Genomic DNA, 111,220 nt, shown 5'->3' with positions numbered 1-111,220 from the left:
ACTTCAAACCCGGTTGGGTGCCCTTCGCCCCCGGCCCCGATGACCTGACCTTCCCCCGCTATCCCGAGGCCTCGATCGCGGAGTGGCACCAAGCCCGCGGCCTCTGGGACGCCTGAAAGGAACCGCCATGCCCTATGCCATCCCCCGCGCCCAATACGCCGACATGTTCGGGCCGACCACCGGCGACCGCCTGCGCCTGGGCGATACCGAGATCATCATCGAGGTGGAGAAAGACCTCACGATCTATGGCGACGAGGTGAAATTCGGCGGCGGCAAGGTGATCCGCGACGGCATGGGCCAGAGCCAGATCACCCGGGCGGGCGGCGCCATGGACACGGTAATTACCAATGCGCTGATCCTCGATTACACCGGCATCTACAAGGCCGACGTGGGGCTCAGGGACGGACGGATCGCCAAGATCGGCAAGGCGGGCAACCCCGACACCCAGCCCGGCGTCACCGTCATCATCGGCCCGGGGACCGAGATCATCGCTGGCGAGGGCAAGATCCTGACCGCGGGGGGCATGGACGCGCATATCCATTTCATCGCGCCCCAGCAGGTCGAGGATGCGCTGCATTCGGGCGTGACCTGCATGCTGGGTGGCGGCACCGGCCCCGCCCACGGCACGCTCGCCACCACCTGCACCCCCGGCCCCTGGCACATCGGGCGGATGCTGCAGGCCATCGACGGGCTGCCGATGAACATCGGGCTGGCGGGCAAGGGCAACGCCTCGCAACCCGAGGCGCTGGTCGAGATGATTGAGGCCGGCGCCTGCGCGATGAAGCTGCACGAGGATTGGGGCACGACGCCCGCCGCCATCGACTGCTGCCTGACGGTCGCCGACCAGATGGATGTGCAGGTGATGATCCACACCGACACGCTGAACGAATCGGGCTTCGTCGAGAACACGCTCGACGCCATCAAGGGCCGCACCATCCACGCCTTCCATACCGAGGGCGCGGGCGGCGGCCACGCCCCCGACATCATCAAGGTCGTCGGCTCGCAGAACGTGATCCCGTCGTCCACGAACCCGACGATGCCCTATACCGTCAACACGATCGAGGAACACCTCGACATGCTGATGGTCTGCCACCACCTCTCGCGCAAGGTGCCCGAGGACGTGGCCTTCGCCGAATCCCGCATCCGCCGCGAAACCATCGCCGCCGAGGATATCCTGCACGACATGGGCGCCTTCTCGATCATTTCGAGCGATTCCCAGGCCATGGGCCGGGTCGGCGAGGTCATCACCCGCACCTGGCAGACGGCGTCGAAAATGAAATCGCAACGCGGCCGGCTGGAGGGCGAGACGGGCGAGAACGACAATTTCCGCGCCCGCCGCTATGTAGCGAAATACACCATCAACCCGGCCATCGTGCACGGCATGGCCGAGGAAATCGGCTCCATCGAGGAAGGCAAGCGGGCGGATCTGGTGCTCTGGTCCCCCGCCTTCTTCGGCGCCAAGCCCGAGATGGTGCTGATCGGCGGCTCCATCGCGGTGGCGCAGATGGGCGACCCCAATGCCTCGATCCCGACGCCGCAGCCGGTCTACACAAGGCCGATGTTCGGCGCGCTGGGGCGGGCGGTGGAACGCTCGGCCGTGACCTTCGTCAGCCAGGCCGCGCTTGACGCAGGCGTCGGCGCCGCCCTCGGCCTCGCCAAATCGCTGGTGGCGGTGAGAAACTGCCGCGGCATCGGCAAGGCCGACATGAAGCTGAACGACGCCACCCCCCGCATCGAGGTCGATCCCGAAACCTACGAGGTGAAGGCCGACGGCGTGCTTCTCACCTGCGAACCGGCGCAGGAACTGCCACTGGGGCAACGCTATTTCCTGTTCTGACCCCGGACATCGCGAGCGCAGCCCCGGACGAGACGCAGGAAGGGGGGCCTTCTGCCCCCCTCTTGGCCCAAGGGCCAATTCACCCCCCGAGGATATTTGCAGAACAAAGATGATGGTTAACGAATCCCTAAGCCGCCTCTTCGTTCGGCAAATATCCTCGGGGGTGAATGCCCGAAGGGCAGAGGGGGCAGAAGGCCCCCTGACCCGGCCCCGGCCCGCGCCGCGCTCGGGGACAGGCGCGCCCCCAGCCATGCCGTCGCTGCAATGCAGCATTGCCGAGTTGGATCTGGTTCCGCCGCCTGGCATGACCTACTTTGGGCGCAGGGGGGAAACACTCATTCTTCGAGGTTTCCGACAATGGCCTTCATCACCACCACCGACTTCTCGCCGCGGATGCGCGCGCAGATCGACCGTTTCTTCGCCTCGCTCGGCCAGGGCTTCAACGCCTATCTCGAGGCCCGCACCCGGCGCGACCAGATCGAGCGGCTGCAGATGCTCACCGATGCGCAGCTGGCCGAGATGGGCATCAGCCGCGACCGCATCGTGCATCACGTCTTCCGCGACCGTCTGGCGCTCTGAGCCCCGGCCCGCGCGGCCCGGCTCAGAACCAGGCGGCGCCGCCGATCAGATTGGCATCCGCCGTCCCCATCAGCGGGGCGGCGATCTCGGCCCGGCGCATGGCGATCGGGACCCGCGCGCCGTCCCGCAACCGGCAGCGCACCTCGAGCCGCAGCCGCTCGACCCAGAAGACCGGATCTTGCTGCACCGCTTCGGGCAGGAGCCGGTGATCGAAGACCCGGATCCGCCGCTCGACCAGTTCGGCCTGGGTCCATTTGCCGGTGCGCCCCAGCAGATCCGCCTGTTCCAGTTCCGCGCAAAGCACCGCCTCGCGCGTTCTCAACGCCGTGATACGCGACCGAACCATGGCCAACTCGTCCGACAAACCAACCACTTGCATGCGTCCCTCCGTTGCTTGCGCCTGCCATGCTGCCCTGTGAGGGTAAAGACCGCGTTTACGAGGATTCCGCGATGAATGACCTGCCCCCCGCATCCCGCCTGCTGACCAATGCGCCCGCGTCGAGCCATGGCAGCGTCACCCTCGATTACGACGCGCGCCTCATGCGCCGCAAACGGCTGGTCACCGCGGCGGGCGAGGGTTTTCTGGTCGATCTGCCTGCGGTCACCAACCTCGACAGCTATTGGGGCTTCGAACTGGAGGACGGGCGCGCCATCCGCATCGTCCCGGCCGTGGAAAACGTGCTGCTGATTACCGGCGATCTGGCCCGGCTCGCCTGGCATATCGGCAACCGCCACACCCCCTGCGAGATGCACGAGACCTATCTCCTGATCCGGGAGGATCACGTGCTGGAGGGCATGCTCAGGGGCCTCGGCGCCCGGATCACCCGCGTCTCGCGCCCTTTCGCGCCGGAATCGGGCGCCTATGGCACCGGGCGGACCATGGGCCATGACCACGGTCACTCCCACAGCCATGCGCCCGGCACGCCCTTCCACAGCCACGACCATCACAGCCACGACGGTCATATCCACCACCACGGCGCCCATTTCCACGGCGGCGACGAGGCGGAGTAGCCCCCGGATGGCAGATCCCGCTGCGCTTCTGACGCTCACGCAATGGCTGTCCCCGGCCTTTCCGACCGGGGCCTTCGCCTATTCGCATGGGCTGGAGCGGGTGGTGGCCGAGGGCAAGATCACCGATGCCGCGACGCTGCAGACCTGGCTTGAGGGCATCCTCAGCCACGGCGCGGGCTGGCAGGATGCGGTGCTGCTGGCCGTCGGGCTGCGCGACGGCGCGGATCTGGCGGCGCTCGACGCGCTCGCCCGGGCGCTGGCCCCCTCGGCCGAGCGGCTGCGCGAGACTTTGGACCAGGGCCAGGCCTTTGCCCGCACCGTCGGCGCCTTGACCGGGCAGACACTCGCCCCGCGGCCCCTGCCCGTGGCGCTGGCCGAGGCGCTGGGCAACACCGCCCTCGCCCTGCCCCCCGCCCTGGTGATCGCGCTTTATCTTCAGGCCTTTACCGGCAACCTGACCACCATCGCCGTGCGCCATGTGCCGCTGGGCCAGACCGAGGGGCAGCGCGTCCTCGCCCGCCTCGCGCCCCTGCTGACGGCGCTGGCCGCGCGCGCCGCCGGTGCCACGCTTGACGATCTCGGCGGGGCGGCGCTGGCCGCGGAACTCGCCGCTTTCGAACACGAAACCCAGGATATCAGGATTTTCAGGACATGAGCGCGAACGGCCCCCTCAGGGTGGGAATCGGCGGCCCCGTCGGCTGCGGCAAGACCTCGCTGACCGAGCAACTGGCCCGGGCACTGGCCGGGCGCTGCTCGATGGCGGTAATCACCAACGACATCTACACGCGCGAGGATGCCGATTATCTGGTCCGCGCCCAGGTCCTGCCCGAGGCGCGGATCAAGGGGGTCGAGACCGGCGGCTGCCCGCATACCGCGATCCGTGAGGATGCCTCGATCAACCTCGCGGCCATCGACCAGCTGAACACCGAGATCCCCGGGCTGGACCTGATCCTGATCGAATCGGGCGGCGACAATCTGGCGGCGACCTTCTCGCCGGAACTGGCGGATCTGACGATCTATGTCATCGACACCGCCGCCGGGCAGGACATCCCGAGGAAGCGCGGGCCGGGGGTCACGAAATCCGACCTGCTGGTGGTCAACAAGACCGATCTCGCGCCCTATGTCGGCGTCGATGTGGCGTTGCTGGAGGCCGATACGCAGCGCGCCCGGGGCGCCCGGCCCTATGTGCTGGCGCAGGTCCGCAATGGGGTGGGCATCGCCGAGGTGGTGTCGTTCTTGCAGCGCGAGGGCGGGCTGGTGCTGGCCCCGCCGCCGATGGTCTGAGCGGCGCGAGGCACCCTGTCCACCGGGGCCGGGCGCCGGGAAACGGGCGCCTAGCGCGCGGGTGACAGACCACCGGTCGGTGCGTCGTCCTTCGCGGCGGGGGCCTCGGGGGTTGCGGACTCGGCCCTGGTTCCGTCAGGCGCCGGACCTCCGGGCGTCGGCGGCGCGACAACGGCGCGGCTCTGCGCCTCGGACCGTTGTGGATCGGGGCGGGGCGCGGCGGTGATCGGGATCTCGGCCCCGTCAGACGCTGGGGCCTCGGACTTCGGAGCCTTGGCAACGGCACCGCTTTGCGCCCCCGGCCCGGAGGGTCCGGGCATCGCGGGCCCGGCTTCCGGCACGTCGGAGCCGGGCGAGAGGTGCTGATCGCCCGCCGGGCGCGGCGCCTTGACGCGACGGCCCTTCTTGCCGCCGCGCCCCTGACGCGCCGCGGCCTCGGCATTGCGCAGGGCGGCGGCGTGGACCGCCTCACGGCGGGCGCGGCGCTCGGCCGGGGTCAGCGCTTTCGGCCCGCGCGGCGCGGGCGCAGGCTCGGCCGGGGACTCTGGGATCGCGCCCGGCGCGGTCGCGCCCGGCTGCAAACCCGGCTGGCGGCGGCTCACGAAGGTCCCGGCCGGGGCCGCCCGCGCCACCGGCACCCGCTTGCCGCGGCGGCGGAAGCCCCTGCCCCCGCGCCGCAACAGCCCCGGCACCCGCGCGGTCGAGGCCAGGATCACCAGCGCAAGGCCGACGAAGGCCAGCATCGGCAGCCGCTCGCCCCGGAACACCATGCCGAAAAGCACGCTGAATGCGGGCATCAGGAACATGGCCAGCGCCGCCTTGTTGGCCCCGGCCCGCTGCACCAGCGCGTAGTTCAGCAGGTTCGGGGCGATGGTCGCCAGCACCACCAGCGCCGCCAGCGTGCCGATCACCAAGAGCGACGGCTCGACCGTGACCCGCCCGTCGATCAAGAGAGCCATCGGCCAGACGGTCAGCGCCCCCACCGCGAACATGCCCGCCGACAGGACCAGCGGTGCCATCTTGCGGCGGCGGCGGAACCAGACATTGCCGGCGGCATAGCTCAGGGGCGAAATCAGCACCATCAGCGTGCCGAACCCCGCCTGCGCGAAGCCTCCCGCCTGGATGGCCGGGACCGAGATCATCGCCACACCGATCAGCCCGGTGCCGATGCGCAGGGCCTGCTCGGCGCTCGCCGGCTCATCGGCCAGAAACAGCGCCGCCAGCGCCAGGGTGAAGAGCGGCATGGTTGCGTAGAGCATGCCCCCCATCCCCGAGGGGATGTATTGCATCCCCGCCGCCATGCTGACGAAGGGGATCGTCACCACCAGCGTGCCACCGACCAGCGCGGTCAGCAGGTCATGGCGGCTGGGCCGGCGCTGCGGCCCCAGCGCCCCCGCCGCCAGCAACAGCAGCGGCAGTCCCAGCGCGGCCCGCAAAGCGGCCAGGGTCCAGGGCGGAAAATGGGCCACGGCCTCGGCGATCAGGAGCGGCGAGGCGCCAAATCCGGCGGCGGTGAGGATCAGCAGCAAGGATGTCGGCATCGGTTCCGGCGTCGGCCATGGGGGCACGGCCCATTCCCGTACCGCCCCCGCGCGAGCGCGTCAACCGCCGCCCCCCGTGCCCGGCAGGGTCGGGCGGCTTCTGGCCAAATCCCCATCCCGTCACGAAAATTTCGCTTTCTTACCGGGCAGGCCCGGCTCAGCGTGCCTTTTGCAGATGCACGTAGGTCTCGTCAAAGCGCCGCTGCAGGTGCTCAACCGCAAGGATTGTCCGGCCAGAGCCCAAAGGCGCGACATTTGTCCCCGGATCGGGGTTGAAAAACAGCGGCACCGAGATCCGCGCCTCGCCCGTCCCGACCACCCGATGCGGCGTGGCGCGAACCCGCCCGTTGGTCCAGATCTCGAGCATTTCACCAAAATTGATGACAAAAGATCCCGGCGGCGCCAGCACCGGCAGCCAGTCGCCGGCCCGGGTCAGCACCTCGAGCCCCGGCACGCCGTCGCTGGCCAGCAGGGTCAGGCAGCCGTAATCGGTATGCGCGGCGATGCCGAAATCCCTTTCCCCCGCCCAATCGGGCCGCGGCGGGTAGAAGTTTCCCCGCAAGAGCGCCATCGGCTGGGTGAACTTGTCGAGGAAGAAGCCCGGATCCTCGCCGATCGCCGCGGCCACGGCGCCCAGAAGCCGCAGGGCCAGCGCCCGCGCCTCGGCATAATAGCCCTCTAGCTCGGCCCGGAAACCCGCGGGTCGCGCGGGCCAGAGGTTCGGCGCATGCACCGGCAGGGTGGAGCCCGGCACCTCGAACCCGATGTCGAAGACCTCCTTGTAATCGGGGTTCGCCGCCGGATCGACCTGTTCGGACCGCGGCCCGCCCCAGCCCCGGTTCGACCCGGTGGCCGCCATGTCGACCGCGCGCTTCTCGGCCTCGGGCAGCGCGAAGAAGGCGCGATAGGCGGCGATGACCGACGCGACCCGATCCGGCGGGATCGGCCCGCCGCTCACCACCAGAAACCCCACCTCGCAAGCGCCGCGCCGCACTTCGGCCGCCTGCGCGGGATCGCCCGCGAACAGCGCGTCCAGATCGATGCGCGGAATGACCGGCTCATTCATTGGCGAAGGCCTCCCAAAGGGTGCGGTCCAGAGTGCTCAGCTGATCGTAGTCCGGGCAGCCATCCATCGCCACCGCCACCGTCCAGCCGTCCAGCATGACCAGTGAATAGGCGGTGGCCTCCAGCCGCCCCGGCATGCAGATAGCCCCGAGGTGCCACCAGATCCAGGCGTCGCCGCGCGGCCGCCCGTACATGCCCAGCCCATAGACCACATCGCCGCCCAGGTCGGCGACCGGCCCCTCGGGCGGGCGGTTGCCCCAGAGCAGCGACTGGAAGACCGCATAATCGCCGAGGCTCGCCTGCCAGCCGCCCATCGGAGCGAACGGCTCGACAGGGGGCGCCAGACGAGCCTGCGGCAGCACCCCGTCGCAAGCCACGGCATAGGTCTGCCCGGTCACCGCCTCGATGACACTGCCCAGAATCGCGTAATTCTCGTTGTTGTACCGAAAGCCCGGTTCGCCGGGAACGACACCCCAGCGCGCGACGGCGTGCCAGTTGCCCTGACCGTCGAACCACAGGGGCATCGCCTGCTGCGTGCGGTCGTCGCGCAGCCCCGCAGACTGGGTGATGAGCCCGGCCACGGTGATCTCGGCCCCCGGCCCGGTCCAGCCCAGCACCTGGCCCAGCGTTGTGTCCCAACGCAGGCGCCGGGCTTCGACCAGCCCCGCCACGCATTGCGCGGTCACCGATTTCCCCAGCGATCCCAGGACGCGCGGAGCCCCCGGCACGCCCTCGGCCGCGCGCGACAAAACCCGGTCGCCGTTGCGCGCCACGGCGATCTCGGCCCCCTCCACGCCCGCCGCCTCGGCCCAGGCAAGGAAGGCCGTGGCCATCCTCTCGGCGCGTTCCTGCGGGGTCTGGGCCTGCGGGGTCTGGGCCTGCGGGGACGCCGTCTGCTGGACCGCCGCCTGCTGGGCGCCGGTCTGCTGCGCAACAGTCTGCTGCGCGGCGATCAACAGGGGCGCGGCAAGGGTCAGGGCGGCGACAAGGGCGATGGTCCGGGCAGACATGCGGGGCGCTCACGGCAGGGGTTTCGCCCGATCTATAGCCGCCGCCCGTCAGCCTGTCACCGCGACGAGGCGGCGCAAACCACGCTCGGGGCCGTTCCTCGCGCATTCGTGCGCCGCCGTGAAGGGGTTCGGGGCCCTGCGTCAGGCGATGACCACCACGCCGAAAAGCAGGAGCAGGAACATGAGCAGCGCCACCACGATCAGGACCTTGGCCCCGGTCAGCGCCACGCCCGAGATCCGGCCGAAGCCCAGAAGACCGGCGATGGCGGCAACGGCGAGAAGGATGAGAATCCACTTCAGCATCGGAGTGACCTTTCGTTCCGGCAGACGCCTCCCGCCTGCTCCCGTGAAGCCCAACGCCTGCCGGGCGCTTCCGGTTCCGCCCTGCCCTGATGTCTGCGCCCGTGGCCACCCCGGGGGCCGTCTGCCCCCGGACCCCCGAGGATATTTGCAGAACAAAGATGGCGGGTTAACGAGAGCTTAACCCAAGAACATTGCGTTCAAGGGCATTGCGTTCAGGGGCATTGCGTTCGGGGGCATTGCGTTCGGGGGCGGGAGCGGTGCGGCGAGAGGCGGGACCGTGGCGAGGCCTCGGCAAGGGGCGAGGCTGGCCCACTGGCAGCGGCGCGCTGGGTTGGGGTGAGCTGCCTGCGGCGCGCCGGGGACTTTGCGGACGATGGTATCATGGTGCGATCCGCCGGCACCCGAGGTCCTCGAAGACGGCGCCCGGCACCGCCAAACCGCATGAACCGAGGCGATCCGACGGCGCCTTCCGGCAAGCCCCACCTCAAGAACGGCGCGCGCGCGCATCCCAAGCGCCCTGCCCTTCGGATCTGCCCGCGGCGGCCTCCCCGCCCCCCTCTGATCGCCGGGGCACTTCCTGCGCCTGACGCCCCCTCCCGGAATCCCGGTCCTTCGCATTAACCTTAATGCGCCCTTCCCCAACGCCCGCCATCGCAACCAGAACCCAAGGAAAAAGGGCGGGAATACCCGCCCATCTTTGTTCTGCAAATATCCTCCGGGGGTCCGGGGGAGGAAAACCCCCGGGGCTCGCCCGAAGCGCCTGCCTCAGCGATGGGCCGCGTAGATCTCCACCAGCCGCGCCACCGCCGCCTCGGGCGCCAGCTCCTCGCTCTCGCCGGTCCGGCGCGAGGTCAGCTCGACCACGCCCTTCTCCAGCCCGCGCGGCCCGACGGTGATCCGCCACGGCAACCCGATCAGGTCCATCGTCGCGAACTTGGCCCCGGCCCGCTCGTTGCGGTCGTCGTAGAGCGCCTCCAGCCCCGCTGCCGCCAGCGCCTTGTAGAGCGCCTCGCAGGCCGCATCCGCCGCGCCGTCGCCCTGTTTGAGATTGACGATCCCCGCGTGGAACGGCGTCACCCCCTCGGGCCAGATGATCCCCTTCTCGTCATGCGAGGCCTCGATGATCGCCCCCAGCAGACGCGACACGCCGATCCCGTGCGAGCCCATCTGCACCGGCACCCGCTCGCCCTTGTCGTTGACCACTACCGCGCCCATCGGCTCGGAATATTTGGTCCCGAAGAAGAAGATCTGCCCGACCTCGATGCCGCGGCCGACCTTGCGGTGTTCCTCGGGGATCTCGGCGAATTTCGCCGCGTCATGGGTCTCGTCGGTGCGGGCATAGAGCGTGGTGAATTCCTTGCAGACGCCCGCGACCTCATCCCAATTGTCGTAATCGACCTCGCGGTCGCCGAGCTTCAGCTGGGTCACGCGGTCGTCGTAGAACACTTCGGATTCGCCGGTCTGCGCCAGCACCAGGAATTCATGGGTGTCGTCGCCGCCAATGGGCCCGCTGTCGGCGCGCATCGGGATCGCCGTCAGACCCATCCGCTCGTAGGTGCGCAGGTAGCTCACCATATGCCGGTTATAGGCATGAAGCGCCGAGGGCTTGTCGATATCGAAGTTATAGCCGTCCTTCATCAGGAACTCGCGCCCGCGCATCACGCCGAAGCGCGGCCGGACCTCATCCCGGAACTTCCACTGGATGTGATAGAGGGTCAGCGGCAGGTCCTTGTAGCTGCCGACATGGCTGCGGAAGATGTCGGTGATCATCTCCTCGTTCGTCGGCCCATAGAGCATGTCGCGCTCGTGCCGGTCCTTGATGCGCAGCATCTCGGCGCCATAGGCATCATAGCGGCCGGATTCGCGCCACAGGTCCGCGGGCTGCAGGGTCGGCATCAGCAGCGGGATGTGGCCGGCGCGGATCTGCTCCTCGTGGACGATCTGTTCGATGCGTTTGAGCACCTTGTAGCCCAGCGGCAGCCAGGAATAGATCCCCGCCGCCTGCTGGCGGATCATCCCCGCGCGCAGCATCAGCCGGTGGCTGACGATCTGCGCCTCCGAGGGGTTTTCCTTGAGGACGGGCAGGAAATAGCGGCTGAGGCGCATGGCTCACCTTTGCGAGAAAACGTCGCGATGTGTCTAGGCCAATCCCGGCAGACGAGCAAGCCGCGCCCGCACCCGCCGGGAAGGCTGCCTGCGCGCCCGCACCATCCCCGTTTCCCGCCGCCCCGCCCGTCGTAGGGTGCGTGCTCGCACGCACCAAGCCCCTAACACCGCCCCGCCCCCGTAGGCTGGGTTTCCAACCCACCACGCCCCCGCCGCCCCCGGTAGGGTGCGTGCTCGCACGCACCGCTCCCCCTTCCCAACCGCCCCCCGAACCGCCATCCTGCCCCCGTCCCTTGCGCGTGAAAGATCCGATGTCCGACCAGCCCGAGAAGATCCCGCCGCAAGACCTGCTCGACTGGCTGGGCCTGAACGGCGCCCCGAACTGGGCGCTGGCGCGTCCCCTCGGCAAGCTCTTCGGCGCGCTCCTCGTCCTGATCTTCTTCGCCGCGGTCGCGGCCGCGGTGAGCGTCCTTTTCGGCACGATCCGCGATGTGTTCTGGAGCGACGACGGCGCCGGTCCCAATCTCGGCGCCGGAGCGCTGGTCACGGCGATCCTCGGCGCCCCCTTTCTGATCTGGGGCACCATCATCCGCCACCAGAGCCTGCGCTACCAGAAAGAGGGCCATATGACCGACCGGATCGCCAAAGCGGTCGAGCAACTGGGGGCGGAGAAAAAGGTGGACCGGATCGGGCGTCCGGTTGAATTGCATCGTGGCCACCCTGACCAGCTCAGCGCGGGGGAGCAGCTTGAAACCAGAACGGCCATTGAATGGCGCGACGTTGGGCTCGAAAAACAGGAGAACGAATGGGTCGGAGCGTCCGGGGAGTGGCAAGTCTTCTCCGAAACCGTCCCCAACCTCGAAGTCCGCATCGGCGCCATCCTCTCGCTGGAACGCATCGCGCAGGACAGCACCACCCACGACAAGGGCCGGGACCATGTCCGTGTCATGGAAATCCTCTGCGCGTATATCCGGAACAACGCCCCTGCTTCAGATCTAACGCCACGCACGCCCCCCTTTGACATCAAGTGGTCAAGAATTGACATTCAAACCGTTATAGATGTGCTGCGGCGCAGATCGCCCGCTCAGACCAAACTCGAGGAAATAGAGCGTTTCCGACTTAATCTTAGAGGCGCCGACCTGAGCGGCATTGATTTTTCTAAGGGTATATTTTCTGATGCTGATATGTCGCTGTGTCGAATCGAAGGCTCAGACTTCAGCGATTGCGACCTACGTGGCGCAAAGATGATTCACAGCATGTTGCACAGGCCGATCTTCTTCCGTACAGATCTGGCAGGTCTGCACTTGAACTATGCGAATGTTTCAGAGCTGGGACCTGTTGGATTTCTCGTATCCAAGAGATTTTTCGTATTTATTGCAGGCGCCAGAGTACAATCAATGATCTTCACATCAAAATTCTCAGAATGCTATTTTGGATCTAGCGATACCATCGTTGGTTCCTCTTATGCACGGAGCGCTCGATTGGGACCAGCGATTTCCCGAGCCAGAATAGAGTATGAAGGGCAGAACGATAAACTCGAAGGATGCATTCTCGCCCTCTGTAGAGGGCACAGTGCAGCAGAAGTGGAGGGCGCCAAGATGTTTGAACACTGGTTGCCCCACCATTCGAAGGATCTGATATCAAGTCCTTTCAGAAGCGACTTTCTTGAAAAACACGGCCTGAGAGGCTGGCCCTACGATGACAGCTGACCGACCCATACGCCTGAGCCACTCCTACCAAACCCTCAACGCCCCAGCATAACCCCCCGTGATCCCACACCCCCAGCAATGCCCCACACAGGGCCCCCCCCCGGCGCCGCCCCGGAAACCCGAGGTTCCCCCCGCCGCCGTTCCGCGCTATAGAGCCGCGAGCCCTTGCAAGACCGGCGCGCCATGTCCTCCTCCCCCGATCCGATCCCGCCCACGCCGCAGCGCAGCCGCGCGCATGACCGTGCCCTTGCCCGCTGGTTCTGGGCCAACCATGCCCGACGCTGGATGCCGCTCATGTCGGTCGCCATCGTCTGCATGACCATCGACGGCGCCATGGCGGGGGCGCTTTCGGCGCTTCTCAAGCCGATGTTCGACCAGGTGCTGGTCGCGGGCCGGGGCGATCTGGTGAAATGGGTGGCGCTCGGGTTCGGGGCCACCTTCATCCTCAGGGCCACCACCTCGCTCGTCTACCGAACGATCATGGCGCAGGTGGCCGAGAAGGTCGGCGCGGGGCTGCAGCGTCAGCTGACCCTGCATCTGATGGGCCTCGACCAATCCTTCCACCACACGCACCCGCCGGGCCATCTGATCGACCGGGTCAGGGGCGACACCGTGGAACTGAACGCGGTCTTCGAGCGCATCCTGCCCGGCGTCGCCCGTGATGCCGTGTCGATCGTGGCGCTCCTTGGCGTCGCGCTCTGGACCGACTGGGTCTGGACGCTGGTGGCGCTGGTCGGCGTGCCGCTTCTGGTGCTGCCCGCGGGCTTCCTGCAACGGGTGGTGCGCGACATGGGGGTCCGGGCGCGCGACGCCTCGGCCGCGGCCTCGACACGGCTGGACGAGATCTTCCACGGCGTGCAGACCATCCAGCGCACCGGCATCGAGACCAGCGAGGGCGACCGCCTGTCGCGCGTGCTCTCGCGCTTCGTCAAGGCCCGGGTGCGGGTGGCGGCGGGTCAGGCGGCGATGGGGTCGATGTCGGATCTGGTGGCGGCGCTGGGCTTCACGCTGGTGCTGACCTTCGCCGGGGCGCAGATCGTCGCCGGTGACCGCACGGTCGGCGAGTTCATGACCTTCGTCGCCGCCATCGCCCTTCTGTTCGAACCGCTGCGCCGCCTCGGCACGATGTCGGGCGCCTGGCAGAACGTGCTGGCCTCGCTGGAGCGGATCCACCGGCTGCTGGACGAAAAGCCCCGCATCTCGCAGCCCGAGGGCCCGCTCGCCCCCCTGCCCGCCAAGGGGGCCGAGACGATCCGTTTCGAGGGCGTGACCTTCGCTTATGACAGCGAGCCGGTGCTGCGCGCGCTCTCCTTCACCGCCGAGGCGGGCAAGACCACGGCGCTGGTCGGCCCCTCGGGCGCGGGGAAATCGACGGTCTTCACGCTGCTCACGCGCCTTGCCGATCCGCAATCGGGCCGGGTGACGATCGGCGGCGAGGATGTCTCGCGCATGGACCTGCGGGGGCTGCGGGACCTGTTCAGCGTGGTTGCGCAGGACAGCGCGCTCTTTGACGAGACGCTGCGCGACAACGTGCTGATGGGCGCGCCGGCGGGGGCCGAGGCCCGGCTGCCGCAGGCCATCGCCGCGGCGCATGTCGATGAATTCCTGCCCTCGCTGACCGAGGGGCTCGACACCCGGGTCGGCCCGCGCGGCTCGGCGCTGTCGGGCGGGCAGCGGCAGCGGGTGGCGATCGCCCGGGCGCTGCTGCGCGAGTCGCCGATCCTCTTGCTGGACGAAGCGACCTCGGCGCTGGACGCGCGCTCCGAGGCACTGGTGCAGGAGGCGCTGGACAAGCTCAGCGCCGGGCGCACCACGCTGGTCATCGCGCACCGGCTTTCCACCATCCGCCATGCCGACAAGATCGTGGTGATGGAGGCGGGCAAGGTCGTCGAGGAAGGCGATCACGAGACGCTGCTGGCCCGGGACGGCGCCTATGCGCGCCTGCATGCGCTGCAGTTCAGGGATTAAGGCTGTGGCCCTGCGGGGCCGCCCCTCTGTCTTTCATGATTATCCCCGGGGGCTCGGCCTCTCTGAAAGCGACCCCGGGGGCGCGACTATGGAGAAAGGCCCGCGCCACGCACCCGGAAAGCATCGCCCGCAGGATCAGCCGATCCGACCCAGCGCCGGGAAGACCTCGAGCAGCCAGAACGAGAAATCGGCCATCCAGCCGGTAATCAGCGCCACGCCGACCACCACCAGCAGCACGCCCATTGCCTTCTCGATCCAGCCCATCCAGGGTTTCAGCCGGTTCATCAACCGCATGGAGCGGGTGATGAAGATCGCCGCCAGCAGGAAGGGCAGGCCCAGGCCCACGGCATAGGCCGCCAGCAGCGCCGTGCCTTGCGCCACCGAATCCTCGGCCGCGGCGAGAGTGATGATCGTGCCGAGGATCGGGCCGATGCAGGGCGTCCAGCCGAAGGCGAAGGCCAGCCCCAGCACATAGGCGCCGAAAGCCGAGCCGCCCTTGCCGCCCTCGAACCGGGCCTCGCGCATCAGGAAACCCAGCCGGAAGAGGCCGAGGAAATGCAGGCCCATGACGATGACCACCACGCCCGCCGCCATGGCGAATTCCTGTCGGTAGGCCAGGAACAGCCGCCCAAGCGACGAGGCGGTGAAGCCCAGGAACAGGAAGACCGTGCTCAGCCCCATGACGAAGAACAGCGCCGGCACCGTGGCAGGGCTGAGGCCCCGGCTCTCGGTCAGTTCGCGCATCGAGATGCCGGACATATAGGCCAGATAGGGCGGCACGATGGGCAGCACGCAGGGGCTGAGGAACGACAACAGCCCCGCCAGCAGCGCCACGAACAGGGACGGCATCAGGGCAGCGTCGAAAAGGTCGATCCCGAACATCGGCAGGCTCCTTTGGTCGGTCCCTGATAGCGACGCGCCCCCCGTTCGTCACGGGGGGCGCGGCTCACGTTTCCATCACTGCGACACCGGGGCGCAGGGCCCCGGCATCCCGGGATCAGCTCTTGCGCGACCACCAGCCCGCGCGGCGCGGCCGCGAGGGATCGGTAGTGGTCTCGGCCGCCGGAGCGGGCGCCTCGGGTGCCGCGGCGGTCTGTTCGGCCGGAACCTCGACCGGGGTCTCGACCGGAGCCTCGGCGGGCGTCTCGACCGGGGCTTCCACCGGGGCCTCGACGGGCGCTTCGTCGGGGGTCTGCTGCGGCGCCTCGACGGGCGTTTCAACAGGCGTCTCGACAGGCGTTTCGACGGGCGCCTCGGCCGGAACCGCGGGCGCGGCGGCGGCTTCCGCCTCGGCGGCCAGCTCGGCCTTGGTCTTGCGGCGGGCGCGGGTCCGCTTGGGCTTGGCGGGCGCTTCCTCGGCCGGAGCCTCGGCAGCAGGCGCTTCGGCCGCGGGGGCTTCGGCCGGGGCCTCGGCGGGCGCTTCCGCACCTTCCTCACCGGCCTTCGGCTTGCGGCTGCGGCGCTTGCGGGCGGGCTTTTCCTCGGCGGCGGGCTCGGCCGCCTCCTCGGTCACCACCTCGGCCGCGGCTTCCGCTGGCGCCTCGGCCGGGGCCTCGACGGCCTCCGCCTCGGTCTCGGCCGCATCGGCCTCGCCTTCGTCACCCTCGTCACCCTCGGCATCCGAAGCATCGCCCCGGGCTTCGCCATCCTTGCCGCCCCGACGACGCCGACGCCGACGGCGCTTGCGCTTGCCGCCCTCGCCGTTTTCGCCGTTCTCGCCCTTGGGCTCGGCCGCCGCTTCGGGCGCCTCGGCCTCGGCTTCGGCCTCGACCTCGGTCTCGTCCTCGAACTCGTCGGCCAGATCGTCGTCCACGTCATGCATGGTCTGCGCGTCGAGCGAGATCACCGGCGTCGCCGGGATCTGCACGATCCGGGTCGCGGTCTTGAACTTCTCGATCACGTAATCGGGCGAGATCAGCGAGGGATCGGCTTCCAGCCGGATCGCCATGCCATAGCGCTGCTCGATCTGCGCCAGATGCTCGCGCTTCGAGTTGAAGAGGTAGTTGACGATCCCGATCGGCGCCTTGACCAGCACCTCTTTCGAGCGGTTGCGCGTGCCCTCTTCTTCCAGCGCCCGCAGGATCTGCAGGGCCAGCGAATTGTCGGACCGGATCAGACCCGTGCCGTGGCAATGCGGGCAGGGTTGCGTCGTCGCCTCGATCATGCCGGGGCGCAGGCGCTGGCGCGACATCTCCATCAGGCCGAAGCCCGAGATGCGGCCGACCTGGATCCGCGCGCGGTCGTTGCGCAGGGCCTCTTTCAGGCGCTTCTCGACCGAGGCGTTGTTCTTGCGCTCTTCCATGTCGATGAAGTCGATGACGATCAGACCGGCCAGGTCGCGCAGGCGCAGCTGGCGGGCGATCTCGTCGGCGGCTTCGAGGTTGGTCTTCAGCGCCGTGTCCTCGATGGAGCCTTCACGCGTCGACTTGCCCGAGTTCACGTCAATGGCAACCAGCGCCTCGGTCACGCCGATGACGATATAGCCGCCCGACTTCAGCTGCACGGTCGGGTTGAACATCGACCCCAGATAGCTTTCCACCTGGAAGCGCGCGAAGAGCGGCATCTGCTCGGTGTAGAGCTGCACATTCTTGGCGTGGGACGGCATGATCATCTTCATGAAGTCCTTGGCGGTGCGGTAACCGCCCTCGCCCTCGACCAGAACCTCGTCGATGTCCTTGTTGTAGAGATCGCGGATCGAGCGCTTGATGAGGTTGCCCTCTTCATAGATCGGCGCGGGTGCGATGCTCTTCAGCGTCAGGTCGCGGATCTGCTCCCACAGGCGGAACAGGTATTCATAATCGCGCTTGATCTCGGGCTTGGTGCGGTTGGCACCGGCCGTGCGGATGATGAGGCCCGCGCCATCGGGCACGTCGAATTCGGACGCGATGTCCTTGAGCTTCTTGCGGTCGGCGGCGTTGGTGATCTTGCGGCTGATGCCACCACCCCGCGCCGTGTTCGGCATCAGCACGCAATAGCGGCCGGCGAGCGACAGATAGGTGGTCAGCGCGGCGCCCTTGTTGCCACGCTCTTCCTTCACGACCTGGACCAGCATGATCTGCCGGACCTTGATGACTTCCTGGATCTTGTAGCGGCGGCCGCGGGTCCGGCGCGGCGGGCGCACCTCGTCCGAGACATCCTCGTCGGCGACCGATTCGATCTCGCTGTCGATGTCGGAGGCATGGTCGCGGGCGCTGTAGGGCTCTTCCTCGTCATCCGAGCGCGAAGTGGCGACTTCGGGACCGTCGGCGGTCTCGTCCTCGCCCAGCTCGACGATATCCATCGCGCCATAGGTGCGATGCTCCATCCCTTCAGCCTGGGCGGCCTGGGGCGCGGGCGCGTCAGTCGCGGTGGTTTCCGCGGCGCTGTCGTCCTCGGCAGCCTGGGCACGCTTGCGACGGCCGCGCGGTGCGTCCTCCGCCACGGCGGGCGCTTCGGCGGCGGGCGCTTCGGCAACGCCCTCGGCATCCATGCCGTTGACCGGCTCGATGCTGGCGGTGTCGGCGGCCTCGACCGCGGCACTGGCCTCGTCGGCGCCCTGCTCCTCGGTCGCCTGTTCCTCGGCGGCGGGGGCATGGTCACGGCGCTTGCGGGCGCGGCGGTTGCCTTCCTCTTCCTGATCGCGGGCCAGAGCGCGCTCTTCCTCGATCAGGGCGCGGCGGTCGGCGACGGGGATCTGGTAGTAATCGGGGTGGATCTCGGCGAAGGCGAGGAAACCGTGGCGGTTGCCGCCGTAATCGACGAAGGCCGCCTGCAGCGAGGGTTCGACGCGGGTTACCTTGGCGAGGTAGATGTTGCCGGCAAGCTGGCGCTTGTGGATGGTCTCGAAATCGAATTCCTCGACCTTGTTGCCGTCCAGGACCACGACGCGGGTTTCCTCCGCATGCGTGGCATCAATGAGTAGTTTCTTTCCCATGGTATCTTTCTCGCCCCCAGAGGCGGTGCGCCCGGTCCCGAAGGGCCGCGCGGCACGGAAGCTGGGGGGAATGTGTGGGCGAGCCCGGGCGCAGGCGGACGGCGGGAGACGCCTTCGCGCGTCCCGGTCTCGATCCTAACTGATGCGCCCCATGGCATCGCGGTTACAGGCTCCGACGCGCGCGCCGGAGCGCCGCGTCCATGACAGACCCGATCGGCTTGAACCAGACCAGGCGTTCCTACGGCTTTGAGGGCCGATCCCGCCCGCTTCTCACCGAACAGGGAGACCCGGGCCGTGAATGTCGTGCAACGGTACGCAAACACCGTGCCCGGTAAACATAGGGGCTGAGACCCCTCCTGTTCAATGGGAAAATGCGCGGGTGAAGCAATGGGGACGAAAGGAAAGCCCTGCGCCCTGCCCCTTCACCGCAAGAAATCCACGCTGCGGGCCGGCGGGCGACCTTCGGCGGGCAAAAGAAAACGGGGGGCGCCTGGCCCCCCGTTCCCTGTCTCTCAGTGCCGGTCAATCACTCGATCATCGGCAGAAGCTGGTCGATCGACTTCTTGGCGTCGCCGTAGAACATCCGCGTATTCTCTTTGTAGAACAGCGGGTTCTCGATCCCGGAATAGCCGGTGCCCTGGCCACGCTTCGACACGAAGACCTGTTTCGCCTTCCAGACCTCCAGCACCGGCATCCCGGCGATGGGCGAGTTCGGATCTTCCTGCGCCGCGGGGTTCACGATGTCATTGGAGCCGATGACGATGACCACATCCGTTTCCGGGAAGTCGTCGTTGATCTCGTCCATTTCCAGCACGATGTCATAGGGCACCTTGGCCTCGGCCAGCAGCACGTTCATGTGCCCCGGCAGACGGCCCGCCACCGGGTGGATGGCGAAGCGGACGTTCTTGCCCTTGGCGCGCAGCTTGCGGGTCAACTCGCTGACCGATTGCTGGGCCTGCGCCACCGCCATGCCGTAGCCCGGGACGATTACCACCGAGTCGGCCTCGTTCAGCGCCGCCGCCACGCCGTCGGCGTCGATGGCGATCTGCTCGCCGGTGATCTCCATCGCCGGGCCCGTGGTGCCGCCGAAGCCGCCCAGGATGACCGAGATGAAGCTGCGGTTCATGGCCTTGCACATGATGTAGGACAGGATCGCCCCGGACGAGCCGACCAGCGCCCCTACCACGATCAGCAGATCGTTCGACAGAGAGAAGCCGATCGCCGCCGCCGCCCAGCCGGAATAGCTGTTCAGCATCGACACCACGACCGGCATGTCGGCGCCGCCGATGCCCATGATGAGGTGATAGCCGATGAAGAAGGCGGCCAGCGTCATCAGAAGCAGCGCCCAGGTGCCCGCGCCCTGGAAATAGAGCACCAGCAGGATCAGCGAGATCAGCGCCGCGCCCGCGTTCAGCATGTGTCCGCCGGGCAGCTTGTTGGCCTTGCCGTCGACCTTGCCCGCCAGTTTGCCATAGGCGATGACCGAGCCGGTGAAGGTCACCGCCCCGATGAAGACGCCGAGGAAGACCTCGATCTTCAGGACCGCAATCTCGGCCGCGGTCTTGTGGGCCACCGTCGCGGCAAAGCCGGACAGCGCGGCCAGCGCGGCGGGATCGTCGTGCAGACCGGCCACGCGGACCATCTCGATATGGCCGTTGTAACCGATGAAGACGGCCGCGAGGCCGACCAGCGAGTGCATCGCCGCGACCAGCTGCGGCATCTCGGTCATCTGCACGCGCTGGGCGACGACCCAGCCACCGGCGCCGCCGATGGCGATCATGACCAGCGAGACCGCCCAGTTACCGGCGCCCGGCCCCATGAGAGTGGCGACGACGGCCAGGGCCATGCCGACAATGCCGTACCAGACGGCGCGCTTGGCGCTTTCCTGGCCCGAGAGCCCGCCCAGCGACTGGATGAAGAGAACGGCCGCGACGACGTAAGCGGCGGTCGTGAAACCATAAGCCATTGTGAACCGCTCCTTACGACTTCTGGAACATGGCGAGCATGCGCCGCGTGACCATGAAGCCACCGAAAATGTTGACGCCGGCCATCAGGACCGAAAGCGCCGCGAGGATCATCACCAGCCAGCTGCCCGAGCCGATCTGCATCAGCGCGCCGAGGATGATGATCGAGGAGATCGCGTTGGTGATCGCCATGAGCGGGGTGTGCAGCGAATGACTGACATTCCAGATGACCTGGAAGCCGACGTAAACCGCCAGCACGAAGACGATGAAATGCGCCATGAAGCTGGCGGGCGCAAAGGCCCCGGCCAGCAGCAAAAGCCCCCCGCCCACCGCCAGCAGCGTGACCTGCTGCTTGGTCTGCGCCTTGAAAGCGGCGACTTCCTGGGCGCGTTTCTCTTCCGGCGTCAGCTCCTTCGGCTTCTCGCGCTTGACGGCGGCGATGGCCTGGATCTTGGGCGGCGGCGGCGGGAAGGTGATGGCGCCGTCCTTGGCGACCGTCGCGCCGCGGATCACGTCATCCTCCATGTTGTGGTTGATGACGCCATCCTTGCCCGGCGTCAGATCGAAGATCATGTGCCGGATATTGTTGGCATAAAGCGTCGAGGCCTGGGTGCCCATCCGGCTGGGGAAGTCGGTGTAGCCGACGATGGTCACGCCGTTCGGCGTCACGATCTTCTGGTCCTTGACCGTCAGGTCGCAATTGCCGCCGCGCTCGGCCGCAAGGTCGACGATGACCGAGCCGCGCTTCATCATCGCCACCATGTCCTCGGTCCAGAGCTTGGGCGCCGGACGGCCGGGGATCAGGGCGGTGGTGATGACGATATCGACCTCGGGCGCCAGTTCGCGGAATTTCTTCAGCTGGGCCTCGCGGAATTCCGGGCTCGAGGGCGCGGCATAGCCGCCGGTGGCGGCGCCGTCCTGCTGGGCCTCGGCGAAATCGAGATAGACGAATTCGGCGCCCATCGATTCGATCTGCTCGGCCACTTCCGGCCGCACGTCGAACGCGAGCGTGATGGCACCGAGCGAGGTCGAGGTGCCGATGGCCGCCAGACCCGCGACACCGGCGCCGACCACCAGCACCTTGGCCGGCGGCACCTTGCCCGCGGCCGTCACCTGCCCGGTGAAGAAGCGGCCGAAGTTGTTGCCGGCCTCGATCACCGCGCGGTAGCCGGCGATGTTGGCCATCGACGACAGCGCGTCCATCTTCTGCGCACGGCTGATGCGCGGCACCATGTCCATGGCGACGACGGTGGCGCCCTTTTCCTTGGCCAGTTCCAGCATTTCCGCGTTCTGCGCGGGCCAGAAGAAGGCGATCAGCGTCTGGTCGGGGCGCAGACGGCCCATTTCCTCGGCCGTGGCCTCGCGCACTTTCACCACCACATCGGCAGCGGCGAAGAGGGCGTCGGCCGAGGGGACGATTTCCACGCCCGCGGCGGCATAGGCGGCATCCTCGAAGCCCGAGGCGGCACCCGCCCCGGTCTCGATCACGCAGCTATGGCCAAGCTTTTGCAGTTGCAGCGCCGAGTCCGGCGTCATGGCGACCCGGTTTTCACCCGGGAATATCTCTTTCGGTGCCCCGATCTTCACGTTGGTCCTCCGTTGCAAGGGCCGGGCGAGGCGCCGCCCGTCTGGTCGTCGGGCGCTGAATAACCCGCGCAAGATTATTTCACAAGAACGTGCGCGCGCTAACACCTTCGGCATGCGTGATGCCGGCAACGGTGGCAATCGTTCGGGCGCCTCGCCTGCCCGCCCGTCAGCGCACCAGCCAGGGGTTCGGCGAGGGGCAGGACAGGTCGAGGAGTTCCAGCTCGGCCCGCGCCAGATCGAGGCCCAGCAGGTCCAGCAGCACCTCTTCCCCCGCCTCCAGGAGCGAGGTCTGCTGACCCAGCAGCGAGCCCCCCAGCGGCAGACGCGGCAGATTGTGGCCATAGACCCCCAGCGTCAGGCTGTTCAGCACCGACAACAGGTTGGCAACCACGCCCTCGGAGGGCGAGAAGGTGACCCGCGGCTCGGTTTCATAGCGCGCGCGGGTGAAGCCAAAGCCGGTGCGCGTGACGTCGCGCATCCCGTCGGTGCTCAGTTCCAGCGGCACCAGCGCGCCCACAAGCCCCGTCAGCCGCATCGACAGGTCGATATCGACCAGCCGCGCGTCGATCGGCTGGAAATCGGCGACCACCGCCAGAGGATCAGTGGCGCAGGCGTCGCCCTGGTCGGTCAGCACCGCCTCGGCGCTGGCCACGCGCAGGCTGATATTGAGGTCAAGCAGGCCCAGCAGGCGGATCGTGTTCAGATCGACCCGGATCTGCGCCGTGCTGGCCCGGGCCTCGGGGCTGCCGGGGATCACGTTGATCACCATCTGGCGCGAATCGCCGACCCGCACCACGGCGCCGACCTGCTGCTCGCCCAGGTGCAGGCCCACATCGACCGAGGCCACGCGCTCGGCCATCAGTTCGGCGATGGCGAAGACCAGATCGGCCTGCTGGATCGAGGCCGCCCCGATCGGCGCGCCGACATGCAGCCGTCGCACCGAGTCGGGCAGCTGCAGCGCCTGCCCCAGCTGCACGCTGGGGCCAAGGCCCAGTTGCTGCGGGAGCCCGGTGATCGTGGACAGCAGCGCGCCCGCCGACAGGTCGGCATCCAGCACATCGCCATAGGTGAAGGGCTCGCCCGAGGGGGTGAGCAGCGCCGCACTGGCCTCCAGCACACCCGGCAGCGAAACCTGCGTATCGACCCCGCGCCCGCTGCACAGCACATCGGTCTGCACCCCGAGATAGGGCCGCAGCAGGGTTCCCAGAAGCGAGAGTTCGGCCAGGCAATTGCCCAGCGAGAAGCTGACGCGCGGCCGCTCGATCGCCGCGACGGCCTCGCGCCGGACGACCCTGTCCTCGAGCGGGAAGAACAGATCGAGCAGGTACATCTGCGCCGGGGCTTCGACCACGACGCGGACGGCATCGGCGCCCTGCGTGCTGGACTGATCGGCGGTCGGGATGAAATCGGCGCCGCTCAGCACGCCGAAGACGATATCGGAATCGGCAAGCGGCGAGGCCACGAACACCCGGTTGCCGGCCACCGTCTGCCGCGCGGCCTGGCGGGATTCAGCCGCGCCCGTCAGATGCCGGGCCGCCGCCAGCGCCGCCAGATCGGCCTGCGCCTGCACATAGCGGCGTTCGGCATTCAGGGCGGTGACGTCGATGGCCAGCCCCCCTGCCAGCAACAGCACCGGCAGCAGGATCATGAACAAGACGGACACCGCCCCCTTTTCCGAACGGGCGGCCGGGCTATCAGGCATTCCTTACCACCTGATGAAGGAACTGCGCCGGAACGAGTGGAACTCCATCCCGATCAGCCCTCCGAGGATCGCCGCCAGCGTGCCGCGTGTGTCGTAATTGACGGTCACCTGGAGGAGGTCGTTGGCGGGGTCCTGCTGGCAGGTCACGTCCAGCACCCGGTCGGCATCGAGCATCGGCAGGTTGGCGGCCAGCGTCGGCACCCATCGGGCGCCGAGGTCATCGCATTCCGCCTCGGTTTCGGTCGCCTGCGCCTCAGGGAGCGAGGCGCGGGCCAGTTCGTAGGAAAGTTGCTGCACATCGCTCGCAAGCGCCAGGTACAGGCTGGCCGCGGCGATCAGGCCCAGAAGGCCGATCATGAACGGCAAAAGGATCACGAATTCAACGGTGACCGCGCCGCTTTCTTCACGTCTCCAGGCGCGGAGCACCGGTTCGAGAGAGAGTGGATAACGCATGATCTTCACCATTTTGACTGTCACATGACACAAGGCTGCGCCCCGATCGCTCAACTGGCAAGAGAACTCTCGCCGCCAGGGTCGCCGCACAGGAGGCCGGACTTCTCTATGTCGCAGTTTAAATCAGAAAGTCTGAGCCGGTTTTTAGCGCAATGTCATGAATTTCAAATTTATCTTTGATTAACCGTCTCTTGGTGCCATTTTTTCGCCTTTTTCCAGCCAGGAATCTGCCACGGATCACATTTTCGTGAACACTCATCAAACGTCAGATCACCGCGCCTCTCTGACCGTGCATCCCGCCGAATCACCCCAGTGTGGGGGGTGCACAAGATCAAGGCGCCGGAAACCCGGGGATGGTATGATCCTCCCGAACCGCCTCACTCGGAGCCTCGCATGGACGATCAAGCCGCCCCGCCGCCCCTTCCCGTGACCCCGCAACCGGCACCCGCTGCCGCCCCGGCGTCCGCACCCCGGCCCGCGCCGCCGCTCACCGGCGCCGCGCTGCAGGCCGCGTTCGAGAGCACGCATTACCCCTATCCCCACCGTCTGGCCCGCCGCCCCTACGAGGTGGAGAAGGCCAGGCTTCAGGCGGAACTGCTGAAGGTCCAGCTCTGGGCGCAGGAGACCGGGCAGAAATTCGTCATCCTCTTCGAGGGGCGCGATGCCGCGGGCAAGGGCGGTACGATCAAGCGCTTCACCGAACATCTGAACCCGCGCTTCGCCCGGGTCGTGGCGCTGAACAAACCCTCCGAGGCCGAGCGCGGGCAATGGTATTTCCAGCGCTACATCGCCCATCTGCCGACCGCGGGCGAAATGGTCTTCTATGACCGGTCCTGGTACAATCGCGCCGGGGTCGAGCGGGTCATGGGCTTCTGCACGCCCGAGGAATACCTCGAATTCATGCGCCAGGCGCCGGATCTGGAACGGATGCTGGTCCGCTCGGGGATCCGGCTGTACAAATACTGGTTCTCGGTCACGCCCGACGAACAGCGCCGCCGGTTCCTGGAACGCGAGACCGATCCGCTGAAACGCTGGAAACTCTCGCCCATCGACAAGGCCTCGCTGGATCTGTGGGACGAATACACCGCCGCCAAGGAGGCGATGTTCTTCTACACCGACACCGCCGATGCGCCCTGGACCATTGTCAAATCCAAGGACAAGAAACGCGCGCGGCTCAATTGCATGAAGCATTTCCTGGCCTCGCTGGACTATCCCGGCAAGGATCCCGAGATCGTCGGCCAGCCCGATCCGCTGATCGTCGGCCACGCCCGGCATGTGATGAAACACACTGATCTCTAGGGCGACGGCGGGCGGCCCTCAGGCCGCCAGCTGGTCCCAGACCGCCAGCGCGCGGCCCGCGTTCATCACCACCGGGCCGCCGCCCATCTGCAGGCACATGCCCAGCACCTCGGCGAATTCCTCGCGGTTGGCGCCGAGTTTCTGCAACACCTCGATGTGGAAGGCCACGCAATCGTCGCAGCCCTGCACCACGGCGATGCCGATGGCCACGAACTCCTTTTCCTTGGTCGTCAGCGCGCCCGGCTCCTTCACCGCGGCGCTGAGCTGGCCAAAGCCCTTCATCGGCGCGTTGACCGCCTGGATCAGCGCCCGCGAGCGGTGCTTGATGGCGGCGAGATCGGCTTTGGAGTCCATGACATTCCCTTTCGTGCATGCGTCAGCACGGGATGCCATGTCCCGAAGCCCCCCTCCTTGATTCAGGTCAATCGGGCGGCCTAGGCCGCGACCGGCTCGGCCATCGCGTCGAGCACGTCCTGCACCCGGCCGGGCGGCGTCACCGCCAGGTCGAGCCGCGCCAGCGCCGCGATGCGCTGCGCCAGATCACCGTGCAGCGCCTCGAGGCTCTGCCCGGGGGCGAGCCGCCAGGCGGCCCGATGCGGTGCGCCGCTCCAGTCCGGGGCGCGCGAGGCGGCACGGTCGCCCAGCGTCACGACGATATCGAAGGGTGGCGCCCCCTCACCCAGCCAGGTGCCCAGCGGCTTGGCCCAGAGGGGACCGGTGTCATGCCCGCGCTCGGCCAGAAAGGCGATCAGCGCCGCGTCGACCTCGGCCGCGGGGCTCAGCCCGGCGGAAAACGCCTCGATCGCCTCGCCCGCCGCGGCGCGCAACAGGGCCTCGGCCATCAGCGAGGGTCCGGCATTGCCCTGCCCCAGGAACAGCACGTTGCGCACCCGCTTGCCCGGCGCCCCGGCGCCCGGCCAGCCGCGCCCGCCGCAAAGCGCGCCGATCCAGCCCTCGTTCAGCGCCGTCGCCCCCTCGACCGAGGCGGCATAGAGGAGCGAGGTCGCCCGACGCTCCTGCGTGATGAGCCCCGCCTCCTGCAACTGCGCCAGATAGCCCGAAAGGGTCGAGGGTTTCAGCCCCAGCACCGCCCCGATCTCTCCCGCCGCCACCCGGCGCGGGTAATGCCGCATCAAGAGCCGCACCACGGCCAGCCGCTGCGGATGCGCAAGCGCGGCGAAGGCGGCGACGAGATCGGGGTCATGTTCCATGATCTCCGAATTACTGCACCGCAGCATTTGCCACAAGCGGCGCCTGCGACGCCCGCCGAAACGGCCACGCGGCGGTTGCCCGTTTGCCACGCCATGCTAGCTTGGCCCCGAACAGAGGAGGACCCCATGAGCCGTATCGCAACCCGCACCATCGGCGAGGCCGACGTCACCATCCTGACCGATGGCAGCACCGATTTCGGCGCAGCCTTGTTCCCCGCCACCCGGCCCGAGCATATCACCGCGCTGCTGGAGCGGCAGGGCATCGACAAGATCGCCACCAATTTCAACGCGGTGCTGATCCGCAATGGCGGTCGGACGGTGCTGTGCGACGCGGGGCCGCGGAACCTGTTCGGGCCGACCTGCGGCTTCCTGCCCGAGGCGATGGCCGAGGCGGGTGTCGCGCCCGAGGATGTCGATGTGCTCTTCGCCACCCATCTGCACCCTGACCATATCGCCGGCATGATCTCGGCCGAAGGCGCGGCGGTCTTCCCCCGCGCCGAGCTGGTGGTGCGCCGCGATGAACATGGGTTCTGGTCGGACGAGAGCCAGACCGCCCCCCTGCCCGATCCGATCCCGGGCTGGGCGCAGCTGGCCCGGGCGGTGCTGGCGGCCTATGGCGACCGGCTGCGGCTGATCGGGCCCGAGGACGCGATCGCGCCCGGCCTGACCGCCCTGCCGCTGGACGGCCACACCCCGGGGCACGGCGGCTGGCGGCTGTCGAGCGGGCGGGCCCAGCTGATCCATGGCGGCGACATCATCCACGCGCCCGCGCTGCAGGCCATCGACCCCGAGATCGGCATCGCCTTCGACATGGACATGGACCGCGCCCGGGTGACCCGCAAGCGGCTGCTGGACGAGCTGGCCACCGATGGCGCGCTGTTCACCGGCGGGCATTATCTGCGCCCGGCCTTCCATGTCGCGGTGCGGGATGGCAGCGGTTATCGGCTGGAGCGGCCGTGAAGGAGGAAGCGGGGGGCCGGCCCCCCGCACCCCCCGCTCAGGGGGAGCAGGCTCCCCCTGAGAACCCCCCTGCGTATTTGCCGCAGAATGAAATCAGCCGCGGATCGCGTCGATCATCCGCTGCACGTTGTCGGGGTTGGCGTCGGGCGTGATGCCGTGGCCGAGGTTGAAGATATGCGGACCCTGCGAGAAGGTCTGGACGATGCGCTTCGTCTCGGCGGTCAGGGCCGGGCCGCCCTCGACCATGTGATGCGGCGCGAGGTTGCCCTGCACGCAGCCGTCCTTCTGCACATGCGCGGCCGCCCAATCGGCGCTGACCGAATTGTCGAGCGCCACGCAATCGGCCCCCGTCGCCCGGGCGAAGCCGATGTAGCGCTCGCCCGCCTCGCGCGGGAAGGCGATGACCGGCAGGCCGGGGTGGCGGGCCTTCAAGGCGGCAATGATGCGCCTGGTGGGCGCCAGGGCGAAATCGTCGAAATCCTGTCCCCTGAGGCTGCCGGCCCAGCTGTCGAAGAGCTTGACCACCTCGGCCCCGGCTTCGACCTGGGCCGAGAGATATTCGACCGTCGCCGCCTCGAGCACCGAGATAAGCGCCGCAAATCCGTCGCGGTCGCGGGCGATGAAGTCATGCGCCGGGCCCTGATCCTTGGTGCCGCGACCGGCCACCAGATAGGTGGCAACGGTCCAGGGGGCGCCAGCGAAGCCGATCAGCGTCGTCTCGCGCGGCAATGCGCCGGTCAGGATCTTCAGCGTCTCGTAGATCGGGGCCAGCGTCTCGTGCACTTCGGCCGCCGGGCGCAGGGCGGCGACGCCCGCGGCATCGGTCACCGTCTCCATCCGCGGGCCCTCGCCCTCGGCGAACCAGAGCTTCACCCCCAGCGCCTGGCCGATCAGCAGGATATCGGCAAAGAGGATCGCCGCATCGAACCCATAGCGGCGGATCGGCTGCAGGGTGACTTCGGCCGCAAGCTCGGGATTGTAGCACAAGGACAGGAAATCCCCCGCCTGCGCCCGGGTCGCGCGGTATTCCGGCAGATAGCGCCCGGCCTGGCGCATCATCCAGACGGGCGGGACGGCCTGGGTCTCGCCCTTCAGCGCGCGCAGGATCGTCTTGGTCGGGGCGGATGCGTCGGTCACGGGCGTTCCTCCTGAGTTTCGGCCGGGATGGGGCGCGGGCGGCGCGATGTCAAGGAGCGCGACGGTCGCAGCCGGGCCGCGCAAAGATCCGCGAGGCGGCGCGACGGGCGCCCGGGCTTTGTGGACCTCGCCGCCGGGCTCGGCTATGCTTCCCGGCACATCAAGACCGGTGATTGAGTGACGACTCCCCCCGCCTGGCGCCTTTCCGTCGCGCCCATGCTCGACTGGACCGATTCCGCCTGCCGCCAGTTCCACCGGCGGCTGTCGCGGCATGCCCTGCTTTACACGGAAATGGTGACCTCGGCGGCGCTGGTCCGGGGGGGCGCGCTGCACCTGCTGCGATTCGACCCCGCCGAGCAGCCGGTGGCGCTGCAACTGGGCGGCTCGGACCCCGCGGAACTGGCCGAGGCCACACGGCTAGGGGCAGACGCTGGTTACAGCGAGATCAACCTTAATGTCGGCTGCCCCTCGGACCGGGTGCAATCGGGCTGTTTCGGCGCCGTGCTGATGAATACGCCCGGGCTGGTCGGCGAGTGTCTGGCGGCGATGCGCGCGGCGAGCGCGGTCGAGGTCACCGTCAAATGCCGCATCGGCGTCGATGACCAGAACCCGGAAGAGGCGCTGCCCGCCCTCCTGCAGGCGGCGCGGGAGGCGGGCATCCGCCGCGTCACCGTGCATGCGCGGAAGGCCTGGCTGCAGGGCCTCTCGCCCAAGGAAAACCGCGAGGTGCCGCCGCTCGACTACGATCTGGTGGCGCGGATGATCCCGGAATTCCCCGACCTCACGATCTGCGTCAACGGCGGGATCGGCACGCTGGACGAGGCCCGGGCGCTGCTGGCGCGGGGCTTTGCCGGGGTGATGATCGGGCGCGCCGCCTATCACCGCCCGGCCGAGATCCTGGGCCCGGCGGATCGCCTGATCTACGGCGACACCGCGCCCGAGGCTGATCCGCTGGAGGTCGCGGCCGGGATGGAGGACGTGATCGCCGCCCATCTGCAACGCGGCGGGCGGCTGATCGGCGTGACGCGGCACCTGCTGGGGCTTTTCGCCGGGCAACCCGGCGCGCGGCACTGGCGGCGGGCGCTGAGCGAGATGCCGAACGGAACCCTCAGCGATTACCGGGCGTTGGTCGCCGGACTCATGGAAAGGCAAGCGGCATGAAGGCCCCGCTCATCGCCCTGGCAGGGATCGCCCTGACCGCTTGCGTGCCGACGACCGAAGTGGCGCGGCTGCAATCCAACGTCGGCGCCGCGCAGCCCATGGCGATCTATCGGCCGGGCGCGGTCGATCCGCTGGCGCCCGGCCGCTCGAACCAGGAGATGGTCGCCGATTTCCTCGAACTCGGTTTCGCCATGGAGAGCGGGCGGGCGATCCCGGCCTTTTCGCGCTTTGACGGGCCGGTCACCGTGGTCACCCGCGGCGCCCTGCCCGCGACGGCGGTGGCCGACCTCGACCGGCTGATCGGGCGCCTGAACGCCGAGGCCGCGATCGACATCGCCCGCGCGCCGACCGCGCCCGAAGGCGCGAACACCATCACCGTGGAATTCCTGCCGCGGCGGCAGATGCAGGCCGTGGTCCCGGCGGCCGCCTGTTTCGTGGTGCCCAACGTCACCACCTGGCAGGACTTCGTGGCCAACCGCCGCAGCCTGTCGATCGACTGGACCCACGTGGTGCAGCGCACCAGTGCCGCGGTCTTCATCCCCGACGACACCACCCCGCAAGAGATCCGCGACTGCCTGCACGAGGAGATCGGCCAGGCGCTGGGCCCGCTCAACGACCTGTTCCGGCTGGCGGATTCGATCTTCAACGACGACAATTTCCAGACCACGCTGACCGGCTTCGACATGCTGATCCTGCGGGTCTGGAACGCGCCCGAACTGACCCCCGGCATGACGCGCGAGCAGGTGGCGGCGCGGCTGCCCACGCTCTTCAACCGGCTGAACCCGGGCGGGCGCGGCCGGGGCGGCACGCCCGCGGGCGAGACGCCGCGCGCCTGGCAGCTGGCGATCGAACAGGCGCTGTCCTCGGACGGCGGGCTGATGCAGCGCCGCGAGGGGGCCGAGCAGGCGCTGGCCATGGCCCGGGCGCAGGGCTGGACCGACACGCGGCTGGCGCTGAGCCTGATGCTGAACGCCCGCCTCGCGCCGCGCGACCGGGGGGAATCGGCGCTGGACCAGCTGCTGACCGCGGCCGAGATCTATCGTCGCACCCCGGGCGGCGAGGTTCATGCCGCGCATATCGACATGCATCTGGCGGTGCAGGCGCTGGCCACCGGCCAGACGCAGATGGCGCTGGATCTGACCGAACAGGCCCGCCCCTATGCCGAGCGGACCGAGAACGCGGCCTTCCTCGCCTCGCTGGGTTTCATCCGCTCGGAGGCCGAGACGCAGCTGGGCAACACGGCCGAAGGCGACCGGCTGAGGCTCGACTCGATGCCCGCCGCGCGTTATGGCTTCGGTTCCGAGGCTGCAGCGCAGGCCCGATATGAAGAAATCGCCCGGATCGGCAATGCGGCCCAGCGTCTGGCCCGCTTGTAAGGGCGCCGGAACAGAGGCAATCATGGTCATTATCGCGGGTATCGTCATCGGCGCGCTCTGGGGCGGGCTCTCGGCCCGCCGTCACGGCGGCTCGGGCTTCGACATCGCGCAATACGCGGCGGTCTGGGGCATCATCGGCGCGCTGGTCGCCACCGCGCTTGCCGTGGGGATCGACTGGATCGCCTGATGTTTCGCCCCTTCCTCGATCAGCTCCGCCAGCATGCCGTCCCCGTCACCTTGCGGGAATATCTGGGCTTTCTGGAAGCGCTGAAGGCGGGGTTGGCGCAATTCGACCCTGAGGGGTTCTATTACCTCGCCCGCACCACGATGGTGAAGGACGAGAAGCACATCGACCGGTTCGACCGCGCCTTCGCCGCCGCCTTCAAGGGGCTGGAGGCGCTGACACCCGAGGCGGTGCTGGATGCCATCGACCTGCCCGACGACTGGCTGACCAAGATGGCCGAAAAGCACCTCACCGAGGAAGAGCGCGCGCAGATCGAGGCCTTGGGCGGTTTCGACAAGCTGATGGAGACGCTGCGCCAGCGGCTTGAGGAACAAAAGGGCCGCCATCAGGGTGGCAACAAGTGGATCGGCACCGCCGGAACCTCGCCCTTCGGCGCCTATGGCTACAACCCCGAGGGGGTGCGCGTGGGCCAGAAAGAGGGCCGCAACGGCCGCGCGGTCAAGGTCTGGGACAAGCGCGAGTTCCGCAACCTCGACGATTCCGTCGAACTCGGCACCCGCAACATCAAGGTGGCGCTGAAGCGGCTGCGCAACTGGGCGCGCGACGGCGCCGATCAGGAGCTGGATCTGGACGGCACGATCCGCGCCACGGCCGAACAGGGCTGGCTGGACGTGAAGACCCGGCCCGAACGCCGCAACGCGGTGAAAGTGCTGCTGTTTCTGGACGTGGGCGGCTCGATGGATCCCTATGTCAAGGTGGTCGAGGAACTGTTCAGCGCCGCCCGGGCCGAGTTCAAGCACCTCGAACATTTCTACTTCCACAATTGCCTTTACGAATTCGTCTGGAAGGACAACCACCGCCGCTGGGACGCCCGCACCCCGACCTGGGAGGTTCTGCGCACCTATGGCCCTGATTACAAATGCATCTTCGTCGGCGACGCCAATATGTCGCCCTATGAGGTGATGCACGCGGGTGGCGCCAACGAGCATTGGAACGACGAATCCGGCGCCGCCTGGCTGGCCCGGGCGCGCGAGCATTGGGCGCATCACCTCTGGATCAACCCGACGCCCCGGCAATACTGGACCCATTCGCATTCCATCCGCCTCATCAACGAGATCTTCGAAGAGCAGATGGTGCCGATGACGCTGGAAGGCCTGACCGAGGGCATGCGGATGCTGGGCCGCTAGGCAGGCCCGCCGCTTTTCCCGTCATCCCCGCCGAGGCCCGCGCCGCAACGCGGCATGCGACGATTTTGCGGTTGCACAATCGCGATGATTTGGCGAGACGGGGCACAAGGGCCATTGCGGTCCGATTCCCGTGAACCCTCAAGGAAAACAACATCATGAAAACCGGATACCGGCTTCCCGAGGTGACCTTCCACACCCGCGTCCGCGATGACAGCATCGGCGGCCCGAACCCGTTCCGCTGGCAGGACGTGACCACGGCGGATTACTTCGCCGGCAAGCGCGTCGTGCTGTTCTCGCTGCCCGGCGCCTTCACGCCGACCTGCTCGACCTACCAGCTGCCCGGCTTCGAGAACGGCTTCGCCGATTTCGCCGCGCAGGGGATCGACGCGATCTATTGCATGTCGGTTAACGACAGCTTCGTCATGAACCAATGGGCCAAGGCCCAGGGCCTGACGAATGTGCAGGTCATCCCCGATGGCTCGGGCGAATTCACCCGCCGCATGGGCATGCTGGTGCGCAAGGACAACCTGGGCTTCGGCCTGCGGTCCTGGCGCTATGCCGCCGTGGTCAATGACGGCGTGGTCGAGGCCTGGTTCGAAGAGCCGGGGCTCTGCGACAACCACGGCGAAGACCCTTACGGTGTCTCCTCGCCCGAGACCGTGCTGAACTGGCTGGTCGACGCCAACAAGGAACAGGCGGCCTGACCCTGACTGCATCTGCTGAAAGGGCCGGTCCGCGCGACCGGCCCTTTTGCGTTGCGCCATGCATCCCGCGCATGGCGCCACGGCAGCGGCTTGGTTGCTTTCCGGCGGGAATTTGCCTAGATATTCCCCAGCCATCCGCCAGGGGAGGACCCGATGCGCGACCTCAAGCTGCCCGACCAGCGTCACCCCGAAAAGGCGCATCGCCCGGACAACGCGCAGCCGAAGAAACCCGCCTGGATCCGCGTCAAGGCCCCGGGCGGCACGGGCTACAACAAGACGCGCGAGATCATCCGCGAAAACCGCCTCTCGACCGTCTGCGAAGAGGCCGGCTGCCCCAATGTCGGCGAATGCTGGTCGCAGGGCCACGCCACGATGATGATCATGGGCGAGATCTGCACCCGCGGCTGCACCTTCTGCAACGTGGCGACCGGCAAGCCGCAGGCGCTCGATGCCTTCGAGCCCGGGCGCGTGGCCCATGCCGTGGCGACGCTGGGGCTGAAGCATGTGGTCATCACTTCGGTCGACCGCGATGACGTGGCCGATGGCGGGGCCGAGCATTTCGCCCAGACCATCCGCGCCGTGCGCCACCGCGCGCCCGAGACGACGATCGAGATCCTGACCCCCGATTTCCTGCGCTGCGACGCTTCCGCGCTGGAAGTGGTGGTCGCCGCGCGCCCCGATGTCTTCAACCACAACCTCGAAACCGTGCCCGGCCTCTACCCCACCGTCCGCCCCGGCGCGCGCTATTTCCACTCGCTGCGCCTCTTGCAGCGGGTGAAGGAGCTGGACCCGTCGATCTTCACCAAGTCGGGGATCATGGTGGGTCTGGGCGAGGATCGTCAGGGCGTCTTGCAGGTCATGGATGACATGCGCTCGGCCGATGTCGACTTCCTGACCATCGGCCAATATCTGCAACCGACGCCCAAGCACCATTCGGTCGAGCGCTTCGTCACCCCCGAGGAATTCGCCAGCTACGAGAAATCGGCCTATGGCAAGGGGTTCCTGATGGTCTCGGCCACGCCCCTGACCCGCTCCAGCTACCACGCCGGCGACGATTTCGCCCGCCTGCGGGACGCGCGGATGGCGAAACTGGGGTGAGCCTCTGGCCCGCGACGCTGGCCGAATGGGAGGCCTGGCCCGAGGCGACCGAGGCCGAGCGGACGCTGATCGAGGCGGCGCGGGCCGATCAGCCGTGTTGCCTTGGGGACGGTAGCCGACCCGAGGCCTTTGCTCCCGACCGCCACATCCGCGCGCCCCTGATCCGCCTGATCGCCACCGGCGGAACGCCCGAGTGCGGTCTGCCGGGGACTGGGGTTTGGCTACGAGGAGCCTGGATCTCAGTAACTTTGGACCTGCGTCATGCCACAAGCCAAGGTGACTTGGTGTTGGACTTCTGCACGCTCGTCGAGGTACCGCGACTCGTGTATGCCCGGCTGACGCTGCTAAGACTCGACGACAGCGCGCTGCCCGGCCTCTTTGGACAAGGCGCAGAATGGCGCGGATCATTGTATCTGCGCCGCGCTGTGATCTCAGGCACTGTTGACCTCGACGGCGCGACGGTCCACGGGCAGCTATCCTTCGCTGACGCAACCTTAGACGGCAAGGGCGGGAAGGCACTAAACGCTCAAGGAGCAAGGCTGGGAAACTCGCTGTTCCTCGGCGCCGCAACGGTCAAGGGCACTGTCTGTGTCAATGGTGCGCATATCGTTGGACAGATGCACTGCAGTGGTTCGCAACTGTTTGGCAACGGGGACAAAGCGCTAAGCGCGCAAGGTCTATCGCTGACAGACTCCCTCTTCCTCAATGACGCCGTAGTCATGGGAAATGTCTATGTTACCCGCGCAATCATCAGTGGTAATCTCGTCTGCGAGAATGCCATTCTCAACGGCCTCGGCGGTGAGGCGCTGAGTGCACACGGGACGAACCTCTCGGCGTCCCTGTCCTTTAAGGACGCGACGGTCACGGGCAGCATTAACCTCAACGGCGCGACCATCGGCGGGCAGTTTATCTGTGACAATGCGGCCCTGCTTTGCAACGGACCGTTAGCGCTGAGCGCGGAGGGACTCCGGGTTGATCAAAGCTTCTTTTTTCGTCGGCTTCGCGCGGTCACTGGTGGTGTCTTGCTGGGTGCAGCACATGTCGGCAACCTAGTGGACGATCCCGCATCGTGGGCGGTGATCGCCGGCGAGGTCGATTTAGACGGCTTCACCTATGACCGAATTCACAGTGCCACCGACGCCCCGACCCGCCTAGCTTGGCTCGAAAAATGCGCGCAATGGCGCGGCGAGGTCTTTCCCCAGCCCTATACCCAACTCGCCAAGGTATTGGCTGGGACGGGCCATTCCCGATCAGCCCGGCAGGTCCTGCATCGGCGCGAGCAGCGCCTGTCGGAACACCGGCACAAGCTCGACCGCATGCGCCTCGGCCAGCTGGACCTCGAAGGCAAACAGAGCGACCCATTCGCCGCGCAACGGGCTCGTGCCGAAGCCGGACGCTTGCGCATCAGAATGACCGCCACCCGCCTCTGGGCCCTGTTCCTCGACCGGCTCATCGGCTTCGGCTTCCGCCCCGAATTCGCCCTTGCCTGGGCGGCGGGGACCTTTCTTCTGGCAACGCTGGTCTATTGGGTGGCCTACACGACCGGCGGCATGGTGCCGAATTCTGCCGTCGTCATGATCTCGGCGTCCTGGGCCGAGGCGATGGCGCAGGCCCCCGCGGCCCCGGCGCTGGTCTGGACCTCGATGGCCGAGGGCCGGCATTACGAGAGCTTCGCCGCCCTGCCCTATGCACTCGACGTCATCCTGCCGATCGTCGATCTCGGCCAGCAATCCGCCTGGGCGCCGACCACGCAGACCATCCCCGGCACCATCGCCTGGGTCGCGACCTGGATTTTCACCCTCTTCGGCTGGATGCTCTCGGCCCTGCTGGTCGCGGCGCTGACCGGGCTGATCCAGAAGAACCAGCCCGGCACCGATCAATAGATATAGCGGATCTGGTCGGTCCAGTACCGCTCCATCCGTTTGAGCGAATTGTTGATCCGGTCCAGTTCTTCCAGACCGACGATGCCCTTGCCCTCCATCCCTTCGGCATGGCGGGCGAAGAGATCGGCCACGACATCGCGCACCTCCTGCCCTTTCGGGGTCAGGCGAACCCGGACCGAGCGGCGGTCGATCTCGCACCGGGCGTGGTGCATGTAGCCGTTCTCGACCAGTTTCTTCAGGTTGTACGAGACATTCGAGCCCTGGTAATAGCCCCGCGATTTCAGCTCGCCCGCCGTCACCTCGTTGTCGCCCACGTTGAAGAGGAGCAGCGCCTGCACGGCGTTGATGTCGAGGATGCCCAGCCGCTCGAATTCATCCTTGATGACATCGAGCAGCAGCCGGTGGAGCCTTTCCACCAGCGACAGCGAATCGAGATAGCGCGGCAGCAGCTCGGCACTGCCCTCGGCACCGTCCTCGGACGGTCCCTTGACCTGGCGGTGAAAACTCATGCGCGTCTCCGGCCTTTTGACGTTCGTTCGGTTCGATTGACAGAGAATGCACCGCAAATTGCAAACAAGGTGTTAAGCCCGCGCATTTTTCTGACTCATGGCGCGACCGGCAGCGATTGACCCGTCCCGACCCCCATGATCTTGTGCCCGCAACCCAGTCAGGAGCCCTGCATGTCCTTCCCCCTCCGCCCCCTCGCCGTTGCGTTCTGCACCCTCGCCTTCCCGGCCGCGGCCCTTGCCTGCCCCAGCTACGAGACGCCCGGCGCGGCGCTCAGCTTCACGGCCGAGTCGGCCTATGTCCCGCAGGCGATCCCGGTCATCGCCGGGGGCACCATCGACCTTGCCACCTGCCCCGAGACGCAGGGCGTGGGCTATGTCATCGAACAGCCGGATTTCACCATGGCTTATGACGCGCTGAACCTCGGCCGGGCGCTGGAGATCCGGGTGCGGGCCGGCTGCGACGCAGTGCTGCTGGTCAACGCCAGCAACGGCCAATGGCTGTTCAACGACGATGCCGATGCCGCCGATCCCGCCCTCAGGATCGAAAGCGCGCCGAGCGGCCGCTACGACATCTGGGTCGGCACCTATGGCATGGAAAACTGCGAGGCCGAGCTGCAGATCGAGACCTTCTGACCGGCCCGGGGCCCCGTCCCGAGCGACGGGCCCTGCGGCGGGGCCAAGCCGCGGATTTCCTTTGAACCCGGCCGCCCCGCCGCCCGACTTACCCCCGAACTGCCGCGAATTGTTGCAGGATTCTCACCAAGTGCTGAAACCCGAGAGATCGGGATGTGCCTTGACTGAGTCCGAAATCGGTTCCACGCTTCGCCCCGCAACGCCTACTTTTTCAGGAGCAACCATGTCGATTTACACGCGTTTCAAACAAGGATTTCTGATCGCCGCTGCAGGCGGCGCGGCCAGCGTGATGCTGGCCGGTGCCGCGGCAGCGCAGCAATGCCCGGATTGGCAACTCGGCGGGATCCAGATCACCACCGACGCCGATACCGCCTGGACGCCCCAGCAATACCCGCTCTTCGCCGGCGGCGGTCTGAACCTGTCGAACTGCAACAGCGTGCAGGGCGTGGGCTATGTCACCCCGGCCCCGAACTTCACCGTCCAGTACGACGCCCGCAACATGGGCCGCGACCTGGAATTCCGCGTGCAGACCGATTGCGACACCACGCTGCTGGTCAACGATTTCTCGGGCCAGTGGCATTTCTCGGATGACGAGGACGGCACGCTGCAGCCGCGCCTGCGGCTGGCCAATGCCGCCTCGGGGCAATACGACATCTGGGTCGGCAGCTACGGCCCGCAGGCCTGCCAGGCGACGCTGATCGCCGAAACCTTCCCGCCGGGGGGCTCGACCGGCACCACCACCCCGCCCCAGCAGCCCGCGCAACCGACCTGCCCCGACTGGTCGCTGGGCGGCGCCGAAGTGCGCCTGACCACCGGCGCGGGCGGCGACAGCCGTCAGGTCGTGGCCGGCGGCGGTGTCGACCTCTTCGACAACCAATGCGGCATTCAGGCGCATGGCTATGTGGCCCAGGCGCCCGACTTCTCGCTCTACCTCGACACCCAGGGCCAGGTGACCACGCTCGACATCGCCGTGCAGGGCAGCTGCGACACGACGCTGCTGGTCAATGACCCGAACACCTCGTGGGTCTTCAACGACGATGCAACCGACCTGCAGCCGGCCATCCAGATCGGCGACGCGGTCGAGGGCCGCTACGACATCTGGGTCGGCACCTTCGGCCAGGCGACCTGCGATGCCTCGATCACCTTCTCGGCCAGCGGCCCCGCCGTGCAGCAGCCGCAGGCGCCCGCGGGCAAGTGATCGCCCCCTGACTGACGAAAAGGCCGGGTCGCAAGACCCGGCCTTTTTCATGCCCCGCGCGGCCTTCGCCCGGACCGCGCGCTACGCCTTCAGACGCCCGGCGGCATGCGAGGCGATCGCCCCCAGCAGCCCGTCATAGCCCTGCGGTCCCATCGGCTGCGCCCCGGGCTGGCCGATCCGCGCCGTCACCCATTGGTAAAGGTCGTGGTCGTTCTCGCCCAGCAACGCCTCGTAGGTATCGAGGGCGCCTGCGTCCAGGGTCGCGACCTGCTCATCCGCCCAGGGGCCGAGGATCAGGTCCATCTCCTTGATCCCGCGCCGCCAGGACCGCATCCTGAGCCGCTTCAGCCGGTTCTCGACGTCCGTTTCGCTCACCTGTTTTCCCCGTTGCCCGCCGCCTGCAAGCGCAGCGTCTTTTCCAGCCGTCCCATCCGCTCGCCCATGGCCAGAAGCTCGGCCCTGAGGCTGCGCAACTCGCCCAGCGCCACCTTCAGCGCCGGATCGGCCACGCGCGGCTCTTCCTCGGGCGGCGTGACATCGCCGCCCTCGCCCGTCAAGAGCCAGCGCAGCGAGACGCCGAGCAGCGCGGCCAGCATCTGCAGGCGGTTCGCCCGTGGTTCGGATACGTCGTTCTCCCAATCGCGCAGGGTCTTGGCCCTGACGCCCAGCCTCTGGGCCAGCTGCGCCTGGGTCATCTCGGCCGCCTCGCGCCCGGCCGCCAGCCGGTCGCCCAGCGTGGCCCGATCGTCGGTGTACCAGCTTTCCATTCATGTCTCCTCGGTTGCGGGCGCTGCGGCGCGGCATCGCCCCACCTTGGCCCTTGAACGGGATCGGTCCGCACCATAGAAGATGGCTCCGGAAAACACAAACCGGAGGCCCCGATGCCGTTCCTTTCCGACACCATCGCCCGGGTGAAACCCTCGCCCACCATCGCCGTGACGGTGATGGCGGCCGAGCTGAAAGCCGCCGGAAAGGACGTGATCGGCCTCGGTGCCGGCGAGCCCGATTTCGACACGCCGCAGCACATCAAGGACGCCGCCAAGGCGGCGATCGACGCGGGCAAGACGAAATACACCGCCGTCGACGGTATCCCCGAGCTGAAAAAGGCGATCTGCGCCAAGTTCGCGCGCGAGAACGGCCTGACCTACCAGCCGAACCAGGTGACGGTCGGCACCGGCGGCAAGCAGATCCTCTACAACGCCCTGATGGTCACGCTGAACCCGGGCGACGAGGTCATCATCCCCGCGCCCTATTGGGTCAGCTACCCCGACATGGTGCTGCTGGCGGGCGGCACGCCCGTCACCGTCGCCGCCGGGATCGAGACCAGTTTCAAGCTGACGCCCGAGGCGCTGGAAGCGGCGATCACGCCGAAAACCAAGTGGTTCATCTTCAACTCGCCCTCGAACCCGACCGGCGCGGGCTATACCCGCGACGAGCTGAAGGGCCTGACCGATGTGCTGATGCGCCATCCGCATGTCTGGGTGATGTCGGACGACATGTACGAACACCTCGTGTTCGACGATTTCGAGTTCACCAGCCCGGCGCAGATCGAACCCGGCCTCTACGACCGCACGCTGACCTGCAACGGCGTGTCCAAGGCCTATGCCATGACCGGCTGGCGCATCGGCTATGCCGCGGGCCCGGTGGCGCTGATCAAGGCGATGGCGACGATCCAGTCGCAATCGACCTCGAACCCCTGCTCGGTCTCGCAATACGCCGCCCTCGAGGCGCTGACCGGCCCGCAGGATTTCCTCGTCCCGTTCCTCGAGGCCTTCCAGCGCCGCCGCAACCTCGTGGTCGACGGGCTGAACGCCGCGCCCGGCATCACCTGCCCGAAACCCGAGGGCGCCTTCTACGTCTATCCCGACATCTCGGGCTGCATCGGCAAGACCTCGGCCGGCGGCACGCTGATCGAGAATGACGAGATCTTCGCCAAGGCGCTCCTGCAGGAAACCGGCGTCGCCGTGGTCTTCGGCGCGGCCTTCGGCCTCAGCCCCAACTTCCGCGTCAGCTACGCCACCTCGGATTCGGTGCTGGAAGAAGCCTGCACCCGCATCCAGCGCTTCTGCAACGGCCTGACGTAACGGCCTGACGCCAAGGGGGGCGCCCGCCGCCCCCTATCTCTTTGTTCCTCAAATATCCTCAGGGGGGTCCGGGGGGCAGAATGCCCCCCGGCTCGTCGCCCGAGAGCTCGGCGCCGGAGGCGTCGCGGTCGAGGGCGAAACCGCTCCCTTCCAGCCCCAGATAGCCCCGGACGAGCCGCATCGCGCGCCGGAAGAGCGCCTCGCGGTCCGTCTCGCCCGCCAGCCCGGCGGCGTCGATCATGCCCCTCAGCGCCGCCACCAGATCGCGGGCGCTCTCTTCGGGCCGCGCGATGCCGCCCCGTGCCAGAAACCCCGACACCCGCTCCAGGATCGCCGCCTTCAGGGCCTGGGTCTCGGCTTCCAGCGGCAACAGGCTGTCCAGATACTCGAGCGATCGCGCCAGCGTCGGTTGCCCGAGCTGATGGACAATCGCCGCCTCGATCAAACCCGAGAGCCGCGCCTCGAAACCCTGTCCCGTCCCCTCGGCGGTCGCGGCCCGGATATCCTCCAGAAGCTGCTGCCGCTTGGCCCGCAGGATCTCGGCCAGGATCGCCTCCTTGGACGGGAAGTATTGATAGAGCGTGCCGATGCTGATCCCCGCCACCTCAGCCACGCGGTTGGTGGTCAGCCGCTCCAGCCCTTCGGCCACCAGAATGCGAGCCGCCGCTTCCAGAATCGCCTCGACGGTGGCCCGCGCCCGGGCCTGCCGGGGCGTTTTTCTTGGCACAATCGGACCCGACATCGGCGCCTCCGGATGCGAGTTGAGAAACCTGAGCGATTGCTCATTCTTTGCCCATCGCACCCGCCAAGGCAACCCGAGGACACAAGACATGACCTGGACCATTTTCGTGCATCTGCGCGCCACCCCCGCCTGGCTAAGCCTGCCGCCCGCCCAGCGCGACACGATCGCCGCCGAGTGCCTGGCCCTGGCGCTGGTCGATGACCGCGTGACGATGCGTTTCTACGACGCCGAGGCCTTCAGCGGCGCGGCCTCGGATATCGCGGTGTTCGAAACCTCGGACATGCTGGCGTACTATTTCACCATGGAGCGGCTGCGGAACACGCCGCTGATCTCGGCCCCCTATTTCGAGGTGGTGTCGATCACGCCCGCGCTGGAAAACGGCTTTCGCCTGTTCCAGCAGGAGGAGGCGGCGGCATGAGCCCGGCGCTTCACGGCCGAACCGCGCTGGTCACCGGCGGCGCGCGCGGCATCGGGCTTGAGCTGACCCGTCAGCTTGTGGCGCGCGGTTGCCGGGTCATCGCCGTCGGGCAGAGCCAGAGCCATCTTGCAGCGCTGGAACAGGCCTTTCCCGGTGCGGTCGTCACCCGGCGCGCGGATCTGTCCTCGCGGGCCGAGGTCGATACCCTCGTCGCCGATCTGACCCGCGAGCATCCCGACATCGACCTGCTGATCAACAATGCCGGGGTGCAGGTGGAGATGGACCTCTTCGCCCTGCCCCCGGCGCAGGCCACCGAATTCGCCCGGCAGGAGATCGCCACCAACCTCGACGCGGTCGTCGCCCTGACGCTGGGCCTGCTGCCGGTCCTCGCCCGGCAGGAACGGGCGGCGATCGTCACCGTCACCTCGGGCCTCGCCATAGCGCCCAAGGCTGCCTCGCCGGTCTATGGCGCGACCAAGGCGGCGGCGCGCTCGTTCACCCGGGCGCTGCGCTATCAATGCCAGCGCGCCGCGCCGCATCTCCAGATCAGCGAGGCAATCATGTCGCTGGTCGCCACCGACATGACCGAGGGGCGCGGATCGGGCAAGATCACCCCGGCGCAGGCGGCCGCCGCGGTGCTGGCGGGGCTGGAGCGGGGACAGGCCGAGATCTGGGTCGGCAAGGCCAGGCTGCTGCGCCTCGTCAACCGCCTGTCCCCGGGGCTGGCCGCGCGGCTGCTGCGATAGTCCCGGCCGCCGAGCCATACTGGACAAGCGCCGGACCGCATCCTAGCCTCGGCCCGGCAACGGAGGATGCGATGGCCCCTGAGGTGATGCGCGTGGCCGAGACCCCGGCCGACGACCCGCAGGCGGCGGCGACGCTGGCGCGGTCGCTGGGTCCGGGCCCCTTCGCGCTGGTGGTGGTCTTCGTCTCGCCGCGCGCCCCGGAACGCGAGCGTCTGGTGCGCGCCCTTTCGCGCGACCTGGCCCCGGCGCCGGTGATCGGCTGCACCACCGCGGGCGAGATCGCGGCGCAGGGTTACGCCGAGGGGATGATCGTGGCCGCCGCCTTCCCCGCCGCCCATTTCGCCGCCGAACCGCTGCTGATCCCGGACCTGTCGTCGCTCGACGCGCAGGCGGTGATCGGCGACCTGATCCGGGCCCGCGGCGCGCTGGCCCGCAGCCACCCCGATTGGGAGCATGAATTCGTCTACCTGCTGGTCGACGGCCTCTCGGCCAAGGAGGACGAGCTGGCCTCGCTCCTCTCCCCCGGCCTCGGCGCCACGCCGCTGTTCGGCGGCTCGGCGGCGGACGGGACGCGGTTTCTGGAGACCTTCGTCTTCCATGGCGGCAAGGCCTTGCGCAACGCGGCCGTGGTGACGATCCTGCGCACCGCTTGTCCGGTCAAGGTCTTCAAATTCGACCATTTCCGCCCGACCGATACCCGCATGGTGGTGACCCGCGCCGATCCCGCCCGCCGCACGGTGCAGGCGATCAACGCCGAACCCGCCGCCCGCGAATATGCCCGGCTGCTGGGCAAGGACCCGGGCCAGCTGACCCCCTTCACCTTCGCCGCCCATCCGGTCGTGGTGCGCGTCGGCGGGCGCCACCATGTCCGCTCGATCCGGCAGGTGGACGAGAATGGCGATCTGATCTTCTATTCCGCCATTGACGAGGGGCTGGTGCTGACGCTGGCCGAACCCCTCGACATGGCCGATCATCTGGCGGGGGCGCTGGCCGGGCTGACCGGCGCCCAGCGCCCCGCGGCGATCCTGGCCTGCGATTGCGTGCTGCGCCGGATGGAGGCGCAGGAAAAGCAGCTGACCGGCCGCATCTCGACCCTCTTGCGTGACCATGGCGTGACCGGCTTTTCCACCTATGGCGAACAGCTGAACGCCATGCATGTGAACCAGACCCTGACCGGCGTCGCCCTCTATCCGCCCGGAGCGGCCCCGTGAGCCCGCGCAGCCTTCTGAACCCCGAGGACAGCCCGGCCCGGCAGACCGACAAGCTCCTGCAGATCGTCGAGGTGCTGATGCGCCGGGTCGAGCAGGGCACGGACCTGTCGGGTGCCGCCTATGCCCAGTTCGAGCGCGCGGCGATGCTGGAGGAACAGGTCCGCGCCCGCACCCGCGAGCTGGAGGCGGCGCTGGACCTTCTGAACCAGTCGAACGCCCGCCTCGCCGCCGCCAACCGCGAGACCGAGGCCGCGCGCCGCAACCTCGCCGATGCCATCGAGACGGTGCAGGAGGGCTTCGGCCTTTTTGGGCCCGACGACGTGCTGGTCATGTGCAATTCGCGCTTCGGCCTGCAGCTGAGCGACATCCAGCCGGCGCTGGTCCCGGGCCTCAGCTTCGCCCGCTATGTCGAGCTGGTCAGCGGCTCGGGCCAGCTGTCCCTGCCCGAGGGGGTCAGCGCCCAGGATTGGGCCGTGCTGCGCCTCAGGCGCCACCGCGACCGCTCGACCAACTTCACCGTGGCGCTGAGGGGCGACCGCTGGCTGCAGGTCAGCGAGCATCGCACCGGCGATGGCGGCACGGTGATCCTGCAGACCGATGTCACCGACATCATCCGCGCCGAACGCGAGGCCCGCGGGCGACTTCTGGACGATCAGGCGCGGATCGTGCGGGCGACGCTTGACCATATCAGCCAGGGCGTCTGCATCTTCGATGCCGAGGCGCGGATGATCGGCTGGAACGAACGCGCCGCCGAATTGCTGGCCGTGAACCGCACCCGTTTCCGCCCCGGCCTTGCCTTCGACGATCTGGCCGGGCGCCTCTCGCCCGGCTCGCTGCGCTTCGAGGGGTTGCGCGCCTGGGTCGCGGGGCCGACACCGCGCCAGCCGCTGCGCTTCGAGGTGACGCGCGAAGGGGGCGTGGTGCTCGATGCCTTCGCGCAGGAGATGCCGGACGGCGGTTTCGTCATCTCCTTCACCGATGTCACCGCCGAACGCCGGGCCATCGCCGGGCTGTCGCGCGCCAACGAGACGCTGGAAGCCCGCGTCGCCGCCCGCACGCTGGAACTGGGCGAGGCGCTGGCCCATGCCGAGCGCGCCAATGCCACCCGCTCGCGCTTCGTCGCCGCCGCCAGCCACGACCTGCTGCAACCGCTCTCGGCCGCCAAGCTGTTCCTCGCCTCGATGGAGGACGAGGATCTGAACCCCCGCGCGCTGGACGCGCTGGGCAAGACCCGCTCGGCCCTGCAATCGGTCGAGACGATCCTCGACGCGCTGCTCGACATCTCGCGGCTGGAAAGCGGGCGGCTCTCGGTACGCCCCCAGCCCGTGCCGCTGGGTCCGCTGCTGGCCCGTCTGGCCGAGGAATTCGCCCCGGTGGCGGCCGACAGGGGCCTCAGCCTGCGCCTGCGCCCGACCGGTGCCGTGGTCGTCTCGGACCCGACCTGGCTGCGGCGCATCCTGCAGAACCTGATCGGCAATGCGATCCGCTACACCGACCGGGGCGGGGTGCTGGTCGGCGTGCGCCATACCGCCGCCGGGATCCGGGCCGAGGTCACCGACACCGGCCCCGGCATCCCCGAGGCCGACCGCGAGGCGATCTTCCGCGAGTTCCACCGCCTCAACGCCCGCGCCTCGGCGTCCGAGGGGATGGGCCTCGGCCTCGCCATCGTCGAGCGCGCCTCGGCGCTGCTGGGCCACGCGGTGACGCTCGATTCCCGCCTGGGCCGCGGCTCGCGCTTCGTCCTGCATCTGGGCCCCCCGGCCGAGGCCCCCGCCGCCGCGCCGCCCGCGCCGCCCGTCCCCCGCCCCGACCTGCCGCGCGACCTGATCGGCCTGCTGGTCGCCGCCGACAGCGACATGCGCCGCGCGCTGACGCATCTGCTGGACGGCTGGGGCGTCAATATCCTCGACGTACCCGACCCGGCCGAGGCGCTGGCGCTGATCGAGGAAATCGGCCTGCCGCCCGATTTCGTGCTGATCGACGCCCGCGCCGGGGACGAGGAAGCGGGCCTTGCCCTGATGCAGGACCTTTCCCGCCGCCATGGCCCCCTGCCCGCGCGCCTGCTGACCGCGACCCGCGCCGAACCGCTGCGGCTGCGCGCGCTCCGCGCCGGGGTGCCGCTGCTCTACAAACCCCTCGACACCGGGCTCCTGCAACGCTTCGTCGCCTCTGCCGCGCGCCGCGACTGAGCGACCTGTCCATTGGTCGCAAGCCCCCGCTCGGCGCTTGTATCGCGCCCGGCCCGCCCCCAGTATGGCCCGACGATCAGGGAGGATCCGGCGTGAGCCATCGCGACATCGCCAGCATTGACGCCGTTCAGGACATGCTGGCCGGCCAGAACTACATCTGCGGGCGCTCGCTCGCCACCGTCACCTTCCTCGCCCTGAAACTCGGCCGGCCGCTGTTTCTGGAAGGCGAGGCCGGCACCGGCAAGACCGAGATCGCCAAGGCCATCGCCGCCGCGCTGGGCCGTCGCCTGATCCGCCTGCAATGCTACGAAGGGCTGGATGCGGCCTCGGCCGTCTATGAATGGAACTTCGCCGCGCAGATGGTGGCGATCCGCGCCGCCGAAGCCACCGGCACCGGCGCCGAGAGCCTGCGCACCGACCTCTTCGGCCCCGAGTATCTGATCGAGCGCCCGCTCCTGCAGGCCATGCGCCCGCAGGACGGCGGCGCGCCCGTCCTCCTGATCGACGAGATCGACCGCACGGACGAACCCTTCGAGGCCTTCCTGCTGGAAGCGCTCGGCGATTTCCAGGTGACGATCCCCGAACTCGGCACCATCAAGGCGCCCGAGCCGCCGATCGTCATCCTCACCTCGAACCGCACGCGCGAAGTGCATGACGCGCTCAAGCGCCGCTGCCTCTACCATTGGGTCGACTACCCGACTTTCGCCCGCGAGACCGAGATCCTGCAGGCCCGCGTCCCCGAGGCCGCCGCCGGGCTCAGCCGCGAGGTGGTGGCCTTCGTCCAGCGCCTGCGGGGCGAGGATCTGTTCAAGCGCCCGGGCGTGGCGGAAACCATCGACTGGGCCAAATGCCTCCTCGCCCTCGACGTGATTGCCCTCAGCCCCGAGGTGATCGCCGACACATTGGGCGCGATCCTCAAGTATCAGGACGACATCGCCCGCCTGCAGGGCTCCGAGGCCAAGCGCCTGCTGGACGACGCCAAGAAAGCCCTCGAAACCGCGTGATCTTTGCGCCCCAAATATCCCACGGGGGTCCGGGGGTGTGAAACCCCCGGGCGCCGCCAAAAGCGAGACGCAAGATTGGCCGAGCCCGCGCTGCCCCTGCCCGACGACCCCAAGCTCACGGCGAATCTGACGCATTTCGCCCGCGCGCTGCGGAAGGCCGGGCTGCCGGTCGGCCCCGGCCGGGTGCTGACCGCCATCGAGGCGGTGCGCGCCGCGGGCTTTTCCCGGCGCGAGGATTTCTACTGGACCCTGCACGCGGTCTTCGTCTCGCGGCCTGAGGAGAGGCAGGTCTTTCATCAGGTCTTTCGCCTCTTCTGGCGCGATCCGCGCTACATGGAGCATATGATGGCGCTGCTCCTGCCCGCCGTGCGCGGGGTGCAGGAGGAAGAGCGCGCGGCCTCCGCCGCCAAGCGCGCGGCCGAGGCGCTGCTTGACGGGGCCGAACCGCCCGCCCCGCCCGCCCGGGACGAGGACGAGGACGAGGACGCGCTGATCGAGATCGACGCGAGCTTCACCGCCTCGGCCGAGGAAAAGCTGCGCGCCCTCGATTTCGAGCAGATGAATGCCGAGGAGGCGGCAGCGGCCCGGCGGATGCTGGCCCGCCTCTCGCTGCCGGTGAAGCCCCTGAAAACCCGCCGCCTGACCGCCGATCCGCTCGGCTCCCGCCCTGACTGGCGCCGCACGCTCAGGGGCGCGATGCGCACCGGCGGCGAGGTGCTGACGCTGGCCCGCCGCAAGCCCGCGACGCGCTGGCCGGCGCTGGTCGTGCTCTGCGATATCTCGGGCTCCATGGCCTCCTATTCGCGGATGGTGCTGCATTTCGTCCATGCCGTCGCCAACCGGCAGGGCCAGGGTTGGGCCCGGGTCCATGCCTTCACCTTCGGCACAAGGCTGACCAACATCACCCGGCATCTGGCGACCCGCGACGTGGACGCCGCGCTCAACGCGGCCGGGCACGAGGCGCGGGACTGGCAGGGCGGCACCCGGATCGGCGCCTGCCTGCACGACTTCAACCGCGACTGGTCGCGCCGGGTGCTGGGTCAGGGGGCGGTGGTGCTGCTGATTACGGACGGGCTTGACCGCGACGATCCGGCGCTGCTGACCAAGGAGATGGAGCGCCTGCACCTTTCGGCCCGGCGGCTCATCTGGCTGAACCCGCTTCTGCGCTGGGACGGGTTCGCGCCGCGCGCGCAGGGCGTGCGGGCCATGCTGCCGCATGTCGACACGCTGAGGGCCGGGCATTCCATCGCCTCGCTTGAGGCTTTGGCCGAGGCGCTGTCGGATCCGCGCGACCGGGGCGAGAAGGCGCGGCTGATGGCGATGCTGAACGGCTGAGGGCTGCCGGGCGCCGCCGCCCTGGGGGAATTCCGGGTCGATCACAGAAATATCAACGCCTTGCCCGCCTTTGATTCATGGCTCCTGCACGATTGCGACCGAAGGTCGCGCCTGCGCCCCCTTGGCATTCCGGCCCGTCCACCCCATCTGGATTGCAACGGCCGCGCTCTCCCTCCCAGCGGCCAGGCGACCCCGTCAGCCCATGGGGTCACACCTGCCGCCGCGCCTTCCTCCCGGGCGCGGCGGTCTTGGTTTCAGGCCCCCCGACACGCCCTTCGCGCCCCCGTCGCAGCGTGTCTTCGGAACAAGCCGGGCCTCCGGGCGTTGATAGGCAACTGGAACGCTCAGAGGAGTTGCCATGCGACGCCCCCTTAAGACGACGACCGCGCTGGTCACCAGCTTCGCGCTGGCCGTGCCCGTGACCTTCCCGGCAATGGCCCAGGAGGGCCGCAGCCGGGCGGACATCCAGGCCGAGGTCTGCACCGACGCCATGACGCAGGACGAATGCAACGTCGCCGTGTCCGAGGCCAGCCAGGCTCAGGGCGGCAACGCCGAGGCCGAGGAAGACGCGCAGCCGCAAGCCGAAGCGGAAGCCGCGCCGGAGGCCGATGTGGGTGCGACTGTCGAAGGCAGCGCGCCCTCGCTCGAGACGCTGACCGAACAGCTGGGCGGCGCCGTCCAGGGCGAAGCGCCCGCCGATGCGCTGCAACCCGAAGCGCAAGCCGAGGCCCCGGTCGAGGCCCAGCCGGAAGCCCAGCCCGAGGTTCAGGCCGAAGCGCCGGCCGAAACCCCCGTCGAGGCACAACCCGAAGCACAGGCGGAAGCCCCCGCCGAGGTGCAGCCCGAAATTCCCGCCGAGGCTCAGGCCGAGGCGCCCGTAGAGGCCGTGCCCGAGACCGCGCCGCAGGCCGAGGCTCAGGCCCCCGCCGAAACGCCGGTCGCGCCGCAGGCCGAGGTCCAGGCCGAAACCCCGGTCGATCCGCGACCCCAGGCGGAAGCCACCACCGAAGCCACCACCGAAGCCGCGCCTGACGCGACCGCCGAGGAAGAACCCTCGACCCTCGACCGCATCGTGAACGCGCTGGGCGGCGGCTCGGACGAGGAGGCGACGGCCGAGGGCGAGGCCCAGACCGAAGCGACCACCGAAGCGACCACCGAAGACGCCACGACCGAGGGTGAAACCGCGCCTGACGCGACCGCCGAGACCGCGACCGAGGAAGAGCCCTCGACGCTCGACCGGATCGTCAACGCGCTGGGCGGCGGCTCGGACGAGGCCGAGGCCACCGCCGAGACCGAACAGGACGTGATCCCGACCGAACCCTCGGACGCCGCGGCCGAAGCCGCGACCGGCGAAGCCGAGGCGCCGCTCGCCGCCACCGAAGCCGGTGACGTGGTCGAGGAAAGCACCGAGACGGTGACCGAGGACAACGCCCGCCTCTCGTCCGAGGATTACGCCCGCACCGACACCACCGCCGCCCCCGAGGGCGAGGCCGCGGCCCAGCAGGCCCAGGGCCAGCAGGAAGACGACAATTTCAACCGCTTCCTGCAAGGCGCGCTGGTCGGTGCCGCCGGGGCGCTGGTCGTCGGCGCGTTGCTCAATGACAACCGCGAGGTTGTCGGCACCTCGCCCGACCGCGTGGTGGTGCGCGACCGCAACGGCCATCTGCAGGTCCTGCGCGACGATGACGCGATCCTGCGCCAGCCGGGCAGCGAGGTCACGACCCGCCGCTATTCGGACGGCTCGTCGGAAACCGTGGTCCTGCAACGCGACGGCAGCCAGGTGGTGACGGTGCGCAACGCCGAGGCCCGCGTGGTCAAGCGCGTGGTGATCCACCCCGATGGCTCGCGTACCATCCTCTTCGACGACACCCAGACCTACGAGCCCGTGGTGATCGCCGATCTGCCCGAGCCCAACCGTCAGGCCCCGCGCCAGGTGGATCCGCAGGACGAACGGGCGCTGCGCGTGGCGCTGGAAAGCCAGGCGCCGGTTGGCCGCGCCTTCTCGCTCAACCAGATCCGTCAGATCGACCGGGTGCGCTATCTGGCCCCGGCGGCGCAGGTGCAGAACATCACCTTCGACACCGGCTCGGCGGCGATCTCTCCCGATGAGGCGCGCAACCTGCTGGCGCTGGGCGAGCTGATGACCAGCATGATCGCCGAGAACCCGAACGAGGTGTTCCTGATCGAGGGCCACACCGACGCCGTGGGCAGCGATGTGATGAACCTGACGCTGTCCGACCGCCGCGCGGAATCGGTGGCCCGGGCGCTGACCGAATATTTCGGGGTCTCGCCCGCGAACATGGTGCTGCAGGGCTATGGCGAAAGCGATCTGCGCATCCGCACCGAGGCCGCGGAACGCGAGAACCGCCGCGTGGTGGTCCGCCGCATCACGCCGCTGCTGCAGGTCGCCTCGAACTGATCTGCGGTCTTCGGACCCTCGCCCCCGGCGCCCTTCGGTGCCGGGGGTTTTCCGTTGCCCTGCCCGGCCCTGCCCCAAAGGTCGCGCTGGCCTTCGGCCGAAACCGACCGCATAGTATGGAGCAGGAGGATCCCGCCAATGCAGCCTGACGCCCCGCAGCACGACCGCATCCCCGAAATCGCCCTCGACTGGCACCGCTCCGGCAAGGGCGCGGCGCTGGCCACGGTGATCGAGACCTGGGGCTCGGCCCCCCGCCAGCCCGGCTCGCAACTGGCGATTTCCGGCGAGGGCGAGATCATGGGCTCGGTCTCGGGCGGTTGCGTCGAGGGCGCGGTGGTGGTCGAGGCGCTGGAAACCTTGGCCGACGGCACGCCCCGGGTCCTGACCTTCGGCGTGACGGACGAGACGGCGTTTTCGGTGGGGCTGGCCTGCGGCGGCACGATCCGGGTGCTGGTCGAACCCATCGGCAAGGGCATGCCCGAGGCGATGCTGGCCGCCGTGGTCGAGGCCCGCGCGGCCCGCAAGCCGCTGGCCTATGGCGTGACGGTCGAGGGCTGGGCGCGGCGGCTTCTGGGCCCCTCCGACCTGCCGGAGAGGTTCCGGGCCGACCGCTCGGGCATGGAGGAAACGGGCGAGTTCATCGCCCTTTTCAACCCGCCGCTCCGGATGCTGATCGTCGGCGCCGTGCATATCGCGCAGGCGCTGGTGCCGATGGCCAAGCTCGCGGGCTATGACCCGGTGCTGATCGACCCGCGCGACGCCTTCGCCAGCGAGGGGCGTTTTCCGGGCACGGTGATCCGCCACGACTGGCCGGATGAGGGGCTGCTGGCCGAGGGGCTGGATGCGCGCACGGCCGTTGTGACGCTGACCCATGACACCAAGCTGGACGATCCGGCGATCGTCGCGGCGCTGGGGTCCGAGGTGTTCTATCTGGGCTGCCTCGGCTCCACCCGCACCCATGCCAAGCGGCTGGAACGGCTGCGCGCGGCGGGGATCACCGAGGCGCAGATCGCCCGGATCCACGCCCCCGTGGGCCTCGACATCGGCGCCAAGACCCCGGCCGAGATCGCCGTCTCGGTGCTGGCGCAGGTGACGCAGGTGTTGAGACAGGCGTGATGGACTTCGGGCCCGTCGACCTTTCGGACGCGCTGGGGGCGGTGCTGGCGCATTCGGTGCCGCTGCCGGGCGGACGGCTGAAGAAGGGCAAGCTGCTGGACGCCGGCGACATCGCCGCCCTGCGCGACGCGGGCCGCGACCGGGTGATCGCCGCGCGGCTTGGGCCCGACGACATGGGCGAGGATGCGGCGGCGCTGGCGCTGGCCGAGGCGCTGGTGGCGGGCTCGCAGGGGCTGGACTTGCAGCCGGTCGGCACCGGACGGGTCAATGTCATGGCCAAGAGCGCCGGGATCGCCCGGATCGACCCGGCGAAGGTGGCGGCGGTCAACAACGCGGATCCGGCGATCACCCTCGCCACGGTGCCGGAATGGCACCGGATGGAGCCGCGCGGCATGGTCGCCACCGTGAAGATCATCGCCTATGGGCTTGAGAAGACGTCCGTTTCCGCCGCCTGCGAGGCCGGGCGCGGGGCGCTGGATCTGGCGCTGCCGGTGCTGACGGACGCGGTGATGATCGAGACCGTGGTCGGCGACGGGCTGGGCGACAAGGGCCACCGCGTCACCGGGGAGCGACTTCAGCGGCTGGGTGTGAAGCTCGGGCCGGAAGTGCTTGTTCCCCATGACGAAACCGCGCTGGCCGAGTCGCTGGCGCAGGCCCGGGGCGCGCTGATCCTGATCCTCACCGCCTCGGCCACCTCGGATATCCGCGACGTGGCGCCCTCGGCGCTCAGGCGCGCGGGCGGTGTGGTCGAGCATTTCGGCATGCCGGTCGATCCCGGCAACCTGTTGTTCATCGGATCGCTGGACGGCGTGCCGGTGGTGGGCCTGCCCGGCTGCGCCCGCTCGCCCGCGCTGAACGGCGCCGACTGGGTGCTGGAGCGGCTGATCTGCGGCGTGCCGGTGACGGGCGCCGATATCCGGGGCATGGGCGTGGGGGGCCTGCTCAAGGACATCCCGACCCGCCCCCGGCCACGCGACCGAAAAGGTTAAGGCAACAGCAGCGAGGCGTCGCCGTAGGAGAAGAAGCGGTAACGCTCAGTGACCGCGTGGTCATAGATCGCGCGGATCCGCTCTGCCCCCATCAGCGCCGAGACCAGCATCAGCAGCGTAGATTTCGGCAGGTGGAAATTTGTCAGCAGCCCGTTCGCCGCGTGGAAGGTGAAACCCGGGTAGATGAAGATATCCGTCTCGCCCCGCCAGGGCTCGACCCGGCCGGAACGCGCAGCACTCTCGATCAGCCTGAGCGCCGTGGTGCCGACCGGGATGACCCGCCCGCCCGCGGCTTTCGTCACGTTGATCTGCGCGGCCGCCTCGGGCGTGACCTCGCCCCATTCGGCGTGCATGCGGTGGGTGGTCACGTCTTCCACCTTGACCGGCAAGAAGGTGCCGGCGCCGACATGCAGCGTCACCTCGGTGAAATCGACACCCATCGCGCGCAGGGCATCGAGCAGCGGCTGGTCGAAATGCAGGCTGGCGGTGGGCGCCGCCACCGCGCCGCGCTCACGGGCGAAAACCGGCTGGTAATCCTCGCGGTCCTGGGCATCGGCCGGGCGGCGGCTTTCGATATAGGGCGGCAGCGGCATGCGGCCCGCTTCCTCCAGCGCGGCGTCGAAGGCGGGGCCGGTCAGGTCGAAGGCCAGCACCGCCTCGGTCTCGTCCTTGCCGGACACCACGGCCGTGAGCCCTGCCCCGAAGTCCAGACGGTCGCCCGGGGCCAGCTTGCGCAGGGGCCGCGCCAGCACCCGCCACCCGCCCGAGGGTTCGGGGTTCAGAAGCGTCACCTCGACCTTGGCCCGGCCCGAGCCGTCCTTCGTGTCGCGCAGGCGCTCGCCGAAGAGGCGCGCGGGAATGACGCGGGTGTTGTTCAGGACCAGCCGGTCGCCGGGGCGCAGGATGTCGACCAGATCGCGGACATGGCGGTCGGCGATCGCGTCCCCCTCGGCCAGCAGCAGCCGCGCGGCGGGGCGCGGCTTCATCGGCCGGGTGGCGATCAGATCCTCGGGCAGGTCAAAATCAAAATCGCTGAGCTTCACGCGGCCGATCCTTCACTTTTCCACCCCGCCCCCCTTTATCCCCGCGCCCGCCCGACTACAACTTAGGCAACCACAGGAGAGCACCATGGATATCGGCGACAAGGCCCCCGACTTCACCGCCCCCGATCAGGACGGCAACAGCGTCACGCTCAGCGGTCTGCGCGGCCAGCCCGTGGTCCTGTACTTCTACCCCAAGGACGACACCCCCGGCTGCACACAGGAAGCCAAGGATTTCACCGAACTGGGCCATGCCTTCGAGGCGGCCGGCGCGGTGGTGATCGGCGTCAGCAAGGACAGCGTGAAGAAGCACGAGAAGTTCAGGCTGAAGCACGATCTGGGCGTGATCCTGGTTTCCGATGAGGAAGGCGACATCTGCGAGCGTTATGGCGTCTGGGGCGAGAAATCCATGTATGGCAAGACCTTCATGGGCATCACCCGCGCCACCTTCCTGATCGACGGTCAGGGGCAGATCGCCCGGATCTGGCCCAAGGTCAGCGTCAAGGGCCATGCCGAAGAGGTGCTGGCCGCGGTCGAGGCGATGGTGCGCCCGGCCTGAGGGCCCTTTCCCGGCCTGCCCTTGCCTGAGGGGGCCGGACCTTATATCAGACCGACCAGACAGGGGGCCGCCGCGGCCCCCTCTCCCGATGCTGAACAGGTGATCCGATGCGCGCAGAAACCCAGAACACGGTCGAGGCGATCCAGAAGTCGCTGCACCTGCTTGCGCAACGGATGGATTGGGAAACCGCCAAGCACCGGCTCGAGGAATTCGACGCGATGATCGAGGACCCGAACCTGTGGAACGACCCGGCCCGCGCCCAGAAGCTGATGCGCGAGCGTCAGCAGCTGATGGAAGCGGTCTCGACCTACGAGACGATCAGCCGCGACCTGAACGACAATGTCGAGCTGATCGAACTCGGCGAGATGGAAGACGACAAGGATGTCGTGGCCGAGGCCGAAGCGGCGCTGAAGGCGCTGGGCGAGAAGGCGGCGGCGAAAGAGCTGGAGGCGCTGCTGGACGGCGAGGCCGACGGCAACGACACCTTCCTCGAGATCAACGCCGGCGCCGGCGGGACCGAGGCCTGCGACTGGGCCGAAATGTTGCAGCGCATGTATGTCCGCTGGGCGGAGAAGCGCGGCTACAAGGTGGAACTGCAATCCGAGGAAGCGGGCGCCGAGGCGGGGATCAAATCGGCCTCCTACCGGATCAGCGGGCCCAATGCCTATGGCTGGCTGAAGTCGGAATCGGGCGTGCATCGCCTCGTGCGCATTTCGCCCTTCGGCAAGGGCACGCGCGAGACGTCCTTCGCCTCGATCTGGGTCTATCCGGTGGTTGACGACAATATCGAGATCGAGGTTCCGGCCAACGAGATCCGCATCGACACCTACCGCTCGTCGGGCGCCGGTGGCCAGCACGTCAACACCACCGACTCGGCGGTGCGGATCACCCACATTCCGACCGGGATCGTGGTGACCAGCTCGATGAAATCCCAGCACCAGAACCGCGAGGCGGCGATGAACGCGCTGAAGGCGCGGCTCTATCAGATGGAGCTGGACAAGCGGAACGCGGCGATCACCGCGGCGCATGAGAACAAGGGCGATGCCGGTTGGGGCAACCAGATCCGCAGCTATGTGCTGCAGCCCTACCAGATGGTCAAGGATCTGCGGACCCAGCACGAGACCTCGGACACGCAGGGGGTGCTGGACGGCGATCTGGACGGCTTCATGGCCGCCACGCTGGCCCAGCAGGTCGCAGGCAAGAGCCGCGCCGACGCGCAGGGCGACTGAGCCCCGCGCGGGTCTGTGTCCTCAGACCTTCAGGCCGGGGACGAATTTCGCCAGCAGGCTGAAATCCTTGACCGCCGGGGCGTTGTGGCGGCGGCTGGCGCTGATGGTGGCATCGAGGCGCGAAATCGCCATCAGGTCGTCATAGAGGTCGAACGAGGCGCGCGGGGCAGGAATGCGGGTCATGGCAGGTACTCCGGTTTCTCGGGGCGCGCCATCAGGGCGCGGTCATAGATAAGACGCCCGAGACCGGCAAAAGGTTCAAAGTTACCCTACGTATTTTCGTGCCATCGCGCTCAGAGGCCCAGCAAGGCCCGGATCGAGGGCAACAGCGTCGCCGCGACCAGCCCCACAGCCACGCCCAGAACGATGCGCAGCGCTTTCGACCGGATGCCGCTCGCGCCGTAGCCCAGCGCGGCGCAGACGGCCGCGTAATAGCTCATCGTCACCGGATCCATGGCAGGTTCCTCCCTGCCCCCATGCTGCCACCGGGCGGGGCCTTTGCCTAGCGGGTGGCGGTGTGCAGGACGATTGAATGCCCGCCCGCCTGTGTTAGCCTTGCCGGGCGCCCGCGCGATCCGCGTCCGGGACGGCAAGGGAGGAGCCCGTGACCGACACACAACCCGAACCCGCCGGGCGGCTGGCGGCCGAGCCATCGACCATTCCGCCCCCCGCGGCGATCAACCCGGCCGCCCTGCGCGAGGTTCTGGCGCTGGGCTGGCGGGATTTCCGCCGCGCCCCCTTCTACGGCATCGTCTTCAGCGCCTTCTACGTGCTGGGCGGGCTTATCATGTACGCGATCTTCGCCGCCTCGGCCGCGGAATACTGGTTCATCCCGATCGCCGTGGGCTTCCCGATCCTCGCCCCCTTCGCCGCGACCGGCCTTTACGAGGTCAGCCGACGGCTGGAGGCGGGCCAGCCGCTGGGCCTGCGCTCGGTCTTCGCCATCGTCTTCGCGCAGAAGGACCGGCAGGTGCCGTCGATGGCGATGTTCGTCATGCTGGTCTTCATGTTCTGGGTCTTCATCGCCCATACGATCTTTGCGTTGTTCTTCGGCCTCGCGCCGATCACCGGCTCGACCTGGAGCATGCTGCTCAGCGGCAATGGCCTGATGATGCTGGTGGTGGGCTCGGTCATCGGCGGCGTGATGGCGACGCTCTTCTACGCGCTGACCGTGGTGAGCCTGCCGCTGATCCTGGACCGCGAGGTCGATTTCATCAGCGCGATGATCGCCAGTTTCGGCTGCGTCACGGCCAATCCGGTGACCATGGCGCTCTGGGCCGCGATCATCGCCGGGGCGTTGTTCCTGGGGATGCTGCCGCTGTTTCTGGGGCTTTTCGTGGTGCTGCCGGTCTTCGGCCATGCCAGCTGGCACCTTTACCGGCGCCTGTTGCCGCCCGAGGGCTGAGCCGAAACGCAAAACGGGGGGCCGCTGGCCCCCCGCTTCCTGTCTCTGGATCGGTCCGCGCTTATTGCGAGGCTTTGCTGTCCATCGGCGCCTTGGGGGCGGCGGGGCGGCTGGCTTCGGCCGGCATCGAGGGACGCGCGGCCGGCGCCGGCGCAGCGGCGGGCTGCGGCGCGGCGGCGGCCGGACGCGGGGCCGACGACGCGCTGGCGCTGGCGGCGGCCGACTGGCTCGACGAGGCCAGCGGGTCATCCTGACGCTGCACGGACCCCTCGAAATGGGCGCCCGATTCGATGGCGATGGTCTTGTGGATGATGTCGCCCTCGACTCGCGCGGTCGAGGTCAGGCGGACCTTGAGGCCGCGCACCCGACCGATGACCCGGCCGTTGATGACGATGTCATCGGCGATGATCTCGCCACGGATGGTGGCGCTTTCGCCCACGGTCAGCAGATGGGCGCGGATGTCGCCATCGACGACGCCCTCGATCACCACATCGCCCGAGGTGCGGATGTTGCCCGAGATCTGCAGATCGGCCGACAAGACCGAGGCCGCGGGCTTGGGCTTCGGCGCCGAACCGGCACCCACGTTGCCGCCCATGTCGAGCGAGGGCCGCGAGACCGGCGCCGAGACCGGCGCGGAGGCTGCCGATTCGGACGCGCGCGGGGCTTCCGCGCGGCCGGCGGTTTCGTTGATCCTGCTCTTAGAAAACATTCTGTGCTGCCCTTATGTAGGTCATGGGATTGATGGGGTTGCCACCGACACGGATCTCGTAGTGCAGATGCGTGCCCGTCGAGCGGCCAGTCGATCCCATACCACCGATACGGTCCCCGCGCGAGACCCTTTGGCCCTCTCTCACGCCGATGCTACTGAGATGGGCATAGCGGGTTTCGAAGCCGAAATCGTGCTGGATGATGATCAGATTGCCGTAACCGCTTTGCCGGCCGGCGAAACTCACGGTGCCATCGGCCGTGGCATGGATCGCGGTGCCGCGGGCGCCGCCGAAATCCTGACCGGCATGAAGCCGCCGACCGCCGGTGATCGGGTCGCGGCGATAGCCGAAGGGCGAGTTGACGCGCACGCTGGTGACCGGCAGCGCGAAGGGGGTGCGTTGCAGCGCGATGCGGTAGGCGTCGATTTCCTCGAGCGCGGCCAGCACGGAATTGGCCCGCACCTCGTCGGAATTGGGATCGATGGTGCCCGAGGTCGAGATCGAAATGGGTTGCAGCGAGGCCGAGCGCGTCTGATAGCCCGCCCGCACCTGCCGCAGCAGCGTTTCCGACGACAGGCCCGCGGCGCTGAACATCCGTTCCAGCGGCTGGATCGAATTCTCGACGGCTTGCTCGAGCTGGGTGAAGATGCGCGTGTTGCGGTCCTGGATCAGCCGGTATTCCAGTGCCAGATGCTCGGCCTGACGGGCGGCGCCATCGGCCACGGCGCGGATCTGTTCCCGCTCGTCGGCGGTACGGTCCAGCGCGGTCAGCACGAAATCGAGGGTCTGTTCGACCTCGTCGAGGTCCTCGGTCGTCTGGGCCAGTTGCGAATTGGCGTCCAGCGCTTCCAGTTCGGCCAGCTGGGCCTCGGCCTGGTCGCGGGCGGTGGTGGTGCTGTGCAGCGTCGCCTGCAGCGCGTCGATGCCGCGGGTCAGTTCGGCGTTGCGCTGCTCGCCTTCCATGAGCGCGGTCTGCATGTTGGCCACGCGGTCCATCGCCTCGCCGTAACGGCGGTACGAGGCCTGAACCTCGATCAGGGCGTTGTCACGCTGCGCGGCCATCTCGTTGAGACGGGTCTCGAAATAGCTCTGCTCGCGGCGGGCGCTTTCGCGCAGGTCGTTCGAGCCGATCACCTCGAAGAACAGGATCGAGGTGGCAACCAGGCTCCAGGCCATGTAGCCAGAGGCGATGGTCAGGATGGACGCTTGCGCGACGGGTCGCAGACGGACGAACCGGGTGCTGGTCTCGGAACGCAGGAACAGGCGTTTCTCGGGCAGAAAGCGCTCGAGCTTGGTATTCAGGTGGTCTATCCAGGCCCTCACAGGTCCCCCTTGCGATTGAACGGCGCAGGTTACCCTCCGCTGACCACGGCCGCGGAGGTTGGAGAAACTGTTAACGAGCGCTTTTCAGGCAGGCAACCGTTTTGGCCGGGCGGTTCCCCTTGCATCGGCAACGTTCCGCCGGATCGGCGAAAAACCGCCGAAATCGAATCGCTTACGGCCTTGTGTTGCGGCTGTGCCCTGCGGGTGACACCTCATCGGCCAGCGGCCAATAGAAATCAGGGGGAATCCCCGCCTCGGCGCGCTTTTCCTCGTTGAAAGGCGGCTTCAGCGCGCCGTGGAAATAGCGCCGCACCAGATCGTGGAACGCTTCCTTGGGGTCGATATCGGCCCGGCCGCACAGGAAGTGGAACCATTTGGAGCCATAGGCGACATGGCTGACCTCTTCGGCGTAGATTGTTTCCAATGCGGAAACGGCGCCCGGCAGATCGGCCTTCTGGAACAGCGCGATCATCGACGGCGTGACATCGAGGCCCCGCGCCTCCAGCACCATGGGCACCACGGCGAGCCGTCCCAGCAGGTCGTCGCGGGTATCCGCCGCCGCGCGCCACATGAAGGCATGGGCGGGCAAGGCGCCGTAATGCGAGCCCAGGCCCTCAAGCACGTCGCAGACCAGGTTGAAATGCTTGGATTCCTCGGCCGCGGCCTTCACCCAGTCGTCGTAGAAACCCATCGGCATCGTCGTGGCGGTGAAGCGGGCGATGATGTCCCAATGCAGATCGACGGCGTTCAGTTCGATATGCGCCACCGCATGCAGCAGCGCCAGCCGCCCCGCGGCGCTGCCCGGACGCCGCCGCGGCATGTCCCGCGGGTTCAGGAGTTCGGGCTTTTCCGGCCGGGCCGGGTTGTCGGGCGGGTTGCCGGTGCCGATGGGCATCGGTGTGCCCGCCTCCCGGCCTGCGAACCACGCCTCGGCGCAGCGCTTCGACAGCGCGGTCTTGGCGCGGCCGTCGGCGGTGGTCAGCACCGCATCGGCGCAGGCGGCAAGGGTGGCGGGCAGGTCGGTCATGCGTCTTCCACTATTCGTCCTCCAGCGCGATCAGGGCGGCGCCCGCCTCGACCTGCTGGCCCGCGCCCGCCAGCACCTCGGCAACGATGCCGTCGCGACCGGCGGTCAGCGTGTGTTCCATCTTCATCGCCTCCAGTACCGCAAGTCGGGCGCCCTTGACCACCGCCTCGCCCTTGCTGACGAAGACCGCCTTCACCAGCCCCGGCATGGGCGCCAGCACCACGCCCGCCGCAGCCCCGGCATCACCCTCGCGGGCCAGCGGATCGGGGAGGGTGAAATGCACGATGCACGCCCCGAAGACCGAGACCCTGCCCGGCGCGGTCAGCGCCGCCTCGGGCGCGCGGGTGCCGTCGATCCACCAGGTTCCGGCGCGGCGCTCGGCCTCAAGTTCCCGCGCGCCGATCCTGAGCGTCCAGTTGGGCGCGGTGCGGGTCAGGACGACATTCCACCGCTTCTCGCCCAGGTCCAGGGTCACGGTCTGTCGCAAGGGCGACCAGAGGGCGAAGCCCTCCAGCGTCCCGCCCTGCCCTGCGCCCGCCGCCGTCAGCGCCGCCAGCGCCACCATCGCATCCTCGACCGGAGGCTCGGCGGTGAGGCTGGCGATGTCGCGGCCGATCAGGCCGGTGTCCACCTCGCCCCGCGCGAAGCCCGCATGCCGGGTCAGTGCGCCGAGGAAGGCGAGGTTGGTCACCGACCCCGCCACCTGCGTCCCCTCCAGCGCCGCGCGCAGCCGGGCCAGAGCCACGGCGCGGGTCGGGCCATGGGTGATGACCTTGGCGATCATCGGGTCGTACCAGGGGCTGATCGTGTCGCCCGGCCGCACGCCCGAATCGATCCGCGCCCCCTCGGGGAAGGTCAGATGGGTCAGCGTACCGGTCGCGGGCAGAAAGCCCGCCGGCACGTCCTCGGCATAGAGGCGGGCCTCGAAGGCGTGACCGCGGATTGCCAGATCCTCCTGCCGGGCGGGCAGATCCTCGCCCGAGGCCACGCGCAGCTGCCATTCCACCAGATCGACGCCGGTAATCAGCTCGGTCACCGGGTGTTCCACCTGCAGGCGGGTGTTCATCTCCATGAACCAGAAACCGTCGGGCCTGAGACCCTTCGAGCCATCGACGATGAATTCGACGGTCCCCGCGCCCCTGTAGCCGATCGCCTCGGCCGCGCGCACGGCGGCCTGGCCCATGGCGGCGCGCATCGCCTCGGTCATGCCGGGGGCGGGCGCTTCCTCGATGACCTTCTGGTGGCGGCGTTGCAGCGAGCAGTCGCGTTCAAAGAGATGCACGGCGCGGGTGCCGTCGCCGAAGACCTGCACCTCGATATGGCGCGGCTGCTCGATGTATTTCTCGATCAGCACGGCGGCATTGCCGAAGGCGGTCGCCGCCTCGCCCCGGGCGCTTTCCAGCGCGTCGCGGAAATCCTGCGGCCGTTCGACCAGCCGCATGCCCTTGCCGCCGCCGCCCGCCACGGCCTTAATCAGCACGGGATAGCCCACGCCATCCGCCGCGCCCGCCAGATGCTCGGGGTCCTGATTGGCGCCCATGTAGCCCGGCACCACCGGCACGCCCGCCTCCTGCATCAGCGCCTTGGCCGCGTCCTTGAGGCCCATGGCGCGGATCGCGCTGGCCGAGGGGCCGATGAAGGTCAGGCCCGCGGCCTCGACCGCTTCGACGAAATCGGGGTTCTCCGACAGGAAGCCATAGCCCGGGTGGATGGCCTTGGCCCCGGTGGCGAGCGCCGCGGCGATGATCCGGTCGCCGCGCAGGTAGCTGTCGGCAGGCCGCGGCCCGCCGATATGCACCGCCTGATCGGCCAGCGCGACATGGGCGGCGCCCGCGTCGGCGTCGGAATAGACGGCGATGGTACGCACGCCCAGCGCCCGGGCAGAGCGGATCACACGGCAGGCGATCTCGCCACGGTTGGCGATCAGGATGCAGTCGAACATGGGCGGACCTCCGGTCGGACGGCGCCCGGCGCGGCACCTGGGGCACCGGCCGGGTCACGGGGGGAAAGGGGAAATGCCGAAAGCGCCGCGCGGAGGGAACCGGCGGCGGTACGGATCGGGTTATCGGGAGAAGAGGCGCAGCGCGCAGTTGCCCCGCGCGTCAGGCGCAGGGATCGGGCGGCGGCGTCGGAACCAGCCGGTGGATCGGGATACCATCGGCCAGCATCAGCACCAGATGCGCGCGCGGTTCCTCGACGAAGGCCAGCGTTTCGGCCTGCCAGACCTGCGCCCTGAGAGAGACATGCGCCCTGAGGCCCCACCAGGCCTCGGCCAGGCAGCGGGCGCCCAGGACCGGCGGCGAAGTCAGACCCATGACATGGTGATGCCGCACCTCGTCGCCCGGGCAGGACAGTTCGACCGTGTTGCCATCCACCACCGACAGCAACCGGCAGCCCGAGGTCGAGATCACCGACGCGCTGCCGCCACTGACCCCCGCGAGCGCCCCGGCAACCGGCGCCAGGATCAGCATGACCAGCGCGGCCACGATCATGCGCGGCGTGGTCCAGCGGCTGCGCCGCCGACGCCCTTCCCGGGCGATGCTGCGGCGCAGATTGCGCAGATCGCCGGGCGACGGGATGCGTCGCACGCAGGCAGGAGAGGAGAGGTTGGATACACGGGGCATGATCCCCAAAATCTCCCGCCAATACGGCGGAAATTGGGCGGTTTTCAGCGGTTTTCCGGGGAATCGACGTTAATGTTGGCGCCAACATGCCTTTAAGGGCGCGTGCATTGGCGCCGCTGCCCCCGTGCCGGGTGCCGCGGATTGTCGCGCAACCTGAGCGCGAATCATCTTTTGCCAGCCACAATCCTGCCGCGAACCCGCGCAAGGCATTCCCGCCCGACGGGCAAGCGGCGCCTGCGCGGCCCGAATCCCCTCCCCCGCTCACATGCGGAACACGCCGAAGCGCGTCTCCCCGATGGGGGCGTTCAGCGCCGCCGACAGCGACAGCGCCAGCACCTCGCGCGTGCGGCGAGGGTCGATGATCCCGTCGTCCCAGAGCCGCGCCGAGGCATAGAGCGGGTGCGACTGGCGCTCGAACATCTCGATGGTGGGGCGCTTGAATTCGGCCTCGTCCTCGGCCGACCATTGGCCGCCCTGCCGCTCGATCCCCTCGCGCCGGACGGTGGCCAGCACCCCCGCCGCCTGCTCGCCACCCATCACCGAGATCCGCGAATTGGGCCAGGTCCAGAGGAACCGCGGCTGATAGGCCCGCCCCGCCATGCCGTAATTGCCCGCCCCGAACGAGCCGCCCACCAGCATCGTGACCTTCGGCACCGAGGTCGTGGCCACCGCCGTCACCAGCTTGGCGCCATGCCGGGCGATGCCCTCGTTCTCGTATTTCCGGCCGACCATGAAGCCGGTGATGTTTTGAAGGAAGACCAGCGGGATCTTGCGCTGGCTGCAGAGTTCGACGAAATGCGCGCCCTTGACCGCCGCCTCGCTGAACAGCACCCCGTTATTGGCGACGATCCCCACCGGGCAGCCCTTGAGATGGGCGAAGCCCGTCACCAGCGTCTCGCCATAGCGCGGCTTGAACTCGTCGAAGCGCGAACCGTCGACGACCCGGGCGATCACCTCGCGGATGTCGTAGGGCGTGCGCAGATCGGCCGGCACGGCGCCCAGGATCTCGTCAGGGTCATAGGCCGGTTCCTCGGAGGCCTGCATCAGCACCGTCTCGGGCTTGCGGCGGTTGAGCTGCGCCACGGCCCGACGGGCCAGCGCCAGCGCATGCGCGTCATCCTCGGCCAGGTAATCGGCCACGCCCGAGAGGCGGGTATGCACATCGCCGCCGCCCAGATCCTCGGCGCTGACCACCTCGCCGGTCGCGGCCTTGACCAGCGGCGGACCGGCCAGAAAGATCGTGCCCTGATTGCGCACGATGATGGTCACATCCGACATGGCCGGGACATAGGCGCCCCCCGCCGTGCAAGAACCCATGACCACGGCGATCTGCGGGATGCCGCGGGCCGACATATTGGCCTGATTGTAGAAGATGCGGCCGAAATGGTCGCGGTCGGGGAAGACCTCGTCCTGGTTGGGCAGGTTGGCGCCGCCCGAATCGACCAGATAGACGCAGGGCAGCATGTTTTCGGCCGCGATCTCCTGCGCGCGCAGGTGTTTCTTCACCGTCATCGGGTAATAGGTGCCGCCCTTCACGGTGGCATCGTTGCAGACGACCATCACCTCCTGCCCGTGCACCAGACCGATCCCGGCGATGACGCCTGCGGCCGGGGCGGCGCCGTCATAAAGTCCGTGGGCGGCGGTGGCGCCGATCTCGAGGAAGGGCGAACCCGGGTCCAGCAGGTTGGCGACCCGCTCGCGCGGGGGCATCTTGCCCCGCTCGATATGCCGCGCCCGGGCCTTGGCCCCGCCCCCCTCGGCCGCCTGCGCCGCTGCCTCGGCGACGATCTCCAGCGCTTGCATATGGGCGGCGCGGTTGGCCTTGAAGGCGTCCGAGCCGGTGAGGATGTGGGATTGGAGTTTCATGGGGTCTCCTCCTGGGCCCTGCGTTTCAGGTCTTTGCGAATGATCTTGCCGGTCACGGTCATCGGCAGGTCCGCGGCGAAGCGCACTTCGCGCGGGACCAGATGGGCCGAGAGGCGGGTGCGGATGTGGGACTGGATCTCGGCTTCGGTCGCCTCGTTGCCGGGCTTGAGGACGACATAGGCGCGGATGCGTTCGGTGCGCTGGGCGTCGGGCAGGCCGATCACCGCGGCCAGCGCGACGGCGGGGTGGCGCAGCAGGCAATCCTCGATCTCGGACGGGCCGATCCGGTAACCGGCCGAGGTGATGACGTCATCCTCGCGCCCGACAAAGCGCAGATAGCCGTCCTCCCACAGGCCGCGGTCGCCGGTCAGCATCCAGTCGCCGCGGAATTTCTCGGCCGTCGCCTCGGGCCGCTGCCAATAGCCCAGCATCATCGAGGCCGAGCCGCGTTTCACCGCGATATCGCCCTCGACCCCCTCGCCCAGCGGCCCCTCCGGCCCCAGCACCGCCAGGTCATGGCCCGGGACCGGTTTGCCGATGCAGCCCGGGCGCGCCGGGAACAGCGACCCGGCCGAGGAGGCGATCATGTTGCCCTCGGTCTGGCCGTAGAATTCGTTGATCGCGAGGCCGAAGGCGCGGCGGCCCCAGTCCAGCATCTCGGCCCCCAGGGGCTCGCCGCCCGAGGCGACCGAGCGCAGGCCGGGGATCGCGAGGTCCGCCGCCTTCAGCATCTTCAGCGCGGTCGGCGGGAAAAAGACGTTGCGCACTCCGGCCTCGGCGATGACCCGCGCGGCGCCCTCGGGCGTGAATTTCGGCAGGCGGGCGGCGACCACCGGCAGGCCCAGCGCCAGCCCCGGCATCAGCACGTCGAAAAGCCCGCCGATCCAGGCCCAGTCGGCCGGAGTCCAGAGCACATCGCCGGGCTGGCCCAGACGGTCATGGCTCATCTCCACCCCCGGCAGATGGCCGGTCAGCACCCGGTGGGCATGCAGCGCCCCCTTCGGCGCGCCGGTGGTGCCGGAGGTGTAGATCAGGACCGCCGGGTCCTCGGACGCGGTGTCCAGCGGGTCGGGGCCAGCGGGCGGCAGGGCGAGGGTTTCGGGCACATGCGCCGTCACGCCCAACGCCGCGAGGCGGGCCGCGCCCTCGGCATCGGTGACAGCGTGGGTTGCCCCGGCGTCCGACAGGCGGGTGGCCAGCGCCTCGGGACCGAAGAGGGTGAATAGCGGCAGGCTGATCGCCCCCAGCGTCCAGATCGCCAGATGCGCGGCGGCGGTCCAGGGATCCTGGGCCCGCAGCACCGCCACCCGGTCGCCGGGCCGCACGCCCTGCCCCGCCAGATGCGCGGCCAGCCCCCGGGCCATGGCGGCGAGCTGGCCATAGGTCACGTCGCGCCGGGTGCCGGTGGAAAGATCGAGGATCGCCGGACGGTCCGGCTGGACCTCGGCCCGGTCGAAACAGGCCTGCCGCGCCATGTTCAGCCGCGCCGGGATCTGCCAGCGGAAGTCGTCGCAAAGCGCCTGATAAGAGCCGGCGGCGGGCAGCATCTCAGCGCTCCCCCCCGGCCAGACGTTCCAGATCATCGACCTGCGCCGCAGTCAGACGCACCAGACAAGAGCCCTCGGCCATGCCCGCCCCGCTGCCGCCCCACCAGCTCAGGGCGTCGTAATGGCAGCGAGCGTTGCGAAAATTCTCCCAGGCGCCCTGAACCGCGATCAGGCCCAGCACCCGCGAAGGCCCCTCTTCACGCTGTTCGGCGGCATCTCTCTGGCGTGCAACCGCTTCCGCCGCATCTAGCGCCCGCAGCATGGCGGCCTGCCAGTGCTCGTACTCGGCTTGCAGGCAGAGCGTCCCGCTGTAGGTCGTCGGGTTGTCGCCCTGACAGGCCCGTGTGGCGAGGCCGGCGCATTCCGCCGCCGTCAGCGTCATCCGGCAGGCGTCCAGCACCACCGGCACCAGGGCAAGAGTCTGCGCCTCGACAGGCGCAGCGAGCAGGAGAAGCAAGGGCCAGCGCCTAGTCATCGAGCATCCCTTCCAGCAGCAGCGCATGTCCGGCGGTCAGGCGCATCAGGCAATCCTGTTGCTCATGGCCCGCGTGGATCCCGTCCCAGGAGGCGGCGCGCCAGTCGCAGGCGGCGCGGCGATAGGCCTCGAACCCCTGCGACAGCGCGTCGAGCGTGGGGACGGGCTCGGGCCAGCCCAGACGGCGGGCGCGGGCCTGCACCTCGCTCTCGCCGTCGCGCAGGAGGCTGAGGGCGGCCTCGGCCCGGGCCTGCCAGAACGCGGTTTCGGCCCCGCGGCAGAGGCCCTCGCTGCCCGGCCCGGCCTCGGCCTCGCAGCCTCCGGCCATGGTGCCGACACAGGCCCCTCCTCCTGACGCTGCCAGACAGTCCAGCAGTGGCGCCGGGGAGGCGAGAGGCGCCTCCTCGGCCCGCAGCGGGCTGGCCAGCAGAAGCAGGAGGAAAAGCCGCATCCTCAGCCCCCCAGCTGCTGGCGGTAGGCGCGCAGTTCCAGCATCCGCCCGGCGGTCATGCGCAGCTGGCAATCCGCCCCGGCGATCTGGCGCATGCTCCCGGCGCCCCAGAGCCCGTATTCCATGGCGCAATTGGCGTCGCGATAGGCGATCCAGGCGCGCTGGGCGTCGCGCAATTGTTCAACCCGACGGGCGAATTCGGGGAAATCCGCGCGTTCGGCCTCGTCAGCGGCGCGGGCGGCGTCCCGGGCGAGGCCGTATTCCTCGTTCAGAAGCCGGTCCCAGACGTCGCGCTCGGCCAGCCCGCAGAACATCATGCCGGTGGTGGTCTGGCCATCCGGCGCCCCGTCGAAACAGGCAGCGGCCCCGGTGCCGATGCAGGCGCGCCCGGCCTCGATCCCGTCGGTGGCGGCGACGCAATCGGCGATGCCGGTCGAGAAGCTGTCATAGGGTTCCTCGGCCAGCGCAGGGGTGGCGATGAGGGCGAGAAGAGCAAGAAATCGGGTCATGAAGAAGCCTTGTTGACGGAAGAACCAATGGAGCGGGCCGGGCTATCGCCGCGCCCGGGGCTGCGACAGGCGGTCGGGGCGCGCGGCGGGCAAGGGCGGTTCATGCCTCGTATTCCTCGATCAGCCGCCTCAGCCGCTTGACGATGGTCTCGCGCCCCTTGGCGGTCAGGAAATGCGTGGGGATGCGGCGGGCCCAGGCGCGGGTCTCGTCGTCGGGCAGGCGGCGGCGGTCCGCGCCCTCGATGAAGTCGATCAGCGCCTGCGCATGGTCGCGATTCGCGGCCCAGAGGGTCTGTCCCCGGTACTCGACCTGAAAGAACCGGTCTTCGTCCCGCACCACCCGGGTCTCGACCGTGCCGCAGCGGTGGCAGGTCACGCGCAAGGGCTCGTCCTCGGGCCAGGTCCGCAGCAGGTCATAGCGGATCCGCTCATGCCAATCGGGGTGATCGGCCAGGATCGCCGCCTGTGCCTCGTCGCGGTTGTCGAAGAGGGCGATCTGCGCCGGGCCCCGGGGGTCGTGGTTCTGGCGGATCGTCAGGTGGCGCGAAGCCCGGACCCAGGCCTCGTTCTTTGGCGTGACGGCGATGCGGCCGGGGGTGGCATAGGTGGCCGGGCCGCGGCAATGGCGGCAGCGGATCACGGGCGCATGGTCCCACGGCAGGCTGAACACCGCCATCGCGTCACCCCATCGCGGACATCAGCTCGCGCCCGACCAGCATGCGGCGGATTTCCGAGGTGCCGGCGCCGATCTCCATCAGCTTGGCGTCACGGAACAGGCGGCTGGTGACGGAATCGGCCATGAACCCGGCCCCGCCCATCGCCTGCACCGCCTGATGCGCCTGCACCATGGCCTGTTCGCTGGCGTAAAGGCAGCAGGCGGCGGCATCGGCGCGGGTCACTTCGCCCCGGTCGCAGGCCTTGGCGACCTCGTAGACATAGGCGCGGGCCGAATTCAGCGCCGTGTACATGTCGGCGATCTTGCCCTGCATCAGCTGGAAGGACCCGATGGGCTGGCCGAATTGCTTGCGGTCGCGCATGTAGGGCATGACCTCGTCAAGGCAGGCGGCCATGATGCCGGGGCCGATGGCGGCCAGCACCACGCGCTCGTAATCGAGGCCCGACATCAGGACGCGGACGCCCTTGCCTTCCTCGCCGAGGATGTTCTCGTAGGGCACTTCGACATTCTCGAACACCAGTTCGGCGGTGTTCGACCCGCGCATCCCCAGCTTGTCGAAATGCGGGCTGGTCGAGAAACCGGCCATGGTCTTTTCGATCAGGAAGGCGGTGATGCCCTTGGACCCGGCCGAGGGATCGGTCTTGGCATAGACGACCAGCGTGTCGGCGTCCGGCCCGTTGGTGATCCAGTACTTGGTGCCGTTCAGGATGAAGCGGTCGTTCTTCTTCTCGGCGCGCAGGCTCATCGACACCACGTCGGACCCCGCCCCCGCCTCGGACATGGCCAGCGCGCCGATGTTGCGGCCGCTGACGAGGCCCGGAAGGTATTTCTCCTTCTGCTCGGGCGAGCCGTTCAGCTTGATCTGGTTGACGCAGAGGTTGGAATGCGCGCCGTAAGACAGGCTGATCGAGGCCGAGGCCCGCGCGATCTCCTCGACCGCGACGGCATGGGCCAGATACCCCATCCCGGCGCCGCCGTATTCCTCGGGCACGGTGATGCCCAGCAGGCCCAGATCGCCCATCTCGGGCCAGAGCGCGTTGGGGAAGGCGTTGGTCCTGTCGACCTCGGCCGCCAGCGGCTTGACGCGGTCCTGCGCCCAGCGATGCACCGTCTCGCGCAGCGCGTTGACGTCTTCGCCCAGGTCGAACTTCATGGATGCGGTGAACATGGCCCTTCCCTCCCCCGAATTGAACAGCTGTTCAATTCCTATGCATGGGGCCGGATTCGGTCAAACGAAATCCGGTCCCTGATCCTCGTGACGCCACGGCTTGAACTGGGCGCGGCCCCGGCCCGGCCGATCCCCGACCTGGTTGGCATCGAGCCAGGCGCGTTCGGCGTCCCGTTCGGCCCGGCGGTCGGCGGCGTTCTCGGTCCCCCAATGGCGGGGCCGGGTCTTCAACCCCTCGGGCTGTCCGGCCGCCTCCTCGGGTGCCGAGGACAGCGCCTGCTTGTCCAGCCGCCGGGTCTGGCGGTTGCCCATGGCCTTGATCCGCGGCGCATGCTTGCGCGCGGCCTTGTCCGAGGAATTGGCGGCGATCTTGCGCTGCCTCTGGCGGTCACGGGCCTTGTCGGCCGGGGGGTCACGGTCGGTCATGCGCCGCATTGGGCCATGCCCGTCCGGCCCGCGCAACGCAAACTTGTGTCAGCGGAAGATCAGGAGCGTGGTGAAGGCCAAGAGCACCGCCATGAACCGCAGGAAGATCTTCCACGCCAGCGGCGCCGACAGCAGCGCGGTCAGCAGCGAGCCCGCAGCGGTCCAGAACAGGCAGACCAGCAGGTTCAGCGACGAAAACGCCGTGGCGAGGCGCGCGGCCTCGATCCCTGCGGGCAGCCCGGCGGAGTACCCGGCGGAAGCCGCGAAGGCCACGGCCCAGACCTTGGGGTTGATCCACTGGAAAAGGACCGCACCGACAAAGCTGAGGGGCTTCTCGTCGGGGTCCGCCGCCTTGCGCGGCCTGGCAGAGGCTTTCCAGAGGCCCCAGGCCATCCACAGGATGAACCCGGCCGCGCCCAGCCGCAGCACCAGATTCAGCGTGGGCGAGGCCTGCACCGCCGCCCCCACGCCCAGCGCGGTAACGCCCGCGGTGATGCCCACGCCGACCACCACGCCGAAAAGATGCGGCAGCGTGCGCAGGAAACCGAAGCGCACGCCCGAGGCGGTCAGCATGATGACATTCGGCCCCGGGGTGAAAAGCCCGAGGAAGACGAAGGTGTAAAGCAGCGGATCGAAGAACATGGCGCCTCAGCGAAAACGGGCGGCGGATTGTCCGCCGCCCGGGTCCCCGTCTATCCGCCCAGCGCCCAGCTTGGAAGCCAGAGCACGATCCAGGGGAAAACCACACAGAGGAACAGCCCCAGCACCTGCAGCGCCACGAAGGGGATGATGCCCTTGTAGATCATCTGGATCTTGACCTCGGGCGGGGCCACGCCCTTGAGGTAGAAGAGCGCGAAGCCGAAGGGCGGGGTCAGGAAGCTGGTCTGCAGGTTCACCGCCACCAGGATCAGGAACCAGATGACGATCGGGTTGGAGATCCCCGCCCATTCGCCGACATGGCCGCCGAAATCCAGAAGCGCCACGATGGGCGCGAAGATCGGCAGCACGATCAGCGTGATCTCGATCCAGTCGAAGAAGAAGCCCAGCGCAAAGACCATGGCCATCAGGACGAACAGGATCGACCAGGGGCCGACGCTGGAATTCTGGATGAATTCGACGATCAGATGCTCGCCGCCGATGGATTTGAAGACGAAGCTGAAAGCCGTCGCGCCGACGAAGATGCCGAACAGCATCGCCCCGGTCAGGGCCGAGCGGTAGCAGACATCCTTGAACGTCTCCCAGGTGAGGCGCCGGTTGAACCAGGCCAGCAGCACCGAGCCCGCGGCCCCCACGCCCGAGGCCTCGGTCGGCGTGGCGAGGCCGGCGAAGATCGAGCCCAGCACGGCGAGGATCAGGAAGATCGGCGGCAGGAACGACCGGAAGATCATCCGCCAGAACTCGCCCCTTGTGGCCGGGCCGATCTCGTCCGGCATCGGCGGGGCGAGATGCGGCTTCCAGCGGCAGAGGAGGAAGATGTAGAGCGTATAGAGCAGCGCCAGCAGCAACCCCGGCACGATGGCGGCGATGAAGACGGTCCCCACCGGCACCGACAGCAGGTCGGACATGATGACCAGCATGATGGACGGCGGGATCAGGATGCCCAAAGTGCCCGAGGCGGCGATGGTGCCGGTGGCCAAGGGGATCGAGTAATTCGCCTTCATCATGACGGGCAGCGCCATCAGCGTCATCATCACGACCGAGGCGCCGATGATGCCGGTGGTCGCGGCCATGATCGTGCCCATCAGCGTGACCGACAGCGCCAGCCCCCCCGGCACCTTGCGCAAGAGCACCTGCAGCGCCTCCAGCAGGTCGGTGGCGACGCCGGATTTCTCCAGCATCGTGCCCATGAAGGTGAACATCGGGATGGCGACCAGCACGAGGCTCGCCATGGTCCCGCCGTAGATCCTCAGCGGCACCAGCTGGATCTGGTCCAGCCGGAACACCCCCGCCCAATCGCCCAGCACGGCGAAAAGCAGCGCGATCCCGCCGAGGATGAAGGCGACCGGGTAGCCGGTGAAGAGCACGATCGCCAGCACGCCGAACATGATCAGCGGCATGTAGTAGATGACATTTTCCATGCGGGGCGCTCCGGTCAGGCGTCGGCGGGTTGGGTGGGGGGATGATCGCCCGCGTATTGGCCCGAGGCCGCGCGCAGGCTGGAGGGCCCGAAGAGATAGACCAGGCATTTCAGCGCCGCCGACAGCCCCGCCAGCGCCACGAAGACAAAGCCCACCGGCAGCATGCCCTTGATGATGAAGCGATGCGGCAGGCCGGTCAGCGCGTCCGAACCCTCGCCGATGTTGAAGGCCCTGAGCGCGTTCTCGGTGCCGTATTCGATGACCACATAGCAATAGGGCACCAGAAACAGCAGCGCGCCGAACAGCTCGACCCAGGCCCGGGTCCGCGGCCGCAGCGTGTCGCGCACCAGCTCGATGCGGACATGGCTGTCCTTGACGTAGCCATAGCCCAGCGCCAGCAGGAAGAGGACGGAATGCAGATGCCATTCCATCTCTTGCAGGCGGGTCGAGGTGAACATCTTGTACCAGTCGGTGGTGGTGAAATCGGGGTTGTAGCCCAGATATTTGCGCTGGAAGACGTCGTAGAGGATAATCAGCATCATCGGCACGAAGAGGAAGGCCGCGGCCTTGCCCACCACGGTGCAGGCATGGGCCAGATGGTCCGAGGCTTGCAGCATGTAGGCCGAGGCGCCCTCACGCGCGCCCCGCAGCGCCAGCACCGCCATCACCACGAAATAGAGCGTCACCGCAAGCAGCAGGGGCGTCGCATAGGGCACCAGCGGCTCGAAGAAATCGAGCGTCGCCTGCGCCGCTTCCCAGCCCTCGCGCTGGCGGCGCACAAGGCGCGCGAGCCCGTTCAGCTGGGTCTGGGTCAGCGCCAAAGGCGTCGCGATCATGACCGAGGACCAGCCCAAGAGCGTCGCCGCCATGAACCAGCCCGGCGCGGCCCGCATCAGCCAGGCCAGCAGATGCGAGACCAGGATCACCCCCAGCGCGTAGAAAACCCACATCGACGTGGGATCGACCACGACGATGACGGCCGAAGCCGCGATGGTGAGGATCGACAATAGCGTGCCCATGGCCGGCCTGCCCCTTCGTTCGTCGAATATGCGTGCGAAAACGGGGCATCCCGGCGGGATGCCCCCATTTCAGGCCAGGGACGGGTCAGTCCAGATAGGCCAGGTCACGCCACCGGGCATAACGCTGCCGGAAGTTGGTGTAGCTCTCGTACACCCGGGCGAAGTCGGCGTCCTCGCCGGCCAGCTCGGCGGCCACCTCTTCCCAGGCGGCTTCCAGCCGGCCCAGGTCCTCGTCCGACCAGCGGTGGATCTGCACGCCGTGCTCGTTCTCCAGCGTCTCCAGCGCGTCGATCTGGATCGCCTCGCCCTCGGCCAGGCCAAAGGCGATGTTGGCGTCGCAGATCGTGTTGATCATCTGCTGCTGATGCTCGGACAGGCTTTCCCACAGGTCGAGGTTGATCATCAGGTCGAAGAAGGTCGATTGCTGGTGCCAGCCGGGGAAATAATAGTGCTGCGCCACCTGATAGAAGCCGAGGTTGAGGTCGATGGCCGGCATCGAGAACTCGGTCGCGTCGATGGTGCCCAGTTCCAGCGCCGGGAAGATGTCGCCGCCGGCCAGCAGCTGGGTCGAGACGCCCATCCGCTCCATCACCTTGGCGCCCAGACCGAAGAAGCGCATGGTCAGGCCGCGCAGCTCGTCGGTGTTGTGGATCTCGTTGCGGAACCAGCCCGAGGCCTCGGGCGCGATCACGGCGCAGATCACCGAATGGATGTTGTGGGGCTCGTAGAGTTCTTCCAGGAATTCCTGCCCGCCGCCGAATTTCATCCAGGCGAGGTATTCCGACGCCCGGGGCCCGAAGGGCACGGCCGCCAGCAATTGCAGCGCCGGAACCCGGCCCGCCCAATAGCCGGGCGTGGACCACCCCGCCTCGACCGCGCCGGAACCGACCGCGTCGAACACCTCGAGCGCGGGGACCACGCCACCGGGGTTCTGGAAGGTGACCTCGATCTCGCCGTTGCTGAGCTGGGTGATCATGTCGGCGATACGGATTCCGAGCGTGCCAAGCTGCGGCAGCGACCCGGCATAGGTCGATTGCAGGTTCCAATGCTGCTGAGCCTGAGCGGCACCCGCCGTCAGCCCGGCGACAAGCGCCGAGGTGGTAAGAATTTTTTTCATGTTTCTCTCCCTGGTGTGCGGCTCTTGTCCGGGACGGAGTCTCCCCTTTCCGTCGTCGGCGGCCGCGTGTTTAGCCGAACATGAAGAAAGCGTTGCGTCAAGCCTCGTGCTGAGCCCGATGTGGCCAATTCGACAGGCGCCTGCTCCATGCCTCAAGTGGTAAAATGAATTTACCAACCTGTCCAAGGAAAAATTGCCCCGCCCCGACGACACCGGCCCGCGGTCAGGACCGGGGGGTCAGGTGCAGCCAGATCCCCTCGGCCGCGCGCACCGTCAGCTGCGCCTGCGGCACCGGCACGCGGCCCTCGACCGGGGCCAGCCGCAGGTCGCGGGCGATCATCGCCAGAATGAGCGGTCCCTCGACCATGGCCAGCCCCGCCCCGGTGCAGACCCGCGGCCCGGCCGAGAAGGGAATGAACCCGTCCCGCGCCGATGCCCGCCCCTCGGGCGTCTGCCAGCGCGCCGGGCAGAAGGCATCGGGATCCTCCCAGATCGCCTGATGGCGGCCCAGATGCCAGGGGCTCACCACCACCTGCGCGCCGGTCTCGACCCGGCGTCCGCGGAATTCGGCGGGACAGGCGGCCTCGCGCACCATCATTGGCACCGGCGGGTAAAGCCGCAACGCCTCGCGGAACACGTCGCGCGCCAGTCTCAACCGGCTGACGGAACCGAAATCGGGGGTCAGCTCGCTCGCCGCTTCCTCGGCCAGCCGGTCCTGAAGATCGGGGTCCAGCGCCAGCAGGTAAAGCGCCCAGCCCAAAGCCGAGGCCGAGGTCTCGTGCCCGGCCAGAAAGAACACCGCCACCTGATCGACCATCTCGGCATCGTCGAAGGGCCGCCCGTCCAGCGGGTCGGCCATGGTCATGATCTTGGTCGCCAGATCATCGGGCGCGCGGCCCTCGGCGATGGCCCGGCGCCGCGCCGCCACCAGATCGCCGATCAGCCCCCGGATCCGCCGCGCCGCCCTGAGCGTCGCCCGGCGATGGAACCGCGGCATCCAGCGCGGCAGCGGCAGGAAGGCCGCCAGGTTTATCAACGGCTGCGTGCCCTGATAGGCGCGAAAGGCGCCGAAGACCGCGCTGGCGGTGCGGTCTTCGATCGGCACGGAAAACAGCGTGCGGAAGATGACATCGGCCGTCGAATGGCTCATCTCGGCCTCGACCTCGACCGGCGCGCCCCCCGCCCGGGCGCGCAGCCGCGCCACCGTCGCCTCCCCCGCCGCCCATATCGCCGGGAAGGTGTCGCGCAGCCGCCCGCCCTCGAAGGCCGGGTCAATGATCCGCCGCTGCCGCTGCCAGAGCGCGCCATTGGTCAGGAACACCCCCTGCCCCAGCAGCGGCTCCAGCCCCGCCGCCATCCGCGGCGACTTGGGGAAATCGCCCGGCGCTTCGGTCAGCACCCGCTTCCAGAGCACCGGTTCATTGACCAGAAAGGTGTGCAGAAACGGGATGCGGAACTCGGCCATCTTGGCGCGGTAGAGCCGCTCGGGATTGGCGCTGAGGATGTCGCGGCGGAAATTTCGCAGATACCGGAAGAAGGCGAAGCGCCCCTGCCGCGAGGGGGGCTTGGGCGGGACGATCACGGCAGGCTCCGGTGCGGCGAATAGACCCGCCGCTCGACCTGTGGCGAGGGGGCGCGGCCGCGGTAACGGTCGGCCAGCAGCATGGGCCCGGCGGTGATCTGGAAATAATCGTAATCACGGGGGCGCTCGAAGGCGGCCAGATACTGGATGTGCAGACGGAAGAACTGCCGCCGGATCCGGCGCCATGTCTCGGGCGCCAGCGTCTCCGAGAAAGCGGCGGAGAAGACCAGTGGCTGATGCTGATCGTCGGGCGCCACGCCGCAGACGGCGGGCGGGTCGGTCAGCCAGAAACAGACCCCGTCGCCCCGGGCGCTGACATCAACCCAGGTGACGGCCCGGCTGGCGGCCAGCTGGCGCAGGTCGGCGCGCAATTGCCGCGCCTCGGGCAGGAAGGCCTGCATCGGGATCGCCTGGCCGAGGGTGAGAAGCGCGAGCCGCGCGCCGGTCTCGGGCAGCCCCCGCCGCTCGACCGCCGCGACGATGGCCACCGCCAGCGCCGCGCCCGAGGAATGGCCGACCACCAGCACCTCGTCATGGCCCTCGGCCAGCGCCGCCGCCACCTCCTCGGCAAAGCCGTCAAGCCGCGCCTGCAGCGCCGCGCCAAAGGCGCCGCGATGCTGCGCCACCTGGGCGAAATCATAAAGCATGTAATAGGCGAAAAGCCGGGTATCGAGCTTGCGGAACCCCTGCATGACGCCCGCCAGCGCCAGCGCCCCCAGGCCCGCGCCCAGCAGTTGCCCGGCCAGCCCGCCGACCAGCGCCTGCGCCCCCCCCCAGACCAGCGCCAGCGCCAGAAGCCCGAGGATCAGCTGCCCGGTCAGCATCCCCACCGGCCAGGCGCCGGTCAGCATCGGCCCGGGCCGGAGCCGTATCATCGCCCCCAGCGCCCCGGTCGAGAAGAAGATCCAGAGCGTGCGCACCAGCAGCAGATAGGTGGCAACGACACCCCGGCGCATGGATTGCTGCACCAGATCGGCCCAGACCAGCACCTGCACCCGCGCCTCGGCCGGCTGGTCTCCAATCCGCGTCTCGACCCGCCAGACATAGGCGCCGCTGCCGGTCTCGGCCTTCATGGCGAATTCGTAGCCACTGATCCGGGCCTGGGCCGCGCCCTCCTTGCGGTAGAACTCGCGGTAGCGGCGGGGCGGGAAAGGATCGTAGCCCGGCACGTAGAAAACGCGCCGCTTGAACCCCGTCCCGCTCGCCCCGTCCATGCCTGCCTCACGCCGTTTTCCGAAGGCTACGCGAATCCCGGGGCGCTGGAAACCCGCTGCGGCAAAGGAGGGGGGCCGTCCGCCCTCCTCTTGGCCTGACGGCCTGGTCCGGCCCTCCGCTCGCGCTTCGGGCGTTCGGGCCTGACGACGCGCCACTGGCGCCTCGTCCGGGCGGCCCTCACCCCCGAGGATATTTGACGCGCAAAGAAGGCGGCTTAACGCCCTCTTGATCTTCATCTTTGTTCTCCAAATATCCTCGGGGGTTTCCAAAGGGGGCCCGAGGGTCCCCTTTGGCGGGGGGCGCGGGGGGCTGGCCCCCCGCCTCCTGCGGCATTGGCGCAGGCCCCCTTTCCGTCCCAGGGCGGCGGGCTATGTTGCCCCCGACAGCAGCGGAGGCGAGATGGTCAGGGTTCTGTGGATGGCGGCGGGCGGGCTGGCGCTGCTTCTGGGCGTGGTGGGGATCGTGCTGCCGCTGCTGCCGACCACGCCCTTCCTGCTGCTGGCGGCCTTCTGCTTCGCCCGCTCCTCGCCGCGGCTCGAGGCCTGGCTGCTCGGCCATCCCCGGCTCGGCCCGCCGATCCGCGACTGGCGGGTCGAGGGCGCGATCTCGCCCCGGGCCAAGACGCTGGCCATGATCGCTATCGCCGCCACCTTCGGCCTCAGCCTGGCGCTGCAGCTCCCGGCCCGCGTCCTGTGGATCCAGGCCGCGACGCTGGGCGCCGTCACGCTCTTCATCCTGACCCGGCCGAACCCGGGCCGCGGCGCCAAGCCGGGCTCCGGTCCTTGACACCGGCCCCGGGGCGGCGTTTCGTGGCACCCTGATTTCGGCGGGGGACCCTCTTGATCCAGCAATTCCTGAGACTTGCCCGGCTGCTCGACCGGCTGACGCTGGCGCTGGCCTGCCTTGCGGGGGCGACATTGGTGCTGATGGTGCTGGTCAATGTCGTGCTGCGCTACGGCTTCGGCACCGGCTCGATCAAGATGCAGGACCTCGCCTCCTATGCCTTCGCGGTCTTCCTGATTCTGGCCGTGCCGCTGTGCCATGCGCGGGGCGGCCATGTCCGGGTCGAGGTCCTGTCCGAGCGCCTGCCGCCCGGCTATCTGCGCCGCGCCGATGCGCTGGCCTGGGCGCTGTTCCTGACGCCGGTCTTCGGCCTGATCCTCTGGGCGGGCTGGGGCGACATCGCCTTTTCCTGGTCGATCGGCGAGGGCTCGACCACGCCCGGCGGCCTTGGCGGGCTCTATCTGGTCAAGACGGCGCTGCCGGTCGCGGCGGCGCTGATGATCGTCCAGGGCCTCGCCGCCCTTTTCGAGAAGCGCGGCGCATGAGCGGGCAGGAAATCATGCTGCTCGTGCTGTTCGCCGGGCTCTTTGCCGGGATCCTGTCGGGCATTCCGGCCATGCTGGCGATTGCCGGCGTGCCCTTCGTCCTGGCGGTGGGTGCGGCGCAATTCGGGCTCTTCAACCTTGATTTCCTGGCCAATTTCCCGTCCCGGGTGCAGGGGATCATGGCCAATACGCTGCTGATGGCGGTCCCCCTCTTCGTGCTGATGGGCGTCTTTCTGGAGCGCGCCAATCTCGCCGAGCGGATGCTGAGGGTGCTGGCGCGCCTGCTGGGAGGCTCGCCGCTGGGGATGGCGCTGTCGGTGCTGGCCTTCAGCACCATCATCGCCGCCTCGACCGGCATCATCGGCGCCACCATCGTCATGCTGGTGATGATCGCCCTGACGCCGATGCTGGACTCGGGCGTACCGAAGCGGCAGGCGGCGGGGTTGATCTGCGCCTCGGGCACGCTGGGGCAGATCATCCCGCCCTCGATCCTTCTGGTGCTGCTGGGCGACCAGATCGGCAACACCTATCTGGAGGCCCAGCAGCGGCGCGGCAATTTCGCGCCGGATCCGGTGTCCGTGGCCGACCTTTTCGCCGGTGCCCTGGTGCCGGGGCTGCTGCTGGTCGGGCTCTATGCGCTGTGGCTGCTGGTCACGCTGCGCCCGGGCCGGGCCAAACGGGTCGGCGAGCGCCAGCCGGTCGCCGCCACCGAGGTCGTATTCACCTTCCTGCCGCCGCTCTTGCTGATCCTCGCCGTTCTGGGCTCCATCCTCGGCGGCATCGCCACCGCGACCGAGGCCGCGGGGCTGGGCGCGGTCGGCGCCGGGCTGATGGCCGCCTTCGCCACCACCGCGCAGCGCTGGGAGCGGGCGGTGATCGGCATCGCCGGGCTTGCCGCCTTCGCACTGGTGGCGCTGAAAGTGGCGGGCGTCGGCCGCAGCGGGCTGGGCGAGGCGGCGTCGGTCGCCGCGGCGCTGCTGCTCGCCGCGGGCGTGCTGGTGGCGATCTGGCGGCTGACCCGGGGCCGGATGCTGGGCGGCGCGATGGTCGAGACGATCAAGATCTCGGGCATGGTCTTCGGCATCGTCATCGCCGCCTCCATGCTGTCGCTGGTGTTCCGCGGCTTTGGCGGCGAACGCGCCGTCGAGCATCTGACCCGCGAATTCCCGGGCGGCGAGATGGGGGCGCTGCTGGCCGTCATGGTCATCGTCTTCCTGCTGGGTTTCATCCTGGAAGCCATCGAGATCATCTATATCGTCGTGCCGCTGCTGGGCCCGGCGGTGCTGGCCGGTGACATCTCGCCCGTCTGGTTCGCGGTCCTGATGGCGATGAACCTGCAGACCTCGTTCCTGACCCCGCCCTTCGGCTTCGCGCTCTTCTATTTCCGGTCCGTGGCACCACCGCAGATCACGACACTGGACATCTATCGCGGCGTGGTGCCCTTTGTTCTCATTCAGATCCTGGCGCTGGCCATGGTCTACCTGTTCCCGGGGCTGGCCACCTGGCTACCCCACCAGATGTTCAACTGAGGAGGATTTCCATGGAACGCAGAACCTTCCTGAAGGGCGGCGCCGGTCTCGCTGCCGCGGGCGGCCTCGCCACCCCTGCGCTGGCGCAGGAGCGGATCGAATGGGCCATGCCCTCGTCCTTCCCGAAACCGGCGCCGGGCGTCGGCACCAATGCCACGCGCTTCGCCGAACTGGTCGAGACGCTGTCCGCCGGGCGGATCGTGATCGAGGTCTTCGGCGCGGGCGAACTGGTGCCGCCTTTCGCGGTCGAGGATGCGGTGCAGGCGGGCAACGCCCCCATCGGCCATGGCACGCCCTATTACGCCGCCTCGAAGACGGCGGCGGCGCATTGGTTCACCGGCGTGCCCTTCGGCCTGACGGCGAACGAGCATTACGCCTGGCTGAAATGGGGCGGCGGCCAGCAGATCTGGGACGAGATCTATGCCGAGCGCAACCTCAAGCCCTTCTATTCGGGCAATTCGGGCACCCAGGCAGGCGGCTGGTTCAAGACCCGCATCGAGTCGCTGGCGGACCTGCAGGGCCTCAACATGCGCATCGCCGGCCTCGGCGGCGAGATGATGCGCAAGCTGGGCGTCAACGCCATCCTGATGCCCGCGACCGAGATCTTCCAGTCGCTGCAATCGGGCGCCATCGACGCGGCCGAATGGGTCGGGCCGCTGCTGGATCAGGCCTTCGGCCTGCAGCGCATCACCAACCTGTGCTACACCCCCGCCTTCGCCGAACCGGGCGCGGCGCTGCAAGTGGTGGTCAATACTGAAGTCTGGGCCGGGCTCGCCGACGACCTGAAAGCCATCGTCGAGGCGGCGGCCATGCAGGCGTCGATGGAGACGCTGGGCCAGTTCGACTATTTCAACGTCGGCGCCATGCAGCAGCTGACCGAGGCGGGCGTCGAATTCCTCGCCTTCCCGGAGGACGTGGTCGCGGCGATGAAAACCGCCTGGGCCGAGGTCAAGGAAGAACAGCGCGCGGCCTCGGCCGATGCGGCGCGGGTGCTGGAAAGCTACGAGGCCTTCGAGGCGGGCGCGATCCCCTATGCCAACGCCTTCGTCGGCCGCTACCTGGCGGCGCGCTGAGCCGGAAAAAGAAGGAGGGGGGCCGTCTGCCCCCCTCTTGGCCTGACGGCCTGGTCCGGCCCTCCGCATCCGCTCCGGGCGTTCGGGCCTGACGACGCGCCACTGGCGCCTCGTCCGGGCGGCCCTCACCCCCGAGGATATTTGCAGCGCAAAGAAGGCGGCATAACGCCCTCTTAATCTTCATCTTTGTTCTCTAAATATCCTCGGGGGTTTCCAAAGGGGGCCCCGAGGGTCCCCTTTGGCGAGGGGGTGCGGGGGGCGAGCAGCCCCCCGCCTCTTGCGTCTCTGGGGGCTGGCCCCCCGCATGCTTCATTGCCCGGCGAGCTGGTCGATCATCCCGCGGAACTGCGCCAGCTGGTAGCCGTATTTGCCCGCCGCCGCGATCAGGTCATCCGTGGGCACCCGGCCCGCATTGGCCAGCGCCCAGACGATGGACGAGCGGTTGCCCGAGGCGCAATAGGCCAGGACCGGACCTTCGGCTTCGTCGATCGTGTCGCGCTGGATCTCGACATTCTCCATCGTCAGCTGGCCGGGAAAGACCGGGTTCACCACGAAGCGCAGGCCCGCCGCCTCGACCGCCGCGCGCATCGTCTCGGCGTGCAGATCCTCGGGGATCTCGGGGTCGGGGCGGTTGCAGATCACCGTCCGGTAGCCCGCCGCCTTGATCGCGGAAAGGTCCTCGGGGGTGATCTGCGGGGTGACGCCGTAGCTGTCGGTGAGCGGGCGGATATCCATGGCGGGCGCGTCCTGTCTGGGTCTGGGTCAGCCGAGGGCCTGGGCCATGGCGTTGAAGCGCAGGCGGAAGGCCGGGGCCACATACATACCGGCAAACATCGACACGAGGAAGACCGCGCCGCCGACGCCGCCCCAGCTGATCGAGGCCATGGCCGGGCCGGGGCAGAGCCCGACAAGCCCCCAGCCCGCGCCGAACATCAGCGAACCGATCATCAGGTTGCGGTCGATCTCGGCCTTGGGTTTGCCGGGCAGGTCGCTGCCCAGCAGCGAGCGGGCGCGGCGCGCGGCCACGGCCCAGGCCAGCATCATCGGCAGGATGGCCCCGCCCAGCACGAAGGCGAGCGTCGGATCCCAGTCGCCGAAGATGTCGAGCCAGCCCTGCACCTTGGTGGTGTCAGTCATGCCCGAGACAAGGAGGCCCGCGCCGAACAGGCTGCCGGCGATCAGAGAGGTGATGTTGCGCAGCATGTCAGATGGACCCGAAGAGATGGCGGAAGACGATGACGGCCAGGCCGCCGGCGACGAGGTAGAAGATGGTGGCGGCGATGCCGCGCAGCGAGAAGCGCGAGATGCCACAGACGCCGTGCCCCGAGGTGCAGCCATTGGCCAGCCGCGTCCCCACGCCGACCAGCAACCCCGCCAGCACCACGGCCGGCATGTTGTCGGTGATATGGGTCGCGACCGGGGCGGTGAAGAGCGGCTTCAGCAGCGCCGGCATCAGCGCCAGCCCCGCGACGAAGGACAGGCGCTCGGCCCAGGTGCTCCAGCCGGTGCGGTCCACAAGGCCGCCGACGATGCCCGAGGCGCCCATGATGCGGCCGTTCACCAGAAGGTAGAAGGCCGCCGCAGAGCCGATCATGAGACCTCCGGCGAGGCCCCAAATCCAGTCGATTTGCATGATGATTTCCCGTTTCCGTGCCCGTTTTGCGGGGGCATCTGGTGGTTTGGCATGGGGGTTTGCCGCGGGCGTGCCGCGCGGGTCGGGCCGGGGACGCTGCCGCCCCCTGCCCCGCCTGTCGTCAGATCCCGTTGACCGGCACCTTCAGATAGCTGATCCCGTTATCCTCGGCCGGCGGCATCTGGCCCGCGCGCATGTTGACCTGCAGCGAGGGGATGATGAGCCGCGGCATGGCCAGCGTCGAATCCCGCTGGGTCCGCATCGAGACGAATTCATCGGCCGGTTTGCCCGCGCCCACGTGGATGTTGAAGGCCTTCTGCTCGGCCACCGTGGTTTCCCATGCGTATTCGTCGCGCCCCGGGGCCTTGTAATCATGGCCGACGAAGATGCGGGTCGCCTCGGGCAGCGCCAGGATCTTCTGGATCGACTGGTAGAGCGTCTCGGCCGAGCCGCCGGGGAAGTCGCAGCGCGCGGTGCCGAAATCGGGCATGAAGAGCGTGTCGCCGACAAAGGCCGCATCGCCCACCACATAGGTCAGGCAGGCGGGCGTATGGCCGGGCGTGTGCAGAACATCGCCCCGCAGCTGGCCGATGTGGAAGCTGTCGCCCTCCTTGAACAGCCGGTCGAATTGCGAGCCGTCACGCTGGAACTCGGTCCCCTCGTTGAACACCTTGCCGAAGGTGTTCTGCACCACGGTGATGTTCTCGCCGATGCCGATCTTGCCGCCCAGCTGCTCCTGGATATAGGGCGCGGCCGAGAGGTGGTCGGCGTGGACATGGCTTTCCAGCAGCCACTCGACCTCGAACCCCCTCTCTTTCACGAAAGAGATCACCGCGTCGGCCGAACGGGTATCGGTCCGCCCCGAGGCATAGTCGAAATCCAGCACCGAATCGACGATGGCGCACTTGCTGCTGGACGGGTCACGCACAACATAGGTGATGGTGAAGGTCGCTTCGTCGAAGAAGCCATAGACTTCGGGTTGCATGGGGATCTCCACATTCCGTTTGCTGCATGTAATATACAGGTCGGGATTCACATTACAAGATTTGAATGTGAATATTTGACATGGATCATGCAGGATTCTGCGCGTCATGCCAGTCTAACGCCGCAAGCTCAGAGGAGAAGCCCGATGTCCGCGTTCACTGCCAAGGAATTGTCGCATCACAAGGGGCGTCTGGTGGCCCGTCTGGCCGAACTCGATTCGCGCCTGCACGGGATCGAGGACGAGCTGATGTCGCACCAGTCCCGCGACTGGGAGGACCTGGCGACCGAGCGCGAGAATGACGAGGTGCTGACCTCGCTGGGCGACGAGGGCAAGCAGGAGCTGCGCGCCATCCTCGCCGCGCTGAAACGGCTGGGCGAGGGCGAATACGGCTTTTGCGTCACCTGCGGCACGCGGATTTCCGACGAACGGCTGGAGGTCCTGCCCGCGACGCCCTTCTGTCGCGATTGCGCGCCCTGAAACCGGGCGGCGCGGGCGGAAAATACCCCCTGAAGTGTTGCGGTAGCCGCTGACGTTTCGTCTAATGGCGAAAAAGCCGTCAGGAGACGCCGTGAACCGCCAGAATGCCCCGCTCGCCGCCCCGGGCCTCGTGCAGCGCCGCGATCGCGAGGGGGTGGCGGTGCTGCGCCTGAACGGGCCGGACGGCAACCGGATGAGCCCGGCCCTGGTCGGTGATCTGGCGGCGGCGCTGGAGGCGGTTCTGACCGATCCCGTCATCACGGGCGTGGTGCTGACCGGCGGCGCGCAGGGGTTCTGCGCCGGAGCCTTCGCCGATCTGCCGCTGCCCGGCCCCGATCCGCAGACCCTGCCGCCGGTGATGGCGGCGCTGGCCGATCTTTGCGACCGGATCGAGGGCGCGGCGAAGCCCGTGGTCGCGGCGCTGAGCGGGCGCGTGGCGTCAGGCGGGCTGGCCCTGGCGCTGGCGGCCGAGGCGCGGATCGCCGCGCCGGGCACGGTGTTCCTCTGCCCCGAGGCGCGGCTCGGCCGACTGCCCCCGGGCGGGGCGGCGGTGCGGCTGGCCTGGCGGGTCGGCGCGGGACCGGCGCTCACGCTGATCGGCGGCCGGGCGATGGGCGCCCGGAACGCCCTGGCGGCGGGCCTGGTCGAGGCCGTCGTGGACGACCCGGTTGCCGCCGCCATCGCCCGGGTGCTCGACCTCGTCCCGGCGCCGCGCAGCCGCGCCCGCCCCGGGCTTGACGACCCCGCCGGTTTTGCCGGGGCGCTGGCCGAGGCCCGCGCCGCCCTCCCCGCCCCCCTGCCGTCGCACCGCCTGCCCGACCTCTGGCTGCTCGACGCGCTGGAGGCGGCGCAGCTTTTGCCGCCGGAACAGGCTTTGGCCTTCGACCGGGCCCGGGCCGAGGACGCCACCCTGCGCCCCGAGGCGCGGATGCTGGCCCATGTCGCCCTCGCCGCCCGCCGCGCGCAGGAACCCGAACCGCGCCCGGTCGATGGCGCCGTCTGCCTGGCGCTGGACGCGCCGACCGCCGCCCGGCTGGTGCCGATCCTCTTGCGGGAGGGGGTGAGCGTGCTGGTCATGGGCCGCGACCGCGAGACGCTGGCCGCGACGCTGGAACGGGTGGCCGAGGCGCAATTCGCCCAGGTCCGCGCCGGGCGCCTGACCCAGGCCGAGGCCGAGGAGGACTGGACCCGCGTCGCCGGGCGGCTGCGGCTCGACCCCGATCAACCGCCGGCTGTGGCGCTGGCCGATGCGGCGCATCTGGCCTGGCTGGAGGCGGCGCTGCCGGCCAATGTGCCGCTCGCCGCCTGGGAGCCGGCCTCGGAGTGGCTGGCGGGTCTCGCCCATCCCGAGCGGGCGCTGGCGCTGCTGCCCGCGCCGACCCGGCCGGTGCGGCTGTGCGAACTGGTCGAGCGGGGCCCGGAAACGGCGCCGGTGCGGGCGCCCCTCACGGCGCTGGCGCTGCAAGTGCGGATGACCGCGCTGCGGGTGCAGGAGGGGCCGGTGCTGACCCCCCTGATCCGCGCCGCCGCCCGTGCCGCCGCCCGGCTGCGGGCGCTCGGCGCCCGTCCCGAGGCGCTGGCCGCGGTCGAGATCCTGCCGCAGGGTCTGGCCGAGGGTCAGGCGGCCGAGGACCGCGCGGATCTGCCTCTGCCCCTCGACCGGCTGGTCCTGCTGGCGGTGGTGAACGAGGGGATGCGGCTGCTGGCGGCCGGGCGGGCGCTCAGGCCCTCGGATCTGGATCTGGCGCTGGTGATGGGCGCGGGCTGGCCGCACTGGCGCGGCGGGCCGATGGCCGAGGCCGATGCGCTGGGGCCGATGGTGCTGCGCCACGACTTGCGCATCGCCGCGGCGCTGGATCCCGACCTCTGGACGCCCGAGCCGATCCTTGACGAGATGATCCGCCGCGGCTGGCGTTTCGCCGATCTGAACGAGACGACTCCGGCGTGAGCGGGGGCACGACGGTGGGATGAAATCCCACCCTACGGGCCCCCTCCGGCACCGACGCGCCACATCGCGTGCTTCGCCCTGCTCCCTCACAGCGCGGGATCGGCGCTCCGACATCCGGCAGCCGTCAAGCTCGGGCCGGGAGACCTTGTCGTTCGGCATGCCATTGCCGGTTCCGGCGCCGGGGCCCGGTGCGTGCCAGCACGCACCCTACGGGTCGCCCCCATCCCGCCGTAGGGTGCGTGCTGGCACGCACCTTGGCTGCCCCCTCACTTCGGGTGCTTCGCCTTGCATTCCCAGCGCCCGGACTCGCGGCTCCAGTATTCCGCCGCCACCCCGGCCCCGGTCAGCGCCCGCCATTGATCCCGGGCCCGGGCCACGGCCGCCTCATCCATGCCGTCGAAAACGACGCAAAGCCGGTCGACCGCCTGCGCCTCCTCCGCGCCGACCTCGGCCCCGTCCAGCGTCACCAGACAGCCCGGCCGGTTCGGCAGCGCCGCCACCGTCTCGGCCGTCCAGACCAGCAGGCAGGGCTGGTCCCCGTCATGCGGCCCGCCCGCCATGCCATGCGGCAAGAAGCCCTCGCCCAGCCACAACAGCCGGTCCAGCGCCTCCATCCGTCCACGGTCCACGCCCCGCAGCGCCACCTTGAGCCCGATCTCCTGCGCCTTGCCGATCAGCTGCGGCAGCAGCGCCTCCACCGGGTCGCGCGTCAGGTGATAGAAGCGGGCGACGGCCATCCTCAGCCCTCGAACCTTGCCCGGACCAGCGCGTCGAGCGTCCTGACGCCCCAGCCCGAGGCCCCTTTCGGCGCGAAATCCGTCTCGGCCGCGGTATAGGCCACGCCTGCGATGTCGAGATGCACCCAGGGCTGACCCTTCTTGACGAAGCGTTGCAGGAACTGCGCCGCGGTGATGGCCCCGCCATAGCGCCCGCCGGTGTTCTTCATATCGGCCATGGTGCTCTTGATCAGCTTGTCATAGCCCGGCCCCAGCGGCAGGCGCCAGACGCCCTCGCCCTGATCGGCGCCCGCTTTCAGCAGCGCCTCGCAGAGCGGATCGTCGTTCGAGAAGACCCCGGCATTCTCGGCCCCCAGCGCCACCACACAGGCCCCGGTCAGCGTGGCAAGGTCGATCATCGCCGCGGGCTGGAACCGTTCCTGCGCGTACCAGAGGACATCGGCCAAGACGAGCCGCCCCTCGGCGTCGGTGTTGATGATCTCGATCGTGTCGCCCTTCATGGAGGTGACAACATCCCCCGGCCGTTGCGCCTTGCCGTCGGGCATGTTCTCGACGAGGCCCACAAGGCCCACGACATGCGCGCGTGCCTTGCGCGCGGCCAGCGCCCGCATGGTCCCCGCCACCACCGCGGCGCCCCCCATGTCGGCGATCATCTCCTCCATCCCGCCCGCGGGCTTGATCGAGATGCCGCCGGTGTCGAAAACCACGCCCTTGCCGACCAGAGCCAGCGGCGCCCCCTCGGCGCCCTTCCATTCCATGACCACGACCTTGGACGGGCTCTCGGACCCCTGCCCCACGCCCAAGAGCGCCCGCATGCCGAGTTCCTCGAGCTGCGGCTCGTCCAGCACCTCGACCGTGAGGCCGAGATCGCGCATCGCCTCCAGCCGGGCGGCGAATTCGGTGGTGGTCAGGATATTGGCCGGATCGTTGACCAGATCGCGGGTGAAATGCACGGCCTCGGCCAGGGTCAGGGCCGTGGCGCATTCCGCCTCGGCCGCCGCGGGATCGGCGACCTGGAACGCGATCGCCCCGGGGGCCTTCGGTGCCTCGGCCCGGCGGGCATAGCCATAGGCCCTGAGCGCCGCCCCCTCGACCAGCGGCGCGAGGCCGCGCAGCGCCCGTGCGAGGACCAGCGCCCCCGCCGGTTTCAGCGCCTTGCCGATGGTCGCGCCCGCCTTGCGCAGGATTGCGGCCTCGGCCTTTTTCGGCAGCTTGACCAGCAGGACCGCGGCGGCCTTGAGCCCCGCAGGAAAGGCCAGCGCCAGCCCTTCGCCCGGTGCCAGCCCCTCCCAGCCCTCGGCGGTGACCACCCGGGCGAGCGCCCCCCGCATCAGCCGGTCGAGGCGCCGGGCCTCGGCATCGAGGGCGAGATCGGCGAAGGCGACGATCAGCCCGTCATGCGCGGCGAGGGCGGCGGGATCGGGGGCGGAAAAGCGGATCGCGGGCGGGGCCATGGCTGTCTCCTCGGGCTCGGTCGGGCGAACCCTAGGCGCGCGGGCGGGGGAAGCCAAGGGGGCGGGCGCCACGGGGCGGCCGGGGAACCGGGGGCCAGCCCCCGGACCCCCGGGATATTTGAGGAACGAAGATGGGGGGCGGGGCGCGTCGCGGGAGAGCGGGGATCTGCCTCAGGGCGGGCCCGGGCGGTGGAGGTGGGCGGCAGGCATGCCGTTGTTCGTCTGGCTGGAACCGGGGCGCCGCGCCGCATTAACCTTATTGAAAGGCAAACGCGGTGGCGGGGGCACCTGTCGACCGCTCCGGCCCGCCGCGACGGTCTCGCCGTCCGGGACCGGCGTCACCTTTCTGGAGGGGCGCCGGATGCCCGGCTGGATCAGGGCAAGGCGGGGCGATCTGGCGGCGGACGGCTGGCCGGGGCGCTTTCCCCAATCCGCCGGTTGACCAGGTCACCGCAACGGGGCGCCAAGCCTCTGACACCCTCTGACACCCGGAATGCCGGCCCGCAGGTCAGGTATCCTGCGGCTGATGGTCCTTGCTCCCTGCCGCCTCGGACACCGCCTGCCGGATCGGCTTCGCCCGGGCGACGGCGCGGACATGCCAGCCCCGACGATCCCGCGCCCGACAGCCGTCTCGCCCGCTCGGCGCAATCCCCGGCGCGCAGGTCCCGCGCTGCGCCGGGCCCCGGACGGTCCACCGCTTGCCCCTTCTTTGTTCCCCCAATATCCCGGGGGGTCAGGGGGGCTGGCCCCCCGGTTCCGCCCCCTCCCACCGCGCCCCGCCCCGGGCCACGGAAATCGCGGTTCCCCCGGCAGGGGAAAGCGTCTAGATTGCCGCGACTTGGAGCTTTGGAAGGGGCGCGCGTGACGCGGCTGGATCGCTATATTCTGGCGCAACTCCTGTGGGTGTTCGGCTTTTTCTCGCTGGTGCTGGTCTCGGTCTACTGGGTGAACCGGGCTGTGCGGCTGTTCGATCAGCTGATCTCGGACGGCCAGCCGATGTCGGTGTTCCTCGAGTTCACCGCGCTCAGCCTGCCGATGCTGATCCGCACCGTGCTGCCGATCTCGGCCTTCGTCGCCGCGACCTATGTCACGCTGGGCCTGTTGCGCAACAGCGAGATGTCGGTCTTGCAGGCGGCCGGGATCTCGCCCTTCCGCATCGCCCGGCCGGTTGTCGTCTTCGGTCTGATCGTCACCGCCTTCCTGACGCTGCTCATGCATTTCCTGATCCCCGAGGCCCGGGCGGAACTGGCGCGCCGCCAGGTCGAGGTGGCGCAGAACCTGACCGCCAGCCTGTTGCAGGACGGCGTCTTCCAGCATCCGGCCGAGGGAATCACCTTTTTCATCAACGAGATCACCGAGGACGGCACGATGCGCGGCATCTATCTGTCCGACGCCCGCAGCCAGTTGCAGCGCATCGATTACACCGCCCGCACCGCCCTGATCGTCCCCGAGGCGACGGGGCCGAAGCTGGTGATGATCGACGGGCAGGCGCAGGTCCATGACCAGCGCAGCGGGCGGCTGTCGGTCACCGGGTTTGGCGATTTCACCTATGACCTCAGCTCGATGGCCGGGCCCGCCGGGCGCGGACGCTCGGTGCAGGAGCTGACTTCCTCCGAACTCATGTCCCCCACCCCCGCCCTGCTGGCCGAGACGCGGGCCAGCGAGGCGCAGTTCCGCTTCGAGCTGGTCTCGCGCTTCGTCGACGGGTTCGCGGCGGTGGCGGCGGCGCTGATCGGCTTTTCGGCGCTGATGGCGGGCGGGTTCAGCCGCCTCGGCTTCTGGAAGGAGATCGTGCTGGCGGTGGTCCTGATGGCGCTGGTGCAATCCTTGACCAATGCGCTGGCCGGTCCGGCCATGCGGCAGGCGAGCCTCGCCTGGCTGGGAGCGATCCCGCTGGCGCTGGCGGTGGCGGCATCCATGGGCCTGATCGGCTGGGCCACCCGGCGGCGGCGGGTGAAGCCATGACGCTGGGCCTGTACCTCGTCCGCCGTCTGGCGTTGAGCTTCGCGCTGATCGGCGCGGTCTTCTTCGGCATGCTGCTGCTTTTCGAAGTGGTCGAGATGATGCGCCGCTTCGGCGGCAGCGAGACGCCGATGCGCGAGATCGTCTGGCTCTCGATGCTGCGGGTGCCCGCGACCTTCTATCAGATCCTGCCGCTGCTGGTGATCCTGTCCTCGATGGCGCTGTTTCTGGGCCTTGCGCGGTCCTCGGAACTGGTGGTGATCCGCTCGGCGGGGCGCAGCGCCATGCGGATGCTGCGCGAGCCCTTTCTGGCCACGCTCCTGTTCGGGGCGCTGACGGTGGCGGCGCTGAACCCCCTGGCGGCGGCGGCGACGCGGGCCTATCAGGCGCGGCTTGCCGCCCTGCAGAGCCCCGACCAGCAGGCGCAGATCAGCCTCGAGGGCTCGGCCCTCTGGATGCGGCAGGGTGACGAGCGCGGCCAGACGGTGATCCGGGCGCAATCGGTCGAGCCTGACGGGCTGGGCTTTCGCAACGTTTCGTTCCTGCTGTTCGAGCGTGACACCGGCGTGCCCCTGATCCGCATCGAGGCCGAGAGCGCGCGGCTGGTGCCGGGGCGGTGGCTGTTGACCGAGGCCAAGCGCTGGGACCTTTCCGCCGGCAATCCCGAGCGCGACGCCCAGACCTATCTCTCGCTGGAGATGGAAAGCGACCTGACCGGCGAGCGGATCCGCGAGAGCTTCTCGCGCGCGGGCACGCTCAGCGTCTGGGACCTGCCGGGCTTCATCCGGGCGCTGGATCGGGCGGGACTGTCGTCGCGCCCGCACCGGGCGCAGTTCCAGGCGGAGCTGGCGCTGCCGATGCTGATGGCGGCAATGCTGATGGTGGGGGCGGTGTTGTGTTTCAGGCACACGCGCGCAGGCGGTGCGGGCATCCGCATCCTGCTCACGGTTCTGGCCGGTTTTGCCCTGTTCTTTCTGCGGAATTTCGCGCAGGTTCTGGGGGAGAATGGCCAAATACCGTTGTCCTTGGCGATTTGGACACCACCGATAGCTTCCATGCTGCTTGCGCTTGGGGTATTGCTTCATCTGGAGGACGGATAGGGACAGGCATGGCGCAGATCAGGCAAGCCCTGAGCAGGATCGCGGAGGCGACCCGGTCGCAACTGACCGCGGCCGGTCTCGGCCTGCTTGTCACTCTTCCCCTGCCTGCGCTGGCGCAGACGCAGCCGGCCACGCTGATGGCCGATCAGGTCTTCGTCGACAGCGCCGGGCGTCTGGTGGCCGAAGGCGCGGTCGAGGTCTGGCACGGCTCGATTCGCCTGACTGCCGGGCGCGTGGTCTTCGACCGGCGCCGCGACACGCTGGAGATTGCCGGTCCCATCACCCTCAGCAACGGCCCCGACCAGGTTGTGCTGGCGGATGCGGCCCAGCTTGCGCCCTCGCTCAGGGCCGGGATCGTCACCGGCGCGCGGGTGGTGCTGGACCAGCAGATGCAGATCTCGGCCGCCCGGATCGAGCGCGGCACCAACGGCATCAGCCAGATGGATGCGGTCATTGCCTCGAGCTGCCCGGTCTGCGCCTCGAACCCGACGCCGTTGTGGGAGATCCGCGCCCAGCGCGTGCGCCATGACGAGACCACGGGTCGGCTGGAATTCGAACGCGCGCAGTTCCGCTTTGCCGGGGTGCCGATCTTCTATGCGCCCCGCCTCAACCTGCCTGCGCCGGGCGTGACCCGGGCCCCGGGCCTGCTGCGTCCCGAGATCAGCCTCGACAGCCAGCTGGGCCTGTCGATCGGCCTGCCCTATTTCATGCCGCTGGGCGACAGCCAGGACCTGACCCTGACGCCTCGGGCCTCGACCAACGGCATGGTCTCGCTGGGGTTCCGCTGGCGCATGGCGCGGCAGAACGGCGGGATCGAACTGGGCGGCCAGATCTCGCATGACGGCATCGTCACCGACAACCTGCGGGGCTATGGCTATGTCCGGGCGCTTTTCGCACTTGGCAACCACTGGACGCTGACCGCCGACCTGCTGGCGGCCTCGGACCGGACCTATCTCGAGACCTACAACATCGCCGACAATGCGCGGCTGCACGGCCATGCGACGCTGGAGCGGATCACCCGCGACCAGGCGGCGCGGCTGCGGCTGCTGGGCTTCTATTCGCTGCGCGCGGCGGATGTAAACGACCGGCTGCCCAACGCGGTAACCGAGGCCACGCTGGAACAGCATCACGGCGTCGGCGGCGGCGATCTGACGGTCGATCTGGGCGCGCGCGCCTTCTGGCGGCAATCCTCGATGGACGGCATCGCCGGGCGCGACGTGGCGCGGGCGCATCTGGCGCTGGGCTGGCGGCGCAGCGTCATCATGGCGGGCGGCATCGTCGCCACCGGCGCGCTTCAGGGCCGGATCGACCATGTGCGGGTCTCGGATGATGCGACCTATCCCGACCCGGTGAACCGCCGCGTGCTGCAAGGCATGGTCGAGCTTCGCTGGCCCCTGGCCCGGGTCTCGGACAGCGGGGTGCGGCATGTGATCGAACCCGTCATGCAGGTGATCGGCGCCCAGCGCCGGGGCGGCGCCCTGCCCAACGACGACCATACGATGCCGGAACTGGACGCGGGCAACCTCTTTGCCCTGACCCGCTATTCGGGCGAGGACGCGCCCGACGACGGCAGCCGCATCAACGCGGGCCTGCGCTGGGCCCGCCACGACCCCAGTGGCTGGACCTCGGAGACGCTGATCGGCCATATCTGGCGCCGCGCGCCGCTTCCGGGCTTCGACCCGCTGCACGAACAGCCCCTGGGCGGCATCAGCTCGGACTGGCTGCTGGCCGGACGGCTCAGCAACAACGACGGGCTCAGCCTGACCGCGCGCCTCTTGCTCGACCCCGACAACACCGCGCTGCGCCGGGCCGAGACCAATCTTGCCTGGCACTGGGACCGGACCCGGCTGTCGACGACCTATCTGTACCTGCCCGCCAGCACCTTCGAGGACCGCGCCGTCGATCTGGCCGAATGGTCGGTCGACGTGACCCGCCGGTTTGACAGCGGCTGGGCCACCACGGTCGGCTGGGATTACGATTTCGGCCAGAACATCTTTGCCGCCGCGCGCACCGGCTTTACCTTCAGCAACGAATGCCTGTCCCTCGACATGACGCTTGCACGGCATTTCGTGACGGCGACGAACCCCTCGGCCTCGACCCGCTTCGACCTCAGGATCGAGCTTCTGGGTATCGGCGGACGCGCGCCCAGCACTGGCGGCCGCACCTGCCGGACCTGAGCCGCCCCCTTTTCATCCGCCTTCCGACCCGCTAGGCCGGAGGCACGGCACGACGAACAGAAAGACCTCTGCGATGCGAGCTTCGCTTTTCCGCCCTGCCCTCCTTGCCGCGGCCCTGGTGCTGGGCTCGGCCCTGACCGCGCCGCTGACGGCGACCCCGGCGCGGGCGCAATCGCCCTTCGCGGCGGCGCTCTATGTCAACGACGACGCGATCACCAATTACGACATCACCCAGAAGATGCGGTTTCTGGAGTTCATTGGCGCCCAGGGCGACAACCCGCGCGAGCGTGCCATCGAGCGCCTGATCGAGGACCGTCTGCAAATGCAGGAGGCCGCGCGGCTGGGCGGACGCCTGACGCCCGATCAGGTCACCGCCGGGATGAACGAATTCGCCGCCCGCGCCAACATCACCGCCGACGAGATGATCGAGCGGATGGCCCAGGCCGGGATCGACCGCGAGACCTTCGAAAGCTTCATCCGCTCGGGCGTCCTCTGGCGCGAACTGGTGGTGGCGGTCTATGGCCGGACCATCACCATTTCCGACGCCCAGATCGACCAGGCGCTGTCGGTCGAAGGCGTGCAGCCCTCGACCGAGGTGCTGATCTCGGAGATTTTCCTGCCCTCGGACCCGCAATTCGCCGAACAGGTGTCGCGGATCATCCCGCAGGTGCAGCGCATCCGCACCGAGACCGAATTCGCCAATGCCGCGCGTCAGGTCTCGGCCGCGCCCTCGGCCACCAGTGGCGGGCGCGTCGAGCGCTGGATCGACCTGGGCGGCCTGCCGCCGGAACTGGCCACTGCCTTTTCCAGCGCCGCGCCCGGTACGGTGATCGGTCCGATGGAGATGCCCGGCGCCTATGCCTTCTTCCAGCTGCGCGCGCGCCGCGATTCCCGCGCCGTCTCGGCCGAGGCGACGGAGCTCGATTACCGCATGGCGATGCTGCCCGGCGGCCGCAGCGAGACCAACCTCGCCCGCATCGCCCGGATCCGCGAGGGGACCGACAGCTGCGTCGATTTCGACGCCCGTGTCCTGCGCGAGGCGCCTGAACTGCCGACCGATGCCGTCCAGCACCTCACCCAGCCGCTGACCAGCCTTTCCAGCGCCGTGCGGACCGAGCTTGAGCGCCTCAACCCCGGCCAGATCAGCGCCAATCTGGTGCAGGACAACGCCCTGATGGTGCTGATGCTCTGCGCCCGGACCATTTCCGGCGAGAATATCCCTCCGCGGGCGCAGGTGCGCGAGGGCCTCATCAACCGGGCGCTCGAGGGGCAGGCGATGGTCTATCTGCAACGGCTCAGGGCCGAGGCCGACATCCGGTATCCGTGATGCCCGCGCCCCTCGCCGTCACCTCGGGCGATCCCTCGGGGATCGGGCCGGAACTGGCGGCCCGCATCGCCCGCGACGGGGCCCCGGCGCCGATGGTCTGGATCGGCGATCCGCGCCACCTTCCCGAGGGCACGCGCTGGCAGGCGGTCGATGACCCGGCCCAGCCGGTGCCCGGGGGCGTGCTGGCCGTGCTGCCCCTGACCTTCGCCGCGCCCGCCCGGCCCGGCCGGCCCGATCCGGCCAATGCCGCCGGCACCATCGCCGCGATCGAGCGGGCGGTGGCGCTGGTACAGGCGGGCGAGTGCTCCGCCGTGGTCACCGCGCCCATCAACAAGAAGGCCCTGAAGGACGGCGCCGGTTTCGCCTTCCCCGGCCATACCGAATTCCTCGCCCATCTGGCGGGCGGGGCCGAGGTGGTGATGATGCTCGCCTGTCCCGAGCTGCGGGTGGTGCCGGTCACCATCCACATCCCGCTGGCCGAGGTTCCCCGGGCGCTGACCCCCGACTTGCTGTCGCGCTCGATCGAGATCACCCATGCGGCGCTGCAACGCGACTTCGGACTGGCCGAGCCGCGGCTGGCGCTGGCCGGGCTGAACCCGCATGCGGGCGAAGGCGGCGCCATGGGGCGCGAGGAGCTGGATTTCATCGCCCCCCTGATCCGCCGCTATCAGCACGCCGGAATGCAGATCACCGGCCCCCTGCCCGCCGATACGATGTTCCATCCGGCGGCCCGGGCGCGCTATGACGCGGCGCTCTGCATGTATCACGATCAGGCGCTGATCCCGATCAAGACCATCGACTTCGCGGGCGGGGTCAATGTGACGCTGGGCCTGCCCTTCGTGCGCACCTCGCCCGATCACGGCACGGCCTATGACATCGCGGGCCGCGGGCTGGCCGATCCTGCCTCGATGCGGGCGGCCATGGTCATGGCCTGGGACATGGCGCTGGCCCGGACCTGAGGGGGCCGCACGGTGCGTGGAACCACGCACCCTACGGGCGGTAGGGTGCGTGCTCGCACGCACCGCCCCCATCCCCCTTGCCATGCGCCGCGTTTTGCCGCATCCGGTCGGCATGGCCCAGATCGACAATCTCCCCCCCCTGCGCGAGGTGATCGCGGCGCATGGCCTCGACGCCCGCAAGGCGCTGGGGCAGAACTTCCTGCTGGATCTGAACCTGACCTCGCGCATCGCCCGGGCGGCCGGTGACCTGAGCGGTTCGGACGTGCTGGAGGTCGGGCCCGGCCCCGGCGGACTGACCCGAGGCCTTCTGGCCGAGGGCGCGCGCCGGGTGCTGGCCATCGAGAAGGACGCCCGCTGCCTGCCCGCCCTGGCCGAGATCGCCGCCGCCTATCCCGGCCGGCTGGAAGTGATCGGCGGCGACGCGCTGCAGGTCGATCCCCTTCAGCACCTGACCCCGCCGATCAAGGTGGTAGCCAACCTTCCCTATAACGTCGGCACCGAATTGCTGGTGCGCTGGCTGACCCCGCCGTCCTGGCCGCCCGTCTGGACCACGCTCACGCTGATGTTCCAGAAGGAAGTGGCCGAGCGCATCGTCGCCCGCCCCGGCAGCAAGGCCTACGGCCGCCTCGCGCTTCTGGCGCAATGGCGGACCGAGGCGCGGATCGTGCTGACCCTGCCGCCCGGCGCCTTCACCCCGCCGCCCAAGATCGACTCGGCCGTGGTGCATCTGACCGCCCTGCCCGAGCCGCGCTTTCCCGCCTCCGCAAAGACCCTGGAACGGGTCGTCGCCGCCGCCTTCAACCAGCGGCGCAAGATGCTCAGGGCGGCGCTGAAGGGGCTCGATCCGCAGATCGAGGCGCGTCTCGAACGGCTGGGAATCGCGCCCACCGCCCGCGCCGAAGAGATCGACCTCGAGGCCTTCTGCGCGCTGGCCCGCGACTTCGGCTGATTATCCTAAAAATTTAAGCAATTTCAGGGCGTCACCCGGACAAGCCCTGCGATTGGCCCGGATACCGGGGACGGTTTGTTCTCGATCCGGCGCAAATTGCCCGCAGATCTGCCTTTCCACCGCCACATTCGGCCCCCCTTGCGCCGCATTTCAGCCATCGCCTCGCGCTACCACACCCTGTGTTTCAAGCCGCGCAAGCGCGGTGGTTACGGGGTAGAACGATGGACGCCATCACGGGACAGCCACGGCATTCGCCGGGATCGGGCAGGCAGGGCAAGGACCTGAAAGGCGATCTTGCGATCTTTGCCAGGGCCGAAGACGGCACGATGGCGGTCTTCAGCCTCTTTGTCTTCGTGGCGATGATCCTGTTCGGCGGGCTTGCCGTCGACATGATGCGCTATGAAAACGAACGCATCCGCCTGCAGGGCACGGCCGACCGCGCCGTGCTGGCGGCGACCATGCTGCGCGAGAATGTCTCGGGCGCGACGCCCGAACAGATCTTGCGGGCCTATTTCGCCGCCGATGGCTATTCCGAACTGCTGGGCAACAATTTCACCATCGTCGATGACCCGCAGGAGGGCCGCGTCGTCACCGCCTTCCCGCGGGCCCGGATCCCGTCGGCCTTCATGAGCCTGGCGGGCGTCGACAGCATCGACATGATAACCCCGTCGCGGGCGGCCGAGACCTTTCAGGGCGGGCCCGATGTGGAACTGGTCATGGTGCTGGACGTCTCGGGATCGATGAACGGTCAGGGCAAGATCGACGCGATGCGCGACGCCGCGGTCGAGCTGACCACCAGCCTGCTGAACGACGCCGAGGAAGTGGGCGATGTCGGCATCACGCTGGTGCCCTATGACACCTGGGTGCTGCCTCCCGCTGGTTTCCTCAACCATTTCTCGAACGCGGCGGGCAGCGGCGCCTGCAACGACTGGCTTTTGTGGTCGCAGATCGTCGGTTCGCTGAACCTGCTGACCAACCGGGCCAATTGCAACACCGCCAGCTGGCGCACGGTGCGCCCCTATGTCAGTGACCCCGATCTGGCCACCACCTATATCAATGATCTGCGTGCTTCGGGCACCACCTCGATCGACCTTGGCATCCGGTACGGCGCGCTGTTCTTCGACCCGACGATCCGCCCCGCCATCAGCGAACTGATCGCCAATCACGAGATCAACCCGGTCTTCGAGGGGCGCCCCTATGACTGGGACGCACCCAATGTGGTCCGCGCCCTGATCCTGCTGACCGACGGGCAGAACTGCTGCGGCGAGCGCTACCCGGAACTGGTGCAGAACCTCAATTCAGAACGCGTCTGCGACGCGCTCAAGGACCAGGGCGTGCTGATCTATGCCATCGCCTATCAGGCCCCGAGCAGCGGCGCCGCGCTGATGCAGGATTGCGCCTCGTCGCCCAGTCATTACTTCAACACCACCGCTGACGGCATCATCGACGTGTTCCGCGGCATCACCGCCTCGATCCAGACCCAGGCGCTGAGGTTGACGCTGTGAGCCCGCGTCGCCCCCTCCTGCGGCGCTTTGCGCGCAGCCAGACCGGCAGCGCCACGATCGAGTTCGTGCTCACCGTGCCGCTGGTGCTGATGTTCCTGTTCTCGGCCGTCGACTTCGGCACGGTCATGCTGCGCCAGGTCTTCCTGGACCGCTCGGTCGACATCGCCGTGCGTCAGGTCCGGCTGGGCAATATCACCGGCGCGCAGTTCAGCCGCTTCCGCGACATGATCTGCGAGAATTCCTTCATGATCCAGGATTGCCAGAACGCCATCGCCATCGAATTGCGCCCGGTCGACACACAGAACTGGTCGGGCCTCGCCGATCCCGCGCAATGCATCAACCGCGAACTCGAACTCTCGCCGGTCCTCAGCTTCGCGCCCTCGGCCGGGCTGCAGCAGCTGATGCTGATCCGGGTCTGCGCCGTGGTCGATCCGTTCCTCAGCCTGACCGGGCTGGTGCTGGGCATGCCGACCGACAGCTCGGGCGGCTACCACATTGTCTCGCATGCCGCTTTCGCCAATGAACCCGCGTGAGGTCCCCATGAGTGTCTCCGATGCCCTCTCCCGCGTTCTGGCGATGCCGCGCGCCCTGGCAGAGTCTCTGGTGGCCCGGACCCGTGCCTTCCGGGGGGCGAGCCAGGGCTCGGTCTCGGTCGAGCTGATCCTCACCTTGCCGCTGCTCCTGTGGGCGCTGGCGGCGACGGTGGTGTTCTATGACGGCTACAAGACCCGCTATCACGCCCAGATGGCCGCCCAGACGGTCGCCGACATCATGTCGCGCGAGACCGACCTCTTCACCGCGAATTACATCGAGGGCCTGAACGACGTCTTCGATTTCCTGATCGATTCGCGCTTCCCGACCCGGCTGCGCGTGTCCTCGGTGATCTGGGACAGCGCCAACGAGCGCAACCGCCTGCAATGGTCCTATGCCACGCGCGACCTCTCGGCGCTGCCGGAAGATACGTTCGAGCTGATGCAGGCGGGCGATCTGGAAACCCTGATGGCCGAGTTCGGCGAGGACGGCAGCTTCACCTTCGCTGGAGCCGGCGCGCAGATGCCGGTCTCGGACCTGCCCGACCGCATCCCGCCGGTCCTGCCGGGCGAGGCGCTGCTGCTGGTCGAGGCCTTCGCGCTCTGGGAACCCTTCGCGCAGGTCGGCGTCGGTCAGCTGCGCTTCACCCCGGTGGTCGTGGTCCGCCCCCGCTTTGCGCCCTGGATCAACTTCGAGGGGCAAGAGCCCGTCTACCCGGAAGCCGATTACGAAATCGCCTGGACCGGCAGCGGCAACGAGGGCCTGCCCGATCCGACCGATCCGACGCCCGAACCCACGAACCCGCCGGTGGCGAACCGGACCTATTCCTTCGACGATGGCGTCACCAGCGGCCTGTCGCGCAGCACCATCACCGCAGGTGGCCCCTCGGGCTCGTATCTGGGGCCCTTCGGGACCGAGACCTGGACCACGCCCGTCACCGTCGCCGTCGATCTTCAGGCGGACCATGCCACGGCCAATATCGCCTTCGACCTGCTGATCCTCGACACCTGGGACGGCTATGCCAACCAGTACATCCTGCCGCGCGGCGATACGTTCACCATCCTGATGAACGGGGTGCCGCTGTCGGTCGATCCCTTCATCAACTACTCGCAGGCCCCCTATGACAATGCCCGCGTCAGCACCGGATACATCGGCAATTCCACCTATCGGGTGTCGATGACGCGGACCCGGACCGGCAGCAGCTTTGCCGGCGGCGGCTCGAACGACCAGCTCTGGCGGGTCACGCTGACCATCGACAACGCGCCCCGGACCTTCTCGCTGGGACTCTCGGCCGGCGTGGACAGCGCGATCAGCGATGAAAGCTGGGGGCTCGACAACCTGACGATCACCGCCTCGAACGTGGGGACGGGCACGGCGGCGCCCTTCGTCGCCAATGCCGCGAACCTGCTCACGGCCGATCCGCACAATCGTTTCAACCGCTATTCGGGCTGCCCGGAATACCGCATCGCCGCCCCCTGGCTGACCATGACCCGGGCCGATCTGACCACCGGCATCACCATGCAGCGCCAGGCCAGCGGCGGCACCTCGCTGTCGTCCTGCCCGAATACCGGCGGCTGGGGCTATGCCAATGCCTCGCCCTCGCTGGTGCTGAACTACGACAACCAGAACGTCACCTCGACCTACAACGGCCTGCAGATCCGCCTGAACGACGGCAACAGCGGCTATACCTGCGACACGACGCTGATTATCCGCGACCCGAACGGGCAATGGTATTTCAACGATGATTACACCGGCTGGAACGCGGGCGTGCGGATGACCAACCCGCCCAGCGGCCAGTACGTGATCTTCATCGGCACCTATAACCGCGGCAGCTGCAACACCAACCTGACCATCGACCGCTGGACGCGCTGAGCGCCCCGCCCCCTCAGGGGGGCGGGCCCGCGGTGGCGCCCGCGGCCTTCAGCACCATGTCGACATAGATATCCTCGACCCGCGGCAGGCTGAGGCGCCCGCCCTCGCGGAACCAGGTGTTGACGCCGGTCAGCATGGCAATCAGCGCCATGGCCGCCAGCTTGGTATCGGGCAGCGCGAAACACCCCTCCGCCTGCCCGTCCCTGAGGATCTGCTCCAGCTCGGTCTCGTAGCGGCGGCGCAGCGCCTCGATCCGGGCGAAATTCCCGGGCGTGAGGTTGCGCAGCTCCATATAGGCGATGAAGACCGCATCGGCCCGGGCCGCGTGAAACCGGATGTGGAAGCGGGCGAAATGATCGAGCCGGGCGCGGGCGTCGCCCTCGGGCGCCTCCTCGGCCCAGGCGGCCAGCAGCGCCTCCAGGTGATCGGCCATCAGATCCGCGAGCAGGCTCTGCTTGTCGGCGGTGTAGAGATAGAGCGCGCCCGCCTGCACCCCCACCTCGGCCGCGATCTGGCGCATCGACACCGCCGCGTAGCCGTCGCGGGCGAACAGCCGCAACGCCGCCTCGCGCAGGCGCGGGCCGGTGATCTCGGAACGGGAGCCGGGTTTGCGGGCCATGCGCCATTGTCACTGAACGCCCGTTCAATTCAACCCCGGATCGCCCGGCCAGGGTTGCGGCCGCATTGCGCCTTCACAGCGACCGGCCCGCTTGCTAGGTTGGCGCACCCCAAGGCCGAGGCCCCGATGCTCCGTTTCGCCCCGCTTGCCCTTTCCGCGCTGCTGCTCGCCGGCTGCGGCACCGTCGCGCCCGAGGCGCCGGCGCTGCTGCCGCTCGACGAGATCGCCGCCCGGACCGCAGGCGCGGCCGATTCCACCCGCGGCGAGGCCGCCTCGCGTGAGCTGGCCTGGCGGGCCTCGGCGCTGCGGGCGCGGGCCGCGGCGCTGCGGCGCGGCGGGGTCGAGAGCCAGGAACGCGCCGATCTCCTGCGCCGGGCCGCGGCCATGTCGCGCGACGAGCGCTAGGCGCGCGCATCCGCGCATTGCGCCCGGCCCCCCGGCAGGCTAATCCAGCAGCGATACCGCCCGGCGCCGGGCGGAAGGATCATGTCGGAGCGCTGTATGTCCACCCCTCTTCGTCTTGGCATCGCCGGTCTCGGCACGGTTGGCATTGGCGTCGTCAAGATCGTCCAGACCCATGCCGCGCTGCTCGCCCGCCGCGCCGGTCGCCCGGTCGAGATCGTCGCCGTCAGCGCCAATTCGCGGTCGAAGAACCGGGGCGCCGATATCTCGGCCTATGGCTGGGAGGATGACCCGGTCCAGCTGGCGCGGCGCGAGGATGTCGATGTCGTGGTCGAACTGATCGGCGGCGAGAATGGCGTGGCCAAGGCGCTGGTCGAGACGGCGCTGAAGAGCGGCAAGGACGTGGTCACCGCCAACAAGGCGCTCTTGGCCAAGCACGGCACCGCCCTGGCGCGCCTGGCCGAGGAGAAGGGCCGTTCCCTGCGGTTCGAGGCGGCGGTGGCGGGCGGCATCCCGGTCATCAAGGCCCTGACCGAAGGGCTGGCGGGCAACCAGATCAAGCGCGTCATGGGCGTGATGAACGGCACCTGCAACTACATCCTCACCCGGATGGAATCGGCGGGCCTGCCCTATGACGCGGTGTTCGAGGAAGCCCGCAAGCTGGGCTATCTGGAAGCCGATCCCAATCTCGACGTGGGCGGCATCGACGCGGGCCACAAGCTGAGCCTGCTCAGCGCCATCGCCTTCGGCACCGAGGTGGATTTCGACAATGTGGTGCTGCAGGGCATCGGTTCGGTCTCGACCGCCGATATCCGGCTGGCGCGCGACATGGGCTATTCCATCAAGCTGCTGGGCGTGGCGCAGATGACCGGCCGCGGGCTGGAACAGCGCATGACGCCTTGCCTGGTGCCAGAAACGCATCCGCTGGGCCAGTTGCAGGGCGGCACCAACATGGTGGTGATCGAGGGCGACATGGTCGGCCAGATCGTGCTGCGTGGCGCGGGTGCGGGCGAAGGCCCGACCGCCAGCGCCGTGATGGGCGACGTGATCGACATCGCCCGCGGCTTCCGCCTGCCGGTCTTCGGCCAGCCGGCCGCGGATCTGGTCGCAGCCCCCCCCGCCGCGGTCAGCGCGGGCGCGCCCTGGTATCTGCGCATGACGCTTCTGGACAAGCCCGGCGCGCTGGCCAAGATCGCCACGGTTCTGGGCGAAAGCGGCATCTCCATCGCCCGCATGCGCCAGTATTCGCACGAAGGCACCGACGCGCCGGTGCTGATCGTCACGCACAAGGCCTCGTCCGACGACATCGCCCATGCCCTGACCCGTTTCGCCGATACCGGCGTGCTGGTGGGCGAGCCGGTGGCGCTGAGAATCGAGGAAGTGTGACATAGCCTGGGGTGGGATGAAATCCCACCCTGCACCCTGGCCTCGCGGTGGGATGAAATCCCACCCTACACGCTCGCCGCCCGGCCCGGCGCCGTCCCCACGATGCGCGCCCCGTAGGGTGGGATTTCATCCCACCTTCCCGCCGCCCCGTAGCATGCCTGTCACCAGAGCCCCGGATGATCCCGGGCGGGACCGCGTGCAGGCCTGCCCGGTCGTTAGCGGCACCAACGTTGTTTCCGCCCCCCTCGCGCGCTATGCAGTCCCCAGAGCAGCCCGATTTCAATCAAGGAATGATCATGCCCGAATCCCCCCTCTTCCATGACCGCATGCTGTCGCTGGGCCTGGCCCGCGTCTCTGAAGCCGCGGCGCTGGAATCCGCCGCCTGGATCGGGCGCGGCGACGAGAAGGCCGCCGACCATGCTGCCGTCGAGGCGATGCGCACCCAGCTGAACATGCTGGATATCGAAGGCGTCGTGGTCATCGGCGAGGGCGAGCGCGACGAGGCGCCGATGCTTTACATCGGCGAAGAGGTCGGGACCGGCAACGGCCCGGCGGTGGATATCGCACTGGACCCGCTGGAAGGCACGACGCTGACCGCCAAGGACATGCCGAACGCGCTGACCGTCATCGCCATGGCGCCCCGCGGCACGCTGCTGCACGCCCCCGATGTCTACATGGAAAAGCTGGCCATCGGCCCCGGCTATGCCCCCGGCACCGTGACGCTGGAGATGGAGCCCGCCGAACGGGTCCGCGCGCTCGCCGCTGCCAAGGGTTGCGACATGTCGGACATCACCTGCTGCATCCTCGAACGCCCCCGGCACGAGGATCTGATCCGCGAAGTCCGCTCGACCGGCGCCGCGATCCGCCTCATCACCGATGGCGACGTGGCGGGCGTGATCCATTGCGCCGAGCCGGAACTGACCGGGATCGACATGTACATGGGTTCGGGTGGCGCGCCTGAGGGGGTGCTGGCCGCCGCCGCGCTGAAATGCATGGGCGGGCAGATCTACGGCAAGCTGCTGTTCCGCAACGACGACGAGCGCGGCCGGGCGGCCAAGGCCGGGATCACCGACCTCAACCGCATCTACACCCGCGACGAGCTGGTGACGGCGGACGTGATCTTCTCGGCCACCGGCGTGACCAACGGCTCGATCGTCTCGGGCCTCAAGCGCGAGCCGGGCTGGGTCACCACCGAAACCCTGCTGATGCGCTCGAAAACCGGGTCGGTGCGCCGCATGATCTACCGCACGCCGGTGGCATGAGTGCCTATCTCGGCGTCGAGACCTCGCTGACCGGGCGGCGCTGGGTCGGACCCGGCGCCCTGCGCGAGCGGCAGGCCGAGGCGCTGGCCCAGGCCACCCGCCTGCCCGCCGCGCTCTGCGCCGTGCTGGCCGCGCGCGAGGTCGAACCCGAGGGGGTCGAGGCCTATCTCGCCCCCTCGCTGCGCGCCCTGCTGCCCGATCCCCGCCGCCTGCGCGACATGGAGCGCGCGGCCGAACGGCTGCTGGCGGCGCTGAACGCGCGCGAGAAGATCGCCGTCTTTGCCGATTACGACGTGGACGGCGGCTCGTCGGCGGCGCTGCTGCTGGTCTGGCTGCGGGCGCTGGGCCATGACGCCACGCTTTATATCCCCGACCGCATCGACGAGGGCTATGGCCCGAACGAACCGGCGATGGAGGCCCTTGCGCAGGACCATCGCCTGATCCTCTGCGTGGATTGCGGCACGCTCTCGCACGGGCCGATCGCCGCGGCGAAGGGCGCCGATGTGCTGGTCATCGACCACCACCTGGGGTCCGAGACGCTGCCCCCCGCCTATGCCGTGGTGAACCCCAACCGGCAGGACGAACCGGGCGATCTGGGCCATCTCTGCGCCGCGGGGGTGGTGTTCCTGCTCTTGGTCGAGGCCAACCGCCAGCTGCGGCAGAACGGCGTGCAAGGACCTGACCTGATGGGCTTTCTTGACCTCGTGGCGCTGGCCACCGTGGCCGATGTGGCGCCGCTGATCGGCGTCAACCGCGCCTTCGTGCGGCAGGGGCTGAAGGTCATGGGCCAACGCGGGCGCCCCGGTCTGGTGGCGCTGTCGGACGTGGGCCGCATCGATTCGGCGCCGACGCCCTATCACCTGGGCTTCGTGCTGGGCCCCCGCGTCAACGCCGGTGGGCGCATCGGTGCCGCCGATCTGGGGGCGCGGCTTCTCTCCACCTCCAACCCGCATGAGGCGCAGCAACTGGCGCAGAGGCTCGATCAGCTCAACGACGACCGCCGCGCCATCGAGGCCGCCGTGCGGGAAGAGGCACTCGCCCAGGCCGAACGCCGGGGCCTCGACGGGCCGCTGGTCTGGGCCGCGGCCGAGGGCTGGCACCCGGGCGTCATCGGCATCGTCGCCGCCCGCCTGAAGGAGGCCACCAACCGCCCCGCCGTGGTCATCGCGCTGGACGGGGCCGAGGGCAAGGGCTCGGCCCGCTCGGTCGCGGGTGTGGACCTCGGCGCCTCGGTGCAGCGGCTCGCGGCCGAGGGGCTCTTGGTCAAGGGCGGCGGGCACCGGATGGCCGCCGGGCTGACCGTCGCCCGCGACAAGCTGGAGGCGGCGATGGAGCGGCTGGGCGAATTGCTGGCCCGGCAGGGCGCGGGCACCGGCGGCGCGGGGGATCTCAGGCTCGACGGGCTGCTGATGCCCGGGGCCGCGACGGTCGAGCTGGTCGAATCGCTGGAACAGGCCGGGCCCTTCGGCCAGGCCGCCCCTGCCCCGCGATTCGCCTTCCCCTCGCAGGCCGTGCTCGATGCCCGGCGGATCGGCACCAACCACCTGCGGCTGCGCTTCGGCGACCGCGGCGGCGCGGCGCTGGAAGCGGTGGCCTTCGGCGCCTTCGACGGCCCGCTGGGGCCTGCGCTGGAGCGGCGGGGCCCCGGGCTTTGGCATTTCGCCGGCAAGATCGAGGTCAATTCCTGGGGCGGCCGCAACCGGGTGCAGCTGCGTCTGGACGATGCGGCACCGGCCTGAAACCCCGGCAAAAAAAGTTGTCACGAAGCCGAAAAATCCCCCTTGCACCCGCCGCGACGCTAGCCTAAACACCGCCTCACGCCGACGGGGAAACGCCCCGGACGCTGAAAGTGGCCCGTTCGTCTATCGGTTAGGACGTCAGGTTTTCAACCTGAAAAGAGGGGTTCGACTCCCCTACGGGCTGCCACTTCTCCCCGCAAATCGTTGTTTCTAGGCACCTTTTCCACCCTCTTTGTCCAACGCGGCAGACGGGTTGGACATACTCGACAGCTTCGCGAAGCCGCTGTCTGCCAGTTTCGGCCGATTTGCCTTCTTCGTGTAAGTGTCGGCCTGCTTCGTGTCCTTGTGCGCCAGATAGGACGCGATCTCCCAGTTCGACGCCCCGGCATCTGCCAGCCTTGTTGCCCCTGCCTTACGCAACCCGTGCAGCGAGCCGGGAACCCCTGCCTCGCGGCACCGATCACGGAACCAGTTGCCCAGGGTCTCGGGCTTATAGCCGACCGGCCGAGCGTCCTGCGTGATGAATAGCAGCCTGTCCTTGGGCAGAGCGGCCAGCTCCTCGGCCAACTCGGGCACGATCGGCAAATCGGCAGCGACGGAGGTCTTTGCCCGCTTGTAGGCGATCCGCGCCTTGCCGCTCTTCACAGCGACATGCGGCCAGCCGACGCGGCAGAGATCTTGCCGCGACATGCCGGTGTTGAGGGCCAGGAGAAGCACGAGACGGGCCTTCGATCCTGCCGGGTGCCGTGCCAGGAAGCGGTCAACCTCTTCATCCGTCCAGGTGTGATAGCCATCAGGATTGGTCTTCATCCGCTCAGCGAACTTCGCCGGATTCGGGCCGATGTAGCCGAGTTTCTTCGCGGCGAAATTGAACAGCATCGAGAGGTTCTTCTTCACCGTGTTCTGCGCCACAGGTCCGGTCTTTTTCGCCATCAGCGCCTCAACGTGGCGAACCTCCAATCGCTTGAAGGGCAAGTCACCGGCCTGGTCGCGCAGCCAGTCAAGCTCGCCGCGAATGCTGCGCTTTCTGCTGTCCGACAGGTTCTTGTAGCGAAGGCTCCCGAGGTACTGCTCGATGAGCCACCCTACCGTGTCGACCGCTGCCGTGGAGCGAGGTAGCTTCAGGCCCGCCAGGGCGGCCTCATAGGCAGTGAGAAAGGCAGGCGACCCATATGGGCCGGGAATGTTGCAGCGAGTGCCGCCCGCTTCGAATCTCCAGTAAATGCGCCCCTTGACCACGTTCTTGCGAACGCCCGGGAAAGGGTTCTTCCGTCTGGTCATTTGAGCAACCTGTCACATGGGTTGCCATCGGTGGTGTCTTCGACGCCTGCGGAGTAGATGACGACCTTGCCTGCCCGATGATCAACCTCGACCCGCCCAACCTTAACACCCGCCTCCAACGCCCCGGCGATGGTGCGCTTTAGTTCAGCTTGGGTGATGAGAGCAGGACGGTTTGCCATCGTCAGCCGCGATCGAAATTCATGGCTGCAACCATGCTGATGAGCTCGGGCGGCGCAAAGCTGGCAAGCGCCTTCGTGTTCACCAGGTCCAGCGCGTACAGATTGAGCTTCTCGATCTGGGTGAGGTTGTCCGCCCTGAAGCGGACGGGTTCGTGTAACGAGAGGCCTTTGCCCCACGGGGTCATGACCTTCTCACGCGTCACGTCGCCGAAACCCCAGTAAACCGGCGCCTCACGCCCGGCGATATGTTTCGCGACGAACTCGGCGATGATCCAGGAATGATCGAAGAGCGCATACAAGTCGATTGGGCGCTCACGCTGCCCCGGGAGACGCTCGCCGGGAATATCCAGGGCTTTGCCCCTGCCATGCAAAATTGCGGCGGCCCAGAACGCCACCATGTCGCGGCCCGAGTAGAGCCAGCGGCCGTTCTCGCCCTTCTTCCCGTAGCTTTCGAGGTAGCGCTTGAGGCGGTAATCCCGGATCAGTTCGGCCGACCAGCCGCTCAGCTCTTGAACCGCCGCCGGGGTGTGGATGTAGGTTTCCATGGTCACTCCGTTGTTTGTCGCTACGGTTATTCCATAGCTTGTTGCTACGGTCAATTGCATTCAGTCAGGGCGCCGCATCACCGGCCGGGTGCAGGCTCATCAGATCCCCGAACGTCTCGGCAACGCCACGCCCCAGGGTGCGAAGATCCAGCAGCGACACGGGGCCGCGATACGCGTTGTCTTCCAGCTCTGCGGCGCTCATCGCCACTTCGGCCCCTTGGTCTGCCAGAACCAGCCAGCGCGCGGGGCTAGGCGTCTCCGCCCCTTCCCATGAAACCTCGATCCCGAGACGCGGGTCTTCGGGAAACCGCTCCTCCAGCACGGACGCCCACCACCCCGGCGCGAGCTTCCAATCGGCCAGCGCCTGCCCCTGATCCATCAAGGCGAACACCCCGATACCGCGCGCCGCGTATTTTGCCAGCGGCAGAACCTCGTCGCCGCGCCCGACCATCAGCGGGAAGATCCTGGAGAAGGCGAGCATTTCGGCAATGTCGAACACATCCGCCCGAAAATGCTTGCCGTCCTTGAGCGGCCACAACCCGTGGCGCTCGCCCCAGTTGTGACGACGCTTCTTCGGGACGCCCAAACCTTCGATGACCTCGCCGGGCATGAACTTCCGAAGCTCGATCTCAACCGCGTTCTGCATAAATTTGTCCTCGCATGGGGATTTATCGGTTGGTAACACCCCTTGTACCACTCGTCAACAAGTACCCGCGCGAGAACTTTTATATCAGAGCAGACGATCGGGGCACCGCAGATCCCAATAGCCAACCTCCCGGGTCACGTTGAGGCCGCCTCCCCGAAGCCGGGCATCGGCCGACCATTCATCGCGCGCGAAGCTGGCCTGCACGCTCCACTCGCTAGGGGCCCCGATCAGGGCCGACCTGACATGCACGGCGATTCTGTTCGCCTCCTCGGGTCCATGCCGCCGCACCAGGTCATGCAGCGCGCGGGCGTGGTACTCGATCAGCTCGGCCGCGCTTGCTTGGCCAAGGGCAGCAACCGGAGGCATCGTCAGTGACAGGGCAGCTGCGCCCCTCAGAAGATCGCGCCGATTCATGCGCCACCGCCTTCCGGCAGGTTCACCGAATCGAGCCCGAGGTAGATCTTGTTGGCCAGAGAGGCCGAGATCTGAAGCAAGGTCGTAATCGCGTTATGCGGTGCGTCCTCACATTGGTGAAGGAACTCTAGCGCCTCGATCACTCCGAAAAGCATGCAGGCGCTGTCCTGCTGGCCCTGAAGGTGGTGAAGAAGAGCCGTCATACCGCCCCCATCAGCTTGACCGTGTGCCGCAGGGCGCTTCGCATATAGCTGCGCGCCTCGCGGATCGGCTGGGGGTAGCCCTTGGGGTTTTCCGTGGCGTCCAGCGCCAGAGCGAGCATGTCGTGGATTTCGTGCAGGCGGGCGAGAGGCAAGCCGGGGACGGCTGCCGGAACAGGGTTCGGCATTCTGAGCTCCGTTGAGTGATTTGCTTGTGCGTGATATAAACCGCTCATGTCGAGCGAAAGTCAATAGGTTTCATTCACAGTGAGCGAAAACACTCAAGTTACTGGCCGACAGATAGCGGCAGCACGAGCGCTGATCGGTATGGCGCAAGCTGACCTTGCCGCCGCGGCGAAGATCTCGGTCCCGACTCTGCGCCGAATGGAAGCGAGCGAAGGCCCCGCTGCGGGCATGGTGAACAACGTCGAAGCCGTGCGACGCGCCCTCGAAGTGGCGGGAATCGTGTTTATTCCTAGCGGCGGCGGCGGTGCTGGAGTGCGCCTCAAGATGAGCGAGGCTGGCGATGATTGAGAACAAGGACAACGGACTGAGGTTGACCGAATACCCCGAAGGATATTCGGTCAAACGCTTAAATACCGCTGACGCTGACAGGCTAAACCGTCTTCGTACTGGTTTGTCTAGGCTGGAACTTGCAAGAGCAACGATGGAACTCTTAAAGAACGGAGACGAAAGCCGTGCTATGCTTGAGGCAGTGGCATGCGCCGCTTCCATCTACTACTTTTCTTGCTTTGGTGGTGGCTCGTATGGCCCAAGGCTGCGCGCAGAAAAAGTTTTTAAGAACAACAAAGAAGCCAAACAAAACCATGACCACTGGAAAACAATTCGCGACCAGAGATTCGGCCATCTGGTAGGTGTCGGACAATCAATCGTAACGCTCCTAATTGCTGATGATTCTGATCGCCCCATAGACACAAAAACCATTTCTATGGATATTGACCCTAGCGCCGTACTCCCGTGGATGAAAAGTCTCTATCAACTCATTGGAGTTGCTTTAATCCATATACAGCAAGAAGTAGTTGAGGTTGAAAGCCGCATTAGGGAGGCATTTGAAAAGTTGTCGCCAGAAGAATTCCTCGCGCTTCCCGATGCGACAATACCAATTCCCCATCACGAACGGCGCTAGCGACTCCACGATTGCGCCGATCGCGCGCCACGCCCTCAGGAGACCAGGGCCGCGCGCTCTCGGGGTTTACCCACTCACCGAGTTACGGGGATGCATCCGGCGGACGTCACCGGGGGCGCATCCTGCCCTGTCTCAGTCAACCGCCAGGTCAAAGAGCGCGGCGGTGATCCCGTGTCTGGAGATCTGCGGCGCCAGCTTCACCCCCTTGGGCGGTGCGGCAGCGTGGGCGTGATCCAGGAAGGCCTCATCGAGGGCGAGGATCACCCTGACATGCCGGTGCTGGAGCGGCAGGCGGGCCAGTTCGGCCCAGGCCTGTATCTCGACCATGGCAATGGGCAACGGCCCGAGCTGTTGCCAGCTCCGCCCCCGGCTCAGCTCGTGGAAGGCGGTCCAGAGTAGGCGCCCTGCCTCTGGCACCGGCGCCGCCCTCTGACACTTGAGGCGGCTCTCCAGTGCGGCGACCAGCTGGCGGGTGAGGCGGTCATAGGCGCGGGTCATGCGTCAGCCCAACGTCTGCACGAACTCGACCTCAAAGCCGTCGACGACGCGGGCGATCGCCCGCGCGCCTTGGCCAGGGACCAGCACCGCCTTGATCGAGGGCTTGACCAGCGAGACGGCCGCGCCGGTGGTCACGCCGGGGCGCACGGGCGGCACGACCTCGAAGAGCGGCGTGATCCCCGCCGCGCTCGCCGTGGCATCGCTGACCAGGCGATGAAGCGCGTAGCGCGTCGGGTTGCTGCCATAGGTCCAGCCGATCATATCGCCCTCGGTCAGCTCGAAGCCCGGGGGCAACCCGGCCAGGCGTATTTCGCGGCCACCAGGTTGCAGGGCGTAGAGGGTCGGATCGTAGCCCGCCAGGGTGGCGCCGGTCGGGTCAGAGATCGGGCCGGACAGGGGCAGCGGATAGGCCAGGAAGCTGCCCCCGGGCTCGGACAGCCGCTCCAGCCGCGCCTCGATCCGCGCCGCCTGTGCATGGGTTTCCGGGG

109 protein-coding genes and 1 tRNA gene (2 of these 110 cut by a window edge) are annotated in these 111,220 nt (G+C 68.5%); 54 read left to right on the top strand and 56 right to left on the bottom strand.

The window, feature by feature from the left end; genetic code table 11:
- The 3 genes from DDE23_RS12850 to DDE23_RS12840 form a co-directional block, all read left to right on the top strand.
- Positions 1 to 116, top strand: partial view of a GFA family protein gene (locus DDE23_RS12850; protein WP_107752142.1) — the 3' portion only. It extends 379 nt beyond the left edge of the window; only the last 116 of its 495 coding nucleotides appear in the window; the start codon falls outside the window, past its left edge; it ends in the stop codon at positions 114 to 116.
- Positions 117 to 127: 11 nt separating this feature from the next.
- Positions 128 to 1,837, top strand: coding sequence for an urease subunit alpha (gene ureC / locus DDE23_RS12845; protein WP_107752141.1), 1,710 nt, complete (start codon positions 128 to 130; stop codon positions 1,835 to 1,837).
- Positions 1,838 to 2,194: 357 nt separating this feature from the next.
- Entirely contained in the window at positions 2,195 to 2,416 is a 222-nt protein-coding gene (locus tag DDE23_RS12840) for a hypothetical protein (RefSeq protein WP_107752140.1), read from the top strand.
- Positions 2,417 to 2,438: 22 nt separating this feature from the next.
- On the opposite strand, the gene DDE23_RS12835 is transcribed toward DDE23_RS12840, so the two are convergent.
- Positions 2,439 to 2,762: a hypothetical protein gene (locus DDE23_RS12835; protein WP_238149973.1), complete on the bottom strand. Its 324-nt coding sequence runs from the start codon at positions 2,760 to 2,762 to the stop codon at positions 2,439 to 2,441.
- Between the two features lie 104 nt (positions 2,763 to 2,866).
- Between DDE23_RS12835 and DDE23_RS12830 the strand changes: the two genes are divergently transcribed.
- The 3 genes from DDE23_RS12830 to ureG are packed head-to-tail and all read left to right on the top strand — an operon-like array spanning position 2,867 to position 4,711.
- Positions 2,867 to 3,427 (top strand): urease accessory protein UreE, encoded by a 561-nt coding sequence (locus DDE23_RS12830; RefSeq protein WP_107752139.1) that lies wholly within the window; start codon positions 2,867 to 2,869, stop codon positions 3,425 to 3,427.
- Positions 3,428 to 3,434: 7 nt separating this feature from the next.
- Positions 3,435 to 4,082 (top strand): urease accessory protein UreF, encoded by a 648-nt coding sequence (locus DDE23_RS12825; protein ID WP_107752138.1) that lies wholly within the window; start codon positions 3,435 to 3,437, stop codon positions 4,080 to 4,082.
- Entirely contained in the window at positions 4,079 to 4,711 is a 633-nt protein-coding gene (gene ureG, locus DDE23_RS12820; RefSeq protein ID WP_107752137.1) for an urease accessory protein UreG, read from the top strand. Before DDE23_RS12825 ends, ureG begins: the two co-directional genes overlap by 4 nt.
- A gap of 50 nt (positions 4,712 to 4,761) precedes the next feature.
- Here ureG and DDE23_RS12815 read toward each other — a convergent pair whose 3' ends face one another.
- From DDE23_RS12815 to proS, 5 genes are all read right to left on the bottom strand, one after another.
- Positions 4,762 to 6,252, bottom strand: coding sequence for a DMT family transporter (locus DDE23_RS12815; RefSeq protein WP_107752136.1), 1,491 nt, complete (start codon positions 6,250 to 6,252; stop codon positions 4,762 to 4,764).
- 157 nt (positions 6,253 to 6,409) lie between these two features.
- On the bottom strand, positions 6,410 to 7,318 hold the full coding sequence (locus tag DDE23_RS12810) for an isopenicillin N synthase family dioxygenase (RefSeq protein WP_107752135.1): 909 nt from the start codon (positions 7,316 to 7,318) through the stop codon (positions 6,410 to 6,412).
- Positions 7,311 to 8,327 carry a serine hydrolase domain-containing protein gene (locus tag DDE23_RS12805; RefSeq protein ID WP_107752134.1) on the bottom strand — a complete coding sequence of 339 codons (1,017 nt, stop codon included), beginning with the start codon at positions 8,325 to 8,327 and terminating at the stop codon, positions 7,311 to 7,313. Before DDE23_RS12805 ends, DDE23_RS12810 begins: the two co-directional genes overlap by 8 nt.
- 141 nt (positions 8,328 to 8,468) lie before the next feature.
- Positions 8,469 to 8,630, bottom strand: coding sequence for a DUF1328 family protein (locus DDE23_RS12800; protein ID WP_107752133.1), 162 nt, complete (start codon positions 8,628 to 8,630; stop codon positions 8,469 to 8,471).
- A gap of 765 nt (positions 8,631 to 9,395) precedes the next feature.
- Entirely contained in the window at positions 9,396 to 10,736 is a 1,341-nt protein-coding gene (gene proS, locus DDE23_RS12795; protein ID WP_107752132.1) for a proline--tRNA ligase, read from the bottom strand.
- A 311-nt stretch (positions 10,737 to 11,047) separates the two neighbouring features.
- Between proS and DDE23_RS12790 the strand changes: the two genes are divergently transcribed.
- On the top strand, positions 11,048 to 12,445 hold the full coding sequence (locus DDE23_RS12790; RefSeq protein ID WP_107752131.1) for a pentapeptide repeat-containing protein: 1,398 nt from the start codon (positions 11,048 to 11,050) through the stop codon (positions 12,443 to 12,445).
- Between the two features lie 183 nt (positions 12,446 to 12,628).
- Positions 12,629 to 14,413: an ABC transporter ATP-binding protein gene (locus tag DDE23_RS12785; RefSeq protein ID WP_107752130.1), complete on the top strand. Its 1,785-nt coding sequence runs from the start codon at positions 12,629 to 12,631 to the stop codon at positions 14,411 to 14,413.
- 135 nt (positions 14,414 to 14,548) lie between these two features.
- On the opposite strand, the gene DDE23_RS12780 is transcribed toward DDE23_RS12785, so the two are convergent.
- The 6 genes from DDE23_RS12780 to DDE23_RS12755 all read right to left on the bottom strand — a co-directional run bounded on the left by DDE23_RS12780 (position 14,549) and on the right by DDE23_RS12755 (position 24,032).
- On the bottom strand, positions 14,549 to 15,295 hold the full coding sequence (locus DDE23_RS12780; RefSeq protein ID WP_107752129.1) for a cytochrome c biogenesis CcdA family protein: 747 nt from the start codon (positions 15,293 to 15,295) through the stop codon (positions 14,549 to 14,551).
- 115 nt (positions 15,296 to 15,410) lie between these two features.
- Positions 15,411 to 18,326 (bottom strand): Rne/Rng family ribonuclease, encoded by a 2,916-nt coding sequence (locus tag DDE23_RS12775; protein ID WP_107752128.1) that lies wholly within the window; start codon positions 18,324 to 18,326, stop codon positions 15,411 to 15,413.
- A 526-nt stretch (positions 18,327 to 18,852) separates the two neighbouring features.
- Positions 18,853 to 20,292: an NAD(P)(+) transhydrogenase (Re/Si-specific) subunit beta gene (locus DDE23_RS12770; protein ID WP_107752127.1), complete on the bottom strand. Its 1,440-nt coding sequence runs from the start codon at positions 20,290 to 20,292 to the stop codon at positions 18,853 to 18,855.
- A gap of 13 nt (positions 20,293 to 20,305) precedes the next feature.
- Positions 20,306 to 21,877 (bottom strand): Re/Si-specific NAD(P)(+) transhydrogenase subunit alpha, encoded by a 1,572-nt coding sequence (locus tag DDE23_RS12765; protein WP_107752126.1) that lies wholly within the window; start codon positions 21,875 to 21,877, stop codon positions 20,306 to 20,308.
- Positions 21,878 to 22,043: 166 nt separating this feature from the next.
- Complete coding sequence (locus DDE23_RS12760; protein ID WP_107752125.1) at positions 22,044 to 23,579, bottom strand: pilus assembly protein TadG-related protein; 1,536 nt, start codon at positions 23,577 to 23,579, stop codon at positions 22,044 to 22,046.
- Between the two features lie 3 nt (positions 23,580 to 23,582).
- Complete coding sequence (locus DDE23_RS12755; RefSeq protein WP_133239558.1) at positions 23,583 to 24,032, bottom strand: TadE/TadG family type IV pilus assembly protein; 450 nt, start codon at positions 24,030 to 24,032, stop codon at positions 23,583 to 23,585.
- A 393-nt stretch (positions 24,033 to 24,425) separates the two neighbouring features.
- Between DDE23_RS12755 and ppk2 the strand changes: the two genes are divergently transcribed.
- Positions 24,426 to 25,331 (top strand): polyphosphate kinase 2, encoded by a 906-nt coding sequence (gene ppk2 / locus DDE23_RS12750; RefSeq protein ID WP_107752123.1) that lies wholly within the window; start codon positions 24,426 to 24,428, stop codon positions 25,329 to 25,331.
- A gap of 18 nt (positions 25,332 to 25,349) precedes the next feature.
- Here the strand turns inward: ppk2 and DDE23_RS12745 are convergent, their stop codons facing one another.
- Positions 25,350 to 25,685, bottom strand: coding sequence for a carboxymuconolactone decarboxylase family protein (locus tag DDE23_RS12745; RefSeq protein ID WP_170121852.1), 336 nt, complete (start codon positions 25,683 to 25,685; stop codon positions 25,350 to 25,352).
- Between the two features lie 80 nt (positions 25,686 to 25,765).
- Complete coding sequence (locus DDE23_RS24880; RefSeq protein WP_170121851.1) at positions 25,766 to 26,542, bottom strand: helix-turn-helix domain-containing protein; 777 nt, start codon at positions 26,540 to 26,542, stop codon at positions 25,766 to 25,768.
- Positions 26,543 to 26,668: 126 nt separating this feature from the next.
- Between DDE23_RS24880 and DDE23_RS12730 the strand changes: the two genes are divergently transcribed.
- The gene (locus DDE23_RS12730) at positions 26,669 to 27,502 is read left to right on the top strand and encodes an MBL fold metallo-hydrolase (protein WP_157958019.1); all 834 of its coding nucleotides are present in this window, start codon (positions 26,669 to 26,671) and stop codon (positions 27,500 to 27,502) included.
- A gap of 93 nt (positions 27,503 to 27,595) precedes the next feature.
- Here the strand turns inward: DDE23_RS12730 and hemE are convergent, their stop codons facing one another.
- Positions 27,596 to 28,639, bottom strand: coding sequence for a uroporphyrinogen decarboxylase (gene hemE / locus DDE23_RS12725; protein WP_107752120.1), 1,044 nt, complete (start codon positions 28,637 to 28,639; stop codon positions 27,596 to 27,598).
- 216 nt (positions 28,640 to 28,855) lie between these two features.
- On the opposite strand from hemE, the gene dusA reads away from it, so the two are divergent.
- From dusA to DDE23_RS24875, 7 genes are all read left to right on the top strand, one after another.
- Complete coding sequence (dusA, locus tag DDE23_RS12720; RefSeq protein ID WP_238149983.1) at positions 28,856 to 29,800, top strand: tRNA dihydrouridine(20/20a) synthase DusA; 945 nt, start codon at positions 28,856 to 28,858, stop codon at positions 29,798 to 29,800.
- Positions 29,797 to 31,176 carry a DUF2927 domain-containing protein gene (locus DDE23_RS12715; protein ID WP_107752118.1) on the top strand — a complete coding sequence of 460 codons (1,380 nt, stop codon included), beginning with the start codon at positions 29,797 to 29,799 and terminating at the stop codon, positions 31,174 to 31,176. The genes dusA and DDE23_RS12715 overlap by 4 nt, the downstream gene beginning before the upstream one ends.
- A 22-nt stretch (positions 31,177 to 31,198) precedes the next feature.
- Positions 31,199 to 31,363: a hypothetical protein gene (locus tag DDE23_RS25315; protein ID WP_170121850.1), complete on the top strand. Its 165-nt coding sequence runs from the start codon at positions 31,199 to 31,201 to the stop codon at positions 31,361 to 31,363.
- On the top strand, positions 31,363 to 32,547 hold the full coding sequence (locus DDE23_RS12710; RefSeq protein WP_107752117.1) for a vWA domain-containing protein: 1,185 nt from the start codon (positions 31,363 to 31,365) through the stop codon (positions 32,545 to 32,547). The genes DDE23_RS25315 and DDE23_RS12710 overlap by 1 nt, the downstream gene beginning before the upstream one ends.
- Before the next feature lie 155 nt (positions 32,548 to 32,702).
- Entirely contained in the window at positions 32,703 to 33,251 is a 549-nt protein-coding gene (locus tag DDE23_RS12705) for a peroxiredoxin (protein ID WP_107752116.1), read from the top strand.
- Positions 33,252 to 33,404: 153 nt separating this feature from the next.
- Entirely contained in the window at positions 33,405 to 34,349 is a 945-nt protein-coding gene (gene lipA / locus DDE23_RS12700) for a lipoyl synthase (RefSeq protein WP_107752115.1), read from the top strand.
- A complete protein-coding gene (locus DDE23_RS24875) occupies positions 34,346 to 36,232 on the top strand; it encodes a hypothetical protein (RefSeq protein WP_133239556.1) in 1,887 nt (628 codons plus the stop codon). The genes lipA and DDE23_RS24875 overlap by 4 nt, the downstream gene beginning before the upstream one ends.
- Here the strand turns inward: DDE23_RS24875 and DDE23_RS12690 are convergent.
- The gene (locus DDE23_RS12690) at positions 36,226 to 36,741 is read right to left on the bottom strand and encodes a MarR family winged helix-turn-helix transcriptional regulator (protein ID WP_107752113.1); all 516 of its coding nucleotides are present in this window, start codon (positions 36,739 to 36,741) and stop codon (positions 36,226 to 36,228) included. The genes DDE23_RS24875 and DDE23_RS12690 overlap by 7 nt on opposite strands.
- Before the next feature lie 171 nt (positions 36,742 to 36,912).
- Here DDE23_RS12690 and DDE23_RS12685 point away from each other — a divergent pair, with 171 nt between their 5' ends.
- Both DDE23_RS12685 and DDE23_RS12680 read left to right on the top strand, forming a co-directional pair.
- Complete coding sequence (locus DDE23_RS12685) at positions 36,913 to 37,374, top strand: hypothetical protein (RefSeq protein WP_107752112.1); 462 nt, start codon at positions 36,913 to 36,915, stop codon at positions 37,372 to 37,374.
- Positions 37,375 to 37,597: 223 nt separating this feature from the next.
- Positions 37,598 to 38,572 (top strand): hypothetical protein, encoded by a 975-nt coding sequence (locus DDE23_RS12680; RefSeq protein WP_107752111.1) that lies wholly within the window; start codon positions 37,598 to 37,600, stop codon positions 38,570 to 38,572.
- Between the two features lie 81 nt (positions 38,573 to 38,653).
- Here the strand turns inward: DDE23_RS12680 and DDE23_RS12675 are convergent, their stop codons facing one another.
- Positions 38,654 to 38,947 (bottom strand): FAD assembly factor SdhE, encoded by a 294-nt coding sequence (locus DDE23_RS12675; RefSeq protein ID WP_107752110.1) that lies wholly within the window; start codon positions 38,945 to 38,947, stop codon positions 38,654 to 38,656.
- On the bottom strand, positions 38,944 to 39,339 hold the full coding sequence (locus DDE23_RS12670) for a helix-turn-helix domain-containing protein (protein ID WP_107752109.1): 396 nt from the start codon (positions 39,337 to 39,339) through the stop codon (positions 38,944 to 38,946). Before DDE23_RS12670 ends, DDE23_RS12675 begins: the two co-directional genes overlap by 4 nt.
- Before the next feature lie 114 nt (positions 39,340 to 39,453).
- On the opposite strand from DDE23_RS12670, the gene DDE23_RS12665 reads away from it, so the two are divergent.
- Positions 39,454 to 40,656 (top strand): pyridoxal phosphate-dependent aminotransferase, encoded by a 1,203-nt coding sequence (locus tag DDE23_RS12665; protein WP_107752108.1) that lies wholly within the window; start codon positions 39,454 to 39,456, stop codon positions 40,654 to 40,656.
- A gap of 58 nt (positions 40,657 to 40,714) precedes the next feature.
- On the opposite strand, the gene DDE23_RS12660 is transcribed toward DDE23_RS12665, so the two are convergent.
- Complete coding sequence (locus DDE23_RS12660; RefSeq protein ID WP_170121849.1) at positions 40,715 to 41,398, bottom strand: TetR/AcrR family transcriptional regulator; 684 nt, start codon at positions 41,396 to 41,398, stop codon at positions 40,715 to 40,717.
- An 88-nt stretch (positions 41,399 to 41,486) separates the two neighbouring features.
- On the opposite strand from DDE23_RS12660, the gene DDE23_RS25075 reads away from it, so the two are divergent.
- From DDE23_RS25075 to DDE23_RS12615, 9 genes are all read left to right on the top strand, one after another.
- A complete protein-coding gene (locus DDE23_RS25075) occupies positions 41,487 to 41,816 on the top strand; it encodes a darcynin family protein (protein ID WP_157958018.1) in 330 nt (109 codons plus the stop codon).
- Positions 41,813 to 42,562, top strand: a complete 750-nt coding sequence (locus tag DDE23_RS12650) for an SDR family oxidoreductase (protein WP_107752106.1) — start codon at positions 41,813 to 41,815, stop codon at positions 42,560 to 42,562. The genes DDE23_RS25075 and DDE23_RS12650 overlap by 4 nt, the downstream gene beginning before the upstream one ends.
- Positions 42,563 to 42,633: 71 nt before the next feature.
- Positions 42,634 to 43,773 carry an FIST N-terminal domain-containing protein gene (locus DDE23_RS12645; RefSeq protein ID WP_107752105.1) on the top strand — a complete coding sequence of 380 codons (1,140 nt, stop codon included), beginning with the start codon at positions 42,634 to 42,636 and terminating at the stop codon, positions 43,771 to 43,773.
- Complete coding sequence (locus tag DDE23_RS12640; RefSeq protein ID WP_238149972.1) at positions 43,770 to 45,962, top strand: PAS-domain containing protein; 2,193 nt, start codon at positions 43,770 to 43,772, stop codon at positions 45,960 to 45,962. Before DDE23_RS12645 ends, DDE23_RS12640 begins: the two co-directional genes overlap by 4 nt.
- A gap of 134 nt (positions 45,963 to 46,096) precedes the next feature.
- Entirely contained in the window at positions 46,097 to 46,966 is an 870-nt protein-coding gene (locus DDE23_RS12635) for an AAA family ATPase (RefSeq protein ID WP_107752272.1), read from the top strand.
- A 75-nt stretch (positions 46,967 to 47,041) separates the two neighbouring features.
- A complete protein-coding gene (locus DDE23_RS12630) occupies positions 47,042 to 48,301 on the top strand; it encodes a vWA domain-containing protein (RefSeq protein ID WP_107752104.1) in 1,260 nt (419 codons plus the stop codon).
- Positions 48,302 to 48,659: 358 nt separating this feature from the next.
- Entirely contained in the window at positions 48,660 to 50,720 is a 2,061-nt protein-coding gene (locus tag DDE23_RS25420; protein WP_107752103.1) for an OmpA family protein, read from the top strand.
- 138 nt (positions 50,721 to 50,858) lie between these two features.
- On the top strand, positions 50,859 to 51,836 hold the full coding sequence (locus DDE23_RS12620) for an XdhC family protein (RefSeq protein WP_107752102.1): 978 nt from the start codon (positions 50,859 to 50,861) through the stop codon (positions 51,834 to 51,836).
- Positions 51,836 to 52,825, top strand: coding sequence for a molybdopterin-binding protein (locus DDE23_RS12615; protein ID WP_107752101.1), 990 nt, complete (start codon positions 51,836 to 51,838; stop codon positions 52,823 to 52,825). The genes DDE23_RS12620 and DDE23_RS12615 overlap by 1 nt, the downstream gene beginning before the upstream one ends.
- Here the strand turns inward: DDE23_RS12615 and queA are convergent.
- On the bottom strand, positions 52,822 to 53,868 hold the full coding sequence (gene queA / locus DDE23_RS12610; RefSeq protein ID WP_107752100.1) for a tRNA preQ1(34) S-adenosylmethionine ribosyltransferase-isomerase QueA: 1,047 nt from the start codon (positions 53,866 to 53,868) through the stop codon (positions 52,822 to 52,824). The two genes, DDE23_RS12615 and queA, sit on opposite strands and share 4 nt — an antisense overlap.
- A gap of 85 nt (positions 53,869 to 53,953) precedes the next feature.
- On the opposite strand from queA, the gene bcp reads away from it, so the two are divergent.
- A complete protein-coding gene (gene bcp, locus DDE23_RS12605; RefSeq protein WP_107752099.1) occupies positions 53,954 to 54,424 on the top strand; it encodes a thioredoxin-dependent thiol peroxidase in 471 nt (156 codons plus the stop codon).
- Between the two features lie 107 nt (positions 54,425 to 54,531).
- On the top strand, positions 54,532 to 55,653 hold the full coding sequence (gene prfB, locus DDE23_RS12600; protein ID WP_107752098.1) for a peptide chain release factor 2: 1,122 nt from the start codon (positions 54,532 to 54,534) through the stop codon (positions 55,651 to 55,653).
- Positions 55,654 to 55,674: 21 nt separating this feature from the next.
- Here the strand turns inward: prfB and DDE23_RS25070 are convergent, their stop codons facing one another.
- Positions 55,675 to 55,836, bottom strand: coding sequence for a hypothetical protein (locus tag DDE23_RS25070; RefSeq protein ID WP_157958017.1), 162 nt, complete (start codon positions 55,834 to 55,836; stop codon positions 55,675 to 55,677).
- A 110-nt stretch (positions 55,837 to 55,946) separates the two neighbouring features.
- Positions 55,947 to 56,108: a hypothetical protein gene (locus DDE23_RS25065; protein WP_157958016.1), complete on the bottom strand. Its 162-nt coding sequence runs from the start codon at positions 56,106 to 56,108 to the stop codon at positions 55,947 to 55,949.
- A gap of 149 nt (positions 56,109 to 56,257) precedes the next feature.
- Here DDE23_RS25065 and DDE23_RS12595 point away from each other — a divergent pair, with 149 nt between their 5' ends.
- The gene (locus tag DDE23_RS12595; RefSeq protein WP_107752097.1) at positions 56,258 to 57,058 is read left to right on the top strand and encodes a DUF2189 domain-containing protein; all 801 of its coding nucleotides are present in this window, start codon (positions 56,258 to 56,260) and stop codon (positions 57,056 to 57,058) included.
- 61 nt (positions 57,059 to 57,119) lie between these two features.
- Here DDE23_RS12595 and DDE23_RS12590 read toward each other — a convergent pair whose 3' ends face one another.
- The 19 genes from DDE23_RS12590 to DDE23_RS25060 all read right to left on the bottom strand — a co-directional run bounded on the left by DDE23_RS12590 (position 57,120) and on the right by DDE23_RS25060 (position 76,867).
- Positions 57,120 to 57,767, bottom strand: coding sequence for a bactofilin family protein (locus DDE23_RS12590; protein WP_170121848.1), 648 nt, complete (start codon positions 57,765 to 57,767; stop codon positions 57,120 to 57,122).
- Entirely contained in the window at positions 57,757 to 59,088 is a 1,332-nt protein-coding gene (locus DDE23_RS12585; protein WP_238149971.1) for a DUF5930 domain-containing protein, read from the bottom strand. The genes DDE23_RS12590 and DDE23_RS12585 overlap by 11 nt, the downstream gene beginning before the upstream one ends.
- Before the next feature lie 172 nt (positions 59,089 to 59,260).
- Positions 59,261 to 60,115, bottom strand: coding sequence for a ferritin-like domain-containing protein (locus DDE23_RS12580; RefSeq protein WP_107752096.1), 855 nt, complete (start codon positions 60,113 to 60,115; stop codon positions 59,261 to 59,263).
- Between the two features lie 10 nt (positions 60,116 to 60,125).
- The gene (locus DDE23_RS12575; RefSeq protein WP_107752095.1) at positions 60,126 to 62,057 is read right to left on the bottom strand and encodes an acetyl/propionyl/methylcrotonyl-CoA carboxylase subunit alpha; all 1,932 of its coding nucleotides are present in this window, start codon (positions 62,055 to 62,057) and stop codon (positions 60,126 to 60,128) included.
- Between the two features lie 160 nt (positions 62,058 to 62,217).
- A complete protein-coding gene (locus DDE23_RS12570; protein WP_133239555.1) occupies positions 62,218 to 62,739 on the bottom strand; it encodes a hypothetical protein in 522 nt (173 codons plus the stop codon).
- A gap of 261 nt (positions 62,740 to 63,000) precedes the next feature.
- Positions 63,001 to 64,605: a carboxyl transferase domain-containing protein gene (locus tag DDE23_RS12565; protein ID WP_107752093.1), complete on the bottom strand. Its 1,605-nt coding sequence runs from the start codon at positions 64,603 to 64,605 to the stop codon at positions 63,001 to 63,003.
- On the bottom strand, positions 64,602 to 66,152 hold the full coding sequence (locus DDE23_RS12560; protein WP_107752092.1) for an AMP-binding protein: 1,551 nt from the start codon (positions 66,150 to 66,152) through the stop codon (positions 64,602 to 64,604). The genes DDE23_RS12565 and DDE23_RS12560 overlap by 4 nt, the downstream gene beginning before the upstream one ends.
- 1 nt (position 66,153) lies before the next feature.
- Positions 66,154 to 66,627, bottom strand: coding sequence for a lysozyme inhibitor LprI family protein (locus DDE23_RS12555; protein ID WP_157958015.1), 474 nt, complete (start codon positions 66,625 to 66,627; stop codon positions 66,154 to 66,156).
- On the bottom strand, positions 66,620 to 67,078 hold the full coding sequence (locus tag DDE23_RS12550) for a lysozyme inhibitor LprI family protein (protein ID WP_107752090.1): 459 nt from the start codon (positions 67,076 to 67,078) through the stop codon (positions 66,620 to 66,622). Before DDE23_RS12550 ends, DDE23_RS12555 begins: the two co-directional genes overlap by 8 nt.
- A 2-nt stretch (positions 67,079 to 67,080) precedes the next feature.
- Entirely contained in the window at positions 67,081 to 67,587 is a 507-nt protein-coding gene (locus tag DDE23_RS12545) for a lysozyme inhibitor LprI family protein (RefSeq protein WP_107752089.1), read from the bottom strand.
- A 100-nt stretch (positions 67,588 to 67,687) separates the two neighbouring features.
- Positions 67,688 to 68,263, bottom strand: coding sequence for a hypothetical protein (locus DDE23_RS12540; RefSeq protein WP_107752088.1), 576 nt, complete (start codon positions 68,261 to 68,263; stop codon positions 67,688 to 67,690).
- A gap of 4 nt (positions 68,264 to 68,267) precedes the next feature.
- Positions 68,268 to 69,431, bottom strand: a complete 1,164-nt coding sequence (locus tag DDE23_RS12535) for an isovaleryl-CoA dehydrogenase (protein ID WP_107752087.1) — start codon at positions 69,429 to 69,431, stop codon at positions 68,268 to 68,270.
- 60 nt (positions 69,432 to 69,491) lie between these two features.
- The gene (locus tag DDE23_RS12530) at positions 69,492 to 69,857 is read right to left on the bottom strand and encodes a hypothetical protein (protein WP_133239554.1); all 366 of its coding nucleotides are present in this window, start codon (positions 69,855 to 69,857) and stop codon (positions 69,492 to 69,494) included.
- 48 nt (positions 69,858 to 69,905) lie between these two features.
- Complete coding sequence (locus tag DDE23_RS12525) at positions 69,906 to 70,499, bottom strand: LysE family translocator (protein WP_107752085.1); 594 nt, start codon at positions 70,497 to 70,499, stop codon at positions 69,906 to 69,908.
- Positions 70,500 to 70,549: 50 nt separating this feature from the next.
- Positions 70,550 to 71,935 carry a TRAP transporter large permease gene (locus DDE23_RS12520; protein WP_107752084.1) on the bottom strand — a complete coding sequence of 462 codons (1,386 nt, stop codon included), beginning with the start codon at positions 71,933 to 71,935 and terminating at the stop codon, positions 70,550 to 70,552.
- 14 nt (positions 71,936 to 71,949) lie between these two features.
- Positions 71,950 to 72,954, bottom strand: coding sequence for a TRAP transporter small permease subunit (locus tag DDE23_RS25415; protein WP_202863258.1), 1,005 nt, complete (start codon positions 72,952 to 72,954; stop codon positions 71,950 to 71,952).
- A gap of 85 nt (positions 72,955 to 73,039) precedes the next feature.
- Complete coding sequence (locus DDE23_RS12510; protein WP_107752083.1) at positions 73,040 to 74,071, bottom strand: TRAP transporter substrate-binding protein; 1,032 nt, start codon at positions 74,069 to 74,071, stop codon at positions 73,040 to 73,042.
- A gap of 223 nt (positions 74,072 to 74,294) precedes the next feature.
- On the bottom strand, positions 74,295 to 75,650 hold the full coding sequence (locus DDE23_RS12505; RefSeq protein ID WP_107752268.1) for a cytochrome P450: 1,356 nt from the start codon (positions 75,648 to 75,650) through the stop codon (positions 74,295 to 74,297).
- Positions 75,650 to 76,867, bottom strand: a complete 1,218-nt coding sequence (locus DDE23_RS25060) for a lipase family protein (protein ID WP_107752082.1) — start codon at positions 76,865 to 76,867, stop codon at positions 75,650 to 75,652. Before DDE23_RS25060 ends, DDE23_RS12505 begins: the two co-directional genes overlap by 1 nt.
- A 400-nt stretch (positions 76,868 to 77,267) precedes the next feature.
- Between DDE23_RS25060 and DDE23_RS12495 the strand changes: the two genes are divergently transcribed.
- From DDE23_RS12495 to DDE23_RS12480, 4 genes are read left to right on the top strand one after another with little or no spacing between them, the layout of a single operon-like run.
- Positions 77,268 to 77,654 (top strand): YbaN family protein, encoded by a 387-nt coding sequence (locus tag DDE23_RS12495; protein ID WP_107752081.1) that lies wholly within the window; start codon positions 77,268 to 77,270, stop codon positions 77,652 to 77,654.
- 53 nt (positions 77,655 to 77,707) lie between these two features.
- Positions 77,708 to 78,196: a TRAP transporter small permease subunit gene (locus tag DDE23_RS12490; protein WP_238149970.1), complete on the top strand. Its 489-nt coding sequence runs from the start codon at positions 77,708 to 77,710 to the stop codon at positions 78,194 to 78,196.
- Positions 78,193 to 79,725, top strand: coding sequence for a TRAP transporter large permease (locus DDE23_RS12485; protein WP_107752080.1), 1,533 nt, complete (start codon positions 78,193 to 78,195; stop codon positions 79,723 to 79,725). Before DDE23_RS12490 ends, DDE23_RS12485 begins: the two co-directional genes overlap by 4 nt.
- An 11-nt stretch (positions 79,726 to 79,736) precedes the next feature.
- A complete protein-coding gene (locus DDE23_RS12480) occupies positions 79,737 to 80,798 on the top strand; it encodes a TRAP transporter substrate-binding protein (protein ID WP_107752079.1) in 1,062 nt (353 codons plus the stop codon).
- Positions 80,799 to 81,107: 309 nt separating this feature from the next.
- Here DDE23_RS12480 and DDE23_RS12475 read toward each other — a convergent pair whose 3' ends face one another.
- The 4 genes from DDE23_RS12475 to DDE23_RS12460 all read right to left on the bottom strand — a co-directional run bounded on the left by DDE23_RS12475 (position 81,108) and on the right by DDE23_RS12460 (position 83,416).
- On the bottom strand, positions 81,108 to 81,533 hold the full coding sequence (locus DDE23_RS12475) for a protein tyrosine phosphatase family protein (protein ID WP_107752078.1): 426 nt from the start codon (positions 81,531 to 81,533) through the stop codon (positions 81,108 to 81,110).
- Between the two features lie 27 nt (positions 81,534 to 81,560).
- Positions 81,561 to 82,001: a DUF6691 family protein gene (locus DDE23_RS12470; RefSeq protein WP_107752077.1), complete on the bottom strand. Its 441-nt coding sequence runs from the start codon at positions 81,999 to 82,001 to the stop codon at positions 81,561 to 81,563.
- A 1-nt stretch (position 82,002) separates the two neighbouring features.
- Positions 82,003 to 82,431 carry a YeeE/YedE family protein gene (locus DDE23_RS12465; protein WP_107752076.1) on the bottom strand — a complete coding sequence of 143 codons (429 nt, stop codon included), beginning with the start codon at positions 82,429 to 82,431 and terminating at the stop codon, positions 82,003 to 82,005.
- A 121-nt stretch (positions 82,432 to 82,552) separates the two neighbouring features.
- The gene (locus DDE23_RS12460) at positions 82,553 to 83,416 is read right to left on the bottom strand and encodes an MBL fold metallo-hydrolase (RefSeq protein WP_107752075.1); all 864 of its coding nucleotides are present in this window, start codon (positions 83,414 to 83,416) and stop codon (positions 82,553 to 82,555) included.
- A 144-nt stretch (positions 83,417 to 83,560) separates the two neighbouring features.
- Here DDE23_RS12460 and DDE23_RS12455 point away from each other — a divergent pair, with 144 nt between their 5' ends.
- A complete protein-coding gene (locus tag DDE23_RS12455) occupies positions 83,561 to 83,893 on the top strand; it encodes a TraR/DksA family transcriptional regulator (protein ID WP_107752074.1) in 333 nt (110 codons plus the stop codon).
- A 91-nt stretch (positions 83,894 to 83,984) separates the two neighbouring features.
- Entirely contained in the window at positions 83,985 to 85,841 is a 1,857-nt protein-coding gene (locus DDE23_RS12450; RefSeq protein ID WP_170121846.1) for an enoyl-CoA hydratase-related protein, read from the top strand.
- 266 nt (positions 85,842 to 86,107) lie between these two features.
- Here DDE23_RS12450 and DDE23_RS12445 read toward each other — a convergent pair whose 3' ends face one another.
- Together DDE23_RS12445 and DDE23_RS12440 are read right to left on the bottom strand one after the other, a co-directional pair.
- Complete coding sequence (locus DDE23_RS12445) at positions 86,108 to 86,578, bottom strand: DNA polymerase III subunit chi (protein ID WP_107752072.1); 471 nt, start codon at positions 86,576 to 86,578, stop codon at positions 86,108 to 86,110.
- A 2-nt stretch (positions 86,579 to 86,580) separates the two neighbouring features.
- Positions 86,581 to 88,032: a leucyl aminopeptidase gene (locus tag DDE23_RS12440; protein WP_107752071.1), complete on the bottom strand. Its 1,452-nt coding sequence runs from the start codon at positions 88,030 to 88,032 to the stop codon at positions 86,581 to 86,583.
- Positions 88,033 to 88,893: 861 nt separating this feature from the next.
- Between DDE23_RS12440 and lptF the strand changes: the two genes are divergently transcribed.
- The 9 genes from lptF (at position 88,894) to DDE23_RS12395 (ending at position 100,414) form a co-directional block, all read left to right on the top strand.
- The gene (gene lptF / locus DDE23_RS12435) at positions 88,894 to 89,997 is read left to right on the top strand and encodes an LPS export ABC transporter permease LptF (RefSeq protein WP_107752070.1); all 1,104 of its coding nucleotides are present in this window, start codon (positions 88,894 to 88,896) and stop codon (positions 89,995 to 89,997) included.
- Positions 89,994 to 91,094 carry an LPS export ABC transporter permease LptG gene (lptG, locus tag DDE23_RS12430; RefSeq protein WP_107752069.1) on the top strand — a complete coding sequence of 367 codons (1,101 nt, stop codon included), beginning with the start codon at positions 89,994 to 89,996 and terminating at the stop codon, positions 91,092 to 91,094. The genes lptF and lptG overlap by 4 nt, the downstream gene beginning before the upstream one ends.
- A gap of 8 nt (positions 91,095 to 91,102) precedes the next feature.
- The gene (locus DDE23_RS12425; RefSeq protein ID WP_107752068.1) at positions 91,103 to 93,271 is read left to right on the top strand and encodes an LPS-assembly protein LptD; all 2,169 of its coding nucleotides are present in this window, start codon (positions 91,103 to 91,105) and stop codon (positions 93,269 to 93,271) included.
- Between the two features lie 73 nt (positions 93,272 to 93,344).
- Positions 93,345 to 94,598, top strand: a complete 1,254-nt coding sequence (locus DDE23_RS12420; protein WP_107752067.1) for a peptidylprolyl isomerase — start codon at positions 93,345 to 93,347, stop codon at positions 94,596 to 94,598.
- A complete protein-coding gene (gene pdxA / locus DDE23_RS12415; protein WP_107752066.1) occupies positions 94,598 to 95,557 on the top strand; it encodes a 4-hydroxythreonine-4-phosphate dehydrogenase PdxA in 960 nt (319 codons plus the stop codon). The genes DDE23_RS12420 and pdxA overlap by 1 nt, the downstream gene beginning before the upstream one ends.
- Before the next feature lie 112 nt (positions 95,558 to 95,669).
- Positions 95,670 to 96,506, top strand: coding sequence for a 16S rRNA (adenine(1518)-N(6)/adenine(1519)-N(6))-dimethyltransferase RsmA (gene rsmA / locus DDE23_RS12410; RefSeq protein ID WP_107752266.1), 837 nt, complete (start codon positions 95,670 to 95,672; stop codon positions 96,504 to 96,506).
- Positions 96,507 to 96,727: 221 nt separating this feature from the next.
- On the top strand, positions 96,728 to 98,011 hold the full coding sequence (locus tag DDE23_RS12405) for a VWA domain-containing protein (RefSeq protein ID WP_107752065.1): 1,284 nt from the start codon (positions 96,728 to 96,730) through the stop codon (positions 98,009 to 98,011).
- Positions 98,008 to 98,544, top strand: coding sequence for a TadE/TadG family type IV pilus assembly protein (locus DDE23_RS12400; protein WP_107752064.1), 537 nt, complete (start codon positions 98,008 to 98,010; stop codon positions 98,542 to 98,544). Before DDE23_RS12405 ends, DDE23_RS12400 begins: the two co-directional genes overlap by 4 nt.
- A 7-nt stretch (positions 98,545 to 98,551) precedes the next feature.
- Entirely contained in the window at positions 98,552 to 100,414 is a 1,863-nt protein-coding gene (locus tag DDE23_RS12395; RefSeq protein WP_107752063.1) for a hypothetical protein, read from the top strand.
- 13 nt (positions 100,415 to 100,427) lie between these two features.
- Here DDE23_RS12395 and DDE23_RS12390 read toward each other — a convergent pair whose 3' ends face one another.
- Positions 100,428 to 101,033 carry a TetR/AcrR family transcriptional regulator gene (locus DDE23_RS12390; protein WP_107752062.1) on the bottom strand — a complete coding sequence of 202 codons (606 nt, stop codon included), beginning with the start codon at positions 101,031 to 101,033 and terminating at the stop codon, positions 100,428 to 100,430.
- Between the two features lie 126 nt (positions 101,034 to 101,159).
- On the opposite strand from DDE23_RS12390, the gene DDE23_RS12385 reads away from it, so the two are divergent.
- The 5 genes from DDE23_RS12385 to DDE23_RS12365 all read left to right on the top strand — a co-directional run bounded on the left by DDE23_RS12385 (position 101,160) and on the right by DDE23_RS12365 (position 106,009).
- Complete coding sequence (locus tag DDE23_RS12385) at positions 101,160 to 101,438, top strand: hypothetical protein (RefSeq protein WP_107752061.1); 279 nt, start codon at positions 101,160 to 101,162, stop codon at positions 101,436 to 101,438.
- 96 nt (positions 101,439 to 101,534) lie between these two features.
- Positions 101,535 to 102,821 carry a homoserine dehydrogenase gene (locus DDE23_RS12380; RefSeq protein ID WP_107752060.1) on the top strand — a complete coding sequence of 429 codons (1,287 nt, stop codon included), beginning with the start codon at positions 101,535 to 101,537 and terminating at the stop codon, positions 102,819 to 102,821.
- A 296-nt stretch (positions 102,822 to 103,117) separates the two neighbouring features.
- The gene (gene glpX / locus DDE23_RS12375; protein ID WP_107752059.1) at positions 103,118 to 104,083 is read left to right on the top strand and encodes a class II fructose-bisphosphatase; all 966 of its coding nucleotides are present in this window, start codon (positions 103,118 to 103,120) and stop codon (positions 104,081 to 104,083) included.
- Entirely contained in the window at positions 104,080 to 105,822 is a 1,743-nt protein-coding gene (gene recJ, locus DDE23_RS12370; protein WP_107752058.1) for a single-stranded-DNA-specific exonuclease RecJ, read from the top strand. The genes glpX and recJ overlap by 4 nt, the downstream gene beginning before the upstream one ends.
- A 112-nt stretch (positions 105,823 to 105,934) precedes the next feature.
- Positions 105,935 to 106,009, top strand: a tRNA-Glu gene (locus DDE23_RS12365).
- Between the two features lie 23 nt (positions 106,010 to 106,032).
- On the opposite strand, the gene DDE23_RS12360 is transcribed toward DDE23_RS12365, so the two are convergent.
- The 6 genes from DDE23_RS12360 to DDE23_RS12330 form a co-directional block, all read right to left on the bottom strand.
- Positions 106,033 to 107,103, bottom strand: a complete 1,071-nt coding sequence (locus DDE23_RS12360) for a tyrosine-type recombinase/integrase (RefSeq protein ID WP_107752057.1) — start codon at positions 107,101 to 107,103, stop codon at positions 106,033 to 106,035.
- A gap of 181 nt (positions 107,104 to 107,284) precedes the next feature.
- Entirely contained in the window at positions 107,285 to 107,827 is a 543-nt protein-coding gene (locus tag DDE23_RS12350; protein ID WP_107752055.1) for a hypothetical protein, read from the bottom strand.
- A gap of 64 nt (positions 107,828 to 107,891) precedes the next feature.
- On the bottom strand, positions 107,892 to 108,473 hold the full coding sequence (locus DDE23_RS12345; protein ID WP_107752054.1) for a hypothetical protein: 582 nt from the start codon (positions 108,471 to 108,473) through the stop codon (positions 107,892 to 107,894).
- Between the two features lie 84 nt (positions 108,474 to 108,557).
- Positions 108,558 to 108,887 carry a hypothetical protein gene (locus DDE23_RS12340; RefSeq protein WP_107752053.1) on the bottom strand — a complete coding sequence of 110 codons (330 nt, stop codon included), beginning with the start codon at positions 108,885 to 108,887 and terminating at the stop codon, positions 108,558 to 108,560.
- A complete protein-coding gene (locus tag DDE23_RS12335) occupies positions 108,884 to 109,090 on the bottom strand; it encodes a hypothetical protein (RefSeq protein ID WP_107752052.1) in 207 nt (68 codons plus the stop codon). Before DDE23_RS12335 ends, DDE23_RS12340 begins: the two co-directional genes overlap by 4 nt.
- Positions 109,087 to 109,275 carry a hypothetical protein gene (locus DDE23_RS12330; protein WP_107752051.1) on the bottom strand — a complete coding sequence of 63 codons (189 nt, stop codon included), beginning with the start codon at positions 109,273 to 109,275 and terminating at the stop codon, positions 109,087 to 109,089. Before DDE23_RS12330 ends, DDE23_RS12335 begins: the two co-directional genes overlap by 4 nt.
- Positions 109,276 to 109,414: 139 nt before the next feature.
- On the opposite strand from DDE23_RS12330, the gene DDE23_RS12325 reads away from it, so the two are divergent.
- Positions 109,415 to 109,621 carry a transcriptional regulator gene (locus tag DDE23_RS12325; RefSeq protein ID WP_202863257.1) on the top strand — a complete coding sequence of 69 codons (207 nt, stop codon included), beginning with the start codon at positions 109,415 to 109,417 and terminating at the stop codon, positions 109,619 to 109,621.
- Positions 109,614 to 110,234: a hypothetical protein gene (locus DDE23_RS24865; RefSeq protein ID WP_133239553.1), complete on the top strand. Its 621-nt coding sequence runs from the start codon at positions 109,614 to 109,616 to the stop codon at positions 110,232 to 110,234. The genes DDE23_RS12325 and DDE23_RS24865 overlap by 8 nt, the downstream gene beginning before the upstream one ends.
- A 132-nt stretch (positions 110,235 to 110,366) precedes the next feature.
- Here the strand turns inward: DDE23_RS24865 and DDE23_RS12320 are convergent, their stop codons facing one another.
- Together DDE23_RS12320 and DDE23_RS12315 are read right to left on the bottom strand one after the other, a co-directional pair.
- Entirely contained in the window at positions 110,367 to 110,732 is a 366-nt protein-coding gene (locus tag DDE23_RS12320; RefSeq protein ID WP_107752049.1) for a phage tail assembly chaperone, read from the bottom strand.
- A 3-nt stretch (positions 110,733 to 110,735) separates the two neighbouring features.
- Positions 110,736 to 111,220 carry the 3' portion of a hypothetical protein gene (locus DDE23_RS12315; RefSeq protein WP_107752048.1) on the bottom strand. 166 nt of this gene lie beyond the right edge of the window, so 485 of the gene's 651 nt are visible here — the last part of the coding sequence; the start codon falls outside the window, past its right edge; its stop codon occupies positions 110,736 to 110,738.

This window comes from Pararhodobacter aggregans (genome assembly GCF_003075525.1).
Lineage (GTDB): Bacteria > Pseudomonadota > Alphaproteobacteria > Rhodobacterales > Rhodobacteraceae > Pararhodobacter > Pararhodobacter aggregans.
This window is presented reverse-complemented; position numbering and strand designations above follow the sequence as displayed.

Bases quoted from the DNA above. Each gene is read 5' to 3' on its own strand.
- DDE23_RS25060 (WP_107752082.1), bottom strand. From the start codon at position 76,867: ATGGACGGGGCGAGCGGGACGGGGTTCAAGCGGCGCGTTTTCTACGTG.
- DDE23_RS12730 (WP_157958019.1), top strand. From the start codon at position 26,669: ATGAGCCGTATCGCAACCCGCACCATCGGCGAGGCCGACGTCACCATC.
- DDE23_RS25420 (WP_107752103.1), top strand. From the start codon at position 48,660: ATGCGACGCCCCCTTAAGACGACGACCGCGCTGGTCACCAGCTTCGCG.
- DDE23_RS12380 (WP_107752060.1), top strand. From the start codon at position 101,535: ATGTCCACCCCTCTTCGTCTTGGCATCGCCGGTCTCGGCACGGTTGGC.
- DDE23_RS12465 (WP_107752076.1), bottom strand. From the start codon at position 82,431: ATGCAAATCGACTGGATTTGGGGCCTCGCCGGAGGTCTCATGATCGGC.
- DDE23_RS12340 (WP_107752053.1), bottom strand. From the start codon at position 108,887: ATGAATCGGCGCGATCTTCTGAGGGGCGCAGCTGCCCTGTCACTGACG.
- DDE23_RS12325 (WP_202863257.1), top strand. From the start codon at position 109,415: ATGGCGCAAGCTGACCTTGCCGCCGCGGCGAAGATCTCGGTCCCGACT.
- DDE23_RS12545 (WP_107752089.1), bottom strand. From the start codon at position 67,587: ATGACCCGATTTCTTGCTCTTCTCGCCCTCATCGCCACCCCTGCGCTG.
- DDE23_RS12560 (WP_107752092.1), bottom strand. From the start codon at position 66,152: ATGCTGCCCGCCGCCGGCTCTTATCAGGCGCTTTGCGACGACTTCCGC.
- DDE23_RS12620 (WP_107752102.1), top strand. From the start codon at position 50,859: ATGCAGCCTGACGCCCCGCAGCACGACCGCATCCCCGAAATCGCCCTC.
- DDE23_RS12405 (WP_107752065.1), top strand. From the start codon at position 96,728: ATGGACGCCATCACGGGACAGCCACGGCATTCGCCGGGATCGGGCAGG.
- lptG (WP_107752069.1), top strand. From the start codon at position 89,994: ATGACGCTGGGCCTGTACCTCGTCCGCCGTCTGGCGTTGAGCTTCGCG.
- DDE23_RS12550 (WP_107752090.1), bottom strand. From the start codon at position 67,078: ATGCGGCTTTTCCTCCTGCTTCTGCTGGCCAGCCCGCTGCGGGCCGAG.
- DDE23_RS12840 (WP_107752140.1), top strand. From the start codon at position 2,195: ATGGCCTTCATCACCACCACCGACTTCTCGCCGCGGATGCGCGCGCAG.
- prfB (WP_107752098.1), top strand. From the start codon at position 54,532: ATGCGCGCAGAAACCCAGAACACGGTCGAGGCGATCCAGAAGTCGCTG.
- DDE23_RS12395 (WP_107752063.1), top strand. From the start codon at position 98,552: ATGAGTGTCTCCGATGCCCTCTCCCGCGTTCTGGCGATGCCGCGCGCC.
- DDE23_RS12520 (WP_107752084.1), bottom strand. From the start codon at position 71,935: ATGGAAAATGTCATCTACTACATGCCGCTGATCATGTTCGGCGTGCTG.
- DDE23_RS24865 (WP_133239553.1), top strand. From the start codon at position 109,614: ATGATTGAGAACAAGGACAACGGACTGAGGTTGACCGAATACCCCGAA.
- DDE23_RS12580 (WP_107752096.1), bottom strand. From the start codon at position 60,115: ATGACCGACCTGCCCGCCACCCTTGCCGCCTGCGCCGATGCGGTGCTG.
- DDE23_RS12530 (WP_133239554.1), bottom strand. From the start codon at position 69,857: ATGACCGACCGTGACCCCCCGGCCGACAAGGCCCGTGACCGCCAGAGG.
- DDE23_RS12650 (WP_107752106.1), top strand. From the start codon at position 41,813: ATGAGCCCGGCGCTTCACGGCCGAACCGCGCTGGTCACCGGCGGCGCG.
- proS (WP_107752132.1), bottom strand. From the start codon at position 10,736: ATGCGCCTCAGCCGCTATTTCCTGCCCGTCCTCAAGGAAAACCCCTCG.
- DDE23_RS12455 (WP_107752074.1), top strand. From the start codon at position 83,561: ATGTCCGCGTTCACTGCCAAGGAATTGTCGCATCACAAGGGGCGTCTG.
- DDE23_RS12705 (WP_107752116.1), top strand. From the start codon at position 32,703: ATGAAAACCGGATACCGGCTTCCCGAGGTGACCTTCCACACCCGCGTC.
- DDE23_RS12660 (WP_170121849.1), bottom strand. From the start codon at position 41,398: ATGTCGGGTCCGATTGTGCCAAGAAAAACGCCCCGGCAGGCCCGGGCG.
- ppk2 (WP_107752123.1), top strand. From the start codon at position 24,426: ATGGACGATCAAGCCGCCCCGCCGCCCCTTCCCGTGACCCCGCAACCG.
- DDE23_RS12445 (WP_107752072.1), bottom strand. From the start codon at position 86,578: ATGGCCGTCGCCCGCTTCTATCACCTGACGCGCGACCCGGTGGAGGCG.
- glpX (WP_107752059.1), top strand. From the start codon at position 103,118: ATGCCCGAATCCCCCCTCTTCCATGACCGCATGCTGTCGCTGGGCCTG.
- DDE23_RS12685 (WP_107752112.1), top strand. From the start codon at position 36,913: ATGTCCTTCCCCCTCCGCCCCCTCGCCGTTGCGTTCTGCACCCTCGCC.
- DDE23_RS12715 (WP_107752118.1), top strand. From the start codon at position 29,797: ATGAAGGCCCCGCTCATCGCCCTGGCAGGGATCGCCCTGACCGCTTGC.
- DDE23_RS12575 (WP_107752095.1), bottom strand. From the start codon at position 62,057: ATGTTCGACTGCATCCTGATCGCCAACCGTGGCGAGATCGCCTGCCGT.
- dusA (WP_238149983.1), top strand. From the start codon at position 28,856: ATGCTCGACTGGACCGATTCCGCCTGCCGCCAGTTCCACCGGCGGCTG.
- DDE23_RS12510 (WP_107752083.1), bottom strand. From the start codon at position 74,071: ATGAAAAAAATTCTTACCACCTCGGCGCTTGTCGCCGGGCTGACGGCG.
- DDE23_RS24880 (WP_170121851.1), bottom strand. From the start codon at position 26,542: ATGGAACATGACCCCGATCTCGTCGCCGCCTTCGCCGCGCTTGCGCAT.
- DDE23_RS12555 (WP_157958015.1), bottom strand. From the start codon at position 66,627: ATGACTAGGCGCTGGCCCTTGCTTCTCCTGCTCGCTGCGCCTGTCGAG.
- DDE23_RS12755 (WP_133239558.1), bottom strand. From the start codon at position 24,032: ATGCGTTATCCACTCTCTCTCGAACCGGTGCTCCGCGCCTGGAGACGT.
- DDE23_RS12770 (WP_107752127.1), bottom strand. From the start codon at position 20,292: ATGGCTTATGGTTTCACGACCGCCGCTTACGTCGTCGCGGCCGTTCTC.
- DDE23_RS12590 (WP_170121848.1), bottom strand. From the start codon at position 57,767: ATGTTTTCTAAGAGCAGGATCAACGAAACCGCCGGCCGCGCGGAAGCC.
- DDE23_RS12335 (WP_107752052.1), bottom strand. From the start codon at position 109,090: ATGACGGCTCTTCTTCACCACCTTCAGGGCCAGCAGGACAGCGCCTGC.
- ureC (WP_107752141.1), top strand. From the start codon at position 128: ATGCCCTATGCCATCCCCCGCGCCCAATACGCCGACATGTTCGGGCCG.
- DDE23_RS12350 (WP_107752055.1), bottom strand. From the start codon at position 107,827: ATGGAAACCTACATCCACACCCCGGCGGCGGTTCAAGAGCTGAGCGGC.
- DDE23_RS12425 (WP_107752068.1), top strand. From the start codon at position 91,103: ATGGCGCAGATCAGGCAAGCCCTGAGCAGGATCGCGGAGGCGACCCGG.
- DDE23_RS12420 (WP_107752067.1), top strand. From the start codon at position 93,345: ATGCGAGCTTCGCTTTTCCGCCCTGCCCTCCTTGCCGCGGCCCTGGTG.
- DDE23_RS12815 (WP_107752136.1), bottom strand. From the start codon at position 6,252: ATGCCGACATCCTTGCTGCTGATCCTCACCGCCGCCGGATTTGGCGCC.
- DDE23_RS12480 (WP_107752079.1), top strand. From the start codon at position 79,737: ATGGAACGCAGAACCTTCCTGAAGGGCGGCGCCGGTCTCGCTGCCGCG.
- DDE23_RS12665 (WP_107752108.1), top strand. From the start codon at position 39,454: ATGCCGTTCCTTTCCGACACCATCGCCCGGGTGAAACCCTCGCCCACC.
- DDE23_RS25070 (WP_157958017.1), bottom strand. From the start codon at position 55,836: ATGACCCGCATTCCTGCCCCGCGCGCCTCGTTCGACCTCTATGACGAC.
- DDE23_RS12800 (WP_107752133.1), bottom strand. From the start codon at position 8,630: ATGCTGAAGTGGATTCTCATCCTTCTCGCCGTTGCCGCCATCGCCGGT.
- DDE23_RS12570 (WP_133239555.1), bottom strand. From the start codon at position 62,739: ATGCCCCGTGTATCCAACCTCTCCTCTCCTGCCTGCGTGCGACGCATC.
- DDE23_RS12835 (WP_238149973.1), bottom strand. From the start codon at position 2,762: ATGGTTCGGTCGCGTATCACGGCGTTGAGAACGCGCGAGGCGGTGCTT.
- DDE23_RS12320 (WP_107752049.1), bottom strand. From the start codon at position 110,732: ATGACCCGCGCCTATGACCGCCTCACCCGCCAGCTGGTCGCCGCACTG.
- DDE23_RS12345 (WP_107752054.1), bottom strand. From the start codon at position 108,473: ATGCAGAACGCGGTTGAGATCGAGCTTCGGAAGTTCATGCCCGGCGAG.
- DDE23_RS12645 (WP_107752105.1), top strand. From the start codon at position 42,634: ATGGCCCCTGAGGTGATGCGCGTGGCCGAGACCCCGGCCGACGACCCG.
- DDE23_RS12470 (WP_107752077.1), bottom strand. From the start codon at position 82,001: ATGCTGCGCAACATCACCTCTCTGATCGCCGGCAGCCTGTTCGGCGCG.
- DDE23_RS12745 (WP_170121852.1), bottom strand. From the start codon at position 25,685: ATGGACTCCAAAGCCGATCTCGCCGCCATCAAGCACCGCTCGCGGGCG.
- DDE23_RS12785 (WP_107752130.1), top strand. From the start codon at position 12,629: ATGTCCTCCTCCCCCGATCCGATCCCGCCCACGCCGCAGCGCAGCCGC.
- DDE23_RS12535 (WP_107752087.1), bottom strand. From the start codon at position 69,431: ATGTTCACCGCATCCATGAAGTTCGACCTGGGCGAAGACGTCAACGCG.
- DDE23_RS12775 (WP_107752128.1), bottom strand. From the start codon at position 18,326: ATGGGAAAGAAACTACTCATTGATGCCACGCATGCGGAGGAAACCCGC.
- DDE23_RS12390 (WP_107752062.1), bottom strand. From the start codon at position 101,033: ATGGCCCGCAAACCCGGCTCCCGTTCCGAGATCACCGGCCCGCGCCTG.
- DDE23_RS12615 (WP_107752101.1), top strand. From the start codon at position 51,836: ATGGACTTCGGGCCCGTCGACCTTTCGGACGCGCTGGGGGCGGTGCTG.
- bcp (WP_107752099.1), top strand. From the start codon at position 53,954: ATGGATATCGGCGACAAGGCCCCCGACTTCACCGCCCCCGATCAGGAC.
- lipA (WP_107752115.1), top strand. From the start codon at position 33,405: ATGCGCGACCTCAAGCTGCCCGACCAGCGTCACCCCGAAAAGGCGCAT.
- DDE23_RS25075 (WP_157958018.1), top strand. From the start codon at position 41,487: ATGACCTGGACCATTTTCGTGCATCTGCGCGCCACCCCCGCCTGGCTA.
- DDE23_RS12565 (WP_107752093.1), bottom strand. From the start codon at position 64,605: ATGAAACTCCAATCCCACATCCTCACCGGCTCGGACGCCTTCAAGGCC.
- DDE23_RS25315 (WP_170121850.1), top strand. From the start codon at position 31,199: ATGGTCATTATCGCGGGTATCGTCATCGGCGCGCTCTGGGGCGGGCTC.
- DDE23_RS12485 (WP_107752080.1), top strand. From the start codon at position 78,193: ATGAGCGGGCAGGAAATCATGCTGCTCGTGCTGTTCGCCGGGCTCTTT.
- DDE23_RS12360 (WP_107752057.1), bottom strand. From the start codon at position 107,103: ATGACCAGACGGAAGAACCCTTTCCCGGGCGTTCGCAAGAACGTGGTC.
- DDE23_RS12330 (WP_107752051.1), bottom strand. From the start codon at position 109,275: ATGCCGAACCCTGTTCCGGCAGCCGTCCCCGGCTTGCCTCTCGCCCGC.
- DDE23_RS12385 (WP_107752061.1), top strand. From the start codon at position 101,160: ATGCTCCGTTTCGCCCCGCTTGCCCTTTCCGCGCTGCTGCTCGCCGGC.
- DDE23_RS12760 (WP_107752125.1), bottom strand. From the start codon at position 23,579: ATGCCTGATAGCCCGGCCGCCCGTTCGGAAAAGGGGGCGGTGTCCGTC.
- DDE23_RS12825 (WP_107752138.1), top strand. From the start codon at position 3,435: ATGGCAGATCCCGCTGCGCTTCTGACGCTCACGCAATGGCTGTCCCCG.
- ureG (WP_107752137.1), top strand. From the start codon at position 4,079: ATGAGCGCGAACGGCCCCCTCAGGGTGGGAATCGGCGGCCCCGTCGGC.
- DDE23_RS12680 (WP_107752111.1), top strand. From the start codon at position 37,598: ATGTCGATTTACACGCGTTTCAAACAAGGATTTCTGATCGCCGCTGCA.
- recJ (WP_107752058.1), top strand. From the start codon at position 104,080: ATGAGTGCCTATCTCGGCGTCGAGACCTCGCTGACCGGGCGGCGCTGG.
- DDE23_RS12635 (WP_107752272.1), top strand. From the start codon at position 46,097: ATGCTGGCCGGCCAGAACTACATCTGCGGGCGCTCGCTCGCCACCGTC.
- DDE23_RS12460 (WP_107752075.1), bottom strand. From the start codon at position 83,416: ATGCAACCCGAAGTCTATGGCTTCTTCGACGAAGCGACCTTCACCATC.
- DDE23_RS12810 (WP_107752135.1), bottom strand. From the start codon at position 7,318: ATGAATGAGCCGGTCATTCCGCGCATCGATCTGGACGCGCTGTTCGCG.
- DDE23_RS12475 (WP_107752078.1), bottom strand. From the start codon at position 81,533: ATGGATATCCGCCCGCTCACCGACAGCTACGGCGTCACCCCGCAGATC.
- DDE23_RS12525 (WP_107752085.1), bottom strand. From the start codon at position 70,499: ATGTTCTTCGATCCGCTGCTTTACACCTTCGTCTTCCTCGGGCTTTTC.
- pdxA (WP_107752066.1), top strand. From the start codon at position 94,598: ATGCCCGCGCCCCTCGCCGTCACCTCGGGCGATCCCTCGGGGATCGGG.
- DDE23_RS12670 (WP_107752109.1), bottom strand. From the start codon at position 39,339: ATGGAAAGCTGGTACACCGACGATCGGGCCACGCTGGGCGACCGGCTG.
- DDE23_RS12540 (WP_107752088.1), bottom strand. From the start codon at position 68,263: ATGGCGGTGTTCAGCCTGCCGTGGGACCATGCGCCCGTGATCCGCTGC.
- DDE23_RS12440 (WP_107752071.1), bottom strand. From the start codon at position 88,032: ATGGCCCCGCCCGCGATCCGCTTTTCCGCCCCCGATCCCGCCGCCCTC.
- DDE23_RS12690 (WP_107752113.1), bottom strand. From the start codon at position 36,741: ATGAGTTTTCACCGCCAGGTCAAGGGACCGTCCGAGGACGGTGCCGAG.
- DDE23_RS12780 (WP_107752129.1), bottom strand. From the start codon at position 15,295: ATGTTCGGGATCGACCTTTTCGACGCTGCCCTGATGCCGTCCCTGTTC.
- DDE23_RS25065 (WP_157958016.1), bottom strand. From the start codon at position 56,108: ATGGATCCGGTGACGATGAGCTATTACGCGGCCGTCTGCGCCGCGCTG.
- rsmA (WP_107752266.1), top strand. From the start codon at position 95,670: ATGGCCCAGATCGACAATCTCCCCCCCCTGCGCGAGGTGATCGCGGCG.
- DDE23_RS12710 (WP_107752117.1), top strand. From the start codon at position 31,363: ATGTTTCGCCCCTTCCTCGATCAGCTCCGCCAGCATGCCGTCCCCGTC.
- DDE23_RS25415 (WP_202863258.1), bottom strand. From the start codon at position 72,954: ATGGGCACGCTATTGTCGATCCTCACCATCGCGGCTTCGGCCGTCATC.
- DDE23_RS12790 (WP_107752131.1), top strand. From the start codon at position 11,048: ATGTCCGACCAGCCCGAGAAGATCCCGCCGCAAGACCTGCTCGACTGG.
- DDE23_RS12495 (WP_107752081.1), top strand. From the start codon at position 77,268: ATGGTCAGGGTTCTGTGGATGGCGGCGGGCGGGCTGGCGCTGCTTCTG.
- DDE23_RS12830 (WP_107752139.1), top strand. From the start codon at position 2,867: ATGAATGACCTGCCCCCCGCATCCCGCCTGCTGACCAATGCGCCCGCG.
- DDE23_RS12805 (WP_107752134.1), bottom strand. From the start codon at position 8,327: ATGTCTGCCCGGACCATCGCCCTTGTCGCCGCCCTGACCCTTGCCGCG.